101 protein-coding genes and 1 pseudogene (1 of these 102 only partly in view) are annotated in these 99,414 nt (G+C 68.7%); 59 read left to right on the top strand and 43 right to left on the bottom strand.

Annotation, left to right across the window (positions count from 1 at the left end):
• Nucleotides 1-688, top strand: the 3' portion of a protein-coding gene (locus B7R21_RS04955) for an SDR family NAD(P)-dependent oxidoreductase (RefSeq protein WP_116282129.1). It extends 5 nt beyond the left edge of the window; 688 of the gene's 693 nt are visible here — the last part of the coding sequence; its start codon lies off the left edge, out of view; its stop codon occupies nucleotides 686-688.
• A 40-nt stretch (nucleotides 689-728) separates the two neighbouring features.
• Here the strand turns inward: B7R21_RS04955 and B7R21_RS04960 are convergent, their stop codons facing one another.
• The 5 genes from B7R21_RS04960 to B7R21_RS04980 all read right to left on the bottom strand — a co-directional run bounded on the left by B7R21_RS04960 (nucleotide 729) and on the right by B7R21_RS04980 (nucleotide 4,016).
• The gene (locus B7R21_RS04960) at nucleotides 729-1,124 is read right to left on the bottom strand and encodes a hypothetical protein (protein ID WP_147305810.1); all 396 of its coding nucleotides are present in this window, start codon (nucleotides 1,122-1,124) and stop codon (nucleotides 729-731) included.
• 21 nt (nucleotides 1,125-1,145) lie between these two features.
• A complete protein-coding gene (locus B7R21_RS21110) occupies nucleotides 1,146-1,895 on the bottom strand; it encodes an HNH endonuclease signature motif containing protein (protein WP_116282131.1) in 750 nt (249 codons plus the stop codon).
• Nucleotides 1,883-2,425 carry a hypothetical protein gene (locus B7R21_RS04970; RefSeq protein WP_116282132.1) on the bottom strand — a complete coding sequence of 181 codons (543 nt, stop codon included), beginning with the start codon at nucleotides 2,423-2,425 and terminating at the stop codon, nucleotides 1,883-1,885. Before B7R21_RS04970 ends, B7R21_RS21110 begins: the two co-directional genes overlap by 13 nt.
• 114 nt (nucleotides 2,426-2,539) lie before the next feature.
• On the bottom strand, nucleotides 2,540-3,097 hold the full coding sequence (locus B7R21_RS04975; RefSeq protein WP_116282133.1) for an RNase H family protein: 558 nt from the start codon (nucleotides 3,095-3,097) through the stop codon (nucleotides 2,540-2,542).
• Between the two features lie 97 nt (nucleotides 3,098-3,194).
• On the bottom strand, nucleotides 3,195-4,016 hold the full coding sequence (locus tag B7R21_RS04980; RefSeq protein WP_253259640.1) for an alpha/beta hydrolase: 822 nt from the start codon (nucleotides 4,014-4,016) through the stop codon (nucleotides 3,195-3,197).
• A gap of 68 nt (nucleotides 4,017-4,084) precedes the next feature.
• Between B7R21_RS04980 and B7R21_RS04985 the strand changes: the two are divergent.
• Nucleotides 4,085-4,960 (top strand): annotated as a pseudogene (locus tag B7R21_RS04985) (NAD(P)-dependent oxidoreductase); the annotation flags it as partial.
• A gap of 166 nt (nucleotides 4,961-5,126) precedes the next feature.
• Here the strand turns inward: B7R21_RS04985 and B7R21_RS04990 are convergent.
• From B7R21_RS04990 to B7R21_RS19995, 4 genes are read right to left on the bottom strand one after another with little or no spacing between them, the layout of a single operon-like run.
• The gene (locus B7R21_RS04990) at nucleotides 5,127-5,459 is read right to left on the bottom strand and encodes a hypothetical protein (protein ID WP_116282136.1); all 333 of its coding nucleotides are present in this window, start codon (nucleotides 5,457-5,459) and stop codon (nucleotides 5,127-5,129) included.
• A gap of 26 nt (nucleotides 5,460-5,485) precedes the next feature.
• Entirely contained in the window at nucleotides 5,486-5,773 is a 288-nt protein-coding gene (locus tag B7R21_RS04995; protein ID WP_116282137.1) for a hypothetical protein, read from the bottom strand.
• A gap of 17 nt (nucleotides 5,774-5,790) precedes the next feature.
• Entirely contained in the window at nucleotides 5,791-6,021 is a 231-nt protein-coding gene (locus B7R21_RS05000; RefSeq protein ID WP_147305811.1) for a hypothetical protein, read from the bottom strand.
• 4 nt (nucleotides 6,022-6,025) lie between these two features.
• Nucleotides 6,026-6,202 (bottom strand): hypothetical protein, encoded by a 177-nt coding sequence (locus tag B7R21_RS19995; protein ID WP_172592056.1) that lies wholly within the window; start codon nucleotides 6,200-6,202, stop codon nucleotides 6,026-6,028.
• 116 nt (nucleotides 6,203-6,318) lie between these two features.
• Between B7R21_RS19995 and B7R21_RS05005 the strand changes: the two genes are divergently transcribed.
• From B7R21_RS05005 to B7R21_RS05040, 8 genes are all read left to right on the top strand, one after another.
• On the top strand, nucleotides 6,319-6,759 hold the full coding sequence (locus B7R21_RS05005) for a VOC family protein (RefSeq protein ID WP_116282139.1): 441 nt from the start codon (nucleotides 6,319-6,321) through the stop codon (nucleotides 6,757-6,759).
• 156 nt (nucleotides 6,760-6,915) lie between these two features.
• On the top strand, nucleotides 6,916-10,443 hold the full coding sequence (locus tag B7R21_RS05010; protein WP_253259642.1) for a TM0106 family RecB-like putative nuclease: 3,528 nt from the start codon (nucleotides 6,916-6,918) through the stop codon (nucleotides 10,441-10,443).
• Between the two features lie 12 nt (nucleotides 10,444-10,455).
• Nucleotides 10,456-10,764, top strand: coding sequence for a DUF6412 domain-containing protein (locus tag B7R21_RS05015; RefSeq protein WP_116282140.1), 309 nt, complete (start codon nucleotides 10,456-10,458; stop codon nucleotides 10,762-10,764).
• Nucleotides 10,765-10,934: 170 nt separating this feature from the next.
• Complete coding sequence (gene yidC, locus B7R21_RS05020) at nucleotides 10,935-11,711, top strand: membrane protein insertase YidC (protein ID WP_116282141.1); 777 nt, start codon at nucleotides 10,935-10,937, stop codon at nucleotides 11,709-11,711.
• A gap of 55 nt (nucleotides 11,712-11,766) precedes the next feature.
• Nucleotides 11,767-12,249: a nuclear transport factor 2 family protein gene (locus tag B7R21_RS05025; RefSeq protein ID WP_116282142.1), complete on the top strand. Its 483-nt coding sequence runs from the start codon at nucleotides 11,767-11,769 to the stop codon at nucleotides 12,247-12,249.
• 46 nt (nucleotides 12,250-12,295) lie between these two features.
• A complete protein-coding gene (locus B7R21_RS05030; protein WP_116282143.1) occupies nucleotides 12,296-13,198 on the top strand; it encodes a PfkB family carbohydrate kinase in 903 nt (300 codons plus the stop codon).
• Between the two features lie 130 nt (nucleotides 13,199-13,328).
• On the top strand, nucleotides 13,329-14,753 hold the full coding sequence (locus B7R21_RS05035) for a hypothetical protein (protein ID WP_116282144.1): 1,425 nt from the start codon (nucleotides 13,329-13,331) through the stop codon (nucleotides 14,751-14,753).
• Nucleotides 14,754-14,868: 115 nt separating this feature from the next.
• Complete coding sequence (locus B7R21_RS05040) at nucleotides 14,869-15,999, top strand: hypothetical protein (RefSeq protein ID WP_116282145.1); 1,131 nt, start codon at nucleotides 14,869-14,871, stop codon at nucleotides 15,997-15,999.
• A gap of 513 nt (nucleotides 16,000-16,512) precedes the next feature.
• Here the strand turns inward: B7R21_RS05040 and B7R21_RS05045 are convergent.
• The 6 genes from B7R21_RS05045 to B7R21_RS05070 all read right to left on the bottom strand — a co-directional run bounded on the left by B7R21_RS05045 (nucleotide 16,513) and on the right by B7R21_RS05070 (nucleotide 22,502).
• Nucleotides 16,513-17,775, bottom strand: a complete 1,263-nt coding sequence (locus tag B7R21_RS05045; protein WP_147305812.1) for a hypothetical protein — start codon at nucleotides 17,773-17,775, stop codon at nucleotides 16,513-16,515.
• Nucleotides 17,772-19,058, bottom strand: coding sequence for a hypothetical protein (locus tag B7R21_RS20000; protein WP_172592057.1), 1,287 nt, complete (start codon nucleotides 19,056-19,058; stop codon nucleotides 17,772-17,774). Before B7R21_RS20000 ends, B7R21_RS05045 begins: the two co-directional genes overlap by 4 nt.
• Nucleotides 19,051-19,908: a heme ABC transporter ATP-binding protein gene (locus B7R21_RS05055; RefSeq protein ID WP_116282147.1), complete on the bottom strand. Its 858-nt coding sequence runs from the start codon at nucleotides 19,906-19,908 to the stop codon at nucleotides 19,051-19,053. Before B7R21_RS05055 ends, B7R21_RS20000 begins: the two co-directional genes overlap by 8 nt.
• On the bottom strand, nucleotides 19,908-21,071 hold the full coding sequence (locus B7R21_RS05060; RefSeq protein ID WP_116282148.1) for a FecCD family ABC transporter permease: 1,164 nt from the start codon (nucleotides 21,069-21,071) through the stop codon (nucleotides 19,908-19,910). The genes B7R21_RS05055 and B7R21_RS05060 overlap by 1 nt, the downstream gene beginning before the upstream one ends.
• Entirely contained in the window at nucleotides 21,068-22,183 is a 1,116-nt protein-coding gene (locus B7R21_RS05065; protein ID WP_116282149.1) for a heme/hemin ABC transporter substrate-binding protein, read from the bottom strand. Before B7R21_RS05065 ends, B7R21_RS05060 begins: the two co-directional genes overlap by 4 nt.
• Nucleotides 22,184-22,298: 115 nt before the next feature.
• On the bottom strand, nucleotides 22,299-22,502 hold the full coding sequence (locus B7R21_RS05070) for a hypothetical protein (RefSeq protein WP_116282150.1): 204 nt from the start codon (nucleotides 22,500-22,502) through the stop codon (nucleotides 22,299-22,301).
• A 118-nt stretch (nucleotides 22,503-22,620) separates the two neighbouring features.
• Between B7R21_RS05070 and B7R21_RS05075 the strand changes: the two genes are divergently transcribed.
• The 8 genes from B7R21_RS05075 (at nucleotide 22,621) to B7R21_RS05110 (ending at nucleotide 31,806) form a co-directional block, all read left to right on the top strand.
• Nucleotides 22,621-23,226, top strand: a complete 606-nt coding sequence (locus B7R21_RS05075; protein ID WP_116282151.1) for a hypothetical protein — start codon at nucleotides 22,621-22,623, stop codon at nucleotides 23,224-23,226.
• A gap of 51 nt (nucleotides 23,227-23,277) precedes the next feature.
• Nucleotides 23,278-23,592, top strand: coding sequence for a DUF7882 family protein (locus B7R21_RS05080; protein ID WP_116282152.1), 315 nt, complete (start codon nucleotides 23,278-23,280; stop codon nucleotides 23,590-23,592).
• Between the two features lie 40 nt (nucleotides 23,593-23,632).
• Entirely contained in the window at nucleotides 23,633-24,328 is a 696-nt protein-coding gene (locus B7R21_RS05085) for a hypothetical protein (RefSeq protein WP_147305813.1), read from the top strand.
• On the top strand, nucleotides 24,325-24,852 hold the full coding sequence (locus B7R21_RS05090; RefSeq protein WP_116282154.1) for a pyridoxamine 5'-phosphate oxidase family protein: 528 nt from the start codon (nucleotides 24,325-24,327) through the stop codon (nucleotides 24,850-24,852). The genes B7R21_RS05085 and B7R21_RS05090 overlap by 4 nt, the downstream gene beginning before the upstream one ends.
• Nucleotides 24,853-24,967: 115 nt before the next feature.
• The gene (locus tag B7R21_RS05095; protein WP_116282155.1) at nucleotides 24,968-26,161 is read left to right on the top strand and encodes an exonuclease SbcCD subunit D; all 1,194 of its coding nucleotides are present in this window, start codon (nucleotides 24,968-24,970) and stop codon (nucleotides 26,159-26,161) included.
• A 31-nt stretch (nucleotides 26,162-26,192) separates the two neighbouring features.
• Entirely contained in the window at nucleotides 26,193-29,312 is a 3,120-nt protein-coding gene (locus B7R21_RS05100) for an AAA family ATPase (protein ID WP_116282156.1), read from the top strand.
• Nucleotides 29,305-30,711, top strand: coding sequence for an FAD-binding oxidoreductase (locus B7R21_RS05105; RefSeq protein ID WP_253259643.1), 1,407 nt, complete (start codon nucleotides 29,305-29,307; stop codon nucleotides 30,709-30,711). Before B7R21_RS05100 ends, B7R21_RS05105 begins: the two co-directional genes overlap by 8 nt.
• A gap of 129 nt (nucleotides 30,712-30,840) precedes the next feature.
• Nucleotides 30,841-31,806: a hypothetical protein gene (locus B7R21_RS05110; protein ID WP_116282158.1), complete on the top strand. Its 966-nt coding sequence runs from the start codon at nucleotides 30,841-30,843 to the stop codon at nucleotides 31,804-31,806.
• Between the two features lie 16 nt (nucleotides 31,807-31,822).
• On the opposite strand, the gene B7R21_RS05115 is transcribed toward B7R21_RS05110, so the two are convergent.
• The 6 genes from B7R21_RS05115 to B7R21_RS05140 all read right to left on the bottom strand — a co-directional run bounded on the left by B7R21_RS05115 (nucleotide 31,823) and on the right by B7R21_RS05140 (nucleotide 37,884).
• Nucleotides 31,823-32,179, bottom strand: a complete 357-nt coding sequence (locus B7R21_RS05115; protein WP_116282159.1) for a PRC-barrel domain-containing protein — start codon at nucleotides 32,177-32,179, stop codon at nucleotides 31,823-31,825.
• 237 nt (nucleotides 32,180-32,416) lie between these two features.
• Nucleotides 32,417-33,991: an HNH endonuclease signature motif containing protein gene (locus B7R21_RS05120; RefSeq protein ID WP_116282160.1), complete on the bottom strand. Its 1,575-nt coding sequence runs from the start codon at nucleotides 33,989-33,991 to the stop codon at nucleotides 32,417-32,419.
• 174 nt (nucleotides 33,992-34,165) lie between these two features.
• Nucleotides 34,166-34,705, bottom strand: coding sequence for a YbhB/YbcL family Raf kinase inhibitor-like protein (locus B7R21_RS05125; RefSeq protein ID WP_253259644.1), 540 nt, complete (start codon nucleotides 34,703-34,705; stop codon nucleotides 34,166-34,168).
• Nucleotides 34,706-34,766: 61 nt separating this feature from the next.
• Entirely contained in the window at nucleotides 34,767-36,548 is a 1,782-nt protein-coding gene (locus B7R21_RS05130) for an AAA family ATPase (RefSeq protein WP_116282161.1), read from the bottom strand.
• Nucleotides 36,549-36,640: 92 nt separating this feature from the next.
• On the bottom strand, nucleotides 36,641-36,874 hold the full coding sequence (locus B7R21_RS05135) for a hypothetical protein (protein ID WP_116282162.1): 234 nt from the start codon (nucleotides 36,872-36,874) through the stop codon (nucleotides 36,641-36,643).
• A 74-nt stretch (nucleotides 36,875-36,948) separates the two neighbouring features.
• Nucleotides 36,949-37,884, bottom strand: coding sequence for an NADP-dependent oxidoreductase (locus tag B7R21_RS05140; RefSeq protein ID WP_116282163.1), 936 nt, complete (start codon nucleotides 37,882-37,884; stop codon nucleotides 36,949-36,951).
• A gap of 33 nt (nucleotides 37,885-37,917) precedes the next feature.
• On the opposite strand from B7R21_RS05140, the gene B7R21_RS05145 reads away from it, so the two are divergent.
• Complete coding sequence (locus B7R21_RS05145) at nucleotides 37,918-38,121, top strand: hypothetical protein (protein WP_116282164.1); 204 nt, start codon at nucleotides 37,918-37,920, stop codon at nucleotides 38,119-38,121.
• Between the two features lie 27 nt (nucleotides 38,122-38,148).
• Here B7R21_RS05145 and B7R21_RS05150 read toward each other — a convergent pair whose 3' ends face one another.
• Together B7R21_RS05150 and B7R21_RS05155 are read right to left on the bottom strand one after the other, a co-directional pair.
• The gene (locus tag B7R21_RS05150) at nucleotides 38,149-38,556 is read right to left on the bottom strand and encodes a hypothetical protein (protein ID WP_116282165.1); all 408 of its coding nucleotides are present in this window, start codon (nucleotides 38,554-38,556) and stop codon (nucleotides 38,149-38,151) included.
• A 46-nt stretch (nucleotides 38,557-38,602) separates the two neighbouring features.
• Nucleotides 38,603-39,505: an SCO6745 family protein gene (locus B7R21_RS05155; protein WP_116282166.1), complete on the bottom strand. Its 903-nt coding sequence runs from the start codon at nucleotides 39,503-39,505 to the stop codon at nucleotides 38,603-38,605.
• Nucleotides 39,506-39,583: 78 nt separating this feature from the next.
• Between B7R21_RS05155 and B7R21_RS05160 the strand changes: the two genes are divergently transcribed.
• Together B7R21_RS05160 and B7R21_RS20005 are read left to right on the top strand one after the other, a co-directional pair.
• Nucleotides 39,584-40,585, top strand: coding sequence for a carbohydrate kinase family protein (locus tag B7R21_RS05160; RefSeq protein ID WP_253259645.1), 1,002 nt, complete (start codon nucleotides 39,584-39,586; stop codon nucleotides 40,583-40,585).
• A 33-nt stretch (nucleotides 40,586-40,618) separates the two neighbouring features.
• Nucleotides 40,619-41,437 (top strand): CG0192-related protein, encoded by an 819-nt coding sequence (locus tag B7R21_RS20005; protein WP_172592058.1) that lies wholly within the window; start codon nucleotides 40,619-40,621, stop codon nucleotides 41,435-41,437.
• A 124-nt stretch (nucleotides 41,438-41,561) separates the two neighbouring features.
• Here the strand turns inward: B7R21_RS20005 and B7R21_RS05170 are convergent, their stop codons facing one another.
• The 8 genes from B7R21_RS05170 to B7R21_RS05200 all read right to left on the bottom strand — a co-directional run bounded on the left by B7R21_RS05170 (nucleotide 41,562) and on the right by B7R21_RS05200 (nucleotide 50,447).
• Nucleotides 41,562-42,575, bottom strand: coding sequence for an ABC transporter substrate-binding protein (locus B7R21_RS05170; RefSeq protein WP_116282167.1), 1,014 nt, complete (start codon nucleotides 42,573-42,575; stop codon nucleotides 41,562-41,564).
• Nucleotides 42,576-42,678: 103 nt separating this feature from the next.
• Nucleotides 42,679-43,527, bottom strand: a complete 849-nt coding sequence (locus tag B7R21_RS05175; RefSeq protein WP_116282168.1) for an ABC transporter ATP-binding protein — start codon at nucleotides 43,525-43,527, stop codon at nucleotides 42,679-42,681.
• 1 nt (nucleotide 43,528) lies between these two features.
• Nucleotides 43,529-44,623, bottom strand: a complete 1,095-nt coding sequence (locus B7R21_RS05180) for a FecCD family ABC transporter permease (protein WP_216364107.1) — start codon at nucleotides 44,621-44,623, stop codon at nucleotides 43,529-43,531.
• Nucleotides 44,620-45,675: a FecCD family ABC transporter permease gene (locus B7R21_RS20380; protein WP_216364109.1), complete on the bottom strand. Its 1,056-nt coding sequence runs from the start codon at nucleotides 45,673-45,675 to the stop codon at nucleotides 44,620-44,622. Before B7R21_RS20380 ends, B7R21_RS05180 begins: the two co-directional genes overlap by 4 nt.
• Nucleotides 45,676-45,731: 56 nt before the next feature.
• On the bottom strand, nucleotides 45,732-46,715 hold the full coding sequence (locus B7R21_RS05185; protein ID WP_116282169.1) for a beta-ketoacyl-ACP synthase III: 984 nt from the start codon (nucleotides 46,713-46,715) through the stop codon (nucleotides 45,732-45,734).
• Between the two features lie 91 nt (nucleotides 46,716-46,806).
• Entirely contained in the window at nucleotides 46,807-48,051 is a 1,245-nt protein-coding gene (locus B7R21_RS05190; RefSeq protein ID WP_116282170.1) for an acyl-CoA dehydrogenase family protein, read from the bottom strand.
• A gap of 56 nt (nucleotides 48,052-48,107) precedes the next feature.
• Nucleotides 48,108-49,058: a ferritin-like domain-containing protein gene (locus B7R21_RS05195; protein ID WP_116282171.1), complete on the bottom strand. Its 951-nt coding sequence runs from the start codon at nucleotides 49,056-49,058 to the stop codon at nucleotides 48,108-48,110.
• Nucleotides 49,059-49,115: 57 nt separating this feature from the next.
• Nucleotides 49,116-50,447 carry an LPXTG cell wall anchor domain-containing protein gene (locus B7R21_RS05200; RefSeq protein WP_116282172.1) on the bottom strand — a complete coding sequence of 444 codons (1,332 nt, stop codon included), beginning with the start codon at nucleotides 50,445-50,447 and terminating at the stop codon, nucleotides 49,116-49,118.
• A gap of 223 nt (nucleotides 50,448-50,670) precedes the next feature.
• Here B7R21_RS05200 and B7R21_RS05205 point away from each other — a divergent pair, with 223 nt between their 5' ends.
• The 9 genes from B7R21_RS05205 to B7R21_RS05245 all read left to right on the top strand — a co-directional run bounded on the left by B7R21_RS05205 (nucleotide 50,671) and on the right by B7R21_RS05245 (nucleotide 59,129).
• A complete protein-coding gene (locus B7R21_RS05205; protein WP_116282173.1) occupies nucleotides 50,671-50,949 on the top strand; it encodes a hypothetical protein in 279 nt (92 codons plus the stop codon).
• Between the two features lie 78 nt (nucleotides 50,950-51,027).
• Nucleotides 51,028-51,882, top strand: coding sequence for a DUF4097 family beta strand repeat-containing protein (locus tag B7R21_RS05210; protein ID WP_116282174.1), 855 nt, complete (start codon nucleotides 51,028-51,030; stop codon nucleotides 51,880-51,882).
• Entirely contained in the window at nucleotides 51,879-52,553 is a 675-nt protein-coding gene (locus B7R21_RS05215) for a PadR family transcriptional regulator (RefSeq protein ID WP_116282175.1), read from the top strand. The genes B7R21_RS05210 and B7R21_RS05215 overlap by 4 nt, the downstream gene beginning before the upstream one ends.
• Before the next feature lie 76 nt (nucleotides 52,554-52,629).
• Nucleotides 52,630-54,174, top strand: a complete 1,545-nt coding sequence (leuC, locus tag B7R21_RS05220) for a 3-isopropylmalate dehydratase large subunit (protein ID WP_253259647.1) — start codon at nucleotides 52,630-52,632, stop codon at nucleotides 54,172-54,174.
• 3 nt (nucleotides 54,175-54,177) lie between these two features.
• Complete coding sequence (gene leuD, locus B7R21_RS05225) at nucleotides 54,178-54,774, top strand: 3-isopropylmalate dehydratase small subunit (RefSeq protein WP_116282176.1); 597 nt, start codon at nucleotides 54,178-54,180, stop codon at nucleotides 54,772-54,774.
• A gap of 13 nt (nucleotides 54,775-54,787) precedes the next feature.
• Nucleotides 54,788-56,176 (top strand): UDP-N-acetylglucosamine 1-carboxyvinyltransferase, encoded by a 1,389-nt coding sequence (gene murA, locus B7R21_RS05230; RefSeq protein WP_116282177.1) that lies wholly within the window; start codon nucleotides 54,788-54,790, stop codon nucleotides 56,174-56,176.
• 8 nt (nucleotides 56,177-56,184) lie between these two features.
• Complete coding sequence (locus B7R21_RS05235) at nucleotides 56,185-56,973, top strand: lysophospholipid acyltransferase family protein (protein ID WP_367379384.1); 789 nt, start codon at nucleotides 56,185-56,187, stop codon at nucleotides 56,971-56,973.
• Between the two features lie 73 nt (nucleotides 56,974-57,046).
• Nucleotides 57,047-58,138, top strand: coding sequence for an NAD(P)H-dependent glycerol-3-phosphate dehydrogenase (locus B7R21_RS05240; RefSeq protein WP_253259657.1), 1,092 nt, complete (start codon nucleotides 57,047-57,049; stop codon nucleotides 58,136-58,138).
• A complete protein-coding gene (locus B7R21_RS05245; RefSeq protein ID WP_116282180.1) occupies nucleotides 58,041-59,129 on the top strand; it encodes a D-alanine--D-alanine ligase family protein in 1,089 nt (362 codons plus the stop codon). The genes B7R21_RS05240 and B7R21_RS05245 overlap by 98 nt, the downstream gene beginning before the upstream one ends.
• A gap of 109 nt (nucleotides 59,130-59,238) precedes the next feature.
• Here the strand turns inward: B7R21_RS05245 and B7R21_RS05250 are convergent, their stop codons facing one another.
• A complete protein-coding gene (locus B7R21_RS05250; protein WP_116282181.1) occupies nucleotides 59,239-60,072 on the bottom strand; it encodes an aldo/keto reductase in 834 nt (277 codons plus the stop codon).
• Nucleotides 60,073-60,165: 93 nt separating this feature from the next.
• On the opposite strand from B7R21_RS05250, the gene B7R21_RS05255 reads away from it, so the two are divergent.
• Nucleotides 60,166-62,223 (top strand): M3 family metallopeptidase, encoded by a 2,058-nt coding sequence (locus B7R21_RS05255; protein ID WP_116282182.1) that lies wholly within the window; start codon nucleotides 60,166-60,168, stop codon nucleotides 62,221-62,223.
• A 210-nt stretch (nucleotides 62,224-62,433) separates the two neighbouring features.
• Here the strand turns inward: B7R21_RS05255 and B7R21_RS05260 are convergent, their stop codons facing one another.
• The gene (locus tag B7R21_RS05260) at nucleotides 62,434-62,943 is read right to left on the bottom strand and encodes a DUF2809 domain-containing protein (protein WP_116282183.1); all 510 of its coding nucleotides are present in this window, start codon (nucleotides 62,941-62,943) and stop codon (nucleotides 62,434-62,436) included.
• A gap of 20 nt (nucleotides 62,944-62,963) precedes the next feature.
• The gene (locus tag B7R21_RS05265) at nucleotides 62,964-63,584 is read right to left on the bottom strand and encodes a DUF3515 family protein (protein WP_116282241.1); all 621 of its coding nucleotides are present in this window, start codon (nucleotides 63,582-63,584) and stop codon (nucleotides 62,964-62,966) included.
• Nucleotides 63,585-63,661: 77 nt separating this feature from the next.
• On the opposite strand from B7R21_RS05265, the gene B7R21_RS05270 reads away from it, so the two are divergent.
• Together B7R21_RS05270 and B7R21_RS05275 are read left to right on the top strand one after the other, a co-directional pair.
• Nucleotides 63,662-64,831 carry a thiamine-phosphate kinase gene (locus B7R21_RS05270; RefSeq protein WP_116282242.1) on the top strand — a complete coding sequence of 390 codons (1,170 nt, stop codon included), beginning with the start codon at nucleotides 63,662-63,664 and terminating at the stop codon, nucleotides 64,829-64,831.
• An 85-nt stretch (nucleotides 64,832-64,916) separates the two neighbouring features.
• Nucleotides 64,917-65,225, top strand: coding sequence for a DUF7882 family protein (locus B7R21_RS05275; RefSeq protein ID WP_116282184.1), 309 nt, complete (start codon nucleotides 64,917-64,919; stop codon nucleotides 65,223-65,225).
• Between the two features lie 22 nt (nucleotides 65,226-65,247).
• On the opposite strand, the gene B7R21_RS05280 is transcribed toward B7R21_RS05275, so the two are convergent.
• The 3 genes from B7R21_RS05280 to rsmD all read right to left on the bottom strand — a co-directional run bounded on the left by B7R21_RS05280 (nucleotide 65,248) and on the right by rsmD (nucleotide 68,140).
• Nucleotides 65,248-66,843, bottom strand: a complete 1,596-nt coding sequence (locus B7R21_RS05280) for an MDR family MFS transporter (protein WP_116282185.1) — start codon at nucleotides 66,841-66,843, stop codon at nucleotides 65,248-65,250.
• The gene (locus tag B7R21_RS05285; RefSeq protein ID WP_116282186.1) at nucleotides 66,840-67,460 is read right to left on the bottom strand and encodes a TetR/AcrR family transcriptional regulator; all 621 of its coding nucleotides are present in this window, start codon (nucleotides 67,458-67,460) and stop codon (nucleotides 66,840-66,842) included. Before B7R21_RS05285 ends, B7R21_RS05280 begins: the two co-directional genes overlap by 4 nt.
• A 98-nt stretch (nucleotides 67,461-67,558) precedes the next feature.
• The gene (gene rsmD / locus B7R21_RS05290) at nucleotides 67,559-68,140 is read right to left on the bottom strand and encodes a 16S rRNA (guanine(966)-N(2))-methyltransferase RsmD (RefSeq protein WP_116282187.1); all 582 of its coding nucleotides are present in this window, start codon (nucleotides 68,138-68,140) and stop codon (nucleotides 67,559-67,561) included.
• Nucleotides 68,141-68,191: 51 nt separating this feature from the next.
• Between rsmD and B7R21_RS05295 the strand changes: the two genes are divergently transcribed.
• From B7R21_RS05295 to cofC, 6 genes are all read left to right on the top strand, one after another.
• The gene (locus tag B7R21_RS05295) at nucleotides 68,192-70,495 is read left to right on the top strand and encodes an ATP-dependent DNA helicase RecG (protein ID WP_116282188.1); all 2,304 of its coding nucleotides are present in this window, start codon (nucleotides 68,192-68,194) and stop codon (nucleotides 70,493-70,495) included.
• A 25-nt stretch (nucleotides 70,496-70,520) separates the two neighbouring features.
• On the top strand, nucleotides 70,521-71,006 hold the full coding sequence (gene coaD / locus B7R21_RS05300) for a pantetheine-phosphate adenylyltransferase (protein ID WP_116282189.1): 486 nt from the start codon (nucleotides 70,521-70,523) through the stop codon (nucleotides 71,004-71,006).
• Between the two features lie 89 nt (nucleotides 71,007-71,095).
• Nucleotides 71,096-71,482: a peptidase inhibitor family I36 protein gene (locus tag B7R21_RS05305; protein ID WP_116282190.1), complete on the top strand. Its 387-nt coding sequence runs from the start codon at nucleotides 71,096-71,098 to the stop codon at nucleotides 71,480-71,482.
• A gap of 185 nt (nucleotides 71,483-71,667) precedes the next feature.
• The gene (locus B7R21_RS05310) at nucleotides 71,668-72,354 is read left to right on the top strand and encodes a hypothetical protein (RefSeq protein ID WP_172592060.1); all 687 of its coding nucleotides are present in this window, start codon (nucleotides 71,668-71,670) and stop codon (nucleotides 72,352-72,354) included.
• Between the two features lie 126 nt (nucleotides 72,355-72,480).
• Nucleotides 72,481-73,293, top strand: coding sequence for a coenzyme F420-0:L-glutamate ligase (locus B7R21_RS05315; protein WP_116282243.1), 813 nt, complete (start codon nucleotides 72,481-72,483; stop codon nucleotides 73,291-73,293).
• Nucleotides 73,293-73,946 carry a 2-phospho-L-lactate guanylyltransferase gene (gene cofC / locus B7R21_RS05320; RefSeq protein ID WP_116282192.1) on the top strand — a complete coding sequence of 218 codons (654 nt, stop codon included), beginning with the start codon at nucleotides 73,293-73,295 and terminating at the stop codon, nucleotides 73,944-73,946. The genes B7R21_RS05315 and cofC overlap by 1 nt, the downstream gene beginning before the upstream one ends.
• Nucleotides 73,947-74,038: 92 nt before the next feature.
• On the opposite strand, the gene B7R21_RS05325 is transcribed toward cofC, so the two are convergent.
• On the bottom strand, nucleotides 74,039-74,965 hold the full coding sequence (locus B7R21_RS05325) for a spermidine synthase (RefSeq protein WP_116282193.1): 927 nt from the start codon (nucleotides 74,963-74,965) through the stop codon (nucleotides 74,039-74,041).
• 77 nt (nucleotides 74,966-75,042) lie between these two features.
• Between B7R21_RS05325 and B7R21_RS05330 the strand changes: the two genes are divergently transcribed.
• Nucleotides 75,043-76,026, top strand: coding sequence for an alpha/beta fold hydrolase (locus tag B7R21_RS05330; protein ID WP_172592062.1), 984 nt, complete (start codon nucleotides 75,043-75,045; stop codon nucleotides 76,024-76,026).
• Here the strand turns inward: B7R21_RS05330 and B7R21_RS05335 are convergent.
• The 3 genes from B7R21_RS05335 to B7R21_RS05345 are packed head-to-tail and all read right to left on the bottom strand — an operon-like array spanning nucleotide 75,957 to nucleotide 79,462.
• Complete coding sequence (locus tag B7R21_RS05335) at nucleotides 75,957-77,063, bottom strand: 2-phospho-L-lactate transferase CofD family protein (RefSeq protein ID WP_116282195.1); 1,107 nt, start codon at nucleotides 77,061-77,063, stop codon at nucleotides 75,957-75,959. The genes B7R21_RS05330 and B7R21_RS05335 overlap by 70 nt on opposite strands.
• 60 nt (nucleotides 77,064-77,123) lie before the next feature.
• Nucleotides 77,124-78,032, bottom strand: coding sequence for an LLM class flavin-dependent oxidoreductase (locus B7R21_RS05340; RefSeq protein ID WP_116282196.1), 909 nt, complete (start codon nucleotides 78,030-78,032; stop codon nucleotides 77,124-77,126).
• Nucleotides 78,033-78,088: 56 nt separating this feature from the next.
• Complete coding sequence (locus B7R21_RS05345; protein WP_116282197.1) at nucleotides 78,089-79,462, bottom strand: PLP-dependent aminotransferase family protein; 1,374 nt, start codon at nucleotides 79,460-79,462, stop codon at nucleotides 78,089-78,091.
• 103 nt (nucleotides 79,463-79,565) lie between these two features.
• On the opposite strand from B7R21_RS05345, the gene B7R21_RS05350 reads away from it, so the two are divergent.
• The 13 genes from B7R21_RS05350 (at nucleotide 79,566) to mutM (ending at nucleotide 91,895) form a co-directional block, all read left to right on the top strand.
• The gene (locus B7R21_RS05350; protein WP_116282198.1) at nucleotides 79,566-80,414 is read left to right on the top strand and encodes a nitrilase-related carbon-nitrogen hydrolase; all 849 of its coding nucleotides are present in this window, start codon (nucleotides 79,566-79,568) and stop codon (nucleotides 80,412-80,414) included.
• Nucleotides 80,415-80,441: 27 nt separating this feature from the next.
• Nucleotides 80,442-81,881: a dihydropyrimidinase gene (hydA, locus tag B7R21_RS05355; protein WP_116282199.1), complete on the top strand. Its 1,440-nt coding sequence runs from the start codon at nucleotides 80,442-80,444 to the stop codon at nucleotides 81,879-81,881.
• 76 nt (nucleotides 81,882-81,957) lie between these two features.
• On the top strand, nucleotides 81,958-82,974 hold the full coding sequence (locus B7R21_RS05360; RefSeq protein ID WP_116282200.1) for a TIGR03842 family LLM class F420-dependent oxidoreductase: 1,017 nt from the start codon (nucleotides 81,958-81,960) through the stop codon (nucleotides 82,972-82,974).
• Entirely contained in the window at nucleotides 82,971-83,870 is a 900-nt protein-coding gene (locus B7R21_RS05365; RefSeq protein WP_116282201.1) for an ABC transporter permease, read from the top strand. Before B7R21_RS05360 ends, B7R21_RS05365 begins: the two co-directional genes overlap by 4 nt.
• A complete protein-coding gene (locus B7R21_RS05370; protein ID WP_116282244.1) occupies nucleotides 83,864-84,712 on the top strand; it encodes an ABC transporter ATP-binding protein in 849 nt (282 codons plus the stop codon). The genes B7R21_RS05365 and B7R21_RS05370 overlap by 7 nt, the downstream gene beginning before the upstream one ends.
• Entirely contained in the window at nucleotides 84,709-85,542 is an 834-nt protein-coding gene (locus tag B7R21_RS05375) for an ABC transporter permease (RefSeq protein ID WP_253259648.1), read from the top strand. The genes B7R21_RS05370 and B7R21_RS05375 overlap by 4 nt, the downstream gene beginning before the upstream one ends.
• A gap of 91 nt (nucleotides 85,543-85,633) precedes the next feature.
• Nucleotides 85,634-86,788, top strand: coding sequence for an ABC transporter substrate-binding protein (locus B7R21_RS05380; protein WP_116282202.1), 1,155 nt, complete (start codon nucleotides 85,634-85,636; stop codon nucleotides 86,786-86,788).
• Nucleotides 86,789-86,886: 98 nt separating this feature from the next.
• Nucleotides 86,887-88,224, top strand: coding sequence for an aspartate aminotransferase family protein (locus B7R21_RS05385; RefSeq protein WP_116282203.1), 1,338 nt, complete (start codon nucleotides 86,887-86,889; stop codon nucleotides 88,222-88,224).
• Nucleotides 88,225-88,280: 56 nt separating this feature from the next.
• Nucleotides 88,281-89,222, top strand: coding sequence for a LysR family transcriptional regulator (locus B7R21_RS05390; protein ID WP_116282204.1), 942 nt, complete (start codon nucleotides 88,281-88,283; stop codon nucleotides 89,220-89,222).
• A gap of 66 nt (nucleotides 89,223-89,288) precedes the next feature.
• A complete protein-coding gene (locus B7R21_RS05395) occupies nucleotides 89,289-89,909 on the top strand; it encodes a YceD family protein (protein WP_116282205.1) in 621 nt (206 codons plus the stop codon).
• A 3-nt stretch (nucleotides 89,910-89,912) separates the two neighbouring features.
• On the top strand, nucleotides 89,913-90,116 hold the full coding sequence (gene rpmF / locus B7R21_RS05400) for a 50S ribosomal protein L32 (protein WP_116282206.1): 204 nt from the start codon (nucleotides 89,913-89,915) through the stop codon (nucleotides 90,114-90,116).
• A gap of 94 nt (nucleotides 90,117-90,210) precedes the next feature.
• Nucleotides 90,211-90,972 carry a ribonuclease III gene (gene rnc / locus B7R21_RS05405; protein WP_116282207.1) on the top strand — a complete coding sequence of 254 codons (762 nt, stop codon included), beginning with the start codon at nucleotides 90,211-90,213 and terminating at the stop codon, nucleotides 90,970-90,972.
• Complete coding sequence (gene mutM / locus B7R21_RS05410; RefSeq protein WP_116282208.1) at nucleotides 90,972-91,895, top strand: bifunctional DNA-formamidopyrimidine glycosylase/DNA-(apurinic or apyrimidinic site) lyase; 924 nt, start codon at nucleotides 90,972-90,974, stop codon at nucleotides 91,893-91,895. Before rnc ends, mutM begins: the two co-directional genes overlap by 1 nt.
• Before the next feature lie 111 nt (nucleotides 91,896-92,006).
• Here the strand turns inward: mutM and B7R21_RS05415 are convergent, their stop codons facing one another.
• Nucleotides 92,007-92,726: a YoaK family protein gene (locus tag B7R21_RS05415; RefSeq protein WP_367379385.1), complete on the bottom strand. Its 720-nt coding sequence runs from the start codon at nucleotides 92,724-92,726 to the stop codon at nucleotides 92,007-92,009.
• Between the two features lie 183 nt (nucleotides 92,727-92,909).
• Here B7R21_RS05415 and B7R21_RS05420 point away from each other — a divergent pair, with 183 nt between their 5' ends.
• The 4 genes from B7R21_RS05420 (at nucleotide 92,910) to B7R21_RS05435 (ending at nucleotide 97,439) form a co-directional block, all read left to right on the top strand.
• Complete coding sequence (locus B7R21_RS05420) at nucleotides 92,910-93,890, top strand: acetamidase/formamidase family protein (RefSeq protein WP_367379386.1); 981 nt, start codon at nucleotides 92,910-92,912, stop codon at nucleotides 93,888-93,890.
• A gap of 140 nt (nucleotides 93,891-94,030) precedes the next feature.
• Nucleotides 94,031-95,272, top strand: coding sequence for a pyridoxal-phosphate-dependent aminotransferase family protein (locus B7R21_RS05425; protein WP_116282210.1), 1,242 nt, complete (start codon nucleotides 94,031-94,033; stop codon nucleotides 95,270-95,272).
• Nucleotides 95,269-96,576 carry an allantoate amidohydrolase gene (locus B7R21_RS05430; protein ID WP_116282211.1) on the top strand — a complete coding sequence of 436 codons (1,308 nt, stop codon included), beginning with the start codon at nucleotides 95,269-95,271 and terminating at the stop codon, nucleotides 96,574-96,576. The genes B7R21_RS05425 and B7R21_RS05430 overlap by 4 nt, the downstream gene beginning before the upstream one ends.
• Complete coding sequence (locus B7R21_RS05435; RefSeq protein ID WP_116282212.1) at nucleotides 96,576-97,439, top strand: MurR/RpiR family transcriptional regulator; 864 nt, start codon at nucleotides 96,576-96,578, stop codon at nucleotides 97,437-97,439. Before B7R21_RS05430 ends, B7R21_RS05435 begins: the two co-directional genes overlap by 1 nt.
• 13 nt (nucleotides 97,440-97,452) lie before the next feature.
• Here the strand turns inward: B7R21_RS05435 and B7R21_RS05440 are convergent, their stop codons facing one another.
• Entirely contained in the window at nucleotides 97,453-98,067 is a 615-nt protein-coding gene (locus tag B7R21_RS05440; RefSeq protein WP_253259649.1) for a nucleotidyltransferase family protein, read from the bottom strand.
• A gap of 81 nt (nucleotides 98,068-98,148) precedes the next feature.
• On the opposite strand from B7R21_RS05440, the gene uraD reads away from it, so the two are divergent.
• Together uraD and uraH are read left to right on the top strand one after the other, a co-directional pair.
• Entirely contained in the window at nucleotides 98,149-98,628 is a 480-nt protein-coding gene (gene uraD, locus B7R21_RS05445; RefSeq protein ID WP_301182553.1) for a 2-oxo-4-hydroxy-4-carboxy-5-ureidoimidazoline decarboxylase, read from the top strand.
• Nucleotides 98,625-98,966 carry a hydroxyisourate hydrolase gene (uraH, locus tag B7R21_RS05450; RefSeq protein WP_116282213.1) on the top strand — a complete coding sequence of 114 codons (342 nt, stop codon included), beginning with the start codon at nucleotides 98,625-98,627 and terminating at the stop codon, nucleotides 98,964-98,966. The genes uraD and uraH overlap by 4 nt, the downstream gene beginning before the upstream one ends.
• The last annotated feature ends 448 nt before the right edge of the window (nucleotides 98,967-99,414 follow it).

A 99,414-nucleotide genomic window follows, 5' to 3' on the forward strand; every position in this document is an offset into this window, starting at 1 on the left:
AACAACACTGATCTCCGGGGCCAACAAGGGCCTCGGCTACGAAACCGCCCGCCGCCTCATCGGCGAAGGACACACCGTCTGGATCGGCGCCCGCGACGAGACCAGGGGCCGGGCCGCAGCCGATGCCCTCGGGGCCCGCTTCGTGCAGCTCGACGTGACCGACGACACCTCGGTGGATGCCGCCGTCACCACCCTCACGGAAGCCGGCGGACTCGACGTGCTCATCAACAACGCCGGCATCGCCGGGCCGTACGTCGACGCTCTCGACCAGACCGCCGCCGACGCGGAACGGGTCTTCGGCACCAACGTGATCGGGATCGTGCGGCTCACCCGGGCCTTCGCCCCGCTCCTCAGCGCCTCGGATGCGCCGACCATCGTCAACGTCACGAGCGGCCTCGGCTCCTTCGGGGCGGTGCACGACAGCTCACGCATCGAGTCGACGATCATCGCGCCCCTCTACACCGCCTCGAAGTCGGCCGTCACCATGCTCACCGTGCAGTACGCGAAGGCGCTCCCGGAGTTCCGTATCAACGCAGCCGACCCCGGCTACACCGCGACCGACCTGAACGGACACAGCGGCCCCCAGAGCGTGACGGAGGGCACGGATGCCGTCGTCGAACTCGCCACCCGCAACGGTTCGGGCCCGACCGGCACCTTCATCGACCGCTCAGGCGTCGCGCCGTTCTAGCCGGTGCGCTCGGCCTGGGCAGCTGACAGCCATTCCACTGTCAGTCGTCGTCGCCCGGGCCGAAGTCGGGGCGGACGTCCCAGCCGGTCTGTTGACGCAGCGTCGCCACGAGCGTCAACGCCTGGAGCCTCGCCTGGTCGGTGCTCACGCTGCTGTAGACATCGATCGCGAGTGGCGGCGGTTCGCCGAGCTTCGGAAGCTCGACCTCCACCCACGCCCCCTCGGCCAGCGGGATCATCGGACGCCCCAGCTTCGCGTTCTCGACAGGCCGATCGACGGCCAGGGAGATCACCGCAAGCGTGTCGAGCTTCGAGATCGCCTGGTAGAGGATGACCGTGGCGCAGTACTCGGGTGCCGGTTCTGGCTGGCGGCTCCGCCGTGACATGCCCCGCCCGAACATGCCTCGCCCGAACATGCCTCGCCCGAACCGACCCATGGCTTCAGGCTACCGTCGGGGTCAGAAAGGTGGGCGCATGGCTGCTCCGTCCTCGAAACGCGGCACGTGCTGCGGCAGGGGTGTCGGTTCGACGATGTACTCGAAGCCTGCCGGCGACGTCCAGGTGATTGTTCCGTCGGGGGCCTGTTCGACGGACCATTCCGTGTGGTGTTTCACCGTGTGGTGCCGTGAGCAGAGCGGGCTGATGTTGCGGAGTTCGGTGTGACCGCCGTCGCTCCAGGCGACGGTGTGGTCTAGGTCTGAGGTCGCCGAGGACTCGCAACTCAGTGGAAAGGTGCACTCGGCATAGGTCAGGCGGATGAGTTCGTCGAGATCGGCGGGTGGCCGGTACCTCTCGCGCCCGTAGGCCAGTGCGCACCCGGTGACGGGGTCGGTGAGCACGCGCGTTATGCTCGGCGCGTCGCGGGTGAGGCGGAGAGCGGTGAGCCGGTCGGTCGGCCCGTACCCTTCGAGCTGCGCGGACCCAGAGACGGGAGCGCGCCCGCCCTGCGGAGAAGCCGCACCCGGCGCTGGGGGAGAGGTGAGGAGGGTGAGGGCAGGCACAGTCACGTGGATGCGGGCACGGATTCCTCTCGCGACGCCGTCGATGCTCGTCTCGCCGTTGAGGAGCAGGTCGCTGAGGGTGTCGACGCGGAGCTGGGCGATGGTTCGGGGGTCGCCGTTGTTCTTCGCCGAGCGCGCCAGCTCGTGGGCGCGGTTGTAGACGGCGACGGCTTCGACGGCAGGCAGGTAGAGCGTCAGGTAGGCCATGCCGTCGGAGGCGGGATCGATGTCGAGGCGTCTCCTCGCGGCTGCGTCGAGGTGCCGCTGAACTGGGGCAGGAGGGCGCGCTCGTAGTCCGCGACGGACGACCGCGCCAGGGTGGCGCTGTGCTGCACGATCTTCTCGGCGTGCCGGTAGGAGATCGCACCAGACTCGAGGGCAGCCCGGGTGGCGGCGAACGCCCCGGTCAGGCCTTCGCTCGTGTACAGCAGCCGGCGGGCGTCGTTCTCGCTCTGGTGGAGTGCGACGGCGAGTTCGGTGATGAGCTGGCGCTCGACGACCATGTCACTCGACCACTGCGGGCCACCCGTGAACGAGTCCGTCGTGTGCAGGGCGGTGCCGGCGAGGCGGGCCTCCTCCACGAGGTCTGTCAGAACCGCATACGCGGCCGCGATGGCCCTGTGCTGTGAGACGACAGCGCTGACGGCCGCCGCGAACCGCTGCCGTTTAGAGGGCACGACGGAGACCGGGGCGGGTGCTCCGACCGGCCTGTCGATGGTGAGTGATCCTCGTGTCATGGGTCAAGCCAACCACGTCGCGCCGACATCCGAGGCCGAAAGCAGATACTGGTGGAGAACTCGCGATACGACCCACCTGTGGACGAGAAGAGGGCCACCCCCGCGCCGAGTTCTTTAGAAGAGCGTTGCAGTCCCGGAGGATCGGGTGATCGGCGCCGAAACGGGAGCCGATGAGGGTTCGGCCGCGGCCGCCGCGCTCAGCTGCACAGCCCCCGGGTACCCCGGCCCCGCATCGGGCGCACGACCGCGCGAGTGCGCCTCTGCGGCGCCGCGGGCCCGGGCATCCGCTGCTTCGTTCAGCGTGTGTCCGACGTGACCCTTGACCCACTCGAAGCGGTACCGCCGCCCGGCGATCGCGTCGTCGATCTCCTTGATCAGGTCGAGGTTCATGACAGGTTTGCCGTCGCCCTTCCGCCATCCCTTGCGCTTCCAGCCCGCCATCCACTTGGTGATTGTGTTGATGACGTACTGGCTGTCGCAGAGGATGTGCAGGTCGTCGTCGACGTGAGCCGTCGCGCGGAAGAGCTCGAGCACCGCCTTCAGCTCACCCATGTTGTTGGTGCCATGCGGCCATCCGCCGGCCCCCCAGGTGTTGTCGTCGATGTACCAGGCCCAGCCCGCCGGGCCGGGGTTACCGAGTGCTGAGCCGTCGGCGGATGCGGTGATAGTCATTGCACCAAGGGTAGCGTCCGGGCGACCGGACCGGCGCAGGGTGACCGGACCAACGCAGGGCGACGGGGCCGGCGTCTGGCGGCGGGAGGTCATCCATTCACGAACGGTCGAGCAGCGCCTCGATCTCGGCCACCACGAGCTCGGGACGCGTGATGAACGGGTGATGGCCGGTGGGCACCTCGACTGAGCGGGTCGCCCGGGCGGCATGGAAGCGCTGCAGCCCGACAGAGGTGCTCCGGTCGTCGGCGCACACGAGATACGTCGAGTCGACACCCTGCCAACCCGCGGCGGTGGTCGGCGTGACGAAGGATCCGAGGGCCTGCGCGGTCACCCGCGACCAGGCCGCGCGTTGCGTGCTCGCGTCGGTGTCCTGCAGGAAACGCGCGCCGAACGAGGCAGCGTCGTACCCCGCGACGCTGAGCGTGCCGTCACCGTTGTCGCCGATCGTGACGGGGTCGCTCTCGCCGCTCATGATCGTGCCCTGCGCCTGCCCGATGTCGGGGAGGTACGACGACACGTAGAGGAGGTTCCGCACGGCAGGATGCGCGCCGGCTTCGGCGATGACCGTGCCTCCATAGGAGTGCCCGACGACGATCGCCGAACCCGGGTCGTCGAGGCTGTCGAGTTCGGCGCGGAGCGCCCTGGCGTCGGCCTCGAGGCCCGAGGCGACCGGATGCGCCGCCCCGTCCCGCGCCGTGCCCTCACCGCACGACGGCAGCTCCAGCGCTCGGCTCCGGATGCCCGTACGGGCGAGGAGCAGGTCGGCTGTGCGCTGCCACCACCACGAGCCGTCGCGAACCAGGGCGCCGTGCACGAAGATCAGGTCCATCCGAGTTACTCCCATCACCCGGCGCAGGTGCGCTGCCGGTGGATCCGATGCTACGGATGCCCGGGGCGCCGAGCGTGCGGGTTCGCTCACAGCATCGGGGCATCCGGTCAACCCCTGGGTCAGCGGGGCAGGTGCGGGTTTGATGGGAGAAGACCAGGCGGATGAGAGAAGGAACAACCATGCACATCGCACTACTCGGAATAGGGACCATGGGTGCCGGGATGGCCCGCTCGATGCTCCGCGCCGGCCTCGAGGTCACCGTCTGGAACCGGCACGGCGAGAAGGCGGAGGCGCTGGCCGAGGATGGCGCGACCGTCGCATCCTCGTCTGCGGCAGCCGTCGCCGGGGCCGATGTGGTGCTGACGATGCTGTTCGACGAGGAGGCCGTGACCGACACGGCCGCGGAGTTCCTCCCGCACCTGGCCGACGGAGCGATCTGGATGCAGAGCGCCACGGTCGGGGTCGCCGGCACAGAGCGTCTCGCGAAGCTGGCGGCCGAGCACGGTGTGTCGTTCATCGATGCGCCCATGGTCGGCACGAAGAAGCCGGCGGAGGAGGGCGCGCTCGTCGTGCTGGTGTCGGGGGAGAGGGCGAGCATCCAGAGCCTCGGGCCGGTGCTCGACGCGATCGGTTCGAAGACGGTCGAGGCGGGCGACGAACCCGGCCGGGCGAGTGCGCTGAAACTGGCCTGCAATGCGTGGGTGGCGTCGCTCACTGCGGCGACCGCGCAGTCTGTCCAGATGTGCCGGGCCCTCGGAGTGGATCCGGCCTTGTTCCTGCACGCCATCGACGGCGGGCCCTCGAACACGCCCTACGCGCAGCTGAAGGGCGGCATGATGATCGACGGCGACTTCACGGCATCGTTCGCGGTCGACGGGCTCACGAAGGACCTCGGGCTGATGCAGGAGGCTGTGACCGGCACCGCCGCATCGGCAGCCCTGCTGGGGCCGCTCTACGACGTGTTCGCGCAGGCAGGGCGGGCGGGGTACGGATCCGAGGACATCGCTGCGGTGGTCGAGGCCTTCCGGGTGTGAGAACTCCCGTCAGTCGTCTTCGCGGGACGCGTCGCCGATGCGGGCGCCGCCTGACTGGTCTGGCCGCGTGCGTTATTCAGGATGCGTGGGTTGTTCAGGATATGCGGGGGGCCAGCGAGCACACGGGCTCGGCGCCGCCCGCGTCCTGAGGTGGTGCGACCAGGCGTCACGCCAGCCGGTGGCGGAGTGCTGCACCCGCGACGTCGGGCCAGGCATCGGCGGCGCTGGCCGGGAGCGACGCCCAGTCGCGCCAGACCCGGTGCCCACCGCCGTTCTTCGAAGCGCCCGGGCTGAACAGGGTAGCGCCCGGCACGGCGAGGGCATCGGCGAGCTCAGGGGTACCGGCACCGAGCCGCACACCGAGGCGGTCGTTGCTGAGGCACGCGAACATCCTGCCGTTCACGGCGAACATCGGTCGCCCCATCATCTGGCTGCGTTCCGCGCCCTGCGCCAGCAACTCTGCCGCAAGCGCTTCGAACAACTCCTCCGTCGTCGGCATGCCTCGATTCTCTCGCGCTGCGCTCCTCAGAACCAGAGCTGCAGCGTGATCGTGTAGAGGTGCCCCACCTGCTTCTCGAGTTCGTCCCGCAGCCGGAACCCCTCGAGGTCGAACCACTTGCGGCGCTCCTCCGAGCCGAAGAGGCCGGTCTCGTCGTTTCCCCACTTCACGAAGAAATGCGCCCAGGCTCGGAGGTCTGCGTCGAGTTGCGGGGTGATGAGGGCCGGCCAATCGGGCTTGTCCTCTGGCCACCAGGTGATGTCCGACAGTGGCCAGCCCTGGGCGTAGTCGACGGAGAGCGTGAGTTCGCGCATGGCACTCATCCTCGGTCTCAGTCGGCCGAGTAGCAACTGGACGAGACTTTCTCGCTCGTCGGGATCGCTGTGATGACCTTCTTGTTGTTTCCCGAGACGATGATCGTCGGATTGATGGTCTTGATGTAATGGCCGTCGCTCGCGTCGTGGAGCTCGATCGGGGCGGAGTAACAGTACTTCCCTCCGCCGACGTCGATGGGGTACCCATCGCCCGGAGTCGTCACGGATTCGGCAAGTGCGTATTCCATGAAGTCATCCCAGATGCCGCCGCCCACGCTGTCGACCGGCGTTGCAGAGGGCGATAGTGCCCGGGTCGAGATCTGTGTCACCGGTCGCCGTCTCGGGTGCGGCACCGCCGCCGCCGCCGCCACCGCCGCCGACCAGGGTGGCGGCAAGCACGCCGGACGCGACCTTCATCGTGATGGACATGGTTCGTTCCTTCCTCGCGATCACCTGTGAAAACCCTACGCCTGAATCTGAGTAAAGATCAATTATTCTAAAAATCAGGGATGCAGACCTGGCCGCGAGGGTCGAGACTGGGGGGCATGAGCGACACGACGGCACGATCATCCGTACCCCGCCTGCGACAGGTGGTGCTCGACACCGAGGATGCGCGGGGCCTCGCCGAGTTCTACCGGGAGCTGCTGGGGCTCGAGTACCTGCCAGGCGACGAGCCTGAGGCGCGTGCGGAGGGCGACGATCCGGCCGACTGGCTCGTGCTCACCGACGGCGACGGCGCGCGCGTGCTCGCCGTCCAGCAGGTGGCGTCGATGCCCGCGCCGACCTGGCCTGAGGGCCCGCGGCCGCAGATGATGCACCTCGACTTCTGGGTGGCGACGGTCGACGCGCTGCGCGCGCAGTGCGCGCGAGCAGTGGCGCTCGGGGCGAGGGTGCTCGAAGACGGCACGGATGATCCCGAAGAGTCGATCGTGATCCTCGCCGACCCGGCCGGGCATCCGTTCTGTATCTTCGTGCCGGACGAGTAGGGCGAGAGCGTCCGGTTCGGGTCCGCTCCCTCGGGTCTTCGTTCGGGCCTGTGGATAACTCAGAACGGATGTCGGCGGCGAGCGCTACTCTTGCCGCATCCCGGCACAGTGCCGGGTGGGTCGCCCCGCGGCGATCCGGCATCCAGGGAGTCGACAGTGCAACTCGCAGGCGACGCGGTCATCTATTCGGCGACAGACCTGGCGGCAGCATCGACGTGCGAGTGGGCCCTGATGCGCAAGCTCGACTGGATGCTCGGGCGTATCGAGAAACCGCCGTTCGTCGAAGACGACATGCTGAAGCGCGCCGGCCGACTGGGTGACCTGCACGAGAAGAGGGTGCTCGACGGGCTCGCCGAGACGAGGGTGGTCGTGGAGATCGAGCGGCCGGAGGATTCGGGCATCCGCGACGGGTCGTTCACGGGCATCCGTTCGGCGACGGAGGCGACGCTCGCTGCCCTCGAGGGCCGGGCCGAAGTGGTGTTCCAGGGGGCGTTCTTCGACGGCAGGTTCCTCGGCTACTCCGACTTCGTCATCCTGGGGCCCGACGGGCGGTACGAGGTCTACGACACGAAGCTCGCCCGCAAGGCCAAGATCACCGCACTGCTGCAGCTCGCGGCCTACAGCGACCAGCTGCAGCACCTCGGCTTCGAGATCGGCGAGAACGTGCACCTCTGGCTCGGCACGGGCGAGATCAGCACGCACCGTCTCACCGACATCCTGCCGGTGTACCGCAAGCGGCGCGCACGGCTGCAGCAGATTCTGGATGATCGCAGGCTCGATCCCGAACCGACGCCGTGGGGCGATCCCCGCTACACGGCCTGCGGGCGCTGCGATGCCTGTGTCGAACAGGTCGAACGCACGCACGACGTGCTGCAGGTCGCCGGCATGCGTCTGACCCAGCGGGCGAAGCTCCGGGCGGCGGGCGTCACGACCGTCGAAGAGCTCGCTGTGCGCGAGACCCCTGTGGAGGAGATGAGCGAGGCGACGCTGGTCGCCCTCCGCGAACAGGCTGGGATGCAGGTCCAACGGGCGCTCGCGCCCGAGGGCTCGCCGCCGCCCTGGCGCGTCGCCAGCCCGGTCGCCCTGACCGCTCTGCCTGAGCCGTCTCCGGGCGACATCTTCTTCGACTTCGAGGGCGATCCACTGCATGAGGAACGCCAGCAGTGGGGGCTCGACTATCTCTTCGGGCTGGTCGACGTGGATGCCCGTTTCACAGGTTTCTGGGCCGACGACCTTGTGGAGGAGAAGACGGCGCTGGTCGACTTCCTGGCCTTCGTGCGGGAGCGCCGGGCCGAGCATCCGGGCATGCACATCTACCACTACGCCTCCTACGAACGAACCCATCTGCTGACGCTTGCGGCCCGGCACGGGGTGGGGGAGGAGGAGATCGACGACCTGCTGAGACACAACGTGCTCGTCGACCTGTACCCGATCGTGCGGCGGGGCCTCCGGATCGGCAGCCACAGCTACTCGCTCAAGAAGCTCGAGCCGCTCTACATGGACGTCGGCCGCGACGGCACGGCCAACGCGGCCGACTCGATCAGTGAGTACGTGCGCTACTCCGAGTTCCGTGCGGCCGGTGAGACGGATGCCGCGGCTGCCGTTCGCGCTGACATCGTGCAGTACAACGAGTACGACTGCGTCTCGACACTGCGGCTCCGTGACTGGCTGCTCGCCCGCGCGGCGGAGGTCGGGGTGACACCGGCGGTCGACGATGACCTCACGATCGAGATGCTCGCCGCGATGCCGATCCGTGAGCCCGATCCGGTCTACTCGGAGCTGGTCTCCTACCTCGGGAGGCTCGAGGCCGCCAGGCGGGCCGAGCATCCGGAATCCCCGGAAGCCCCGGAGCGTTCCGCCGACGAGACGGCCATCGCGCTCGCCTCGGCAGCCATCGACTACCACCGTAGAGAGGCGAAGTCGTTCTGGTGGGAGCACTTCGACCGTCTCCGCAGCCCGGTGGACGAATGGGCCGACACCCGCGGCGTCTTCATCGTCGACACCGTGGAGGTCGAGCGGGACTGGTCGCTGGCCGGCCCGCGCGCCCGGAACCTCTCTCGCGATCTCGTCGTGACCGGCACCGCCGCACCCGGCAGTCGGTTCTCGGGCACCGACGACCCGTTCGTGCTCTACGACTCCCCGTTCCCGCCGCTGATCGGCAGATCCGAGCCCGGAGCGCGGGTCGCGCACAGCCGCGTGAGCTTCACCGACCGGGGCGACGGCAGCTACCTCCTCACAGAGAAGGTCGGTACCGGCGGAGACCCGTACCCCGAATTCCCGATGGCCGTCACTCCCTCCTCGCCGCCGAACGCGACGAAGCTCGCCGAGGCCATCGCCGACTGGGGGCGCGTGCTGCTGGGGGCACTGCCGACGATGGCTCCGGATGCCGCACTCGACATCCTCCGCCGCGAACCGCCGCGCCTCAGCACCCTGCCCGAACTCGTGCGGGGCGAGAACGTGATCGCGGGCATCCGCAGCTCGCTGCTCGACCTCGACCGCTCCTACATCGCGGTGCAGGGCCCGCCCGGAACAGGCAAGACATACACCGGGTCGCGGGTCATCGCCGACCTCGTGCAGAACCACGGCTGGAAGGTCGGGGTCGTCGCGCAGTCCCACGCGGCCGTCGAGAACATGCTCGAGGCGATCGTGGGGGCAGGGCTTGATCCGAGGCTCGTCGGCAAGAAGCCGAAGGATGCGGCGGGCGGCGGCGCTGGCGGCGGAAGTGCAGGCGGCGCCGGTGCTTCGTGGACAGCCCTCGACGCCAAGGCCGTGCCCGGGTTCGTGCAGCAGGACGGCGGGTACGTGTTCGGCGGCACCCAGTGGACGTTCGCGAACGCCAACACGGTTCCGCGCGGTTCCCTCGACCTGCTCGTCATCGACGAGGCGGGGCAGTTCTCCCTCGCGAGCACCGTCGCCTCCTCGGTCGCAGCGACGCGGATGCTGCTGCTCGGTGATCCCCAACAGCTCCCGCAGGTGAGCCAGGGCACGCACCCGGAGCCCGTCGACGTGTCGGCGCTCGGCTGGCTGGCCGAGGGGCACGGAGTGCTCCCCGCGGAGTTCGGCTACTTCCTCGAGACGAGCTGGCGCATGCACCCGGCGCTCTGCGAGCCCGTCTCGAAGCTCTCCTACGAGGGCAGGCTGCACGCTCATGCGTCAGACCGGATGCTCGTCGGAGTCGTACCGGGGCTTCATCCGGTGCCCGTGCGGCACTCCGGCAACTCCACGTCGTCGATCGAGGAGGCAGCCGCGGTCGTCGGTATCGTCGCCGAGCTCATCGGCTCACCGTGGACGTCGGAGGGCCAGACGCGCCCCCTCGCCCAGGGCGACTTCATCGTGGTCGCGCCCTACAACGCCCAGGTCGAGACGGTGCACCTCGCGCTCGCGGCGTCCGGGTTCGCCGATGTGCCGGTCGGCACCGTCGACACGTTCCAGGGCCAGGAGGCGGCCGTCGCGATCGTCACGCTCGCGGCATCCGGATCCGGCGATGTGCCACGCGGGCTGGAGTTCCTCCTGCTCGCGAACCGCCTCAACGTGGCGATCTCCCGCGCGCAGTGGGCGGCCTACCTCGTGCACTCGCCCGCCCTCACGGAGTACCTTCCCGGCTCGGTCGCGGGCCTCGCGCAGCTGAGCGCCTTCATCGGTCTCGTGGAACAGCCCGCCTCGCCACGCCCCGGTCAGGCCTGATAGCGTCGGGGGATGGTCGCCCTTGTGCTCGCCGCGCTTCAGTCGGTCGGCGCGCTCGCGAGCGGCGATCTGTTCTCTCCGGCGCTGCTCCTGGCCGGGCTCCTCGGCCTGGCGGGCGTGCTGCTCGTCGTAGCCGCTGTGCTGGTCGCGCGGTCGATGCGCACCGCACCGGATGCCCGGGCGCGCCCGGCCCCGCAGCAGAACGCCGACCTGCCCACCCTCCTCGCAGAGAGCAACCCCGACGCGCCCGGACACGTGCGCTCCCGAGCTCCGGCTGCGCCCGGACTGGTCGCCAGCCTGCTCGCTGGCCTTCCTCGCTAGCCTCTTTCTCCGCCTCCCCGCCCGACGCTGCCCCTCTGCCCTGCGGGCCCTCCGCCCTGCGGCCCCTCCCCCCCTGCGCGCCCCTCGGCGGGGCTGCGCTGCGTCGTACCCCGTGCCCCGCGCCCCTCGCACTTCACCCTTCACCCTTCACCCCGAAAGGACCCCAGACCATGGACATCTCCACTCTTCCCCCGATCGCCATCGTGCTCGACGCCCTGTACAACCTCGTCCTTGGCATCGGAGCGGTCGCGCAGCCGTTCGCGGGCGGCGCCGCACCGATGCTCGCGATCATGCTCCTGACCGTGCTGGTGCGCCTGGCGCTTGTGCCCGTGTCTGTCTCGCAGGTGCGGGCGGAGGTCACGCGGCGGCGGCTCGCTCCGGCGCTCGCGGCGCTCCGGGCGAAGTATGCCAAGAAGCCCGAGGCGCTGCAGAAAGCGCTGACCCGGCTGTACACGAGCGAGAAGGTCTCGCCTCTGGCGGGCATCCTGCCGACGCTCGCGCAGGCACCGGTGCTGTCGGCCATCTACGCGTTGTTCGTGCATCCGCAGCTCGCGGGGCACGCGAATGTGCTGCTGCTGCAGACGTTCCTCGGGATCCCGTTCGGCTCGAACCTGTTCGCGGCCCTCGGCGTCGCCTTCCCGCAGGTGCTGGTCGTCGTGGGGCTCCTCGCAGTGCTGGCCGTGGCTGTCGAGCTGACACGCCGCGCGAATCTCCGCTGGGCAGGTTCTGCTACCAGCGCTGCTGCCACTTCGGCAATCGCTGCCGGTGCTCCGTCAGATTCCCTCCCAGGTGCGGCTGCGATCGCTTCGATCGCCCGGTTCCTGCCGTTCATCACCGTGCTGTTCGCCGCCATCGCCCCGTTCGCCGCAGCAATCTACCTCGTCACCAGCGCCGTCTGGACGCTCGGCGAACGCGCCGTGCTCCGCCGCGTCATCCGTGCTGGTTGACTGTTGTGCTGCCTGAGGAGCATCCCGACAGAGCAGCTTCTAGGCTGGGAGCACCATGAGCGATACGCAGCGTCCAGCACCCGACCCGAATCCCGACCAGAACCCCTTCGCGACGGGAACCGACGAGCACGCGATCTGGGCGGGAGCCCTCGCGATCTACGCGGGGTTCACTGCGGCCGACCGCGCGGCGATCGACGCGAACATCTCGCCCGAGGCGACCATGTTCGACAGCGACACGATGCCGCTCATCCACGGCAAGGCGGAGCTCGACGCGATCCGGGATGCCCGACCGGCAGCCGCGCCAGCCGCCCCGCCCGAAACTCTGCCACCCACCCCGGTGCTCCGCGGCATCGCCCCCGAGGTGCGCATCTGGGGCGACACCGCCGTGCTGCTGCACTACCTCGCCGTCGACCTGGCCGACGGATCGCCCGAGCAGGCGGTCCGCAACACGAGCGTGTGGAGGCGGGCATCCGGCAACTGGCTGATGGTGCACAACCACGAAGACGTGATGGCGACGCCCTGGCTGCCCGTGCTGTGAGTGCCCGAGAGGTGCCGGGCCTTCAGGGCTTGGTAAAGTCGAACGGGTGACCCCTGGACCCCCCACCACAGACGCATGCTCCGTCGTCATCATCGGTCACGTCTGCATCGACGAGAACACCGGAACCGACTCGGGTGACAACGCCCCGCAGCGCCTGCGTCGAACTGTCGGCTCGCCGGCCTTCTTCATCAACCGGCAGCTGCAGGCCGTGGCAGGGGTCACCGTCTCGGTGATCGCCCCGTACGGCGGCGACTTCCTCCCCGTGATGTCGGCCGCGCCGCCAGCCATTCCCCTGCTGAACCCCGCCACGCCCGGGGGTACCCTGCTCTACCGCAACCACATCGATGGCGATGTGCGCCGCCAACAGTGCTTCCATGCCGAGAACGCCGATCCTGTGCCCGTCACAGCGACCTACGCCCGCGCGCTCGCGGCCGCCGACATCGTGATCGTCGCCCCGCTTCTCGCGAACTTCACCCCGGAGTATCTCGCAACCGCTCTGGCCGAGACCCGGCCGGATGCCCTCAAGATGCTGCTCGTGCAGGGTCTCCTCCGCCGGGTCGACGACGATGGAACGGTCGGCCAGCGCGACTTCGCGGAGTACGCCGACGTGATCCCCCTGTTCGATGTCGTCGTGTTCTCCGATGAGGACCTGCAGAAGGCCCTCACCGTGGCTGATGAGTGGTCGAGGGACTTCTTCCGGACGACGGTCGTGGTGACCCAGAACAGGAACGGTGCGACCTCCTTCGACGGCGGCGTCTCGGTGCACGTTCCGGCGGAACCGCTCGAACGACAGGGCGTCGGCAGCGTGATCGGTGCGGGTGATGTCTTCAGCGCGGCTCTCGCCGTGAGCTACCGCGGCAGTGGCGACATCCGGGATGCCATCGGCCGGGCGCACGAGATCACCGCCCGCTTCATCGACGGTGAACTGGTGGCTGCCCTGGCGGCATGATTGCACGGCAGGACTGCGCGGCATGATTGGGCGTCGAGGACGCTGCTTGTTTAGGTAAGGCTTAACTAAGTATGGTTAGCCTTACCTAATCTGAAAGGGGTTCTTCGTGGAATCTCATAGTCGGCGAGGGATGACTCCGTTCATCCGTCGAACCGTTGCGGTTGCAGCCGTGGCAGCGCTCACACTCGGCGCGGCTCTCACCGCGACCACCTCTGCCTCGGCCGCCCCCTCGCAGGGCAGCATCGACAACGCCTCCTTCACCTGGGGCCTGAGCGGTGAAGCCGGAGGCGGGGCCTTCTTCGGCGGCTGCAACTTCCTCTCGGCCGGAACCGCCGGCAACACCGGCAGCTCACGCCTCTGGACCGAAGCCGACGGGTTCTACGCCCAGTCCGCTGGAAACGTCAGCATCGCGAAGCCCACCGCGGCAGGCAGCCTGGCGCCCACCAGCTGGGCGACGAAGTGCCAGACCCCCGCGGGAACGGCCGTCAGCCCGTCGTCAGCCACCTCGCTGACCGGCAACGTCGTTCAATTCGGAGGCGGCACCGGAACGGTCGCGGCCGACGGATCGTCGTCGATCTCCTGGACCGGTTCGTTCACCGTCGCGTTCTACGGCGGGCTCACCTACTGGACGGCCACCAACCCGACCCTGAGCCTCGACGCTGCCGGCAACGGCCAGCTCACGGCGACGGCCAGCGGCTACGGAACCAGCATGGAGGACACGAGCCAGTGGGTGCCGATCACCGGCCGGCAGATCGTGCTCGCTGACATCGCGGGCGCCCAGGCGACCGACACCGGTGTCACCACGACCCCGAAATACCTTGGCGTCGCCGTGACCACCCCGGGCACCCCGCAGAGCACGACGCCCGCCTCGTGGGGCTCGTTCCCGCAGAGCTACATCGACTTCCAGAACCTCACCGGGCAGTCGAGCTACTGGTACAGCTCGGGTGGATCGCGCGACGCTGCGAAGCCGGCCACGCCGCTGGCCGTGAGCTACGCAGTGACGCCCGTCGTCGCGCCGCCCACCGACCCGACTGACCCGACCGGCCCCACCGACCCGACCACCCCTCCCGCGGAGGCGTCCCGCGACATCTCCGTGATCGTGCCGACCGTGGTGGTACCCGAAGAGGGAACGTTCGGCTGGGCCTTCGAGTCAGACGCCGCCATCGCGCTCGGAACAGCGACCCAGTCGGGGAGCAGCTTCGTGGCGAACGGTGCCCTGACGTCGATCGCCGTCACCGACACCCGCACCGGACCCTCGGCCTACAGCTGGAGCATCTCCGGCCAGGTCGGAGCGTTCGCCTCGGGCGCGAACACCTTCGGTTCCGAGTACCTCGGCTGGACCCCCGCTGTCTCGAACGCGGGAACGGGCGCGACCGCCGGCTCCGCAGTGACGTCGGCCCTCACGGGCGGCACGGGTCTCGCGACCTCCGCCACGCTGGCCTCGAGCTCGGCCGCCGCGGGTGCCGACATCGACGCTGACGTGAGCCTGGTCATCCCGAGCTCGACGCCCGCGGGCAGCTACACCTCGACCCTGACGATCACGGCGCTCAGCTAGAAGCCGGGCCAGGCAGCCCCACCGCAGCACGCCCTCGGGCGGCGCCACCCCTCGCGGGCGGTGCCGCCCGTTGGTGCGTGTTCCCCACTTGCTCCCACAACCTCCAGGACTCTCTATGACTCGCACGCTCGCCGCAGCCGCAGCCGCAGCCCCATCGGCCACCGCACGCCCGCCCCGCGCTGTTCTTCGCGCGGGGGCCACCAGCACAGCCTTCGCTGCGCTGCTGCTGCTCGGGATGCTCGTTCCGGCGACCGCGGCCGAAGCGGTCGAGGGCCCGAGCTGGGGCGTCGCGCCCGCCGACACCGCGCTCGGCGCGAACCGTGCGAACTTCGAGTACGCACTCGCCCCCGGTGCCGTGGTCGACGACGCCTTCGAGGTGACCAACAACGGCATCACCCCCCTCCTGCTGAAGGTCTACGCGGCCGACGCGTTCACCACCCGGGAGGGCACCATCGACCTGCTCGCAGGAGGCGAACCCTCCGTCGACTCGGGTACCTGGGTGACGCTCGGCGCGAGCGACATCACCCTCACGCCCGGCCAGGTCATGGTCATTCCATTCACCATCACTGTGCCTCAGGATGCCCGGCCGGGCGATCATCCGACAGGCATCGTCTCCTCTATCCTGTCGACCGACGCCGGTGCCGAAGTGCAGGTGGACCGGCGCCTCGGCAGCCGGATGTACATCCGGGTGGACGGCGACCTCGCCCCGGCAGCCACCGTCTCCGGCCTCACCGTCGACTACTCGGGGTCGTGGAACCCGCTCGCCGTGGGCGCCCTCGACGTGAGCTACACCCTCTCCAACACGGGCAACACGCGGGTCACAGCCCTCACGAACCTCACCGTCGAGGGCCCCTTCGGCATCGCCCCCGCCCGCACGGGCGACGAGCAGCTGCCCGAAGTGCTGCCGGGCTCCACCATCGACGTGCACCAGCGGATCTCGGGCGTCGCGGCGCTCCTCTGGCTGAGCGGCGCTGTCACCGTTCTGCCCACCGCCGTCGGCCTCGGCGCCGTGCCCCTCGACTCGGTCAGCACGCCGTACGGGATGCTCGCCCTGCCGTTCTGGCTGCTCATCCTCGTGCTCGTGCTGGCGCTCGTCGTCGTCGGGGTGCTGCTCGCCCTGCGCCGCCGTCGCCGCGCCCGCGCTGCCCGCCCCGCCCGCGCCGTCGCCTTTGCCTCTGCCTCTGCCTCGGACCCCGACCCCGCCACCGCCCCCACCTCGGACCCCGACCCCGCCCCCGCTCCCTGATTCCGCAGCCCGACGGACGAACCTCAGCGAAGACAACCTCGCAGAGCGGGTCGCGCACAGTCGGGCTCGCTCGTTCGCACCCCGCCGTGCCCGTAGCCGCCCGCGGTGCGGGGTGGCCTTGGAGGCCGCGCGGTCGCCGCTCGGCCCACGCCGAACCACCCACCCGGGAGGAGCGGAGCGCATCCGAGGCGCGGAGAGCCCCGGATCGCGTGAGCTCCTCCCGGACGGGCCCATCGGCCGCCCGCCGGCTCAGAACGGGCGCAGGTTCGCGCATTCTCGCCGAACACTGCGGAAGTTCCCCGAAATCGTGTCCGTACGCGCCGCCGCCCGCGGTGCGGCGGCTGGGTGCGGGGCAGCGCGCCGGGCGTGGTCGTCGGTGCGTCGGCGCAGGTCGCGTTGCCGCCGTGCAGGCAGCTCAGTTTGGCGAGCTTGAGCGAAGACGGTCCCGCAGAGCGGGTCGCGCTCGCCGAGGCTCGCCCATTCGCCGGCCACTCCGTGCGGGAGGGTGACGCGTCAGCGGGCGGCGCGCCGCCGGGGGAGCGGCAGCCGGCCGGACAGGTGCAGCGCCGCGAGCACCGACACGAGGAGTGCCAGCGCCGTGCCGAGCAGGGGGAGGAGCAGGGGCGATGCTCCCTCGGCGGTGACCTCGGGCACGAGCCCGCCGCTGTCGCGCATGGCGATGATCGGCAGGACTGCCGCCCCGGCGGCCGCGGCGCCCGACGCGCCCGCGGCGGTGCCCGCAGCCGGGGCAGCGGCAGCGGGCGGCCGGGTGTTCAGCGTGTTCGTGGGCGCGGCGCCGCCGGGTGCGGCGCCGTCCACCGTCGGAACGAGGGCCGGCGCATCCGCGTCGTAGTTCACCAGCAGCAGCGTCGCCGGCTTCGCCGCGTCTCGCGCCCCGCCGGTCGTCTGCCAGTAGCCGGACTGGCCGGTCAGCTCCTGGAACGACAGGAACTCGGGGGGGAACGCCCCCCAGAAGGCGGCGTTCTCCGCCGACTGGGGGGCCTGGCCGCCGGATGGGTTCGCCACCCCGAGGTATTCGGGAATCGAGCCGAAACCGCCCGCGTTCGCCAGGCTGACGTTCCGGAACTCTGCGAGAACGACGGTCTGGGCGCCGACTGGCAGCCACGTGCCGGGGTCGTCCCGGCTCGCCCCGTAGCCGCTCAGGGTCGCGGTCAGCCGGCCCGTGCCGGAGGCGTCGAGGGCGAGCGTGGGATCCGTCGCGCTCCAGTACGTCATGCCGCCGTAGAACGCGACCGTGAACGATCCCCGCCAGGCCAGCTGCAGCCCGCCCGCGGCGGACACGCTGCCGGTTCCGCCGTCGATGACGACCTGGCTCTGCGTCGACGATGTGAGCGACGAGACCGTGACGGCGGACCCGTCGGGTGAAACGCACTTGTTCGAGAAGTCTGCCGTCTGCCAGCCTCCGGATGCCGTGGCCTTCTCGATCGTGACCTCACCGCTCTGGGCGGAGTACAGCCCGTCGGCCTCGGTCCAGACCCGGGAGCTGCCGGCGTCGCCCGCGATCCCCGCGGACAGAAAGTTGCATCCCCCGGCATACGCGCCGCTCGAGGCCTCCCGGCTGAGTCCCCAGCGCAGCTCGGCATTCGTGATGCTGCCGTCACCCTGCTCCGGCGCGCCCGTCGGCACGGTCACGGTGATCGGAACGTCGTCGTCGGCCCGGGCGGCTCCCGCAGGCCCGAGGATGCCCAGCAGCACGATGCCGCCGAGCACCGCCGCGACGGCAGCGGATGCCCGCCCCACGCGCGCCGCCCTCATCGGCCGACCCGGTCGGCGGTGTGGCCACCCGCAGACGGGCTCGAAGACATTCCCGCGTCACTCGTGCCGCCGACGGCAACCGCCTCGCGCGCGGCACGGCGCACCCGACGGTGGCGCCCGGCGCGCACGAGGGCGGTGACGAGACTCACCACGAGCAGCACCAGCGCGGCCAGGATCGCCACCGCGAGCAGCAGATACGGCCACGCGGGCGGTGCCTCGGCAGTAATCGCGGACGTGGCCGGGAAGGCGCGGGCATCCGGGGCTGCGGCCACCGTCACCTCCGACTCGGCCAGCGCCCCGGAGGCGGCACCGGAGAGGCTGAGCACGTGGGTTCCGGCCCGAACGTCGGCCGGGATCGTCAGCACTGCGGCAACCTCGCCCGCCGCACCCGCCGTGAGCGGCCCGACCGCTGCAGCGCCGTTGTCGAACGTGGCGACCACCTGCTCACCCGGGGTGAAGCCCTGCCCGGTGAAGCTCAGCGCGTTGCCCGCGACGGCCGTGCCCGAGGTGTAGCCCACCCGGGCGGCGGATGCGCCGGTCCCGGCCGCGACTGCTGCGGGACCCGCCACAGCAGCACCAGCACCCGCCGCCGTACCGGCCGCCGCCGCACCGCCGGCCGCCGAACCCCCCGCACCCGCACCGCCCGCCACCGGCGCCGCGAACGAGATCGGCGTGAACGTCTCGTTGTTCGCATTCTTCACCCCGTGGGCACCGATCGTCAGGATGCCGCACTGCACCGTCAGGCAGTCGACAACCGAGATCGCGCCCGTGCGGTCGACCGAGTTGAAGCTCGCGCCAGGAACCGTGAAGTCCGTCGACCAGCCGCCCGAGGCATCCATCACCGCGTTCGCGGCTTCGGCCGTGTCGCTGCCCGGGAACGCGACGAAGCGCTGGAAGCCGGCGTTGTCCTTGGCCTCCGAGTCCGGAACGTAGCGGTAGTCCCGCCCGACCTCCCCGCCGGTGCTCGGCTGCCAGCCCGAGTCCACCCAGCCGAAGAGCACGTAGATGCCGCCGAATCCGCCCTGGATCGACTGGAATCCGCTGCCGGAGACCGTCATCGACGTCGCGTAGTCGGGGTCGGCCGTGCTGCCGCCCGCGCTGTTCGTGATGCTGACAGACCCGGCGGCGAAGGCTCCCGGCAGCGAGACCGGCGCGGCGACGACCGAGCCGACGGTGGCGAGGATGGTGAGCGCGAGCGCGAGTGCGGGAGCAGAGTGCAGCAGGGCGCGCCCGCGTCGGCGGCTACCCGCACGGTGGCTGTCGGCAGATCCGGTGTCATGCACGAGCGGCACTCTCCTGGTGGGGTACGGGTGGCGAGGGAGGGGGAGCGGGGGCAGCTCTCCGCACCGGATGCACGAGCAGCGCCCCCGACGCGGGATGCCGCTCGACCCCGATTGGGTGCCGGTAGACGTCGCTGAGAAGTGCGGCATCCAGAGCGGTCGCCGGGGGGCCGTCTGCGCGGATCCGCCCGCCGTCGAGCACCACGATGCGGTGCGCATAGGCCGCGGCGAGGTTGAGGTCGTGCAGCACTATCACCGCGCATCCGCCCGCGTCGGCGTGCGAGCGCAGCTGGCCGAGCAGCCGCTCCTGGTGCCGGATGTCGAGGCTCGCCGTCGGCTCGTCGAGCAGCACGATCTCGCAGCCCTGTGCCCGCACCCGGGAGTAGGCCACGCGGGCGCGTTCCCCGCCGGAGAGCTCGGGCAGCCGTCGCGCGGCGAGGTGGCTGAGTTCCGCGTCGCCGAGTGCTGCCGAGATGCGCGCCTCCTCCTCGTGCTCGCTGAGGCCGATCCACGGCGCGAGCCCCATCGCGACCACCTCGGCGACGGAGAACGAGAACGACACCTCATTCGCCTGGGTGAGCACGGCGCGCACCTGTGCGAGCTCCGCCGGTCGCCACGAGCGCATCACCCGCCCATCGACCTCGACGTGGCCGGTGTCGGGGGTGAGATCCCCGGCGAGCACGTGCAGCAGAGTCGACTTGCCGGCACCGTTCGGCCCGACCAGCGCCACGAGCTCACCCGGCGACACGGTGAGACGGATGCCCGAGAGCACCGGCACCGCGTCGAAGTTGAGGGAGGCATCCAGAACCTCGAGGCGCGGCGCCTGTGCAGTGCCCTCAGAACGCGCCCCCATCAGGCCCACCCGCCCGAACGGCGCCGCGTGCGCCGGATCAGCCAGAAGAAGAAGGGCCCGCCGACGAGGGCTGTGAGCATTCCGAGTGGCAGGTCGGCGTACGGCACGGCGGTGCGCGCCACGAGATCGGCCGCGAGCAGCAGCAGCCCGCCGCCCAGGGCGCTGAGCGGGATGAGCGCCCGGTGCCCCGGCCCGACGGCCATGCGCATCAGGTGGGGCACGACGAGGCCGACGAACGCGACGATCCCGCAGAGCGCCACGGCCCCGGCGGTGAGCACGGCGATGAGCACGATCGCCGCGATGCGTGTCGCCTCCACCGGCACCCCGAGGTGCTGCGCCTGGCGTTCCCCGAGTGCGAGCAGGTCGAGGTTCCGGGCGAGCAGCATCGACCCCGCGATGCCGGCGAGCGTGATCGGGATGACGATCCAGACATCCTGCCAGCGGCTGCCGTTCAGCGAGCCGAGCTGCCAGAAGACGATCTGCTCGCGCTGTTGAGTGGTCGCGGCGAAGGTCATGAAGGCGATGCCGGCGCCCGCGACCGCATTCACCGCGATGCCGGTCAGCATCAGCGTGACGACCTCGGTGCGTCGGCCGGAGCGGGCCGTGAAGTACACGAGGAAGGTGGCGGCGAGACCGCCCACGAACGCGAAGACCGGTGCGGTGAGGGTGCCGAGAAAGGTGAAACCGAGCACGATGACCGCACTTGCCCCGAGGGCAGCGCCGGCCGAGACGCCCACCACGCCGGGTTCGGCGAGCGGGTTCCGGAAGATGCCCTGCATCACCACGCCGCCCACCGCGAGAGCCGCGCCGACCACGATCGCCATGACAATGCGCGGGAACCGGATCGCCCAGAGTGTGGCATCGGCATTCGGATGCTGCGGGGTGGCCAGCACCGGAACCCGAAGCCAGTCGATCCCCACACCGGCCAGCACCTCGTTCAGGTGGATCGCGAGCGACCCCGCGATCTCGGGCACGGGAACCGGCAGCTGGCCGAGCCCCGCCGAGACGATCGCCAACACCACGAGCGCAACGAGCAGCCCGCCCGCGACGAGGTGCCGCCGGGCCGCAGGATGCCGGTGCCGGGCGTTCGGTCGGCGGGTGGGGTGGGGCGCGGCCGCCTCTAAAGCCTGCAAAGCCGGTGGCTTCGTCTCGAGCGCGGTCATCCCGCGACATCCTGCGGCGCATAGATCGCCACGGCGAGCGCCTCGAGCACGCTCGCGGTGTCGGGCCCGAAGCTCAGAATCTGGGAGTCGGCCATGTCGACGACCCGTTTGTGCTGGCCCGCGGGGGTCTGCTGCAGAGCGGGAACGGCCTCGAGCAGACCATCGACCCCGTTCACGGATTCCAGCCCGCCGGTCATCATCAGAACGAGGTCGGGCGCGGCGGCCACGAGCCCCTCGTCGGTGAGGGGACGCATTCCCGACCAGCCGATCTCGCTCGAGACGTCGATGCCGCCCACCGCACCCACGAGGTCGTCGGCCCCCGAGCCTTCGCCGAACAGGTAGTACACGCCGGCCTGGCCGCGCACGTAGAGGAACACGATGCGGAGCTTCTCGGCCGGGTCTGCGGGCGCGATGGCGGCGATCGCCCGGACGGCGGCGTCGATCGACTGGGAGGTGCGTGCCGCGAGGACGGCGCCGCGTGCGGGCACGCCCAGGGCATCCGAGACCTGTGTGGTCAGTGAACCGACCGTCGCCAGCGACCGTTTCGAGTCGACGATGACGACGGTCACGCCGGCGTCCCGCATCTGCAGCACGGTGTCCCACGGGCCGAGGCTCGTGTCGGTGATGATGAGCGTCGGTGCGAGCGCGAGGATCGCTTCGGCGTTCAGGTCGTGCCCGTTCTGGGTGACGAGGGGCCGGTCGGCGATCTCGGGGAATCCGCTCGACACGTCCCGACCGATGACGGTGTCGCCGAACCCGAGATCGAAGACGATGCGGGAGAGGGAACCGTAGATGTCGAGCGCGAGGATGCGTGACGTGTCGGTCACGGTCAACGGGGTGCCCTGCGCGTCGACGAGGGATGCCGGCAGCTGCTGTTGCCCGTCGGTCACCGGCTCGACGGGCACGGGGGAGATGCGGGCGGTGCTCGCGCCGTCCCACGCCTTCGGATCGGTGACGGCCGCCACATCGGCGAGACGCGGTGTGGCGGCGCCACCGGCCCCCGTCGAGGCGCCGGACCCCGAGCATCCGGCCAGCACGGCCACGGTGAGGAGCGCGCCCAGAACAGCGGAGACGAGTGGGCGGATGCGGGATGTGCGAGGCGCTGAGTGCATGGTTAGGTAATGCTAACCTAACCTCGCCTAAGCGCGAGGATCGCGAGGAGCGGGAGGACCGCGGTGCTGGACCCTGGGCGCTGTCAGACCGGCATGCGCTCAGCCGTGCGGGCGCTCAGCCGTCGTTGACCTCCGTGTCCTCCTCGTCGGTCGGCACCTCGCCGTCGAGCGTCTCCTCGCTCTCCGGCTCGTCGGCCAGGCTGGCGTCGACCCCTGAGGGCGGTGCGTCGGTCGTCGGACCGTTGCCGACAATTCCCTCGCCGTCGGGGTAGCCGGCGCTGTCGGGATATTCCACGGGAGAATCGCTGTGATCTGTCATGGCAGCACCATACTCGGATAGTCGAGTTGTCGACAGGGCGTTCCGCGGCACCTTGACAGCCCTCCGGGGCGGAGGGCAAGCCCTCGCGGCTGCCTGTTGTCGCACGTAGCGTGCAGGTATGAAGCTGCTGTACTCGGCCCAGCCCCGTCGGCGTGCCCTGCAACTGGTCGCCGACGCCTCAGCGGTGGTCTCGATCATCTCCTTCGTCGTGCTCGGCGTGCTGGCCGGCGTCCTGCTGAACTCGTTGGCGTCACTCGGGCGCGGGATCGAGGATGCGGGCACGTGGCTCAGCGGAACAATGACCGATGCGGCCGATTCGCTGGGCGGGATCCCTCTGATCGGCCCCGGCGCGAGCTCTCCGTTCCGTTCGGCCGGTGACGCGGGAACGATGCTCGCCGATGCCGGGCAGCGCCAGCAGCAGCTCATCGGCCAGGCCTCGCTCGTCGTCGGAATCGTCGTCGCGGTGGTGCCGATCGTCGCCATCCTGCTGCTCTGGCTCCGCCCGCGAATCCGATTCGTGCGGCGGGCCGCCCACTCGCGGCTGCTCAGCCAGACGGCCGCCGGGCGGGAACTTCTGGCTCTCCGGGCCCTTGTGGGTTCACGGCCCGAGGCGCTGCTCGCACTGGCTCCGGATCCTGTTGCCGCCTGGCGCGCGGGCCACCCTCCCACGATAGGTGCACTGTCTGCCCTCGAACTGAGGCAGGCTGGAGTGCTGAGCGATTAGGATCGGGGTACGAGTCGCCGAGACCCCGCGCGCTCCAGTCAGGACTGAATCATGGGAAGCCTCATCTACGGTGCGCCGGGAGTCGAGATCCCCTTCGATGACCGCGCTCTCCTGCACCTCCGCGTCGTCGTGCTGGCGAAGCTCCGCCGCGACGAGAAGTTCGCCCTGTCGTGGGACGACGAGGCGACGGGCCGGAGCCACACCATCTGGCTGCATCCCGCCATCCCCCTGCAGTTCGTGCTCGACGCCTCGACGAACACCGGGCTCAACCGCCACTGGATCGAACAGCTCACGGCCGTCGCGAACAGCGGGTCGGGGCTCCGTCTGCTTCCGGAGCCGCTCGCGGAGCCGGCCGCCATCGCCTGAAGCGCCTCCCGGCACCCGCGCCCTGCAGTCCTGGTGAACGATGGCAGAGCCGAGGAGGAAGAGGCGACGCCGCAGTGAACCTGCCGGGCCGCGTCGGCGCGCCCTGAGATTCCCGGTCGATGCGGCCCTGGTCGAGCGTGCCGTCGAGGAGGGCGTCTCCCTGTCGCGCACAGCCCTGACGATGGCCACGATGAACCACATCGTCGTCGGGGCGCTGAGGTCGGGCGATCCGTACGACCCGGAACAGATCGCCCGGTTCGTCGACGCAGAGCTCCGTGCCCTGGTGCTCGAACAGGCTTCCCTCGCAGCCCACATGCGGAGGCTGATGGCCGAGTTCCCGCCGAGCTTCCGCAGGTCGACCACGATCAGCGACCACCACCTGCTGGTGCAGCGCCGGGTGGTCTACTCGGCCCTTTCCACAAAGCTCGACCGTCTGCGTCTCGACGGCGAGTTCGTGCCCGCCGCGGTCGACTCGTCGAGGCAGTGGGCGTGGTCGGAGCTCAGCCACGCGATCGAGGTGCGGTTGGATGCTGCGGGCGGGCTCCCCGCGTCCGACCCCGGCTACGCGGCCCACCGCGAGGCGCGCATGCGTGCCGTGCGCGACGTGGACCTTGCCGAACTGGATGCCCGGCTGCCGAGGGCGCTGTCGTCAAGGGGTACCGAGACCCCGGGCATCCGGAGCAGAGTGGGTCCACCACAGGGTGGAACATCCACCAGCGAAGGAGCAGGCACATGACTGACACCACCACCTCTTCAGACACCTCCGATTCAGGCACCTCCGACGCGGGATCCGGCGTCGAGAAGGTCGCGAAGCTCATCGCGGGTTTCCGATTCGCCATGATGACGACCCGGTCCGCCGATGGGAAGCTCGTCGCCCGGCCGCTGACCGTGCAGGACGTCGAATTCGACGGCGACCTCTGGTTCATCGTCGCCCGCGACTCTCACGAGATCGCGGAGATCACCGCCGATTCCGTCGTGAATGTCTCGTTCAGCTCGAGTGACACCTGGGTGTCCCTCTCGGGCGTCGCCGAGCAGGTCGACGACGATGCGAAGCTGAAGGAACTGTGGAACCCCGCTGTCGATGCGTGGTTCCCGAACGGTCCCGAAGACCCCAATGCGACGCTGGTCAAGGTCGTCAGCGACAGCGCCGAGTACTGGGACACCCCGGGCGGCCGGGTCGCGACGGTCTTCAGTCTCCTGAAGTCGAGGATCACAGGCACGCCGTACGACGGCGGCGAGAACGAGAAGGTCGAGCTGTAAGGCCGGAGCGCCGCGTCGCTCGGGGTCTCGTGCGGCTCCGTGAGACACTGGACGGATGCCGCGTAGAGCCCCGACCGATCGGTCACTGTCGGCGGCCGGGGCTAACGTGCGGCCTATGAAGATCCTGCACACCTCCGACTGGCACATCGGGCGTACCTTCCACACGCATCCGACGCTCGAACACTTCGAGATCGTGGCGGCCGCCATGGCCGGTGCCGTGCGGGAGCAGGGTGTCGATGTCGTTGTCGTCGCGGGTGATGTGTTCGACTCGGCGGTACCGTCAGCCGAGGCCTACGACGTTCTCAGCCGAACCCTCCGGGCCCTCCGGCAGACCGGTGCGACGGTGATCCTCAGCAGCGGCAACCACGACTCCGCCACGCGACTCGGTTTCCAGGCCGAGTGGGCGGCGGAGGCAGGCGTGCACGTGCTCACCCGGCACGATCGCCTCGACGTTCCGGTGACGCTCGACGACGAAGCGGGGCCGGTGCACTTCTACGGCATCCCGTACCTCGAACCGAGCCTGATCCGCCACCACTATCCCGACGAGACGCTGCGTTCGCACCAGCAGGCGCTGGCCTTCGCGATGGGGCGCATCCGCGACGACCTCGCGGTGCGGGGTGGCCGTTCGGTCGTGCTGTCGCACTGTTTCGCGGTGAACGTGGCGGAGGCTCCCTCGCTTTCGGTGCCCCCGGCCGCAGACGAGGGCGCCACCGATGTCGAACGCGACATCACCTCGGGTGGCCTCGACCTCGTCCCCCTCGCGGTCTTCGACGGGCCCGACTACGTCGCGCTCGGCCACATCCACTCCCGCAAAACGCTCAGTGATCGGGTGCGGTACTCGGGTGCACCACTGCACTACTCGTTCAGCGAGGGTTCCCGGGTGCGCGGCGGCTGGCTGGTCGAACTGGATGCCGCAGGCCTCGCCTCGACGAGCTGGATCGACTTTCCCGTGCCGAGGCCCCTCCGGGAGATCACCGGCACGCTCAGCGACCTCCTCGACGACCCGTCCCTCGCGCCGTTCGAAGACCACTGGATCAAGGCGATCGTCACCGACCAGGCCCGACCGCTCGACGGGATGCGCAAGCTGCAGCAGCGGTTCGCCCACTGTGTGGCGCTCGAGTACCGGCCCTCCGTCGTCAACGACCCGGGGCTGCAGACCTACGCCGAACGTCTCACCCAGAAGACCGACCAGCAGATCGTCTCGGGCTTCGTGGAGTTCGTGCGGAACGGTTCCGGGCCGAGCGAGTTCGAGACCCGCCTGGTCAGCGAGACGCTGGGCGCGATCGATGCCGGGCTGGCGCTGAAATGAGAGAGGTGCCGCAGCGCAGAGAGGTGCAGCAGTGAAGATCACGCACCTCCGCCTCGCCGGCTTCGGGCCCTACCGCGACGAGCAGAACGTCGACTTCGAACAGTTCGACGACGACGGCATCTTCCTCATCACCGGCAAAACCGGCGCCGGCAAGTCGAGCATCCTCGACGCCATCTGCTTCGCGCTCTACGCTTCGGTCCCCCGGTACGACGGGCGTGAGTCGCAGCTGCGGAGCGATCATGCGGGCCCCGCAGATCCGACCTTCGTCGAGCTCGAATTCAGCATCGGCGGCTCCGACTACCGTCTCTTCAGAAGCCCCGAGTACAAGCGGCCGAAGCGTCGGGGCGACGGGTTCACAACGGCGGCGCCCGAGGCGCGGCTCTTCGTGCGGGAGGAGGGCGTGAGGCACGAAGGCGCGGCGGGGGAGCCGGCCGGCGACTCCGACTGGCGCGGCATCGCGGCGAAGCCCGTTGACGTGGGGCGCTACCTGAGCGAGATCCTTCCGCTCCGGGTCGACCAGTTCCTGCAGGTGATCCTGCTCGCGCAGAACCGGTTCCAGCAGTTCCTGCTCGCGAAGACCGACGAGCGGCGTGCGCTTCTCCGCACGCTCTTCGGAACCGCCCGATTCGAGGCCTTCGAGAAAGCGCTGGCAGACCAGAGCCGCGCGTTGACGTCGCAGGTCGCGGATGCCCGGCAGAGCATCCACCTGCGGGCGACGCAGGCGGCAGGCATCGCCCGATCGGTGACCGAGAGCAGTGCAGTAGGCGGCAGCGCAGAAGGCAGCAGCGCAGTAGGCAGCAGTGCAGTAGGCGGCAGTGCAGAAGGCGGCAGCGCAGTAGGCAGCGCTGACGAAGACCGGGGGATCGTGCCGGTCGATCCGGGGCTCGGGTGGTTCGGTGCCCTGCTCGCAGACGTCGAGGCGGCGCGCGACGAGGCCGACCGGCGTGCCGAGGTCGCCCGTGCCGCTTTCGAACAGGCCGACAGCGCCCACACCGTGCAGCTCGAAGTCCTGCGGCGCCAGACGAAGCGCGATGCCGCCGCGGCCACGTTGGCCACCCTGCTCGAGGCGACTCCGGCGATCGAGGGCCTCCGCTCCCGCATCGAGCGAGCGAACCGTGCCGCCCAGGTGTGGCCGCAGATCGAGGCGCGTCGCGGGGCGGAGGAGTCCCTCGCCGAAGCGCTGGCCGCGGAGGCCGACGCCCGAGAGCGGTGGGAACCCTACGGGGACGAGGCCCCCACCACCGCGACGACTCTCCGGGAGACGGTCGAGCAACTCGTCGCCCAGCGCGGGATGCTCGATGGAGCACTGGAGGACGAGAAGCGGTTGCAGCGACTCCAGACGGAGCTCGCCGCGCATTCGGCGAGACGAGCGGCCGTGGCAGCCGATCTCAGCACGGTCGAGGCCGGGCTGGCCGACGTTCCCGCTGTGCTGTCCGAGCTCGAAGAGACGCTCTCCACGGCGAAGCTGGAAGCAGCCCGGCTGCCCGGCCTGCGGATTGAGCAGGGAGACATTCGCGACGCCCTGTCGGCGGCCCGCCGGGCAGATGCATCGGGAGCTGCCCTGACGGAAGCGCTGCTCGCACAGAAGGCGGCGAGCACGGCCCACCTCGAGGCGGCCCGGCTCGTCGACACCCTCCTGGCCCGGCGTCTGGCTGGCCACGCCTACGAGCTCGCGGCCGAGCTGGCCGAGGGTGTGCCGTGTTCCGTCTGCGGCTCGACCGAGCATCCTGAACCCGCACGGAGTGACGCGAAGCCGGTAACCGAGGGCGACACGGATCGCGCGCAAGAGCACCGAGCCGTCTGCCAGGCAGCGCTCGCAGAAGCGGACGAACAGGTCGGCGCCCTCGGCCGGGCCCTGGCCGACGAACGGGCTGCGGCGCGTGGCAGAACCTCGGCCGAACTCCAGGCCGAACTCGATGTCGCTGGCGAGCGGGCGGCCGTCGCCGAACGAGCCGAGGTGCAGGTCGCCGAACTCACCATCCGGCGCGAAGAGATCCTGAGTCAGCGTGAGACCGCCGAGATGTCACTCCGGACCCTTCGCGACGAGGTGGCGGATGCCCAGCTCGCCTTCACCGCTGCGGAGACGAGCCACGCCCTCATCTCGCTCCGGGTGTTGGAGGTGCGCGGCGGCTTCGACTCTGTGGCTGACCGCGCCCGCGAGATCGAGGCTCGGCTCGCAGCCGCCCGTGCCCTGGAGGACGCGCTCACCGCGACGGCGACCCAACTCGAACGTCGGAGTCGCGCCGTCGCTGCCGAAGCCCGGCAGCTCGCCGAGCTGGGCTTCGCCGACAGCGCCGCCGCCGACGGCGCGCGGCTCACCCCGCCGAAGCTCTCCGCTGAGGAGCTGCGGGTGCGGAACCACGCCGACGGTGTCGCGGCGGCCACGGCCCTGCTCGCCGATCCGGATCTCGTCGGCCTGCCGGCGGCGCCGGTCGAGACCTCGCTCACCGCTGAAGCGCGCACAGCAGCGGCTGCTTCTCGCGCGGAGTTCGATGCGGTGCGCAGCACTCTCGCTGCCGACTACCGTCAACTCGAGGGGCTCGTGAAAGAGGTGAAGACGCTCTTCGAGGCCTCCGCCGGCCTCATCGAGGAGCAGGCCCGGGTGCGCGAGCTCGCGGAACTCGTTGCCGGTGGCGGGTCGAACACCAAACGTATGCGCCTCGAGACATATGTTCTCGCGGCGGAGCTCGAGCAGATCATCCAGGCGGCCAATGCTCGGCTCACGACGATGACGGGCAGCCGGTACTCCCTCGAACTCGATGACTCACTGCAGTATCGCAACGTCGAGGCGGGACTCGGGCTGAGCATCCGCGACGAGCACACCGGCAGAGCAAGGCCGACGCACTCGCTCTCCGGGGGTGAGACGTTCCTGGCGTCGCTGGCGCTGGCTCTCGGGCTCGCCGAAGTGGTGTCGAACCAGACCGGCGGCATCTCGCTCGACACCCTCTTCGTCGACGAGGGCTTCGGCACATTGGATGCGGAGACCCTCGAGATCGCCATGAGCACGCTCGACAGCCTGCGCACCGGCGGGCGCACCATCGGCCTCATCAGCCACGTCGAGTCGATGAAGGAACAGATCTCTGCCAAACTCCGCATCACCGTCACCGATGCCGGATACAGCGAGATCGAGGAGGTACGGGAACGTGTCTGAACCGGGCCCGCTCACTGCTGCTGTCACGCGACTCCGAACAGACGGGGTGGCCGTCGTGCTGACAGGCGCGGCCGAAACGCTGGCCTACGCCCGCGACAGGTCTGGCCACGACCCCGGCGATGTCACCTTCGCCGTCGTCGTTGCAGAGAGCGTCTCCGACGTGCAGCTGGTGTGCCGGGCCGCCTCCGAGTTCGGGGTGCCGGTCATCGCGCGCGGCGCCGGCACGGGATACGCCGGCGGAGCCGCCGCGACCGAGGGGGCGATCATCCTGTCGCTCGAGAGGCTGACCGCGATCACGCAGATCGACCCGGAGAGCGGGCTCTGCGTTGTCGAGCCGGGGGTCATCACGGCGCACGTGTCCGCGGCCGCGCGGGCAGTCGGGCTACGCTACGCACCGGATCCGGCCAGCGCAGCCCTCTCCACGATCGGAGGCAACATCGCCACCAACGCCGGGGGGCTCTGCTGTGTGAAGTACGGCGTCACCCGCGACTCGGTTCTCGCGCTCGACGTGGTGCTCGCCGGAGGTGAGCTGATCCACACCGGCCACCGCTCGATCAAGGGTGTCAGCGGATACGACCTGACCGCGTTGTTCGTCGGATCGGAGGGGACGCTCGGCATCGTCGTCGGCGCGACCCTCCGGCTGCTCCCGGTGCCGCTCGGCGCGGTGCACACGATCGCTGCGTTCTTCGAGACTGTCGAACAGGCGACGGCGGCCAGCGTCGGACTCTTCGCCTCGGGGGTGCGGCCGAGCATGCTCGAGCTCATCGATGGGGTTCACCTGTCACGCATCGACGAATGGCGGGGGAGCAGTTTCCGCCGTAGAGGCGCGGGGCTGCTGCTGGTGCAGACCGATGGATTGGCCGGGTCGGCCGAAGCCGCTCTGCTCCGCGAGGTGTTGGAGGGCTTCGGCGGCGAGACCGAGGTCACCGACGATCCCCGGCGCACCGAGGAGCTGCTCGACATTCGTCGCTGGACCTCGCAGGACCAGGCGCCCCGCCCCGAGGTCACCCTCAATGAGGATTTCGCGGTGCCGCGCCACCGGTTGGTCGAGATGGTGCGCCTCATCGAGTCGACGAGCGCACGGTTCGGCGTTGTCATCACGATCCTCGCGCACATCGGCGACGGCAACATCCACGCCAACCTGCGCATCCCGAACTCGGAGATCGGGCCGGACGGGGCGTTGCCCGAGAAGGCCTGGCTCGCTGCCGATGCCATGATCGCCGGCGTGCTCGAACTCGGCGGAACCATCAGCGGTGAGCACGGGATCGGGATGCTCAAACGGCGCTGGCTCCGCGCCGAGCTCGGTGACGTGCAGTACGAACTCCAGCGTTCGCTGAAGACCCTGTTCGACCCGCAGAACCTCCTGAACCCGGGCAAGGTGTTCCTGCCCGGGCCGTAGCATCACGGGCCTCGGCAGCGCAACCGGCGGCGTCGGTTTGTGCACGCCACAGTGGGCAGGCAGGATGAGCAGAACGGAGTACGGGCATCGTGACCGCCCGCACATCCGACCGGGACCGGGGGCTGCTGGATGCAGGACGATACGCTTCTCGCGGTGATCTACCGCGGCCGCCCGGCCACGGTCGCTGAACTCGCCGCACTGTCCCATCTGCCGGAAGGCGAGGCTCGGGCAGCCGTCGCCGACCTCCGGGCCCGCGGACTGCTGAGCGGTGAGGGCGACGGACTCGTCTACTCCCATCCCGCACTCTGGGCGGCCCAGGTCGTCGCGGAGCGCTCGGCAGAGCTCCGTCGGAGTTCACGCGAGACATTGTCGGAACTGGAGCGGATCGTCGCCGAACTGCCCGGGATGCTCCGGCACTGGTCGGTGGGGGAGACATCCACCGACCAGGTGCCAGTGATCACCCGGCATGGCCGTTACGCCAGCGAGGATGTCTGGTACGACATCGCTCGTCCCAGCAGCGGCACCCTGAACGGTGTGCTGCCGGACGTCGACCAGTTCGAGTTGAGTGAACCGCATCGCGCTGAGCGCTTCGGCCGGGCATTGGCGGCGAAGGATTCCGTGCGGGTCATCATGCCGACGCGGGCGGCCGACGATCCACTGGTGCTGCAGCGGATGACGCACTACCGTCCCGCCGGCGTCGAGTTTCGCCTGCTGGATGCCCCCGCCAGCTGGTTCTGGGTGGATGGGGACCACGTCGGGGTTCCGTTCGCGTGGGGTGAGGGGCGCCCCACGGGCGCCATCGGGGTGCGGAATTCCGCCTTAGCGTCACTCGCTTTGGCCTACTTCGAAGTGCTGTGGCAACAGGCCGAACCGGCCGAACGGGAGGATGCGGCCTGGAGCCCGCTGCTGCGGCTGATGCGGCAGGGAATCACGCTCGACACCGCTTCACGCCGGGTGGGCATCAACCCCCGGACCGGTCGACGCCGGATCGCCGCAGCGATGGATCACTACGGTGTGTCCACGCTGTTCGCCCTCGGTGTGGCCTGGGCCGCGGACCCGCAGACGACGGCCGGCGGGCCGGGCCTCCAGTCCTGAGCGTTCCGGGTGGGGCTCAGCGGCGGCCGAGACGCCGTTCTCCGCCGGAGCCGGTCTGGTAGGTCAGGCCGTAGTGCGCGAAGAGAGCGGGTTCCTCGGCGGCTTCGAGCTCGCCGTCGGTGGCGATGGAGGGTGCATCCTTGATGAGCTTCTTCGGAAACATCACCTTGAGGTACTTGGGAGCGACAACCGCGCCCGCGAGGGGTGCGAAGACGAGCTTCTGCCCGCTGAGGATGCCGACGTGCACAGTAGCGAACGTCGGAACGCCAGCGGCAGTGTCGAAGTAGATGCTCTCCAGCGACCCGACCTTGTCGCCGGCCTCATCGACAACCGGCTGGCCGATCCAGTCGCGAAGGTTCTCTGCCTCGAACATCTCGACCCGCTCTCCTGCCAGCGCACGCCAGCGTCTCCGGTCAACGTTACTGGTTCCCGGTGGTCGCCGCGGTCAGCCGTGCTGCTGTCGCGCTGCTGCTGTGGCTGCCGCGCCCGTCGGGCTTGCCGTCGGATGGACGGGTTCTGGATGCGCGTGGCTGGATCGGTGGTGCGCGATGGTCGGCGACGATACGACGCATGGGTGGTCGGCTGTGATGGCCGGGTTCAGGGCGTCGTTTTACCCGGTGTCGCTGGAATGGTCGTCTCGCAATTGGTCGTCCACTTCATGGCCTGGTGGGTGGTGGCCGGGCGGTAACTGTCTGGCCCGGTTCTGTTGGCAGGGTCTGGGTGTTTGGTTCCAGTCGAGCGATGCGGGTGGGATGACGTGGGGGGTGCCATTACGAATGGTCAGTTTCCAGCGGGCTTTGTGGACGTTTGTGTGGTGGAAGTGGCAGAGCAGAGCCCCATTGTCGAGGTCCGTCAGCCCGCCGGGGTGGGTCGGGGATAGCCACCCGTCGACATGGTGGGATTCGCACCAGGACGGGGGTGCGTTGCAGCCTGGCCAGACGCACCCGCCGTCCCGTGCGGCGAGGGCACGGTTCTGGGCGGTGGTGAACAGGCGCCGGGTCTTTCCGTGCTGGATCACCTGCCCGTGTTCACCGAACAGGGTCGTGATGACATCCCCGTGACACAGGAGCGTTTCAACGGTCGTGTACGGGACGGGTTCGGTGAGCCCGTCGATCCAGCCCACACCCCGCCCGGAGGTCACATCCTCGAGGGTGGCGTGCAGGTTCACGGTCGGCGCCGCACCATTCAACCGTGGCACCGCTGGGTCTCTCACGCCCAGCTCGATCAGTTGCACCAGTCCGTCGGCGCGCTTCTGACCCGCACTCCGAACATCCGCCGTCACAGCATCACCCAGCACACCGCCACCATCGTCGCCGTCTTCGCCGTCTTCGCCGTCTTCGCCGTCTTCGCCGTCTTCGTCTTCGCCGCCGCTGCCGTCGCTGGTGGCCGGGTCGGGCTGAAAGGACACGATCCGGGGTGACGTGAAGGGTTCCAGGGCTGCGCCGATGATCCCGGCCATCGAGCCTGTCAGCATCCCCGTGACACGGGTCATCCCCGAACAATGCGGCGTCAACGTCAGGAAGCGGCGTTCGAACAGGTCTGCGTCGCGGGGTTCCGTACCGTCAGGGTCGAGGTGCTCCCGGTACCTGATCGCGAGATCATCGACCTCCCGAACGGAGTATCCGAACCCGCCGACCCGATCCTGCGCGTACGACACCAGGCCGCCCTCGGCTTCTTCGACCGCTTCCGTGAACCCGACCCGAGAAGCCACGTCGGTGAGGCGGGTGGTGATCCGCTCCGCGACATCCACCCCAATGTCGCCCCGCGCCAACGCCTCCGCGACGCGGGGGAACTGCGGCGGGTTCGGCAGACCGACCAGAGACATCGTCGTATGGGTTCGGGTGGCGAGCCGAAGGCGATCCTGAACCGTCCGCTTCGACGCCTGCGTCACCGTCTCGAGAAACAACTGAACAGACCGGAACCCCTGAGACTTCGACAACCCCTCATCGCCGTACTCGACAGCAGACAGAGCCGCCACCTCCCCCGCCATCCGCACACGCAGGCCATCCACGATCCGGCCCAACGACTCGACCTCCGCGGTAGCGGCCATGACGTCGTCGTCGGCAAGCCCGCAGGGCGCGGCAGCCCCAACCCCCGACGCCAGCAGCGCGTCGAACCGCTGCCGGGCATCCGAAACCCACCCCATCACCGAAGCGATGTCAAAGGAGGCGGCTGGCTGGTTCATACCAACAGTCAAACACCAACCACTGACATTCCCTCAGTAAATCAGGGTACCCGCAGGCCGAAACCCAAAACTCTCAGGAAGGAATTTTCAGCAGACAGTAAGCCCGCAAAGGTAAGGGAACCCGCCGGCTCGGAAACGCCGACGAGCCCCGCAGCTGAGGAGAGCGCGAGGCCCCTATGCCTCCCACCAGGGCGTGATCACGGCACGCGCCAGCGTGTGCCCCGACATGGTGAAACCAAGGAACGCGGGTGTTGCCCCAGCGTCAATGCCGAGGGTATCGACGTCGAGAGCGTGAACGCCGATGTGGTAGTGGTGCTTGCCGCTTCCGGCGGGCGGAGCGGCCCCGAGGAAGCGGGCGAGGCTAGCGTCGTTCTTCAACTGGAACGCCCCCGCAGGCAGCGAAGCGCCCGACTCGTCACCAGCGCCCGTCGGAACGGATGTGGTGGTGACGGGGACGTCGACGACGGCCCAGTGCCAGAACCCGGCACCAGTGGGCGCCTGCGGGTCGTACACCGTGATCGCGAAACTCTTGGTGCCCTCGGGGAACCCCGACCAGGTGAGCTGGGGACTCGTGTCGGAGCCGCCGGCGCCGAAGATCCCGCTCACCTGGGGGGTGGGCAGTCTCTCGCCGTCGAGAACGTCGGCGCTCGTCAGGGTGAAGGTGGGAACATCCGCGATCTGGTCGTAGGGGTTGGTGGTCATCGAACCGGTCATGATTTTCTCCAATTGTCATTCACCTCTGAAACCAGCAGTCTCATCGGATGGTGAGCAGGCGCTAGAGCCCCTTCGCGATGGCCGCTGCGGCCGCGAGCCAGGCTCGACGAGTGGCGGGCTGAAGCGAGCTGTGCAGGATCCGACCGGCCTTCAGCGCGGGATCGAACGGCACGATCACGACGTCGCGCACATACGGACGGAAGTCGTCGGCCATGCGCTCGGAGATGTTCTGCTCCTTCGGCTGCCACTCGGAGATGACGACGACGGCGTTCTTCGCCAGCTCCGCGGCCTTCTCGCTGCGGCTCTGCACGGCCTGCAGTGTGAGAAGGGCGGCCTGGGCGCGATCCTCCATCGTGGTGGTCGGCACGACGAGCTGGTCGGTGTGGTCGATCATCCGCAGCCAGTTCTCGGCGCGGTCGCTGTTGCCGGAGTCCATCAGGATGAGCCGATAGTACTTCGCCGCGATGCTGTGCACGATGTCGACCTCCTCGGCCGTCATCTCGTGGGTGCCGGAGGGGTCTTCGTCTGATCGCAGCACGTCGAACTTGTCGGCCTGCTGGTGGTGCACGAAGCGGGACATCTGGCCGAACTCGGCGCGGGCATCCAGAAGGTCATCGGCATTGGCGAGAACATCGAGAACGGTGGAGTCGTGCTCGCCGCGTTCCGTACGCCAGCCGAGCGTGCCCATGGTCTCGTTGTTGTCCCAGGCGAGCACTCCGCCGCCGCCGCTCCGGGCGAAGGCTGCCGCGAGGTTGGCGACCGTGGGGGTCTTGTTCGCCCCGCCCTTGCGGTTGATCACGCTGATGGTGCGGTGCGCCGGGAAATGACGGGAGATCGCCTCGATGTCGCTGCGCTGCGCCTGCTCGGTGGGGCCGGGCTTGAAGTGGAATCCCAGGTGGTTCAGGAAACCCTTGAAGCCCTGCTCGGCAGGCTCGTCGACCTTCGCCACGGCGAGGAACGAGGGGGCATCGAGCAGATCCTTCTGCCGGCCTGAGCCGGAAGGCGTGGACTGCTTCGACGGTCTTGCCTGCTCGGCCGAGTCGGTCGTGCGCGCACCCCGGACAGGTGCGGCAGTGGTACGGGAGGGTGTTGGCATGGGGGGCTCTGATCGTTCGGGTGACAGTGCCAGCGCGGGGCGGGCGGATGCTGGCAGGGGAACCGGGAGGGATGCGGGCAGGGGAAGTGCGGCGGGCACTGGATCGTCGCTCTCGTCCGGAACTTCTGCGGCGTCTTCGGCGGTTGTGGTTGTGGTTGTGATTGCGGGGCCGGAGGTCTGTGTGGAAGTGATGTCGGCGTCGGAGTCAGTGACGTCGGCATCGGCGTCGGGATCGATGTCGTCGGTGACTGGCTGGTCGACCTCGACCGCGGCGTCCGTGGCGATGTCCGCATGGGCATCCGTGTCCGCATCGGCGTCCGTGTCGCCGTCGGCGTGTGCGGCGTCGTCACCTTCGACGGTGTCGTCACCTTCGACAGTGTCGTCGTCACCCTCGTCAGCCATCACGCCGATCTCAGCGTCGGCGTTGTTCGGCTCGTCGGTGTCGGTTCGCTCGCCGGAGGCCTCGAGCTCTTCAGCTGGCACGAAACTCTCCTCCTCGATCGAACCGTCTTCGTCGGCGAGCAGGATGCTGCGACCGGTCTCCGCCGTCACCGTGACTCGCACGGGGCGACCGAGGTTCTCGGCTTCACCCTGGATGAGGCCGACGAGCTCCTGGAGTGCCGAGCCCGCCGAGTCGGCAGCGATGTGCTGCTCCGCTCCATCGACTCGCAGCACACCAGTATTGTCACCGCGGAGAACCGCCGTGATGTGTGGAGTGTCGAGCACCCGACTCTTGTCGATTGCCATACCAGCACCCCGCCTTTGATCAGATGAAACCAGACAACTTGTCCCATCTTAAGAGAGGGTGAAGTTTTTGAGGAAACCCCGGCAGGACCGGCCTACTCGTCGACCTCGGTGTAGGTGCCGTCGTGCTCCGCCGGACGGTCCTCGCGGTCGTCTCCCTCGGTGTCCGTGTAGCTGCCCGACTCCTCGCCTGCAGTCGATGCGGGAGTGGTCGCGGGCCCGGCTTCCTCTTCAGGATTGAAGTGTGAACCATCCGGAGCGTGACCCACCGCGAGGCCGTCCTCGGAGTTGGGAATGGTGCCGTCAGTGCCGATATTCGTGTCGCTCATGGTCTCACGCTATGCCAGACGGCCCGCGACCGGCAGGGGCTTGCTTTTCGCAGCGAAGCTCCGGCGAACAGGATTCAGGGCAGGAGGGCGAGTTTGCCGCCGGGGTGCTGGCCCTTCAGGAACTCGAGGGCGTCGCGCGCTTCGGAGAGCGGCCAGGTGCGAGCGATCGGCACGACGAGCCGGCCGGATCCCGCAAGATCGATCAGGTGTGCGCGTGCGGCGTTCCGGAAGGCCGCGCTGGCCGGCATCGCCCCGGCGATCGCCCGGATGCCATCGGCTTCGGCCCGGCCGGGCGCTGCGATGGTCACGATGCGCTGCCGATCATCCACCAGCGCCAGCGACACGTCGACCGCCTCGTCGGTGCCCACCGCGTCGAGCGCGGCCGCGATCCCGCCGGGGGCCGCCGCCCGCACGCGCTCCTCCAGACCGCCGCCGTAGGCCACCGGATGCCCGCCGAAGCGCCGAACGACGTCGAAGCTCCCCTCGCTGGCGGTGCCGACGACCTTCGCCCCCAGGAGTGCCGCCTGTTGCAGCACACTCACGCCGACGGCTCCGGATGCTCCGTGGAGCAGGATCGTGTCGCCCGCGGTGACCCGGGTGACGTGGAGCATCTCGGCGGCGGTGGTACCGGCGAGCAGGAGGTTCGCGGCCTCGGGGAAGCTGAGGGAGGCCGGTTTCGCGAACACATCGGCGGCCGGAACGGTGAGTGCGGAGGCGTAGCCGCCGGCGACCCGGAAGGCGAGCACTTCGTCGCCCACGGCGCCGCCGCCCGAGGCGATCTCGGTGTCGGGTCCGAGGGCTGAGATCACGCCGGAGACCTCGTATCCCACCTGCACGGGTAGGAGGCCCCGGTCGCTCCCCGACGCGACGTGCTTGTAGTCGGCCGGGTTCATGCCGGCAGCGCGGATCTCGATCGTGACCTCGCCCCTGCCGGGCGGGGCGACCTCTGCCTCGACCTCCTCGAACACGTCGAGTCCACCGAATTCCTGTGCGATCCACTTGACTGCCATGTATTCCATTGAACACCCGGGTAGCGTTGGGTCATGGCTGAAACAGCGTCCGACCCGTTCCACGACTTCTCCGTTCCGCAGGATGCCGACCTCGTCGCGTCCCCGACACCGAACGCCGAGAGCTCCGGCGACGACGACGGTGACAACGCGGCGGGGTCGGGCGCTAGGGAGCTCGACGACGACCCGCTGGGCTCGAGCGGCAGAGCCGACCGGGGTGAGACGCCAGCAGACGACTGAGACCGCCGCGCGCGGGAGGGCGAGGGGTCAGAAGCCGGTGGCCGCGATGACGCCGGAGTAGAGGAAGCCCGTCAGCACGGTGACCAGGCTGGCCGCGCCGAGGGCTGTGCCTGCGCCCGCCGCACCGCGGGGCGCGCCGGGGCGGAGCAGTGCCACGATGCCGAGCGCGATGGTCGCCAGCGCGATGACGATGGCAAGCACGGAGTGGGCGACTCCGAACGTGGCCAGCAGTTCATACATCCCCTGCCCGACGACGACAGCCTGCACAAGTGTGAAGAGCACGTTGAACAGGATGCCCACCACGCCCACCACCAGCGCGACGATGCCGAGCGTGTTCCGAGTCTGCGGGGCGCGCGCGCCCTGGGTGTCGCCGGTGTACCGGCCGCCGCCGCCGCTGATGCTGCTACGGCCCTGTCCCGCTTCGGGTTCACTCATACTCCCAGTCTCCTCCCCTTGTGACGGGGCACGAACGCAAACCGGGTCAGCGCGAGGCGGGGCCCGCGAGGATCGTCGCGCCCGCCGGGTCGGCCGCCGCATCCCAGGGCGTCGGCATGCCGATCGGGTTCGGCTGCGGGTAGAGCGGTGCGCAGGCGTTCGCGAGGGGGGCGAGCGCCGCCGCGACCGCTGCGAGCCGGGCATCGCTGAGGCCAGACCAGGGAGCGGTTGCGAGGCGGTTCGTCAGCTGCTCGGCGCGGTCGATCGTGTCACGGCCGGCGGGAGTGATGAGGCCGTCGGAGTCGAGCATCCCGCGGTCGACGAGGTCGGACTGTTCGTCATCCCACTCCTCGTCGCTCCAGCCGCGCGACCGCTTCATCGACGAGGTGTCGAGGTCGAGACCGCTCCGCAGAACGATTGTGGTGAGGCCCGCGATGTTCTCGGTGACGAGGGCGAGCACGTGACCGTCGCCGCGGTGCTCGCGGAGGGTCGCCGTCGCCTGCCAGAGGTCGCGGTACGGGTCGCCCGTGGTGGGGAGGGCACGGTTCGCTGCGGCGAGCGGACGCCCGATGGTGTCCACTTCGGCCGCGATCGGGGCGAGGGCCGTGGCGGCTCGGGCCGCGACATCCTCGTCGGGCACCAGGGTGCGGAGAGTGGATGCCGCACCTGCCGCCCGGGCATCCAGAACCGCGTCGGGCGAGGCGATCGACCACGCAGCGGGCAGCGCACGCTCGACGAGCGCGGGCGCGAACCCGCTGAACAGGGCGGTGACGGGGGCGGCGGTCACCGCGCCGAGCGGAGCGGACCGGCCCGCGAAGTAGCCGTCCCAGTAACGCGTGAGGCCGATGGCGGCGAAGGCTGCGCGGGACTCCGCCGAGAAGTACGTCACGGCGTGGATGGGTTCGAACAGGGTCCAGAGCCCTCTGACCAGTGTGTCCCTCGACGTCATCGTTGCCTGCTTCCTCGACTGCACCACGTGGGTCCGTCCGGCCGTGGCCGGTGCCCGCGCCCAGTCTAGGATGGTGGCGTGAACGCCAGCGAAGACCCACAGCCCCCGTCCGTGCTGGCCCCCGCCGTGCTGGTTCCCGCCGTGCTGGTCCCGTCCGTGCTGGTCATCGGGGAGGCGCTCGTCGACATCGTCGTGCGGGACGGTGATGCAAATGCCCCAGACGACGCAGCCCCGGTCGTGCATCCGGGTGGCAGCCCTCTGAATGTCGCCTACGGGCTCGCACGGCTCGGCGTGCCCACGACCTTCCGCGCACAGGTCGGCTCAGACGAGCACGGCCGGGCGATCATCCGGCACCTCGAGCAGGCCGGCGTGGTGCTCGAGCAGGCGACGGCTCTGGATGCCCCGACTTCCACCGCCACGGCGCACCTCGATGCCGAGGGCAGGGCCAGCTACGAATTCGACATCGTGTGGGAGCTCGACCGCGGCGAGATCGCGGACGGCACGAGCGTGCTCCACACCGGGTCGATCGCGTCGGTGCTCCGCCCGGGGGCAGGCGAGATCCGACGGTTGTTCGCGGATGCCCGGGCGCGAGGCGACGTGCTGCTCAGTTACGACCCGAACGTGCGGCCGAGCATCACACCCGACAGGGCTGCCGTCGTGGCGGATGTCGAAGCACTCGCAGCGGATGCGCACGTGGTGAAGCTGAGCGATGAAGACGCCGAGTGGCTGTACCCCGGTGTCGACCTCGAGACGGTCGTGTCGCGCTTTCTCGACGCGGGGAGCCTGCTCGTGGGAGTGACTCGGGGAGGGGAGGGCTGCCTGCTCGCGGCCCCCGGCGTGCGCGTGGCGCTGCCCGCCGAGCCGGTCGAGGTGGTCGACACCATCGGAGCGGGCGATTCGTTCATGTCGGGAATGCTGTACGCGATCCTTCGCGACGGGCTCGTGCCCGGCATCCTGGCCGGGCACCTCGACGGTCACGAGGTGGAGGCCATCGCGCGCACGGCGCTCGAGAGTGCGCGCATCACGGTCTCACGGGCCGGAGCGAACCCGCCGTCGCTCGCCGAGCTCGGCGCACCCTGAGCCCAGGCCCGCCCCCGGGCCTACGATCGGGTCATGGCTCTTCTCTACAAAGCGGTTCTGACCCCCTCGAAACTCGAGCTGCTGCAGGAGTGGGTGCCCGAGCAGCCGTGGTTCAGCGCTGCGGACGGGCCTGCAGGCGGCTCGGATGTCGACGCGACACCCCTGGTGCAGGTCGGTTCCTATCGGTTCGACGACCCCGACGGGGAGGTGGGCATCGAGACGATGCTTCTCCGGGCGGGGGAGGGGGAGGCCGCCGGGCCGGTGCTGCAGGTTCCGGTGACGTACCGTGCGGCCCCGCTCGACGGTGCCGACGCCTCACTGATCGGAAAGGTCGAGCACTCGGTGCTCGGTACGCGGTGGGTGTACGACGCGTGCGGTGACCCGGTCTATGCGGCAGTGCTCGCCGCAGTCATCCTGAACGGCGGAAGCCACGTCGAGCAGCACTGGGTGATCGACGGCGAGGAGGTGGCGAAACCGCTCGACACGCTCGTCGAGGGCACGGGCGGGCGCGCGGTGCTCGGCAGCGGTGGGGCGAATGGCGGTGGAGTGGACGGCGGCGGAGCGGACGGCGGCGGTGCGAACGGCGGCGGTGCGGACGCAGGGCCGTGGGCGATCGTCACCGTCGAGACGGGAACCGAGTCGACGCTGATCCACACCGGCGACCTGGTGATCGAGGTGCTGCGCCGGGTGACCGGCGAGGGTGCGCTCTCTGCTGCCGACGCGGCGTCTGCCGCTCGGGCCGATTCGGCGGCGGCCATCGCGGGGACGAGCGCCATGCTCCTCGGCCGGTGGCCCGGCGAGCCCGAGCCGCGTCTGCTGGCGAGCGCCGCCGCCGCGGCATCCGGGGCCTGAGAGCGCCCCCAGCGCCCCCACGGCCACCCTGCACCAACGAGACCGCCACTTCGTGCCGAGATCGCCGGGTGGAACTGGCGGTCTCGACCGGAAGTGGCGGTCTCGGGGGTGCTCGGCGTGCGCGCTACCTGGCGGCGGCCGTGGCCAGCAGCGGTACGAGCTGGTCGAGCACGACGGGGATGCTCAGCACGCTGGCCGCGCTGTACGCCTTCGTGACCTCGGCGCCCGGGTCGAGGATGACCGCGCGGCCGTCCTGCACGACGGGAAGGCTCGCGAGCAGGGGGTCGGCCGAGGTCTCTGCGGCGGTGAAGCCGATCGGCACGCCGACCATCACGTCGGCGTCGAGTGCCGAGACGTTCTCGACAGAGACGGCAGCGTAGAACGCACCGGCACCGAGCGCGGTCACGGCTGGGGCGCTCACGAAGCCCAGGTCGGCGAGGATGTCGAACCGGCCGTCGCCCGGCAGGTAGGCGCCGTATGCCTCACCGAACTTGGCGGCGGAGACAGCTGTCTTGCCGGCGAAGGTGGGGTTGGCGGCAGCGGCGGCCGCGATGTCGGCTTTCGTCGAGGAGATCAGCTCGGCACCCTTGTCGGCCTGGCCCAGGGCCTCCGAGACCGAGGTGAGCTGCGTCGCCCAGTCGGTGGCGAACGCGCCGGTTCCGGTGGGGGCGTAGACCGTCGGTGCGATCTCGCTGAGACGCTTGTAGGTCTCCTCGTCGTTGTCGCTCCGCACGTTCAGGATGACGTCTGGGTCGAGGGCCGCGATCTGTTCGTAGTTCAGCGTCTCACCCCCGCCCAGCTGCTCGGGAACGACGTCGCCGAAGAGCGGTGCGGCCCACTCGCCGACGCCTTTCGTCGGGGCGCCGAAGCCCTGCCAGTCGTAGACTCCGACCGGTTTGACGCCGAGGGCGAGGGCCATCTCGGCATCCGACCAGCCGAGGGCGACGACCTTCAGGTCGGCGGTGGCCGGCTGCGGAACCTCGACGCTGCCGAACATGGTGTCGACGGTGCCGAGGGGTCCGGATGCTGCGGAGGAGGCTGGCTCGCTGGTCGCGCTCGCGGCGCATCCGCTGAAGGCGAGGAGGGCCGCTGCTGTTGCGGCAACAACGGTGGTGGTACGGAGAAGACGGGTGCGCATTGAAGCTCTCTCGATCGGGTACACGGGTGATTTTAGGTTAGCCTAACCAAACCCGAGCACCTGTGTGGATTCTCAGGGAAGCGAATCGCCCCGACAGGAGAGCTCAGTGAGACCGCAGGGGGATCACCAGCGGCGTACCGGACTCCGGGTCCTCGATGATGCGGCACCGCAGCCCGAACACGTGTTCGACCAGCTCCGCGGTCACGATGTCGTTCGGGGCGCCCTCTCGGACCACGCGCCCGTCCTTCATCGCCACGAGGTGCGTCGCGTAGCGTGCGGCCTGGTTCAGGTCGTGCAGCACGGCGACGAGCGAGTGACCCGACTCGCGGTTCAACCGGGAGAACAGGTCGAGCAGCTCCACCTGGTGGGCGATGTCGAGGTAGGTCGTCGGCTCGTCGAGCAGCAGGATCGGGGTCTGCTGGGCGAGCGCCATCGCCACCCAGACCCGCTGGCGCTGCCCGCCGGAGAGCTCGTCGACCGAGCGCCCGCTGAGCTCCGTGACGTTCGTCGCGGCCAGAGCCTCGGCTACGGCGCTCTCGTCGTCGACCGACCACTGGCGGAGCATCGACTGGTGCGGGAAGCGTCCGCGCGAGACGAGGTCGAGCACGGTGATACCGTCGGGCGCGACCGAGGTCTGCGGCAGCAGTCCGACGCGCCGCGCGACCTCCTTGGAGGGGTACTTCGCGATGTCGCGCCCGTCGAGCACGACACTCCCGGCCGTGGGTGCCAGCACCCGGGCGAGCGAGCGCAGCAGCGTCGACTTGCCGCAGGCGTTCGGGCCGACGATCACAGTGAACGAGTCATCCGGGATCTGGATGTCGAGACCGTGGATGATCGTCCGCTTGTCGTAGCCCACCCGGAGGCCCAGGCCCGCGAGCCGCACGGGCGCGGCCGGTGACGCAGGCGGGGACGCGGCAGCGGGAGCCGAGCCGGCGGGTGTTCCAGGGTTCACGTCAGGCCTTCCGGGACTGCGCCGCGAGCAGGGCGACGAGGTAGACGCCACCGACGATCACCGTGATGATGCCGACGGGTAGCTGGGTGGGCGCGATGATCCGTTGTGCGATCACGTCGCTGCCGAGCATCAGCGCTGCGCCCAGCAGCGCGGCGGGAAGGAGGGCAGTGCCGGGTGACCGGGTGAGGCGGCGGGCGATCTGGGGTGCGGCCAGGGCGACGAACGAGATCGGCCCGGCCGCCGCCGTGACCACGGCCACCAGAGCGACGCCCACCAGCAGCGGCACGAGCCGGGTCGGTTCGGCCCTCACCCCGAGGCCGACCGCCGCATCGTCCCCGAGCTCGAGCGTGCGGAGCCGCTGGGCATGGATCGCCAGCACCGGCACGAGCACGACGATCGTGCCGAGCACGGGGATCACGTCGGCCCAGGTCGAGAGGTCGAACGATCCGGTGCCCCAGGTGGCCGCCGACAGCGCGCGGTTGACGTCGACCGAGATGATCAGCCAGCCGTTCACCGCCACGAGGAACGCGCTGACCGCAATGCCGATCACGATCAGCCGGAAGCCCTGCACGCCGTTCCGGAAGCTCAGCAGATAGACGACGGCGGCCGTCGCCACCCCGCCGATGAACGCGCCGATCGAGGTGGCCACGTAGTTGCCGCCGATCACGAACAGCACGACCAGGGCCCCCGTGTACGCACCCTGTGAGAAGCCGAGGATGTCGGGACTGCCGAGTGGGTTCCGTGTGAGCGACTGGAAGATCGCGCCCGAGAGCGCCAGCGCCGCGCCCGCGAGAATGGCCAGCACGATCCGGGGCGCCCGCCACTCGAGCACGATGCGCTGGATGCTTGCCGAACCGTGCCCCGTGAACACCGCGAACACGTCGCCGGGTGCGATCGGGTATTCGCCGAGCGTCACAGCGAGAACCGCGAGCGCCAGAGTGAACACCGTGAGTGCGCCCACCACCCAGACGGTGCGGGTGCGGATCCGGATGCTCACCCGTCCACCCGCGAGCCGAATCACGTGTATCCCCTTCACGGCTGCGAGCGTGCGGGTCTCGTCCGCCCGGATCGCCGGCGCCTCCTCGAGCCTCGTCACAACCCCTTCACCGCCTTCCGGCCGCGCATCAGCACGATCAGCAGCGGAGCACCGATGAACGCGGTGACCAGTCCGACCGGCACTTCGCTCGCAATCAGCAGGCGGCCGACCAGGTCGGCTGTGAGAAAGATGATCGGCGCGATGACGGCAGCGAACGGCAGGATCCAGCGCTGGTCGGGCCCCACGATCCGCCGCGCCACGAAGGCTGCCATCAGGCCGAGGAACGAGATGGGGCCGGCCGCCGCCGTGGCCGCGCCGCAGAGAATCGTCACGGCAGCGAATCCGATGATGCGGGTTCCGAGGAGGTTCGCGCCGAGCGAGCGTGCGAGGTCGTCGCCCAGCACCGAGGCGTTCAACGATCGCCCGAGCGCGAGCGCCACCACCCCGCCCACCAGGATGAACGGCAGCACACCCCAGACGATGTCCCACTGCCGGCCCTGCAGCGAACCGGCGGACCAGAACCGGATCGCATCGAACGTGTCGGGGTTCTGCAGCGTGATGCCCATGCTGATGCCGTTCAGCAGGTACGACACCGAGACGCCCACCAGCACGAGTCGCGCCGGATCGGCCCCCGACCGCCCGCGCCCGCCGATCGCGTAGACCCCGGCGGTCACGAGGATCGCCCCGGCGAACGACCACCAGACGTAGTTCGAGATGCCGGCCACGCCCGCGTAGGTGATCGCCAGCACGACGGCGATGTACGCCCCGGCGTTCACTCCGAGCAGCCCCGGGTCGGCCAGGGGATTGCGGGTGATGGCCTGCATGAGGGCCCCGCCGAGGCCGAGCGCGGCGCCGACGAGGAGGGCCAGCAGCATGCGGGGCACCCTGAAGGTGTTGACGAGCAGCGCTGTGGTGTCGCTGCCGCCTTCGGTGAGCGCCTTCCAGACCGCGTCGGGGGCGAGGTTGCCCGAACCGATGAAGAGGCTGAGGCCCGCGAGGAGCAGCAGCAGGAGGAGCAGTGCCAGCAGGAGGATCGTGCGGCGGCTCGCGGTGGCTGCGACCGCTCCTCGCGGGGGAGCTCCTGTACGCACGCTCGGCAGGGTCGTCACCATGGTAAGCCTTACCTTACCAGTGGTGCCTGTGCTGAGACCGGTACCGGCGCCGGGTCTCAGGGCAGGCGGAAGACGATTCCCGCGTAGGTGAGGCCTGCGCCGAACCCGACGGAGAGCACCAGGTCACCCGACGTCAGGGTGCCGGCCTCGCGCATCCGTGCAATCGCGATCGGGATCGACGCCGAGGAGGTATTGCCCGTCGTGACGATGTCGTCGGCCACGATCAGGTCGTCGCGGGCGCCTGCGTCCTTCACCCTGTGGGCGATCGCCTCGACGATGCGGAGGTTCGCCTGGTGCGTGACCAGCGCGTCGATGTCCCCGAGGGCGACTCCGGATGCCTCGACGGCGCGGAGGGCGACGGGAGCGATCGCGGTCGACGCCCAGCGGAACACCGACTGGCCCTCCTGGAAGATGAACGAGTCGCGGTCCTTGATGTGGATGGTCGACACGAGTTTCTCGGCCGAGCCCCACGCCACCCGTCCGATCTCGTCGACCTCGCTCGCCGTCACCACGACGGCTCCCGCGCCGTCGCCGAAGATGATCGCGTTGCCGCGGTCGGTCTGGTCGACCCAGTCGGTGAGCTTCTCGGCGCCGATCAGCAGCACGTTCTTCGCCGCCCCGTTCTTGATGGCGCTCGAGGCCACGCCGAGGCCGTAGCAGAACCCGGCGCACGCGGCATTGAGATCGAACGAGCCGGGGGCTTCGATGCCGAGCCCGGCGGCGACCTGCGTCGCGGCGTGCGGGATCTGCGACGGCATCGTGCAGGTGGCCACGATGACGGTGTCGATGTCGGAGGGCAGCATCCCGGCATCCTCGAGCGCCATCCGGCCGGCCTTCACGGCCAGCGAAACGACAGTCTCGTCGGCGGTCGCGAAACGGCGCTCCCGGATACCGACGCGGCGGGTGATCCACTCGTCGTTGGTGTCGAGCGTCTGGGACAGGTCGTCGTTCGTGACGATGCGCGAGCCCCTCTCGAAGCCGAAGCCGGCGATCCGGGCCCCGGGCGAGGTGGGGGCGGGAACGATCTGCGCTGTGCTCATCGGGTGCTGGCTCCTCTTCGGTACGAAGTACCCCGTCAACGATAACGACAACCGCCGCCGGGCGGTGACCGCCCGGGTGACGACCGGAAACTCAGGCGAAGGCGGAGATCCCGGTGATGGAACGCCCGATGAGGAGGGCCTGGATGGTCTCGGTGCCCTCGTAGGTGTGCAGCGACTCCAGATCGGCGAGGTGGCGCGCGACAGAGTGCTTCAGCAGGATGCCGTTGCCGCCGAGCAGGTCGCGCGCGTTCGACGCGATCGCGCGGGCGGTTCGCGTGCTGGTGAACTTCGTGAGACTGGCCTGCGTGGCCGTGAGGGCCCCGCGGGCATCCAGAGCCGTCGCCTGGAAGCAGTACAACTGGATCGTGCCGAGCTCGCTCAGCATGCGGGCGAGGCGTTCCTGCACGATCTGCGAAGCGCCGAGGGGCCGGCCGAACTGGCTGCGCTTGGCCGCGTACTGCACCGCGGCCTCGTAGCAGGCCGTGGCGTGACCGAGGGCGGCCCAGGAGACCGAGAGGCGGGTCGACTGGATGGACCTGGCCGTCTCGCGGAACGAGGTCGCCCCGGGCAGAAGAGCATCCTCCGGCACGAACACGTCCGTCAGTACGATGTGCGTCTGCCAGATCGCGCGGAGTGAGGCCTTCTGCTCGATGACCGTGGCCTCGTATCCGGGAGTCCCCTGGTCGACGAGGAAGCCGCGCACCGCCCCGTCGGCCGTTCGCGCCCAGACGATCGTGAGGCCGCCGAGGGAGCCGTTGCCGATCCACTTCTTCTCACCGTTCAGGAGGTAGCCGGCGGTGCCGCCCCGGCTCGCCCTCGTCGCGGTGCTCTCGAGCGCCACGGAATCGGAGCCGTGCGTCGGTTCGGTGAGGGCGAAGGCGCCGAACTCCGTTGCGCGGGCGAGGGGTTCGAGCCAGCGGTGCTTCTGCCCGGGCGAACCGAACGAGGCCACCGACCGGAGGGCGAGCCCGCCCTGCACGCCGATGAACGCGCCGAGCGAACCGTCGCCCCGGTTGATCTCGAGGTTCACGAGTCCGGCGGCGAGTTTCGACATCGGAGCGAACCCGGGGATGTCGGTACCCTCCCGCAGCAGGTCGAGCTCGCCGAGGCGGTGGGCGAGCTGCGCGGGAAACTGGGCGCGGTCCCAGTAGCCGTCGATCACCGGCAGCACTTCGGCCTCGACGAAACCGCGCGCCCGGGCAGCATAGGCGAGGTCTTCGGCGGGCAGGCCCTCGAACAGACCCAGGGGATCGGTGTCGAGCGCGGTCGTGAGCTCGTATTCGGGCTCGGCGGTGCCGACGGGAAGTGCTGTTCGCTCGGCCACCTGGTGCTCCATTCATGAAGGAAGGGCCCCCGCCGAAGCGAGGGCCCTTCCCAGTATGCAGTTGTGCCTTACGCAGCGCCGCCCGAGGTGTTCAGGGTTCCGTTGACGCCGGACGGGAAGAACCCGCCCTTCGTGACGGCCTTCGGGTTCAGGTAGGCGATGTTCAGCACCTGGCCGGGCGTACGGCTGTAGGTGATGCCGTTCGAGTCGGTCGGAACGAGGTTCGCCTTGCCATTGACCGTGATGCCCTGGTCGAGGCTGGTCGAGCCGTCGAGGCTGTCACGGGCGGCCGAGATCTTGTTGACCGTGTCAATGACCGCGGGGGTCTCGACGCCGATGCGGTAGAGGCTCGTGCGCACGATTCCGGCGTGGTACGCCTCGACCGAGAGGATGCCCGCAGCGGCTTCGAGGTACGTCTTGTTGGTGACGAGAGCTGCTGCACCCTTGTAGGCGGTGACTCCGACGTCTTCGAAGATGAAGGCGCCGATGAGGAAGCTGACCTCGTCGGCATACGGGTCGAAGGTCTGGCCCTGCTTGATCACGCCGGCCGCGACGGCAGCCGAGGTGAAGGCATCCGAGATGTTGATCGCGGGGCGCGAGACGGCAGCCGAGCCGAGCGCTGCACGGAGGAATGCGACGTGCGCACGCTCGTCAGCAGCGATCTCCTCGGCGTAGGCCTTGATCGCGGGGGTCTGGAACGTGACCTGCTTGCCACCGGTCACCGCACCGACGGTCTGCTTGCCGCCGGTGAGGCTGGCGGGAAGACCCGCGCCGGTCACGGCGTGCAGGTAGAACTCGGCCTCGAGGTATTCCAGGTTGAGGGCGAAGTTCAGGATCGAACCGTCGCTGATACCGGCAGCCGAGACGGCCGGGGCGGCGACGGCGCCAGCTGCCGGTGCGAGCACGGCGGCGCCGATGCCGGCGGCACCGATCCCGGCGGCTGCGAGCAGCTTGCGGCGGTCGAGCTTGGTCTCAGCGCTGCGGTTGATGGCGTTGGTGATGAATTTCTCGTCGAACATGTGGAGCTCCAAACGGGTGAGAAGAAGAAAAAGAAAGGTGTGGTGACTCGGGCCTGGCTACGCGTTCGCCTTGCGACGGAAGGCGAAGACCACGCCGGCTCCGGCGAGCAGGAATCCACTGGCGAGGGCGCCGATGCCTGATGCGTCAAGACCCGTATTGGCGAGGCTGCCGGTTCCGCTGCCGGATCCGCTGCCGCCCGATCCGCTGCCGCCACCGTTGGCCGGCGTGGTGGGAGTCGGCGTCGGGGTGGGGGTCGGCGTCGGGTCTGCGACGACCGTGAAGGTACCGGTTGCCACTCGCGCTGAGCGGTCACCCGTCAGGGCGACGGTGTAGTCGCCGACCGGAGCGTTGGCCGCGAGGATGATCGCTCCCTTGGCGCTGCCGTCCTTCGCGTCAGCGAAGAGCTGGGCAGCAGTGTCGGCACCGGGCAGAACCACAACCGCGCCGGTCGGGTCCTTGATGAGCAGGGTGAGCGACTCGGCGGGGCTGAAGCCGGTCGCCGTGAAGGCGATTCCGGTCAGGGCCGTGTCGGAGACGGTGGTCGAGGTCGGGTCGAGCGTGAGGCTCAGCGGGATCAGCGGCACCGGTGCGGTCGCGAAGTAGAACACGATGGCCTGGCGGTCGGCTCCGGGGAGTTCGTTTCCGTCGGCGTCCGTCTGGTAGGTGAGAACGCGGATGCCGTCGGTCTCGACGGTTCCGCCACCGGGCTCGAGGTCGCTGAAGTCAGTCGTGATCGACCACGTCTTGTCGGCCTTGACGACGGTCTTCCCGGCGCTGTCCTGGTTGCCCGCGCGACCCGTGTACTGGATCTCGACGGTTGCACCGGGCGTGCCGGTTCCCTCGAAGACCGGGGTGGCCGTGTCGACGGTGCTCAGCTGCTCGGGCGAGGTGACCGCGAAGGGGTCGCCGGGCACGGGCGCGTCCTTGAAGGTGAAGGCGTAGGGGGCGAGAGTTGCGACGACGGTTCCTGCTTCGTCGTCCTTCAGCTCCTTGACCGTGACGCTGACCAGGGTCTGGCCCGGCGCGAGAGCACCGAAGTTCGCGATCGCGTTCCAGTTGCCGTCGCCGTCGACCTGAACGCCACCGAAGATGGCGGGGGTGTCCACGGTTCCGTCGGCAGCGGTGTAGTACACCTGCACGGTGTCGCCAGCGTCGAGGTTGGTACCGGTGAAGCCAGTGAGGCCGGGGCCGGCCTGCGCTACATCGATGTCCCCGGCGGCCGGGGAGGTGACGCTGAATTCGCCGGCAGCGAAGGCTGCGGGGGCGAGAGCGAGCGACGGTACAACAGCGAGAGCCGCGGCTGCGCCGAAGATGGCCAGTCTTTTCGCGAGACCGCGCGAAGCCGGTGGCCGGCTCGTCGCGCGCTCAGGTAGGGAAATACCGTGCATGGGTGCTCCTGAAGTGGAATTGACAGAGGAAGAGCGCCCCCTGCGACGGCGACATCTTGATGAAGGTAACCGATGACCTGCACTTTTGTCACTTGTTTTTTCGTTTGTTCACCTTTTTGACCTCAAAGCAGATTTTCAGCTATAAGCATCGTTTGGCGTGTCCACTTCTCCCGGCCTACAGTCAGCTATTCGAACATACGTTCGAAAAAAGCGGAGGAGGCGCATGGTGAAGGTCGACGAAGTGGTGGCCGTCTGGCTGAAGGAGGGGAGGCCGAATCGCCTCGTCTGGGGGTCCCGGCGATTCCGGGTGACGGACTCGCCGACGCGCCTCGGCGACGACCTCCCGGAGTCGTTCCTCGACGCCCTGGCTTTCACTCACCCGCCGCGACTCTCGGTGGGCTGGCGCTTTCAGGCGACCACCGATGAGGGGGAGGCCCGGGTCTTCGACATCCGGTGGGATGACCACCGGCACCTCTGGCAGTTGCTGAGGACCTACGACTGAACTCGCGATAGAGCTTGACCCGCGGCATCCTGCTGCCTAGTCTGGGTGAAACGCGATATAGCTCGAAGGAGAAAGCACATGGCACTGGAGAAATGGCTCATCGAAGGGCCCAGAGTCATCGACCTCGAAGTAGTGCGCTCGGTGAAGATCAGCCTCATCGGCGGCAGGATCGATGTGATCGGCCACGACGAGCCCGGCGCACGCGTCGAGATCCACTCCGTGCAGGGCAAAGCCCTCACGGTGTCGATCGATGACGACCTGCTCGAGATCGACCACCCGCAGCTCCGCTGGGACAGCTTCATCGACGTCTTCGCCTCCTTCCGGGGAACGGCGAAGGCTGACATCAGCGTGCTCGTCCCTCGCCACATCGCCCTGAAATTCGGAGTTGTGTCGGCGAGCGCACTCCTCTCGGGGCTGGCCGCCGACGCCACGGTCAGCACCGTCTCCGGAGACCTTGTGATCGACGGGGTCGCCGGCAGCCTCGAGATCAACACGGTCAACGGCGAGGTCTCTGTGCAGAACCACACCGGGCCGATCGTCTCGCACAGTGTCTCGGGCGATCTCACGGCGAGCGGCCGCATCCCGACCTTCTCGGCCGACGGCGTCTCCTCGGCCGTGTTCCTCGACATCGCCGGCCCTGTCGACTCCCTCACCAACAACACGGTCTCCGGCGACTTCACCGTTCGGCTCGACGAGGGCTTCGGTGCGCGCTACAGCGTCAACACGGTCTCGGGTGTGCTGACTCTCGACGGCTCGACCTTCCGTTCGACGCGCGGTAAGGGCAACACCTTCACGAGCGGCTCGCTCGACGGCCACGTCGTGGAGGTTCGTGCCAACTCCGTCACGGGCGACATCACCTCGATGAGACGAGTGGATGCTGCACCGACGATCAGCGAGCCTGAACTCCTGCCCCGGGGCGGAGTGCCCGCATGACCCCCGTCTTCGGCCACGGTCACCTGCGGCTGTACCTCCTCAACCTGCTCGCCGAACAGCCCCGGCACGGGTACGAACTCATCCAGGCCCTCAGCGACCGTTTCGGCGGCACCTACAGTCCCAGCGCCGGCACGATCTACCCGCGCCTCGCGAAACTCGAAGAAGACGGCCTGGTCACGAAGTCGACGGATGGCCGCAAGACGGTCTACGAGATCACCGATGCCGGCCGCGCCGAACGGGACTCCCGCCTGCCCGAGCTGTCGAGCATCGAAGACAGGGTGACCGACTCGGTGCGGATGCTCGCCGACGGCCTCCGCGCAGGCGTGAACGATGCGATGCGGAGCCTTCGCGCCGAACTCGCGGCGGCGGCGCGTGACACGCGGGACGGCGCCGACCAGTCTTCCGCTGCAGCATCGCAGAGCACTGCAGCATCGCAGAGCACTGCAGCATCGCAGAGCACTGCAGCATCGCAGAGCGCGGATGCCGTGCGCACCCTCAACGCGTCGACCCTCCGCGAGGTGGATGCCCAGCTGAACAGCTTTCGTGCGGCCGTTCGCACAGAGCTCCGGAAGCGCGCAGCTGAGGGAGCACTCGACCAGGCGGCCGTCGCCACGCTCACCTCCGAACTCCGCCGCATCCAGTCCGAGCTGAAACAGAGCGTGCGTTCCTGACTCTGCCGCCGGGAATCAATCCGGGGGTGCGCGGTTAGAATGATCGGATAGATTGCCGCGTTCGAAGGTGGGAAGCATGTCGGAGACCAGGGGACTGACCCTCGCAGAGAAAGTCTGGAACGACCATCTGGTCGTCAAGGGTGAAGACGGTGCCCCCGACCTCCTCTACATCGACCTCCACCTCGTGCACGAGGTGACGAGCCCGCAGGCCTTCGACGGCCTCCGGCAGGCCGGTCGCCCGGTGAGGCGTCCCGATCTCACCATCGCCACCGAGGACCACAACACCCCCACCCTCGGCATCAACAGGCCGATCGCCGACCTGACCAGTCGCACCCAGATCGACACCCTCCGGAACAACGCGAAGGAGTTCGGGGTGCGCCTGCACTCGCTCGGCGACGTCGAGCAGGGCATCGTGCACGTCGTCGGCCCGCAGCTCGGGCTCACCATGCCCGGCATCACGGTGGTCTGCGGTGACTCGCACACCTCGACCCACGGCGCGTTCGGCGCGATGGCGTTCGGCATCGGCACGAGCGAGGTCGAGCACGTCCTCGCCACGCAGACCCTGCCGCTGAAGGCCTTCAAGACGATGGCCATCACGGTCGAGGGCACGCTCCGACCGGGGGTCACGGCGAAGGACATCATCCTTGCGGTCATCGCGAAGATCGGCACCGGCGGCGGGCAGGGCTACGTGCTCGAATACCGCGGATCGGCCATCCGGAGCCTCTCGATGGAGGGGCGGATGACCGTCTGCAACATGTCGATCGAAGCCGGTGCGCGGGCGGGCATGGTCGCGCCCGACCAGATCACGTACGACTATCTCGAGGGCCGCCCGCATGCTCCCGCGGGAGCCGACTGGCACGAGGCCGTCGCCTACTGGGACACCCTCCAGACCGACGACGACGCTGTCTTCGACGCCGAGGTGTTCCTCGACGCAGACGCCCTCGAACCGTTCGTCACCTGGGGCACGAACCCCGGCCAGGGTGTCTCGCTGAGCGAGAACGTGCCCGACCCGTCGACCATCATCGATGCGAACGACCGGGCCAATGCCGAACGGGCTCTCGAATACATGGCGCTCACCGCCAACACCCCCATGAAGGAGATCGCCGTGGATGCGGTCTTCATGGGGTCGTGCACGAACAGCCGCATCGAGGACCTCCGCGCCTTCGCCTCCGTCATCAAGGGCCAGAAGAAGGCCGACAATGTTCGCGTCATGGTGGTTCCGGGCTCTGCCCGGGTGCGCATCGAGGCCGAGGCCGAGGGGATCGACAGGATCGTCGAGGAGTTCGGGGCCGAGTGGCGCTTCGCCGGCTGCTCGATGTGCCTCGGCATGAACCCCGACCAGCTTGCACCGGGGGAGAGGTGCGCATCCACCTCCAACCGTAACTTCGAGGGCCGCCAGGGCAAGGGCGGGCGCACCCACCTCGTGTCGCCGCTGGTCGCCGCCGCGACCGCGATCCGCGGGACGCTGTCGAGTCCGTGGGACCTCGAGCAGGCACCCGAGCCCGATACCACAGACGGGCCTGCCACCACAGACGGGCCTGCCACCACAGACGGGCCCGCCACCACAGACGGGCCCGCCACCACAGACGAACTCGCCACCACAGCGCCGAAGGCGGTCTAGAGCATGGAAGCCGTATCCGTCATCACCGGTATCGCCGCACCACTGAAGCGGTCGAACGTCGACACCGACCAGATCATCCCCGCTGTCTTCCTGAAGCGGGTCACCAAGACCGGCTTCGAAGACGCCCTCTTCTCGGGTTGGCGCCAGGACCCGGAATTCGTGCTCAACCAGCCCGCCTTCGCCGGGGCGAAGGTGCTCGTCGCCGGCCCCGACTTCGGCACGGGCTCCTCTCGCGAGCACGCCGTCTGGGCGCTTCGCGACTTCGGTTTCGCGGCTGTGCTCAGTTCGCGTTTCGGCGACATCTTCCGCGGCAACTCGGGCAAGCAGGGGCTGCTCGCGGCCCAGCTCGCCGAGGCCGACATCGAGTCGATCTGGGCGGCGATCGACGCCGAACCCGGCCGGGAGATCACCGTCGACCTGCTCTCGAAGACGGTCTCCGTCGGGTCGCTCACAGTCCCGTTCGACATCGATGACTACACTCGATGGAGGCTGCTCGAAGGTCTCGACGACATCGGGCTCACTCTGCGAAGCGAGGCAGAGATCACAGATTTCGAGAGTCGCCGGCAGGGCTGGCGACCGAAGACCCTCCCAGTGAAGTAGGCAGCACCCTTATATGAACACTCTCCTCCAAGACGCCCAGCTCGTTCTCGACGCACAGAAGGCGGCAGCCCACGTGGGTCTTCTCTCCGACACGATCATCGTGCACGGCGGTCGTCCACTCCGGGGCCGGATCGACGTGCGCGGCGCGAAGAATCTCGTGACCAAGGCCATGGTCGCGGCTCTCCTCGGGGACACCAAGAGTGTGCTCCGCGACGTTCCCGACATCAGTGACGTGCACGTCGTCTCTCGGTTGCTCGAGATCCACGGTGTCGAGATCACCGGCAGCCCCGAATCCGGCACCCTCGTGCTCGACCCGGCTAACGTGGCCATTGCCCAGAGTGCCGAGATCGACGCGCTCTCGGGTTCGTCGCGCATCCCGATCCTGTTCTGCGGCCCGCTGCTGCACCGTCTCGGGCACGCCTTCATCCCCGACCTCGGCGGCTGCCGCATCGGTGACCGCCCGATCGACTTCCACCTCGATGCGCTCCGTGCCTTCGGCGCCGTCGTCGAGAAGCTCCCGAGTGGCATCAACATCACCGCCCCCAACGGGTTGAAGGGCGCCAACATCGAGCTGCCCTACCCGAGCGTCGGCGCCACCGAGCAGGTCCTGCTCACCGGCGTTCGCGCGATGGGCACCACCGAGCTGAAGAACGCGGCCATCGAGCCCGAGATCATGGATCTCATCGCCGTGCTGCAGAAGATGGGCGCGATCATCTCGATCGAGCCGAACCGTGTCATCCTCATCGAGGGTGTCGAGAAGCTCAAGGGCTACGACCACCGCGCGCTGTTCGACCGCAACGAGGCCGCGAGCTGGGCATCCGCCGCCCTCGCCACCAAGGGCGACATCTTCTGCGTCGGTGCGAAGCAGCAGGAGATGATGACCTTCCTGAACGTCTTCCGGAAGATCGGTGGCGACTTCGACATCGAAGAGGACGGCATCCGCTTCTTCCACCCCGGCGGCGACCTCAAGCCCGTCGTGATCGAGACCGACGTGCACCCCGGCTTCATGACCGACTGGCAGCAGCCGCTCATCGTCGCTCTCACCCAGGCGATCGGCACGTCGACCGTGCACGAGACCGTGTACGAGAACCGGTTCGGTTTCACCGACGCTCTCGTCGAGATGGGTGCCCACATCGAGGTGCACAAGAACGGCCTCGAGGGCGGCAACCGCCGCGTTCCCCGTCGTGCACTCGAGCAGGCGGCCGTGATCACCGGGCCGACCAAGCTGCACGGTGCCGACATCGAGGTTCCCGACCTGCGGGGCGGCTTCAGCCACCTCATCGCGGCTCTCACGGCCCAGGGTACGTCACGCGTCTCGAACGTCGGGCTGATCAGCCGCGGCTACGGCGACTTCACCGGCAAGCTCAAGAAGCTGGGAGCCGACTTCTCCTTCGAGGCGTAGGCGTAGGCGTGGGCGTGGGCGTGGGCGTGGGCACGGGCACGGGCGTGGCTGAGGGCCGGGCCGGTTCGAGCCGGTCGGAGAAGAACCTCACGTTCCGCCTGCTGGCGGCCCCGGTCATCCCGGTGGTCGCCCTGCTGGCGAAGCTCGAGGTCCAGGATGCCCAGAAGCTCCCGCGGGCCGGTGCCTTCGTATTGACGCCGAACCACTACAGCGATTTCGATCCGGTCATCATCGGCTGGTCGGTCTGGCGGCTCGGTCGCGTGCCGCGGTTCCTCGCCAAGGCGTCGCTGTTCGAGGTTCCGGTTCTCGGCAGGGCGCTCCGGGCGATCAAACAGGTGCCGGTCGAGCGGTCGGGCCGCACACACGGCAACAATCCGCTCGACGCGGCCCACTCGTTGACCTCGGCGGGGGAGGGCGTGATCGTCTACCCCGAAGGCACGCTCACTCGTGATCCCGGGCTCTGGCCCATGCGGGGCAAGAGCGGTGCCGTGCGGATCGCGCTCGAGAACGGTCTGCCGGTCATCCCGGTCGCGCACTGGGGAACCCAGGCGATCCTGCCCCGGTGGAGCAAGAAGATCAGCGTGTTCCCGCGCAAGACGGTTCACCTCAAATACGGCGACGAGGTCGACCTCGCGCGTTTCCGGGGAGTTCCGCTCACCCAGTCGGCGCTTGCCGAGGCCACGTCGCTGGTGATGGATGCGATCACCCACCTCCTCGAGGATCTCCGCGGCGAGACGGCTCCGCCCGAACGCTGGAACCCGGCCGAGCACGACCAGAGCGAATACGGGCGACTGTGAGCACCCTCCGGTGAGCCCCCTCTTCGGACGGCGGAAGCCGCCGATCGTCGTTCCGCCTGTGCCGCAGGTCACCATCCTCGGGGCGGGAAGCTGGGGCACGACGTTCGCCAAGATCCTCGCCGACGGCGGTGCCGATGTGACGCTCTGGGCACGGCGACCCGAGCTCGCGCGGGAGATCGGCCTCGCCAAGCGCAACAGCGACTACCTCCCGGGCATCAACCTGCCGCCGAGCATCCGGGCGACGTCGTCGCTCGAGGAGGCCGTCGGGGCATCGGCGTTCGTGTTTGTGTCGATTCCGAGCCAGTCGCTGCGGTCGAACCTCGCCGCGCTCTCACCGCTGATCGGTCCCGAGACGGTCGTCGTCAGCCTGATGAAGGGGGTCGAGAAGGGCACCGGCCTCCGCATGAGCGAGGTGCTCGAGCAGGGGCTCGTCATCGACCGTGACCGGCTCGCTGTGGCATCCGGGCCGAATCTCGCCCTTGAGATCGCGAAGGAGCAGCCGACCGCCGCCGTCATCTCGTCCGCCTCGCTCGCCACGGCCGAGGCCGTCGCGATGGTCGCCACGAACCGGTACTTCCGTTCATTCGTGAACACGGATGTCATCGGAACGGAATTCGGCGGGGTGCTGAAGAACCTCATCGCCGTGGCGATCGGCATCGTCGACGGGGTGGGCTACGGCGAGAACACGAAGGCGTCGATCCTGACCCGAGGGCTCGCCGAGATGACCGACTTCGCCGTGGCCTACGGCGCGCGCCCCGAGACGATGTCGGGGCTTGCCGGACTCGGTGACCTCATCGCGACGTCCTCGTCTCCGCTCTCCCGCAACAACACGGCGGGGCGGCTGCTCGGCCAGGGCTACAGCTTCACCGATGTCGTCGCACGCATGCAGCAGACTGCTGAGGGCCTCGCGTCGGTCGCGCCGATCCTCACTCTGGCAGCGGCCCGCGGGGTCGACATGCCCATCGTGCAACAGGTGAGCCAAGTACTTGCCGGTACGCTGAACCCTCGGGACATCGCGCCCCACCTCACAACCGATTCACTCGAACCCCAGGGCGAAAGGCCGATCGATGGCAGAAAGAACCGTGGTGGCCCTGCTCTTCGGCGGCCGTTCCAGCGAACATTCGATCAGTTGCGCAACGGCGGGCGGGGTGCTGGCGGCCATTGACCGCTCGCTCTACGAGGTGATCCCGATCGGCATCACGCGTGACGGGGCCTTCGTGCTCGAAGACGACGACGCGTCGAAGTTCACGCTCGACGCGGCGGCCATGCCGTCGGTCGCCGACAACGGCACGCGGGTGCAGTGGCCGTCGTCCGCCCTGTCGCGGGAGCTCACGGTTCTGGATGCCGGGGGCGTCGCCCGCTCGCTCGGGAACGTCGACGTGGTGTTCCCGATCCTGCACGGGCCGTGGGGCGAAGACGGGACCGTCCAGGGCCTCCTCGAGCTCGTCTCTCTGCCGTACGTCGGGTCGGGCGTGCTCGCGTCGTCGCTCGGCATGCACAAGCACTTCACGAAGACCGTGCTCGCGGCATCCGGAATCGCCGTCGCGCCCTGGCAGACGGTGACCGCCGCGGCGTGGGCTGCGTCGCCCACGGCGGTTCAGGATGCCGCCGCGTCTGCTCTCGCTCTGCCGGTGTTCGTCAAGCCGGCGCGCGCGGGCTCGTCGGTCGGTGTGAGCAAGGTCAAGGACTGGTCGACGTTCGCCGACGCGATGGCGGTCGCGTTCGCCGAAGACGACCGGGTGCTCGTCGAGGAGGGGATCGTCGGTCGCGAGGTGGAGTGCGGCGTGCTCGGTTCCCTCGGCGGGGCGGAACCACGGGCATCCGTCGCCGGTGAGGTCGTGATGAAAGGCCGCGAGTTCTACGACTTCGATGCCAAGTACCTCGGGGCTGCGGGCATCGAGCTGGTGTGCCCTGCCGCCCTGACGGAGGCGGAGCTGGCCGAGATGCAGGAGCTCGCCGTGCGAGCCTTCACCGCGATCGGTTGTGAAGGGCTGGCGCGGGTCGACTTCTTCCTCACGCCGACAGGTTTCGTCGTGAACGAGATCAACACGATGCCCGGGTTCACGCCGATCAGCATGTTCCCCGCCTGCTGGATCGCCACCGGGGTCTCCTACCCCGCCCTGATCACGCACCTCCTCGCCCTCGCTCTCGAGTAGCCCTCCGCCCGATGCAATCGAGTGGGCAGTTCGGGCCCTGGAATCTGCGATTCCGGGCCCGAACTGCCCACTCGATTGCGTGGCGGGTGCGTGCGTGCGGGTCTGCGGGTCAGTCGGGGATGTAGTTGAACTCGTCGGGGTTCGGGCCCGTGCGCTCGTCGCGGTTGAGAGCGGTGATGGCCGTGAGGTCGGCATCCGTCAGCTCGAAATCGAAGAGTGCGAAGTTCTCCTCGACGCGGGAGCGCGTCACCGACTTGGGGAAGACGATGTCGCCGCGCTGGATGTGCCAGCGCAGGGTGACCTGTGCCGCCGACTTCCCGAGGCGGTCGGCGATCGCGGTGATGGCCTCGTCGTCGAGCACCTTGCCCTGGGCGATGGGCGACCAGGCCTCGGTCGCGATGCCGTGTTCGGCGTCGAAGGCTCGCAGAGCATCCTGCGTCAGGTACGGGTGCACCTCGATCTGGTTGACGGCCGGCACGATGTCGGCCTCGTCGAACAGTCGCTGCAGGTGGTGCTGCTGGAAGTTCGAGACGCCGATGGCCTTCACCCGGCCCGAGGCGAGGATCTCCTCCATCGCCTTCCATGTCTCGAGGTAGTCTCCGACCTTCGGCAGCGGCCAGTGGATCAGGAACAGGTCGAGGTACTCGAATCCGAGTGCCTCGAGCGTGCCGTCGAACGCCTTCAGCGCGGCATCCCGGGCGTGGAAGCCGTTGTTCAGCTTGCTGGTGACGAAGATGTCCTCGCGGGCGAGGCCCGACGCGGCAACCGCCTCACCGACCTCCTTCTCATTGCCGTACATCTCGGCCGTGTCGATGTGTCGATAGCCGACCTCGAGGGCAGCGAGGGTGGCATCCTTCGTGTCGGCGGGATCGATCTGGTATACGCCGAAACCCAGCTGGGGGATCTCGACGCCGTTGTTCAGGGTCACTGTGGGAACTGTCATGCCCTCAACGCTACGCTCGCTTCGTCGTGGCTGGCCAATCGGCAGCTGACCCTTGCGCTCGGGCGTCTGGATGCTCGTCGTAGGCTTCAGAGCATGAGCAATCCGTTCTTCGAGCCCAGCACTCTGCCGTATGCGTTGCCGCCGTTCGGGGAGATTCTCGACGAGCACTTCCGGCCCGCATTCGAACGGGGGATCGTCGAGCACGAGGCGGAGATCGCTGCCATCGTCGCGGTTCCGGATGCCGCCACCTTCGAGAATACGATCATCCCGCTCGAGCGGGCGGGCCAGATTCTTGCTCGGGTTTCGACGGTGTTCTACAATCGCGCCTCCGCCGACGGCAGCCCGTTCACCGAGACGCTCGAGGAGGAGCTGGCCCCGGTGCTCGCGGCCCACTCGGACCGGATCCGGCTCGACCCCGCGCTGTTCGCACGCGTGCGGGCGGTCTGGGAGGGGCTGGTCGGGGCCGGTGCCGCCGCCGGTGCCGGGGAGCCTGCGCTCGATCGAGAGGCCCGCTATCTCGTCGAGCGCTACCACGCCGACTTCGTGAGGGCCGGGGCCGGGCTCGACGAGCACGACAAGACCGCCCTCCGCGGGTTCAACCAGACGCTCTCCACCCTGACCACGCGGTTCGAGAAGAACCTGCTCGCCGACACGAACGAGCTCGCCGTGGTCGTCGATGATGCCGCCGAGCTGGAAGGGCTCGACGCCGGGCAGCTCTCCGCGGCATCCGAAGCCGCCCGGGAACGGGGGCTCAAGGGATCGTTCGTCATCACGCTCGTGCTCCCGACCGGGCATCCGTATCTCGCGATGCTCACGAACCGGCAGGTCAGGGAACGCATCATGGCCGCCTCCCTGTCACGTGGCCGTCGCGGTGGCCCTCACGACAACCGGCAGCTCGTGCTCGAGATCGCCCGCGTTCGTGCTGAGCGCGCGGCGCTTCTCGGCTTCGAGTCGCATGCCGCGTTCGTCACGGCGGGCCAGACTGCAAAGACGCCCGAAGCCGTGGCCGACATGCTCCGGATGCTCAGCGGCCCGGCCGCCCGCAACGCCCGCCGGGAGCAGGTCGCGCTTCAGAGCCAGGCCGGTGAGGCGTTCGACGTCGCATCCTGGGACTGGGCGTTTCTCAGCGAGAGGGAGCGGAAGGCTCGCTTCGACGTCGACACGTCGGAGATGAGGCCCTACTTCGAGGCCGAGCGGGTGCTGCAGCAGGGAGTGTTCTGGGCGGCGAACCGGCTCTACGGCGTGACCTTCACCGAGCGCCCAGACCTTCTCGCGTACCACCCCGAGGCGCGGGTCTTCGAGGTGCGGGACGACGACGGGTCGGAGGTGGGCCTCTACGTGCTCGACCTCTACACGCGAGACTCGAAGCGGGGCGGCGCGTGGATGAACTCGCTTGTCGCCGAAAACACCCTGCTCGGGCATCCGTCGGTCGTCACCAACAACCTGAACGTGCCGAAGCCGGCTCCCGGAACCCCGACGCTCCTCACCTACAGCGAGGTCGGCACGCTCTTCCACGAGTTCGGGCACGCCCTGCACGGACTGTTCGCGCGCGTCACCTACCCCCGGTTCGCCGGAACCCGGGTGTTCAGGGACTTCGTCGAATTCCCGAGCCAGGTCAACGAGATGTGGATGCTCTGGCCGGAGGTTCTCGCGAACTATGCCGTTCACCATGAGACCGGCGAGGCGATGCCGGAGTCTCTCGCTGAGAAGGTTCTGAAGTCGGCTGCCTTCAACCAGGGATTCGAGACGAGCGAATACCTGGCGGCTGCGCTGATCGACCAGGCCTGGCACTCCCTCGGCACAGATGACGCGCCGGACGATGTCGGAGTGTTCGAGGCTGAGGCGCTCGGCGCCGTGGGTCTCGACAATCCGGCCGTGCCGCCGCGCTATTCGAGCACGTACTTCGCCCACACATTCTCGGGTGGGTACGACGCGGGGTACTACTCGTACATCTGGAGCGAGGTTCTGGATGCCGACACGGTCGAATGGTTCCGGGAGAATGGCGGGCTCACCCGAGCGAATGGCGATCGTTTCCGGGCGCTGCTGCTCGGGGTGGGAGGGTCGAAGGACCCTCTGGTGGCCTATGCGGAATTCCGGGGACGTGCCGCTGAGATCGCTCCGCTCCTCGCGCGCCGCGGGCTGGACGCCTAGGGCGCCGCCTCACCCGCGGGCTCCGCCGGCTCACCCGTGTGCTTCGCTGGCTGGCTGCGTGGCTGGCTGGCCGCGGCCGCTCCGCCGGACTGTGGTCGCAGAGATCCGACACGGATTCGGCGCATCGGCGCACGAGGGGGCGTGGTTGCTCAGAATCGTGTCCGTGCGTTTGCGTTTGCGTTTGCGTCTGCGTCTGCGTTTGCGGCTGCGTCAGCGGCTGCGTGAGTGCCACTGGGCGGTGCGCGCGGTGGCATCGAGCGCGGTGATGACGGCGATTCCTGCCGCGTAGGAGAGGAGGTCGATGGGCGAGAAGGTACTGCCGAGCAGCAGTGCAGCGGGCGGGAACGAGCTCGCGATGCTGAGGGGAACACCGGTGAGCTGGAACAGCTCCACCGCAGCGCAGAGGATGAGGGCGACGAGGCCGATGCGCGCCGGGTGCACTCTCGGAGCGATCACAGCGACGACGAGGTAGACGAGCACGGCGTAGAGCGCGTCGCCGGCGATGTCCCCACCCGCGCCGGTGGCGAGGGTGTGCACTGACAGCCCGGCGATGATCGTCACCAGCGCCGCGGAGCCCAGTGCGAGGCGCCTCCGCAGTGTGCCTCTCTTTCGGAGCGTGCCGCGATTCCGGAGCGTGCCGCGATTCTGGTGCGTGCCGCTCCCTCGCAGTGCGTCGTGCGGCGGAACACCCGGGTCCGGCGCGGAAGCCGTGGAATCCATCTGTGTCGGGCGCGGGCGCGTCAGCCGGCCGGAGTCGGCGGCGTGGTCTCGATGACGAACGGTGCGCCGGTGTCAGCGGGTACAGACGTGGCGGGGTCGGTCGCCCCGTCGGACGCCCCGTCGGTGGCGGTGCCTCCCGTTCCGAGCACGTCGTCGGGGTTGGTGCAGACCGACGTCTGCGGGATGGCGGCGATGGCGCTCTGCAGGTCGATCAGCACGGTGGTCGCGGAGACCGCAGTGGAGTCCACGATCACCTGGGTCGCAGGGCTCCGGCCGAACGTCGTATAGGTGTAGCTGGGCTTCTCGGAGTCGTCTTCGATCCACTGGATGCTCTGGCCGGTCTGCCCGGTCGTTGTCCCGATGTCGAGGCAGGGCAGCGTGGTCGGGCCGTACTCGGCCACCCCGCAGCGAAGCAGCACCGAGGCGGGCGAACCCCACGCAGCCGTCGCCTGCGCATTCGTCTCGCGGCTCGTCTCTTCGGCGACCGTCAACGGAAGCCTCACCATCACTTCGGCGCACCCCGGGTCGGTGGCGCCGGCTGCGGGATCGAGAGCCACGGTCGGAGCGCAACCGGTCAGAGCTGCGACGACGAGGGCGGCCGCGAGGGCACCCGGAACCAGGAGGCGTTTGCGGGGAGACATCATCAACAGGCTACCGTTGAGCTGTGGACACCCGTGGGGCAGACCCTCAGCTTTCGCGCGAAGACGCACCCAGCAACATCAGAGTCGGAGGGCAGGCTGCCGCTTCGCCGGACGATACCCTCGCGAGCGTCGGCGAAGTCGCTGCACTGGCACGCATCTTCCCTCGGCTGCCGCACGCCGACGCGGCGCTGGTCGGCCCCGGAGACGACGCCGCCGTCGTGGCCGCGCCCGACGGGCGGTTCGTGGTGACGACGGACACGATGATCCACGGCCCCGACTTCCGGCTCGCCTGGTCGACGCCGCACGATCTGGGCTGGAAGGCCGCCGTGACGAACCTGTCGGATGTCGCAGCCATGGGAGCAACGCCGAGCGCACTCGTCGTGGCCATCGCCGCACCACTCGGCACGACGGTTGCTGCCCTCGAGGGCATCGCCGACGGGCTCCGGGACGCCTGCGCGGCACTTTCACCCGGCACCGGCGTGGTCGGCGGAGACCTGTCGGTGTCGAACACCCTGGTGCTGGCGGTGACGGCGTTCGGAGACCTGGCCGGACGTGCGCCGGTACTGCGGTCGGGGGCGCGCCCGGGCGACCGGGTCGCCGTGGCGGGAGCGCTCGGCCTTGCGGGGGCGGGGATCGCGAGACTCTTCGCCGAGGGGCAGTCCGACGCCAGCGCGCCAGAAGGCCTGCCGCCAAGCACGCAACAAGGCCTGCCGCCAAGCACGCAACACGGCCTGCCAGAAGTCGCGCCGGCGACCGTGCGGCCGGGCGGCATCCGCGTCCCCGACGCCGCCGCCGGGCGTGCGGTGCGTGCTGCGCACCCCGCCATCGTGGAGGCGCAGCTGACGCCGGTCTCGCCTCTGGCGGCCGGGCCGCGCGCTGCCGATGCCGGTGCCACCGCGATGCTCGACGTGTCTGACGGGCTGGTGCTCGATGCGGGGCGGATCGCCGTGGCCAGTGGGTGTTCTCTCGAGTTGTTCCATGACGCCATCGAAGCCGAAGGGCAGACCCTGCGGGGGCTCGACAGCTCGATCGGTGGAGAAGCCGTGGATTTCGTGCTCTGTGGAGGAGAGGACCACTCCCTCCTCGCGACCTTCCCTCCGACTGCGACACTGCCGGCGGAGTTCCGGGTGATCGGAGAGGTGCGCGACCGGGAGGACGGGCATCCGCCGGTCACCGTGGGCGGCAGAGCATACGTGAGGCCGGGTGGCTGGGACCCGTTCGGCGACTGGAACGGCGCAGTCGGCTGAGTCTGATCCCCGATTAGACTCAGGGACTGTACTGGCGCGATCGAGCAGTGAACGCGTGACTCGGCTGAACGGAGTGAGCGCGGACATGGGCAAACTGATCTACGGAACGCCCGGCGTGGAGATCGAGTTCGACGACCGGGTGCTCGCCCATCTGCGAGTGGTCATCGTCACGAAGCTCCGGCGGGCCGAGTCGTTCACGATGCAGTACGCCTACGGTCCGGATGCGGGAGCCGGTCACGCGTCACTCTGGATGCATCCGTCGATTCCGCTGCAGTTCAAGTTCTACGGCAGCAAGGAGCCGGTGCTGAACCGGGCCTGGATCGAAGCACTGATGCTCGGCGCGAGCACCACCGTCGGTCTGCAACTGCTCCCGGAGCCCGACCCCGGCCGCTGACCTTCCGCGGGCGGGAGGGTGCTCAGCGGCTCAGCGAAGCACCAGCAGCAGCGGAATCGGGAGCGGGCGCTGCGTCACGGTCGAGCGTCGTCGCCAGCGGCTTCTCCTTCACGAAGAAGAGCAGAACCGTCGCAATGAGCACCAGCGGCACCATGTAGAGGAACACCGGGGTCAGAGCGTCGTTGTACGACCCGACGATGATGTCGCGCACCGCGGATGGCAGGCTCCGCACCAGGTCGGGTGTGAACGAGTTGCTGCCACCGGCCGTGCCCGCACCAGCGGGAAGGCGCTCGGCCATCAGCGAGGTCAGCTTGGCGACGAACAGCGATCCGACCACGGCGGAGCCCAGGGAGGCACCGATCTGGCGGAAGTAGTTGTTCGACGCCGTCGCCGTGCCCACCTCACGGAGGGGGAACGAGTTCTGCACGATGAGGATCAGGATCTGCATGCACATACCGAGCCCGATACCCATGATCGCGAGGTAGGCGCAGATGATCCAGACGGGCATCCCTGCAGTCATGGTCGACAGCAGCAGGAGCGCTACCGCCGTGATGACCGTGCCGATGATCGGCAGGAACTTGTAGTGGCCCGTACGGCTGACGAGCTGGCCGGACCCGATCGAGGTGATCAACAGGCCCGCCATCAGCGGAATCAGCAGCAGACCGGCCTGGGTGGCGGTCGCCCCCGTCACCATCTGCATGTAGGTCGGCAGGTATGCCAGGGCTCCGAACATCGCGATGCCGATGATGAGGCCGGCGATCGTCGTCAGGTTGAAGTTGCGGTCCTTGAACAGGTGCGGAGGCATGATCGGCTCCACGGCGCGCCGCTCCACGAAGATGAACGCGAGAGCCGCCACCACGGTTCCGGCGATCAGGCCGATGATGGTGGGCGAATCCCACGCGTAGGTGTTGCCGCCCCACGTGGTGGTCAGCACGAGGCCGGTCGACGCGAGGGCGAGGAGCACCATTCCGGGAAAGTCGATCCGCGGCTTCGTCTGGGACCCCTTCGGCAGGTGCAGGAACATCACGGCTGACAGGATCGCCAGGATGCCCAGGGGGATGTTCATCCAGAATCCCCATCTCCAGCCGGGACCCTCGGTGAACCAACCGCCGAGCAGCGGACCGGCAACCGATGACAGCGCGAACACGCCGCCCATGATTCCCATGTACTTGCCGCGCTCGCGGGCGGGCACGACATCGGCGATGATCGCCTGGGAGAGGATCATCAGCCCGCCGCCACCGAGGCCCTGGATGGCGCGGCCCACGATGAGCTGGCCCATGTCGGGTGCGAGCCCTCCGACGATCGAGCCGAGGATGAACAGGCTGATCGCCGCGATGAAGAGACCCTTGCGACCGATGAGGTCACCGAGCTTGCCGTACACCGGCAGCATGATGGTGGATGCCAGAATGTAGGCGGTCGTGACCCACAGCATGTACTGCACGCCGTTGAGTTCCCCGACGATCGTGGGCAGTGCTGTGCTGAAGATGGTCTGGTCGAGCGATGCGAGCAGCATCGTCACCATCAGGCCGGCGAAGACGAGCAGGATGTTGCGTCTTGTTGACGGATCGGCCGCAGGTGTTGGTGCTGCAGCGACTTTCGGCGCGGTTGCGGTACTCATTGGATATTCTTCGTTACCTCTCTGACGAGCGAGGCCGCTCGTGATTCAAGCTGTTCTGGGGGAGTTGTGCTGCCGGCGGCGACCCACTCCCTGATCGCGATCCGAACGCCGCTGCCGCAGAGCGCGAGCAGCATTTCGGGGTTGGTCTGAAGGCGGGACGGATCGGGATCGCTCGCAACGAGCGTTCTGACGGCGGCGACGAGCTCATCGGCCATGCGTGTCATCTGGTTGAGCTGCCGGGAGAGCAGCTCGGGATGAGTCTTGACGATGTCCATGCGCTGTTCGCGGAGATCGGCCTCGCCGATCATCGGCGCGATGACGGCGAGCAGCAGCCGCACAACAGACGACACGAGCTCGCTGCCGTCGGCGCGCACGGTGTGGAGGCGTATCGTCTGGCTCGTGAGCTGGAGGTCGCGCACGCCGAGCACGGCGTCTTCCTTGCTGTCGAAATAGTTGAAGAACGTGCGCGGCGAGACTCCGGCCTCCTCGCTGATCGCATCGACGGTCGCCAGGGCGAGTCCGTCCCGGAGCGCGAGCGTGACCGCAGCGCGTTCGAGCCGGGCTCGTGTCTCGATGCGCTTGCGATCACGCAGCCCGAGCTCGGAGGAAGTATTCATAGACGCAACTTTACGCTTTGTGCAAAGTTACGCAAGTGCAAACTTGCAGTACTGCAGCTATATCTCAGGTTTGGGGGCAGATCCTGTGAGACCTCAGATCACGCCGTGGTGAGCCACCACAGGGTCGTCTCGCCGTAGTCCTTGCGGCGATCGACCACCAGGGTCGCCGGCAGCGTCGGCTGGGGGGAGCGGGAGGTGCGTTCGACCACGATCACGGCGCCGGGCGTGACCCGGGGGGCGAGCATCCGCAGACCGTCCGCCAGTTCGTCCTCGGGCAGGTGGTAGGGCGGGTCCACGAACACGATGTCGAACGTCGAGACGGTCGCGGCGAGAAAGTGCGCCACCGACTGGGTCAGAACGTGGATACGCGGCTTCGGCGCACCGCGTTGCCCAGCGCCAGCGGCCGCCTTCTGGATGACCGCAGCATTGTTCTTCGCCACGCGGGCAGCTGCGGGGTTCTTCTCGACCAGGGTGATCTCCGCGGCGCCGCGGCTGGCGGCTTCCAGCCCGAGTGCACCCGAGCCGGCGTAGAGGTCGAGCACGGCCGAGCCCGCCACGGCGCCGCGCGCCTCGAGGGCGGAGAAGATCGCCTCCCGCACCCGGTCGCTGGTCGGGCGAGTGCCCGTCGGGGGGACGGCGAGCCGCTGGGAGCCGGCGTATCCGGCGATGATGCGGGTCATTGAAGAAACCCTAGCGCTCCCGCTGTCGGGGGCGACGCCTAGAATCGGCGTATGAATGCGGCGGCAGGTCCATCCGGAGGCAGGGCGAGTCGTGCCGCAGCCGCGCTCGCCGCACCGATCGACCCCGACATCGGGAAGGTGCCGCCCTCTCCCGCTGTTCCCCGGGGCAGCGCGACGCTCGATTCGAAGATCGCGGCCATCCTCGGCGGCCGCACCGCCGGCGCCCTGCAGAAGGCCTTCGGCATCAGCACGGTGGCCGACATGCTCGCCCACTATCCGCGTCGCTACGCGCGCCGGGGCGAGCTCACAGCCCTCGACGAACTGCCCAAGGGCGAGACGGTGACGATCGTCGCCGAGGTTCGGTCGGTCTCGGAGCGCAGCATGAAGGCCCGCCGCGGCTCGATCCTCGAGGTGTCGATCTCCGACGGCCACGGCATCCTCTCGCTCACGTTCTTCAACCAGTCGTGGCGTGCGAACCAGCTCCGCCCCGGCGTGCGCGGAATCTTCACCGGCAAGGTCTCCGACTACCGGGGGGCGCTGCAGCTCGCGCATCCCGACTACGAACTCTTCGACGACCTCACGCTCGACACCGGGTCCGCGTCGGCCAAGAAGTGGGCGGAGATGCCGATCCCGATCTACCCGGCGAGCGCCTCGATGGCGAGCTGGCAGGTGCAGAAGTCCGTCGAACTGGTCCTGGATGCCCTGGGGGCCGTCGGCGATCCGGTGCCGGTCGACGTGCGAACCGAGCGCGGTCTCGTCGACTTTCGCGAAGCGCTCGAACTCGTGCATCGCCCGCAGCGCGACAGCGACTGGAAGCGGGCGCGGGAGGCGCTGCGCTACCAGGAGGCCTTCGTGCTGCAGATGGCGCTGCTCGAACAGCGCCAGGCCGCGCATGCGCTGAAGGCCGTGCCACGCGTGCCGAAGCCCGGCGGCTACCTCGAGCGGTTCGACCGTGCGCTCGCCTTCACCCTGACGGGCGACCAGCAGCTCGTGGGCAGCGAGATCAGCACCGACCTGGCCCGCGGCGAGCCGATGAACCGCCTCGTGCAGGGTGAGGTGGGGTCGGGCAAGACGCTGGTGGCGCTCCGGGCGATGCTCGCCGTCGCCGATTCAGGGGGCCAGGCGGCCCTCCTCGCCCCCACCGAGGTGTTGGCCTCGCAACATCTCCGCTCGATCGTCCGAACACTCGGCCCCGACCTCGCCGCCGAACTCGTCCCCACCCTGCACACCGGCCAGCTCCCTGTCGCTGCCCGCCGCAAGGCCCTGCTCCGGATGGTGTCGGGCCAGGCCAAGATCGTGATCGGCACCCATGCGCTCCTGAGCGACAACGTGCAGTTCTACGACCTCGGCCTCGTCGTCGTCGACGAGCAGCACCGCTTCGGAGTCGAGCAGCGCGAGGCGCTCCGCAAGAAGGGCGTCCAACCCCCGCACGTGCTGGTGCTGACGGCCACGCCGATCCCCCGAACCGTGGCGATGACCGTGTTCGGCGACCTCGACATCTCGACGATCAGCGAGCTCCCGGCGGGTCGGCAGGGCATCTCGAGTTTCGTGGTGCCTCTCGCTGAGAAGCCCGGCTGGGTCGGGCGCATCTGGGAGCGCACGGCGGAGGAGCTGGCGCTCGGTCGCCAGGCCTTCGTGGTCTGCCCTGCCATCGAGCCCACCGTGGCCGAGAACGCCGACGCTCTCGAAGACGACGGTGAGGGGGCCGACGGCCCGGAGGGCGGGGCCGGGCCGAAGCCTCCGCTCGCCTCGGTGTCGACCGTGCTGCTCGAGCTCCGCGCCAACCCCCTGCTGGCAGGGTCCCGCATCGAACCCCTGCACGGCCGTATGACGGCCGACGAGAAAGACCAGACCATGCAGGCCTTCGCGGCCGGCGAGATCGATCTCCTGGTGGCGACGACCGTCATCGAGGTCGGCGTCGACGTTCCGAACGCCTCCACCATGGTCGTTCTGGATGCCGAACGGTTCGGTGTCTCGCAGCTGCACCAGCTCCGCGGCCGGGTGGGCAGAGGCGGCGTGCCGGGGCTCTGCCTCCTGGTGACCAACGCGCCGCTCGAGACGCTCGGACGGGAACGAGTGGATGCCGTGGCCTCCACCATCGACGGCTTCGAGCTCGCCCAGATCGATCTCGAGCTCCGCCGCGAGGGCAACGTGCTCGGCAGCAACCAGTCCGGCGGCCGGTCGTCGCTTCGCCTGCTCCGGGTGGTGAGCGACGGTGACCTCATCGGCGAGGCGAGGCAGGCAGCGGCAGAAGTGCTGGCCTCCGATGCCTCGCTCGCCGGGCATCCGGAGCTGCGCGCAGCCCTCACGCGCCGACTCGACGAGAACGATCGGGCCTTCCTCGCCAAGAGCTGACCGGGGGGCTTGCTAATCTGGGGGTATGAGCACCATTGCGGTCGTCCCCGGTTCGTTCGACCCGGTGACCCTCGGCCACCTCGACGTGATCGGGCGTGCGGCCGGGATCTTCGATGAAGTCCACGTGCTGGTGGTGCACAATCCTGACAAGTCGGCTCTGCTGCCGATCGCCCAGCGTGTCTCCCTCATCCAGCAGGCGATCGCCGACGGCGGTCTGCCGGAGAACATCATCGTCACCTCGTGGAGCGTCGGCCTGCTGGTCGACTACTGCGTCGAGGTCGGCGCGAAAGTGCTCGTCAAGGGCATCCGCTCGCAGGTCGACGTGGCCTACGAGACGCCGATGGCGATCGTGAACCGCAACCTCTCGGGCGTGGAGACGGTCTTCCTGCTGCCCGACCCGGCGCATGCCCACGTCTCCAGTTCGCTCGTACGCCAGGTCGCTGGTCTCGGTGGCGACGTCTCGCCCTACGTTCCGCCGGTGGTCGCCGAGTTCCTGCAGTCCCCCCGCTGACGGTGCCGGGCTGCCCGCCTCGGGTGACCATGACGCGAGTCGTCTGTTGACTTCCACGGGCAGATGAGGGACAGTTCTGATTACTGAAGATGAGTAATCATCAGATTGGATGTTCCACGAAGAAAAGAACTGCGATCCTTGCCGTTTCGACGCTGATCGGAGCGGCGGTCCTCGGCGCAGCAGCGCCAGCGTCCGCCGCGAATCTCTGCGGAAGCGGGTACATGTGTGCCTGGCAGGGGTACAACTATGACACCGGCTGGACGGGCCTCATCACGTCGAGCCCGTGGGACGAAAGGCTGGTCGCCTTCAATGACACCGCTTCGTCGGTCTTCTGCAACGGCAACTACATGAACATAAGGGCCTACGAGCATGCGGACTTCGGTGGGCGGTGGGTGGGTGTGATCCGCGCCAACGGGATTCCTGATCTGCGGTCGCGGAGCTTTGACAACATCCTCTCGAGCTGGAGGTGGGTCTGATGCGCGCGCGAACGACGCGAACGACGCGCGTGGCTGTGGCCGGGGCCTGTGTCGCTGTCTGCGCAACTCTGCTTTCCTCCTGTGCGGGCGCGTCCGGTGCCGCGACCGGCACGATGCGGGAGGACGAGCGGCCTCAGGTCGTTGTCGGTGCGGCGAGGCTCGACGCGGCCCACGAAGACGTGCTGATGCCGCTGGGGGCATTCCAATTGCAGCCTGCTGAATACGCTCTGCTCCGCCGTGCGTCGGACGACCTGGTGCAGCAGTGCGTCGCGAGGGCGGGCTTTCCGCTCGTCTTCCCCGCGCGAAGTTCGACCGAGGAGCTGTCCGTGACGCACTTCTCCTTCGGAGTCTGGACGGAGGGTCGGGCCGCCGCATACGGATATGGCCTCGTGCCGCGAACTGCGGGGGAGACTGCTTTCGAAACCGACCTTGCAGGCGGTGATCGCGCTCGGCTGGCTGCCGTGCAGGACTGCAACGCGCAACCGGAGGCCAGCGAACTGAACGACGGCAGAGAATCGAACGGCGTCGCCAGCAACGCAGACAGCGAGAGCTGGCTCCAGATGGAGTCCGACCCGCGTTCGGTAACGATCATCGAAGCGCATCGCAGCTGTATGGCGGGGCATGATGTGCAGGTTGCAGATGACTGGTCGGTCGAGGGCTTCGAATCCATGACAGTGGAACAGCGGATCGCGACCGCGCTGCTCGATGTGGGATGCAAGCGGGAATCGAATTTCGTTCAGGGCCTCGCGGACATCGCGGCCGCCTACCAGCAGCACTTCATCGAGCGTCATGCCACCGAGTTGAACGAGGAGAGAACCCAGCTCGCATCCCTTCTCGCTCGTGCGGAACAGATTGTGGGAGAACTGGGCTGACCGGCCTCGGCGACCAGGAGGAGTCCAGATTCATCCCGGCACCGGCTGGCGTGCGACAGCGAGGTGAGAGAATCGACTCATGAGCGACTCCGCCCGGCGTGCTGCCGAGACCCCGAACTGCCCCTGCTGACCGTGCCGGCGATCCAGGTGTATGCCCTCGCGGGCATGGGCGAGGTGGCGGCGGGCGACGCGCTCGACGAGCTCATCGCTGTAGCGCTCGCGGGCCAGGGCCTCGACGTCGAAGACGGCGACATCCTCGTCGTGACCAGCAAAATCGTCTCGAAAGCCGAGGGTCGTTCCGTGCGGGCGGATGATCGGGAAGAGGCGATCACAGCCGAGACCGTTCGCGTGGTCGCCACTCGCGCCCATCCGGGTGGTGTGACGCGCATCGTCGAGAACCGTCTCGGCATCGTGCAGGCCGCAGCGGGAGTGGATGCCAGCAACACGCCGTCCGGCACCGTGCTGCTGCTGCCGGTCGACCCGGATGCGTCGGCCAGGCAGCTCGCCACGGCCCTCCGCGCGCACCTCGGGGTTCGGTTGGGCATCCTCGTCTCCGACACCCTCGGGCGAGCGTGGCGCGAGGGCCAGACCGATGCCGCGATCGGTTCGGCCGGCGTGCTGGTCGTCGACGACCTGCGCGGGGGAGTCGACACCTTCGGGCAGAGGCTCGAGGTCACTCAGATGGCCGTCGCCGACGAGATCGCCGCTGCCGCCGATCTGGTGAAAGGCAAGGCGAGCGGGATGCCCGTCGCGCTGGTACGCGGGTTGTCGCAGTTCGTCGTCGATTCGCTCGAGACGCCCGCGCGCGCGTTGACGCGCACCGGGCCGACGGACATGTTCCGGCTCGGAACCGACGAGGCGCTCGCCGAGGGCCGGGCGACCGGTTATGCCGAGGGTTTCGCGGCCGGGCGCCTGGCCGGGCTGGCCGAGCGGCCGTGATGGAGTGGATCATCGTCGTGCCGGTGAAGGGATCGGATCTCTCGAAGACCCGGCTTGCGGATCTGCCTGCGTCGGTGCTCGAGCGGCGACGCCTGGCCCTGGCTTTTGCGCTCGACACCGTGGAGGCGCTTCGCGCCTCGTCCCGGGTCGCGGAGATCCTCGTCGTGACGGGCGACACCGAGTCGACCGCCGCGCTGTCATCGCTCGGCGCCCGCATCATGGCCGACCCCGGCGAGGGACTGAACGCGGCCATCTCGGTGGGGATCACCGAGGCGCGGCGCCGACGGCCTGAGGCCTTCGTCGCCGCAATCACGGCTGACCTGCCGTCGCTCACCACCGCGGACCTCGACGACGCGCTGCACGCTGCCGCCGGTCATCCTGCATCGTTCGTGGCCGATCTGCAGGGTATCGGAACGACCACGATCGCGGCCCGGCCCGGTGTGCCTCTCGTGCCGCGGTTCGGCCAGGGATCTGCGGCCGCTCATCGGGCGGCCGGGCTGGTGCCGCTCGATCTGCCGCCGGCTTCGAGCCTCCGCCGTGATGTGGATACCCCAGCTGACGTCGCACAGGAGGTGACGACTTTCGGTCGACACACCCGACAGGTCCTGGCCGCCGACGCGGAACACCTTCGGCGTTCCCTGGAACGAAGATGAGATATCATCGAGTATGGGGCCGTGCCCGGCTCCACTGAGTCTCTTCGAAGGGAGGTGACGTCGATGGGTACCATGAAACCTTCGCCGCGACCCTAGTCGCAACCGTCACCGACGTGATCTCCTGCACTGGGCGATGGGGAGTCGGTGGCGTCGGAGTCTGTGAGGGGCGTGGCGCCTGAGATCCAGTTCCGCAGCTCGTCACCGGCGAAGACGCGGGGCGGATTGTGGTCACCCACAGGCCAGCCCGGTGCAGTGAGGAGGTCGAGAGGGCGGTTCGAGGCGAGGAGCACGATGTTGCCGCTGCGAACAGGGTCGGGAATGGTGCGAGGCGCCTTGTCGGGACCGGTGTCGTCGAACATCCGGCTGTCCATCGCGACCACAACGTGATCGAAGAGCAGGCCGAGTGCGGCGGCCTGCCGACGGATGTACACGCATCCGGGCCCGTCGAGGAGGTTGACGGCGAGCATCCCGCCCGGAGCGCACAGGGACTCTAGCTGAGTGTAGAACTCGATACTTGCGACCTGCGACCCGATCGTCGATCCCGCCCACAGGTCGACCACCGTGACGTCGGCGTTCCGCCATGGTGCGCGCGGCTCGCTCGAATCGCTCCCCGCCCTCCCGTCGACTATGGCCCGAGCGTCACCGAACAGGAGGCGCACATCGCTTCCCTTATCGAGCGGCAGGATGCCGAGCACGTCGATGGTGCGCTCCGCTTCGGATTCCACCGCGTACTGCACTGACCCTGGCCGGGTTGCCTGGACGTAGCGGGGCAGGGTCAGGGCGCCCGCGCCGAGGTGGGCGAAGACGAGGGGGATCCCCGCCGCTGCCCGGGTGTCGATGGCCCGGGCGATATGGCGGGCGTAGTCGAAATCGACCAGGGTGGGGTCGGCCAGGCAGATCTGCGACTGTGGCACGCCGTCGACGGTCAGGCGATAGGTGCGAGTCGGTTCGTCGACGACCGACACCTCCGCCCGCTGGCCGTTGACGACGCTTCGGTAGATGATCTCGTCGGCTGGCATTCTTCTACTCTATATTAAACGACAAAATCTCATCAACTGTGAGCTTTCGGTTTGTGCGCCCGTGACGAACACCTGTGGTGAACTCCAGTGAACTCCCCATGGCCGCCCGCGACTACGGGCATTTCGGCGTGACAGCCGACCCGGAGGCCTTCGGGCTCGTCACCTCCGTCGCCCTGACCTCGGCCGGGCCGATCACAGTCAGGCACGGCCGCCGTTCGGGCCGCGACGACGCGAGGGCGATCATCCTGCTGCACGGAGCGGCCGGCTCGTGGAGTACCTTCACGCCGCTCCTGTCTGCCGCAGACCTCGGGGCCACCGGCGGGGCATACGCCTCTTTCGAAGACCTGGTCATTCCCGATCTCGCGGGCTGGGGCGACTCCGCTCTCGCCACCAGGGCCGAAGACCGCAGCATCGAAGTCGTCGCCGCATCGGTGGCGGAGGTTGCCCGCTCCCTCGGCTACGACCGGTGGATGATCGTGGGCCACTCCCTCGGCGGTTTCGTCGCCCTCGAACTCGCCGCCGCCGAGCAGACGGCCACCGAGCGTGTGCTTCTGGTCTCGCCGACGACGTTCGGCGTCGCGGCGGCCGTGCGCCAGCCTTTCCGGGAGCTCCGGAACCTGCCCGCCTATGTCGGCATGCTCGGGGTCATGCTCGTGCTTGCGAGGCTCGGCCGGTTCGGCACCCGATTCGTCGCTCTGATCGGGCCGACCCGGTTCTTCCGACGGTCGATGGGCCCGCTGTTCGCTCACCCCGGGCGGATCGCGCAGAGTGTGTACCGTGCGCTCGCCGCCGAGGCGCGGCCTCTGTCGTTCGTGCTTGCGTCGGCTTGTGCGGGCGAGTACGACGCACGGCGTTGGGCGGGCATCCGGTGCCCGGTTCGTTCGCTCCGCGGCAGCAGGGATGTCTTCGTCGCCGACGATGACCACGTTCGGCTGGCGGCGACGATCCCCGACTTCGTGGGCGGCATCCTCGACGACGCGGGCCACTTCGGTCAGATCGAGCGGCCTGTCGAGGTGCTCGAGCGGCTGTTCCCGGCCACCAGGGCATCGGCGGCGAGCTGAGCTGCCTGGTCGACCGTGTTCATCCAGAGCGGAACGACACTCACCCGCAGCCCGGCGGCCTCCATCTTCTCGGCGAGGCCGGCGTCCGATTCGTCGATCAGCCAGGCATCGAGGATCCCGCCGTTCGCCCGGGAGCCGTAGTGCATCCCCACCGCGTCGGCAGCCACGGCCACGCCGATCGCGTCGAGGCAGGCCTTCGCCATTCCGCGCACCGGCGAGCCGGAGATGATGGGCGAGACGCCGACCACGGGCGCGGGTGTCGAGCGCAGGGCCTCACGGATGCCCGGCACCGGCAGGATCGTGCCGATCGAGACCACGGGGTTCGACGGGGCGACCAGCACGACATCCGCGCCGAGGATCGCCTGGACGACGCCCGGCGCCGCCGTGGCGGATTCGAGACCGTGCTGTTCGAAACGGAGGGCCGGCAGTGACGCGCGGTAGTGCACCCACCACTCCTCGAAGTGCATGGTGCGGGTGCCGCCTGTCGCGTCTGAATCGTCTGTCGCGTCTGCATGGTCTGTCGCATCGGGCCCGTCGACTCCGCCGCTGCCGTCGACTCCGCCTCTGCCGTCGGCAGCCACCACCACATGCGTCTCGACCGGCTGGTCGCTCATCGGGAGCAGCTTCACACCGAGATTCCAGCGCGCGGTGATCTGGTCGGTCACCTCGCTCAACGTCAGTCCCTCGCGAAGGAGATGGGAACGGGTGATGTGGGTACCGAGGTCGAGGTCGCCCAGGGTGAACCACGGCCAGCCCACCCCGTAGGCGGTCAGTTCTGCGCTCACCCGCTCGGACTCGCCGAGCCGACCCCATCCGCGCACCTCATCGTTCGCGCCGCCCAGGGTGTACATGATCGAGTCGAGGTCGGGGCAGACCCGGAGCCCGGTCAGCCAGAGGTCGTCCCCGGTGTTCACGACCACCGTCACCTCGGCGGTCGTGCCGCCGCTGGCGTCGGGCAGGGTGTCACGCAGGTGCTGTCTCAGCCCCCGCAGGAACTTCGCTCCACCAACGCCACCGGCCAAAACGGTTATCTTCACATTCCATCCTCACACCTGTGCTGCGGCCGACGAAACCGAGCGCCGCGCGGGCGCACCGGCTCAGCGCCAGCCGTCGAGCCGGGACGCGACCTCCTCGAGCACGGCCTCCGAGGCGGCATACACGCCCTCGGCCCGCGGCCAGTGCGTGATGACATCGGTGAAGCCGAGTGCGGATGCCCGCTCCACCATCCGCTCGAATGCCCCGACATTGGCCAACGACACCTGACCGCCCGAGTCGAGCGACAGGTACCGGTCGATCGTCGCCGGGTCCCGACCCTCCGCCTCCGCGGCGGAATCCAGCCGGTGCACCAGGGTCTCGACCGCGCTCCACCACTCTTCGCCAACCGCGCCATCTGCCCCCGTGGTGACCCAGCCCTGGCCGAACCGGCTCACGAGTGCCAGCCCTTTCGGCCCGTTTGCTGCCAGTACGAAGGGAACGCGGGGCTCCTGCGCCGGCCGGCCCACCATTCGCGCATCGCGGGCGGTGTACCACTCCCCGTCGAACGTGATTCCGGATGATGCGGCCGCCCCCGGGACATCCGGAGCCGCCTCGAACCGCAGCAGCCGGTCGGTCAGCTCGACGAACTCGGCGAAACGCTCGTGGCGCTGGCGGGGCGTGAGTTCCTGCTGGCCGAGCACGAAGGCGTCGAAGCCGGTTCCGCCGGAACCCACCCCGAGCAGGAAGCGGCCACCTGAGATGTCGTCGAGGGTCGCCACCTCCTTCGCGAACGGAACGGGGTGCCGGAAGTTCGGTGACGACACGAAGGTTCCGAGCCGGATGCGCGAGGTGACGGTCGCGGCCGCCGTGAGGGTCGGCATCGTCGCCCCCCACGGTTCGCCGGCCAGCGATCGCCAGGAGAGGTGGTCGTAGGTCCACGCGTGGTCGAAACCGAGCTGTTCGGCGGCCTCCCATTTCGGGCGGGCCACGGCCCACGGGTCTTGGGGGAGGATGACGATTCCGAAGCGCATGCGCCCAGTCTAGGGACGCCCGCCGACACCGGCTCGGCGCACCAGGGAGGGCGTGCTCAGACCGCCCGGAGCACCCCGGGAGGCGCCTCCCCGAGGGCGGCCGCGGCGAGCAGAGCGGCAACCTCCTGCACGTCGTTCTGCACGAGACCCGCCGTCACCCTGACGTGCGCGCGCTGGCCGCCCCCGGGATCCGTCGACGACTGGAACGAGGTGCCCGCAGCCACTCGGATCCCGCTCGCGGCCAGCGACACCATGGCTGCCTTCTCGTCGCGCACCGGCAGCCAGAGGTTGATGCCGTCAGCCGATGCCACAGTGAGCCCGTGGCTCCCGAGTGCCGCAGCGAGAGCCTGCTGGCGCGCCCGGTAGGTGTCGCGTGCCCGGGCGACCTGCGCCGCCGACTCGGGAGCTGTGAGCAACTCGAACAGGATCACCTGCAGCATCCGCGAGGTCCAGCCAGGCCCGAGCATTCGGCGCGCAACGATACGGTCGATGAGCGCAGACGGCCCCGCGAGGGCTCCGATCCGCAGGTCGGGGCCGTGGGATTTCGCATAGCTCCGGATGTGCAGCACCCGGTGCGGCAGCCACGAGCCGAGGCTGAGCGCCGGTGCAGAACTGATTTCGGCCGAGTGGTCGTCCTCGATGATCACCGGGTCTGTGAGGTGCGAGTGCGCCCGCAGCACCCGTACGAGTTCCTCGGCGCGCTTCGCCGTCATCGATGCGCCGGTGGGATTGTGGGCCCGCGGCTGCAGGATGATCGCGGCCGGGTTGGTGGCGAGGGCCCGCGCCAGGGCTTCCGGCCGCATGCCGTGTTCGTCGATGGCTACGGGTACCCGCTCCGCCCCGAACTGTTCGAGGAGGTCGAAGAACGGCGGGAAGGAGGGGTCTTCGACGAGCACGCGGTCGCCGTAGCGCACCACCATCTCGAGCGAGCGGGAGACCGCATCGAGTGCGCCGTCGAGAATCGTCAGGCTTTCAGGTGAGTAGGGCCAGGATGCCCGGAGCTGGCGTTCGAGTTCTGGCAGCACCCGCTGGGTGAGGTAGCTCGACGTGTCGGCCCGGGCGGGCACGCGGGCAAGTGCCAGGCCGAGGGAGGGGAGGAGGGCCGGATCGGGGGTTCCGGAGGAGAGGTCGAGGCGGGCCTCGACATGGGTGCCGGCGAGTTCGGCGAAGTGGGCGGGCATCCAGGTCGTGCCGGCCTTCAGCACGAAGCTGCCGGCGCGGCCCCGGGAGGTGATGAGGCCGACCCCGGCGAGGGCCTGCCAGGCGCTCGAGACGGTCGCCGGGCTCACCCCGAGGGCGCGCGCGAGGTCCCGCACGGTGGGCAGCCGGTCGCCGGAGGCGATGCCGCCCGACCGGATCAGTCGGGACACCGCCGCGGCGATGGCCTCGGGCGTCCTGTTCTCCACAGCCTCGACGATCTGGTCGATCATCCACACCTCTTGACTTATTTTTACGCCTGCGTCACAGTCTGAAACACGAGAGAAATGTTCAGAACCAATAATAACAAAACGGGCTTCGAGAGGAATTGCACCAATGACGGTTGTACGCGCAGCGATCACTCAGACGACCTGGACAGGCGACAAGGAGTCGATGATCCAGAAGCACGAGCAGTTCGCCAGGGATGCGGCGGCTGACGGCGCCCAGGTCATCTGTTTCCAGGAGCTGTTCTACGGCCCCTACTTCGGAATCACCGAAGACAAGAAGTACTACCGCTACGCCGAACCTGCCGACGGGCCGATCGTGCAGCGGTTCGCCGCGCTCGCCAAGGAACTGAACCTCGTCATCATCCTGCCGATCTACGAAGAGGACATCACGGGTGTGTACTACAACACCGCGGTGATCGTCGAATCCGACGGCACGATCCTCGGCAAGTACCGCAAACACCACATCCCTCACGTCGACCGGTTCTTCGAGAAGTTCTACTTCCGCCCGGGCAACATGGGCTACCCCGTCTTTGACACGTCTGTCGGCAAGATCGGCCTGTACATCTGCTACGACCGGCACTTCCCCGAGGGCTGGCGGGAGCTCGGGTTGAACGGTGCGCACATGGTCTTCAATCCGAACGCCACGAAGCCGGGGCTGTCGAACCGGCTCTGGGAGGTCGAGGGGCCGGCCGCTGCGGTCGCGAACGGCTACTTCGTGATGCAGCCCAACCGGGTGGGCCGCGAAGACAACGAGTACGGCGAACTCGCCGTCGACTTCTACGGCACCAGCCAGGTGATCGACCCGCGCGGGAACTTCGTGGGCGAACGCGGATCCGGAACCGACGAAGAGATCCTGATCCGCGACCTCGAGCTCGACCTGGTGAGGGAGATGCGCGACGACTGGCAGTTCTACCGCGACCGCCGGCCTGAGTCGTACACCTCGATCCCCAAGCCGTAGGTTGTCCGAAACGAGGGAGTTGAACCGATGAAGACACTCATTTCCAACGGCACCGTGGTGAACGCGACAGGTGTCGCCACCGCCGACGTGCTGATCGACGGCGAGACGATCGCGGCCGTGCTGGCACCCGGATCGGCCCTGCTCGGGTTCGACGTCGCGGCCAATGTCGACCGGGTCATCGATGCGCGGGGCAAGTACGTCATCCCGGGCGGCATCGACGCGCACACGCACATGGAGATGCCGTTCGGCGGCACCTTTGCGAGCGACACGTTCGAGACCGGCACCCGGGCGGCGGCGTGGGGCGGCACCACCTCGATCGTCGACTTCGTCGTGCAGTACGCGGGCGAGAACATCCTCGACCAGTACCAGGCGTGGCATCAGAAGGCCGCGGGCAACTGCGCCATCGACTACGGTTTCCACCAGATCCTCTCGGATGTGCAGGACTCCTCGCTCACGGCGATGGATGAACTGCTGAACGAGGGCGTCAGCTCTTTCAAGCTCTTCATGGCCTACAAGGGCGTCTTTCTGAGCGACGACGGCCAGATCGTCAAGGCGATGCAGCGTGCGAGTGAGAACGGTGCGCTGATGATGATGCACGCCGAGAACGGCAGCGTCATCGACCTGCTCGTGCAGCAGGCTGTGGCCCGCGGCGACACGTCTCCGTACTTCCACGGCACCACGCGTCCCTGGCAGGCCGAGGAGGAGGCGACCCACCGGGCCATCATGCTCGCGAACCTCACCGGCGCGCCGCTCTACATTGTGCACGTGAGCGCCAAGCAGGCCGTCGAACAGATCGCCATCGCGCGCGACCGCGGCCAGAACGTGTTCGCCGAGACCTGCCCGCAGTACCTCTACCTCTCGCTCGAAGAGCAGCTGGGTGCATCCAGCGCCGAATGGGGCGACTTCGAGGGTGCGAAGTGGGTCTGTTCCACTCCGCTGCGCTCGCGGGCGGAAGGCCACCAGCACCACATGTGGCAGGGGCTCCGCACGAACGACCTGCAGGTCATCTCCACCGACCACTGCCCGTTCTGCATGAAGGGGCAGAAGGACATGGGGGTCGGCGACTTCTCGAAGATCCCGAACGGCATCGGTTCGGTCGAACACCGCATGGACCTGATCTACCAGGGTGTCGTGATGGGCGAGATCAGCCTGCCGCGCTGGGTCGAGCTCACGTCGACCACGCCCGCCCGCATGTTCGGCATGTACGGCAAGAAGGGTGTCATCCAGCCCGGAGCCGACGGAGACGTCGTGATCTACGACCCGAACGGCCACACCTCGATCGGCGTCGGTGAGGGCCGCTCGCACCACATGAACATGGACTACTCGGCCTGGGAGGGCTACGAGATCGACGGCCACGTCGACACCGTCATCTCCCGCGGCAAGGTCATCGTCGACGACAACGAATACCTCGGCACCAAGGGTGACGGCAAGTACTTCAAGCGCGGCCTCTCGCAGTATCTGATCTAGCCACTTTCTGCGCAGCCGGTCCCCGCCCGGCTGCACATACGTCACTCAGCCCCACCTCCTCGACAGAAAGCACAACATGGAATTCGGAGCAGTTCTCCAGACCCACCCGCCGGCGTCGCGAACGCTGGCGCTCGCGAAACTCGCCGAGCAGCACGGCTTCGACTACGCGTGGACGTTCGACTCCCACCTGCTCTGGCAGGAGCCGTACGTCATCTACAGCCAGATCCTCAACGAGACCCACCGCATCAAGGTCGGGCCGATGGTCACGAACCCCGCGACCCGCGACTGGACGGTCACGGCATCCATCTTCGCGACCCTGAACGAGATGTACGGCAACCGCACGATCTGCGGCATCGGCCGGGGCGACTCCGCAGTGCGCACGACGAACCGTGCCCCCACCACGTTGAAGACCCTGCGGGAGTCGATCCACGTGATCCGGGAGCTCGCGAACAGCCGCGCTGTGGAGTACAACGGGGCGACGGTGCAGTTCCCCTGGAGCCGCGGCTCCGAGCTCGAGGTCTGGGTCGCCGCCTACGGCCCGCTCGCCCTCAAGCTCACCGGTGAGGTCGGCGACGGTTTCATCCTGCAACTCGCCGACGTCGACATCGCCGAATGGATGATCAAGACCGTCCGGAATGCGGCCGAGAAGGCCGGTCGTGACCCGATGTCCATCAAGTTCTGCGTGGCCGCACCGATGTACATCGGCGACGACTGGGAGCACATGCGCGACCAGTGCCGCTGGTTCGGAGGCATGGTGGGCAACCACGTGGCAGACATCGTGTCGAAGTACGGTACCGACTCGAACGTCCCGAAGGCGCTCACCGACTACATCGAGGCGCGCCAGGGCTACGACTACAACCAGCACGGCCTCGCCGGCAACGAGCACGCGAACTTCGTTCCCGACGAGATCGTCGACCGCTTCTGCCTGCTCGGCACGGCCGACCAGCACATCGAGAAGCTGAAGGCGCTGAAGGAGCTCGGCGTCGACCAGTTCGCGGGTTACCTCCAGCACGACAACAAAGAGGAGACCCTGCGGGTCTACGGCGAAGCCGTCATCCCCGCGATGCGAGAGCACATCACGGCGACCGCATGACGATGACAACGGGGGCGGGCCTGGCGCGCCGTCGCTGGAGCGCCCTGCTCTGGGGCCTGCTCGGCGTCGTGCTGCTCGCGGTGCTCTGGGAGGGTTACAAGGCGGTCGGGCCGCCGACCGGCGTTGTGCTGTTCGACACGAGCATCCTGCCGAAGACCGACGACCGCTCCATGCCGCACCTGGTCGACATGCTGTCCCGGGCGATCGAGCCGGTGAACACGTCCGCAGGATCCCCGCCGGTCTGGGTGGCGGTCATCGGCGCGGCGCTCACCAGCCTCGGCGTCGCGGCGGTGGGCTGGGCGATCGGCTCGGTGGTCGGCTTCCTCATTGCTCTCCTCATGCAGCGGCTGCAGGTCACCGAGCGTGCCGTGTTGCCCTGGCTCATCCTCAGCCAGACCGTGCCGCTCATCGCCCTCGCGCCGGTGATCGTCGCCTGGGGTGGCAAGATCCAGATCGGCGCCTTCTCCTGGGACCGGTGGATGTCCGTGGCCGTCATCGCCTCGTACCTGGCGTTCTTCCCGGTGGCCGTCGGTGCACTCCGAGGGCTGCAGTCGCCCGACACGATCCATGTCGAACTGATGCGCAGCTACAACGCCGGCTGGTTCCGGACGCTCCTGAAACTCCGGTTGCCGGCCAGCGTGCCCTACCTGCTTCCCGCTCTCCGGCTCGGAGCGGCGAGTGCCATCGTCGGCACGGTGGTGGCCGAGGTCTCGACGGGGTACAAGGGCGGAATCGGCCGCATGATCATCGAATTCGCGCAGTCGGGTACGTCCGATCCCGCCAAGGCCTACGCACCGATCGCCGGGGCCGTCGTGCTCGGGCTCGTCTCGGCGGGCATCGTGGCACTGATCGGACTGACTCTCAGACGTTTCAACAGACAGGAAGCGGCATCGTGACCGACACTGCCCGCACCACCACCCCCGCACCCTCCGAGGTGCTCCCGGCCATCTCCGTGCGTGCGGCCGGCAAGATCTTCACGGTGGCGAAGGGTGCCGAGGTGCAGGCGCTCACCGGCATCGACCTGACGGTCGCCCCGGGCGAGTTCGTCTCCCTCATCGGCCCCTCCGGCTGCGGCAAGAGCACCCTGTTGCGGCTCATCGCCGATCTCGACTCCGCCACCAGCGGCGAGATCCTCGTGTTCGGCAAGACCGCCCGGCAGGCCAGGCTCGACCAGGAGTACGGCATCGCGTTCCAGAGCGCGGGGCTCCTGCCGTGGCGATCCGTGCAGGCGAACATCGAGCTGCCGCTCGAACTGCACGGCGTGGGCAAGGCCGAGCGCGCCGCCCGAGCCGAGGAACTCATCGAACTCGTCGGGCTCACAGACTTCAGGAGCCGCTTCCCCGACCAGCTCTCGGGCGGAATGCAGCAGCGAGTGGCCATTGCCCGCTCGCTCGCCGAGAGGCCGAAACTGCTGCTGATGGACGAACCGTTCGGTGCCCTCGACGAGATGACACGCGAGCGAATGCAGCAGGAGCTCGTGCGCATCTGCTCCGAGACGGGCGCCGCTGTGGTCTTCGTCACGCACTCCATCCCCGAGGCCGTGTTCCTCTCCGACCGGGTCGTCGTGATGTCACCGCGACCGGGCCGCATCGTCGACATCGTGTCGGTGGATCTCGGTGCGGGTACCTCGCGCAGCGACTCCCTCCGCGAGAACCCGGCGTTCTTCGCCGGGGTGACCGCCGTGCGGGAAGCGCTCCACGGGTCCCCCGTCGCCCCCCTCGGCGCGGATCTCCGATGACGACCACCGTCTCCGCCGCCGCCATGGCCACCGATCCGTCCGCCGGCGGAGCGGGCGCCGGCCGAGGGGCCGCAGGGCGATCCGTCGCGCGCTCGGTGCTTCCCCCGGTCGTGCTCGGCGTGGCCTTCCTGCTCGTCTGGCAGCTCGCCGTGGTCGCCTTCGACATCAAGCCGTACCTGCTGCCGAGCCCGACCGACATCGTCGGCCAGATCGTCATCGTCTTCCCGTTGCTCTGGTCCTCGCTGCTCGCAACCGGCCTGAATGCGCTGATCGGGCTCGTGCTCGGCGGTGTCCTTGCCGTCGTTCTCGCCCTTCTCGCCTCGCGGGTCACGATCTTCGACCGGATGATCGTGCCGATCGTCGCGGCCGTCGCCGTCGTACCCATCGTCGCCCTCGCGCCCATCCTGAACACGATGTTCGGATCGACCTCCGACACGCCCCGGCGGGTCGTCGTGCTGATCGTCGTCTTCGCGCCGATCTTCATCAACACGCTCCGTGGTCTCCGCCAGGTGCGGCCGGTGCACCGTGACCTGATGCGGGCCTATGCCGCCTCGAACTGGCAGCTCACCCGCACGGTCACGCTCCCGGGGGCCGTGCCGTTCATCTTCACGGGGCTCCGCATCGCGGCACCGCTCGGCGTCATCTCCGCCATCGTCGCGGAGTACTTCGGCGGGCTGCAGAACGGTCTCGGCTCCCGCATCACCTCCGCCGCGGCGAACAGCGCCTACCCCCGGGCCTGGGCCTACGTGTTCGGCGCGATCATCCTGGGCCTCGTCTTCTACGGCGTCACTCTGCTGCTCGAACGGCTCGCGAGCCGCCGCAGGGCCTGAGAACGTTTAACCGCACCACCGTTCCACCTGCACCACCACCGCACCACCTTCACCGCACCACCCGTCCAGCACACAGATCAACGGAGGAAAGATGAAGCACAGCAGACGCATCACCCTCGGCGCGGCAGCCATCGCCGCGTCGGCAGCCCTCATCCTGAGCGGATGCTCGAGCTCGTCGGGTACCGGCGACACCGCCAGTTCGAGTGGGGGAGCCCTGACCCCCGTGAAGCTGCAGTTGCAGTGGTTCACGCAGGCGCAGTTCGCGGGTTACTACGCCGCCCTCGACCAGGGCTACTTCGCCGACGAGGGCCTCGACGTCACCATCGTCGAAGGCGGAACGGACATCGTTCCGCAGACCCAGCTGGCAGACGGCGCCGTGGACTACGCCGTGGCCTGGGTTCCGAAGGCGCTCGCATCGCGCGAGCAGGGCGCCGGCATCACGGATGTCGCCCAGATCCTGCAGAAGTCGGGCACCCTGCAGGTGTCGATGGCCGACAAGAACATCACGACCGCCGCCGATCTCAAGGGCAAGACCGTCGGCAACTGGGGCTACGGCAACGAGTTCGAGATGTTCGCCGGCATCACCAAGGCGGGTCTCGACCCCGCGACAGACGTCAAGCTCGTACAGCAGGCGTTCGACGAGTCGGGCCTCCTCGACGGATCGATCGACGCCGCGCAGGCCGAGACCTACAACGAGTACGCGCAGATCCTCGAGACCATGAACCCGGCGACCGGCAAGCTGTACCAGCCGAGCGACCTCAACGTGATCGACTGGAACACCGAGGGCACCGCAATGCTCCAGGACGCGATCTGGGCGAACACCGAGAAGCTCAACAGCGACCAGGCCTACCAGGACCAGACGGTGAAGTTCCTCACGGCTGCGCTCAAAGGCTGGATCTACGCCCGCGACAACCCCGAGAAGGCTTCAGCCATCGTCGTGGCCAAGGGGTCGCAGCTCGGCGCGAGCCACCAGCTCTGGCAGACCAATGAGATCAACAAGCTCATCTGGCCGTCGGCAGCCGGTGTGGGAATCATCGACGACGCCTCCTGGAAGCAGACCGTCGACGTCGCCATGACGGCCAAGAACCTCGAAGGCACGACCGTCATCACGAAGGCGCCCGACTCCGACGCGTACACGAACACCTACGTGCAGAAGGCGCTCGACGCGCTGAAGGCCGAGGGCGTCGACGTCACGGGAACGTCCTACAAGCCCATCACCGTCACCCTCACCGAGGGCGGCAAGTAATAGTCCGTACGACCCCGGGCTGGCCATCCGTCGTCGCCGCCACATGCGGCAGGCACCGGATGCCCAGCCCACCACTCGACACGAAGAAGGCACCACTCATGGATCTCAACCCCGAAGACGGAAAGCTCGCCTACGAACTCGACCGCGCCCACGTCTTCCACTCCTGGTCGGCCCAGGCCGCGCTGAAGCCGATGGTCATCGCCGGCGGCCTCGGCAGCACCGTCTGGGACTTCGACGGCAACCGCTATCTCGATTTCTCGAGCCAGCTCATCAATGTGAACATCGGTCACCAGCACCCGGCCGTGACCGCGGCCATCCGCGCGCAGACCGAGGTTCTCACCACCGTCGCCCCGGCAGCGGCGAACCTCGCGAGGGGCAGAGCCGCCCAGCGCATCCTCGAACGGGCCGGCCACGGCTTCAGCAAGGTCTTCTTCACCAACGGCGGCGCGGACGCCAACGAGAACGCCTTCCGCATGGCCAGGCTCTACACCGGGCGCGACAAGATCCTCTCGGCCTACCGCTCCTACCACGGCAACACCGGGGCGGCGGTCGTCGCGACCGGCGACTGGCGGCGGATGCCCAACGAGTACGCTCGCGGCCACGTCCACTTCTTCGGGCCCTACGAGTACCGGAGCGAGTTCTGGTCCTCGAGCCCCGAGGAGGAGTCGGCCCGGGCCCTCCACCACCTCGAACGGGTGATCGTCTCCGAGGGGGCGTCGGGGATCGCCGCCATCGTGCTCGAGACGATTCCCGGCACCGCGGGCATCCTCGTGCCGCCGCCCGGCTACCTCGCCGGAGTGCGCGGCCTCTGCGACAAATACGGCATCATGCTCATCTTCGACGAGGTGATGTGCGGGTTCGGGCGGGCGGGCGGCTGGTTCGCGTTCCAGGCGCTCGGCGATGTCGAGGGCGAGACCGTCGTGCCCGATCTCATCACCTTCGCGAAGGGCGTCAACTCGGGTTACGTGCCGGTCGGCGGCGTCATCATCCCGCCGTACATCGCTGAAGCGTTCGACGACACCGTCTTCCCGGGCGGTCTGACCTATTCCGGGCATCCACTCGCCATGGCCTCCATCGTCGGAGCCCTCGATGCAATGGAAGCCGAGGGCATCGTGGCCAACGCCGAACGCATCGGCCGCGACGTGCTCGGCCCCGGGCTCCGCGCGCTCGCCGAGAAGCACGAGGCCATCGGCGAGGTGCGCGGGATCGGTGTCTTCTGGGCGCTCGACCTGGTCGCCGACCCCGAGACGCGTGAGCCCCTTCCGGCTGCGACGATCGGTGCGCTGAAGGCGAAGCTGCTCTCCCTCGGGCTCCTCCCGATGTTCGCCGACAACAGGCTGCACGTCGTGCCGCCCTGCGTGGTGACCGATGCGGAGGTCGCCCAGGCGCTCGGCATCTTCGACGAGGCGTTCGCGTCGATCGCGGTGCACGCCTGACGGAGGGGGCGGCAGACGGGCCACACGGTCGCAGCCTGAACCGGTAGCGTTCCTACATGGACGTACGCCGGCTCGAACTGCTCCGGGAACTCGCCGAGCGCGGCAGCATCACCGAGGTCGCCCGAGCGACCCACCGCACGCCCTCAGCCGTCTCACAGCAGCTGCGCGTGCTCGAGCGCGAGGCCGGCCTTCCCCTGACCGAGAAGGCCGGCCGCGGCATCGTGCTCACCGACGCCGGCCGGGCCCTCGCCCGGAGCGCCACGGATGTCGCCATCGCCCTCGAGCGCGCCGATGCGCTCTGGGACGAGTTCCGCCACGACCCCACGGGCGAAGTGTCGCTGGCGACCTTTCCGACCGGCGGCCAGATGCTCCTGCCCGGGGTGCTGCACCGGCTCGCCGGGCAGTCCGGCCTGACCCTCCACGCGAGCGACCGCGACCCCGTCTCCGAGGGTTTCCCCGACCTCACCAACGACTTCGACATCGTGGTCGCCCACGCGCCATCGCGCCCGCCCTCGCTCTGGTACGGGCGGGGCCTCAGCATCGTGCACCTGATCACCGAGCCCCTCGACGTGGCACTTCCCCCCGGGCATCCACTCGCCGACCAGGCCAGCGTCAGCCCTTCGGACCTGATCGGCGAGCAGTGGATCGGCGTCCCCTGGGGATACCCGTTCGAACGCACCCTCTACGACATCTCGGCAGCGGCGGGTGCGCCCGTCAACATCGTGCAGCGGTTCGCCGACACCCGCGTCACTGAGGCGCTCGTCTCGTCGGGCCTCGGCGTCGCGATCCTGCCCCGATACACTGCCGGCGGCGCGTATCTCACCTCGGACTCCCTGCCGCGCGTCGCGCTGAAGCCGCTCTCCGGGATGCGCGCCGAGCGGCACATCTACGCCCTGATGCGTCCTGACCGCGCCGAACGGCTCGCCGTGCGCACCATCGCCGATCTCCTCCGGGCCGAGGCCGACGCCATTCGCGAGGCAAACCCCACGCGGTCCTGACGTGCCGGCAGCAGGCACCGGTCGACCACCCGCCGACCACCCGCCGAGGCAGGGTAAGCTCTCGCAGTGAGCAAATTCAACAAAACCCCGTTCACGGTCAGTGTCTGGGACCTGATGCACGTGCCCGGCGAGCTCCGCGAACGCCAGCTCGACATCATTGTGCCGGAGAAGATGGGCGAGGGCCTCGTTGCCGTGCAGGCAGGGGCGACACTCGAGATCGATGCCCGGCTGGAGAGCCTCCACGACGGCATCCTGGCCACCGTGAGGGTCGACACCGAGGCCTCCGGAGAGTGCGGTCGCTGCCTCCGGGAGATCGAATTGCCGGTTCGAGTCGAGTTTGCGGAGCTTTTCGCGTATTCTCTTGACGAAGCTTTTGATTACGAGGTTCAGGCCGATCACATCGACCTCGAGCCACTGATCAGGGATGCGGTTGTTCTCGCACTCCCGTTTCAGCCGGTTTGTCGGCCAGATTGCCCAGGACTCGACCCGGTCACGGGTGAGCGGCTGGAAGACCTGCCCGAGCGTGCCCCGCAGGAAGAATTCGATTCCCGCTGGTCGGCGCTGACCGGGCTGCTGAGCCCGAGTGGTTCGGGTGCGCACGCTGAAACACTCCCAGAAGCTTCCACAGACACGGCAACCGACGGTGCGACTCCGTCTGCGAGCCCCACCGAGAGAGAAAAGAGTTAGCTCATGGCTGTACCGAAGCGAAAGATGTCGCGGGCCTCGACCCGCATGCGTCGTGCCCAGTGGAAGGCCACCGCGCCGACCCTGGTGAAGACGATCGAGAACGGCAAGACCACCTACAGCCTGCCGCACCGCGCCAAGGTTGTCGAAGACTCCGCTGGCACCGCGCTGTTCCTTGAATACAAGGGCCGCAAGGTCGCTGACGTCTAGCATTTCCTCTGGCTCGCCCGCTGGGCGACGCGAAGGGATCTGCCGCCGGGTTTCCGGCGATGTCTGACGGGGTGCGTTCGATCGGAGTGAGGCAGTGAGCAAGACGGCTGCAGCACCCGATCGGGCGCACCTTCTTTCGATCCTCGGGGTTGAGATCCCCGACGATCTTCTGCACCTTGCACTGACCCACCGTTCCTGGTCGTACGAGAACGGCGGAGTGCCCACGAATGAGCGCCTCGAGTTCCTCGGCGACTCGATCCTCGGCCAGGCCGTGACAGTGATGCTCTACACCCGCTATCCCGAGCGGGGCGAGGGCGAGTTGGCCAAGCGGCGCGCGAGCCTCGTCAGCACGGTGGCTCTGGCCGGTATCGGCCGGTCCATCGGGCTGGGAGAGTTCATCCTGCTCGGCAAGGGCGAAGACCTCACGGGGGGCCGGGACAAGGCGTCGATCCTCGCCGACACGGTCGAGGCGCTCATCGGTGCGACGTACCTCGGGCTCGGTGGCGACGTCGCCACCGCCCTGGTGCTGCGCCTCGTCGAGCCGCTCATCTCGAACCCGGAGACCTTCGGCGAATCGATGGACCCGAAGACCGAACTGCAGGAGCTGGCAGCCACCCTGGGCGACGCTGCCCCGGTCTACGAGATCGCCGAGAGCGGTCCCGACCACCGCAAGACCTTCGTCGCGACGGTCACTGTCGGCTCTCTCGTCACCGCGACGGGCGAGGGGTCGAGCAAGAAGCAGGCCGAGTCGATCGCGGCCCGCCGGGCGTGCCTGCTGCTCGCGCCTTCTCGCCAGCAACCGGCCGCCCCTCTGACGCCGCCTGCCTCGCCACCTGCGACGCAGCAGGCGACGTAGTGCCCGAGCTCCCCGAAGTCGAGGTCGTGCGCGCAGGTCTCGAACCCGCCGTGACCGGCTCGCTGATCACCGGCGTCGAGGTCTTCGACGTGCGCTCCCTGAAGCGGCACAGCGCGCTCGCCGGCCCGTTCGAGAGCCTGCTCTCCGGGCACCGGATACTCGCAGCTGTGCGCCGCGGGAAGTTCCTGTGGTTCCCGCTCTCCTCGGGCCGCGCCCTCGTGACGCACCTCGGCATGAGCGGGCAGGTGCTGCTGCGGGCGCCGGGCGCGATCGAAGACGGGCTGCTCCGCATCCGGGTCAGCATCGAGCATCCGGTGCAGGGTGAGCTCTGGGTGAACTTCGTCGACCAGCGCATCTTCGGCTCGATGGCCGTCGACGAGCTCGTTCCGACACCGGATGGCCGAGCCGCCGGATTCGCGGGCGCGGCCCTGCTCGAACCGGAGTGGGCGGTGCTCATCCCGAGCCAGGTCGCGCACATCGCTCGCGACCCCCTCGACCCGGCGTTCGACGAGACGACATTCTTCGCGGCCCTGAAGCGCAAGAACACCGGCATCAAGCGCGCTCTTCTCGACCAGACACTCGTCAGCGGCATCGGCAACATCTATGCCGACGAAGCACTCTGGGCGGCGAAACTGCACTACGAGCAGCCGACTTCGTCTCTCGGCCCGCGGGTCGTCAGGCATCTGCTGGCGGAGGTGCGTCTCGTGCTCACGAAGGCCCTCGCCGAGGGTGGCACGAGTTTCGACGCCCAGTACGTCAACGTCAACGGTGCCTCGGGGTACTTCTCGCACAGCCTGAACGCCTACGGGCAGCAGGGGAAGCCGTGCCCGCGTTGCAGCCACCTCATCGTGCGCGAGCGTTTCATGAACCGCTCCTCCCACTTCTGCCCCCACTGCCAGAAGCTCCGCCGCCCTCGCGTCTGACCTGCGCCGCCGCCGCCCCGTCACCGGCCCGTCCCCACATTCCCTGACTCGATCCACCGAAATCTGTCGTTTGACCTGCCTCAGAGCGACAGTTTTCGGTGGATCGGTCGCTCAGACCGGCTTCGACGCAGCGCGCAGTTCCGGCTCCTTCGCCGAGTAGCGGGCGCCGACGTGGCCGAGCACGGCCACGACCACCGTGATCAGCGCCGAGAGCGACACGCCCCAGCCGAGTCCGAGGCGAAGCAGCAGCGCTCCCACCCCGGCGCCGGCAGCGATCAGCACGATGGCCGCGGCCCGCCGGAACCACGGCTGCCCCTTCCCACCCGCCAGGCGCGAGTCGGCGGCGAACCCGGTGATGGTCGACGTCACGACCACAGTGGTGACATCCTTCACCCCGATGTGCCGCGCCGTGCCGGCCTGGATCCCCATCGCGATCGCGAGGAACATCGTCACGATGTACTCCTGGGGCTGCGGGGGCGTGCCGCCGTAGACCAACAGGGCGACCGCGAGTCCCACCATGATGACGGCGACCGCGGTCAGCAGCGAGGTGCTCCGATGGGTCCAGCCGTCTGTGACCGGCCGCAGCACCCGCCCGGCGATCACGGCGCCGAGCATGAAGCTGAGCAGGGCGATCACCGGCCCGATGACCGGCAGCCCGTCGGCTCCGGCCAGCGCCATGCCGAGAATGACGACGTTGCCCGTCATGTTGCCCGTGAACACCCGGTCGAGCCCCAGATAGCCGACGGCATCCACCACGCCTGTCGAGAAGGTGAGCGCGAGCATGAGGGCGAGGTGGAGGTTCGGGATGTTACGGGCGAGGCGCTTGGGCACGGGGATTCCTTGTCAGCGCGGCACTCGGCGCGCAGTACTCTCGAAGGGTCGACGAAAGGGCAGTGGAAGATGCAGTTTGACCCGCTCCAGCCGAACGCCGGCGCGATTCGATCCCCACACTATCTGCCTGCAACCGGCCGGAATGTGCTCTGGGGCCGCCTACCCTGCGCCCGGGACGAAGCTGTGCTCGAGATCGAGTCGGGCGACGAGGTCACCATCGACACCCTCAGCCACGAGGGCATCCTCGAAGACCAGGGCCGGGATCCGCTGCGGTACTTCCAGGGGCACGGCGTCGAGCGTCATCACATCCTCGACGACGCGATCGCGATTGCGGCCTCCGACTACCCTCGCGACAGAGCGGCCGACGGCCCGCACGTGGTGACCGGCCCGATCCGGGTGCGCGGGGCGAAGCCGGGCGACCTGCTGAAGATGACGCTTGTCGAGGCGCTGCCCCGCGTTCCCTACGGTGTCATCTCCAACCGGCACGGCAAGGGTGCGCTGCCGGGTGAGTATCCGGCGAGCCTCGGCACCGTCAGTGTGTTCTCGCGCGTCGACGAAGACCCCGACGGCCGCCTGGTCGGCGTTCTGCCCGTCACCCCGGGGGGCCCGGACATCGTGCGCTTCCCGCTGGCACCCTTCCTCGGCATCATGGGTGTCGCGGTCGCCGGCGACACGCGGCCGCATTCCGTCCCGCCCGGTGCGCACGGCGGCAACATCGACATCAACCTGCTGACCGCCGGCAACTCGCTCTACCTCCCGGTACAGGTGGCCGGCGCCCTCGCCTATGTGGGTGACCCCCACTTCGCCCAGGGTGACGGTGAGGTGGCGCTCACCGCAATGGAGGCGTCGCTGCGGGTGACCGTGCGCTTCGAGCTTCTCAGCCAGTCGGATGCCCTGCGGCAGTTCGGCGCGCTCGTCGGCCCGCTCGCCGAGACCCGCGAGTTCCTGGTGCCGACAGGAATGAGCGTCGACCTCGACGAAGCGGTCGAGCACTGCGTACGCGCGGCCATCTCTCTGCTGGGTGCCCGCTACGGGATGGAGCCGCACCTCGCCTATGCCTACCTCAGCGCGGCGACCGACTTCAACATCTCGCAGGTGGTCGACATCGTGAAAGGTGTCCATGCCCGCATCCGGGTCGCTGACTTCGCCGCGATCTCGAACTGAGCCACGGGTCGTTCCCGTAACACCGGTGAAACACCTGTTGCATATGCTGGTTTTCTGAAACACTTGACTCAGAGACATCCACAGCGCGCGAGGAGCACCCCATCAGCAGCCAGCCCATCAACCCACCGTCGCGCCTCCTGATGGGCCCGGGCCCGATCAACGCCGATCCCCGGGTTCTGCGGGCGATGTCGGCCGAGCTCCTCGGGCAGTACGACCCGGCGATGACCGCGTACATGACCGAGACGATGGGCCTCTACCGTGAGGTCTTCGGCACCAAAAACGAGCAGACGCTCCTCGTCGACGGAACCTCCCGGGCCGGTATCGAAGCCGCGCTCGTGAGCATGATCGAGCCGGGCGATCGTGTGCTCGTGCCGATCTTCGGTCGATTCGGTCACCTGCTCCGCGAGATCGCCGAGCGCTGCGGAGCCGAGGTGCACGTGCGCGAGGTCGAATGGGGCCAGGTCTTCACCCCCGAGCAGATCGAGCAGGCCATCCGCGAGACGAAGCCGAAGATCCTCGCTGTCGTGCACGGCGACACCTCCACCACCATGGCGCAGCCCCTCGACGAACTCGGCGCGATCTGCCGCGAGCACGACGTGATCTTCTACACCGATGTCACGGCCTCCCTCGCGGGCAATGCCTTCGAGACCGACGCCTGGGGTCTCGACGCGGTCACCGCGGGACTCCAGAAATGCCTCGCAGGGCCCAGTGGATCGGCTCCCGCAACGTTCTCGCCCCGCGCCGTCGAGCTCATCAACTCACGGAAGAGCATCGAGGCGGGCATCCGTTCGGAAGGCGACGAGGTACTCCGCGCCCCCATCCGGTCGAACTACTTCGACCTGGCCATGATCTTCGACTACTGGGGCGCCAAGCGCCTGAATCACCACACCGAGGCCACCTCGATGCTCTACGGCGCTCGCGAATGCGCCCGGCTGCTCGTCGACGAGGGTATCGGCAACGCCGTCGAGCGGCACCGGATGCACGGGGGAGCCATGCTCGAGGGCCTGAAGGGTCTCGGGCTCGAGATCTTCGGCGACCTCTCGCACAAGATGAACAACGTGACGGCCGTGTACATCCCCGACTCGGTCTCGGGCGACGCGGTGCGCGGAGAGTTGCTCGACGACTTCGGAATCGAGATCGGCACGTCGTTCGGCCCCCTGCACGGCACGGTCTGGCGCATCGGCACGATGGGCTACAACGCCCGGAAGGACACCGTGCTGACGACACTCGCGGCGTTCGAACAGGTGCTGCGCCGGGCGGGCGCGACGGTCACCGCCGGCGGGGGAGTGGGCGCGGCCTACGACTTCTACGCAGACGCAGACGCAGACGCAGACGCAGACGCAGACACAGACACGGGTGCCGCATCCGGAGCCACCCCGTGACCTCGGCGACTCTCGACCGCACCGGCGCGCTCTCCCTCCTCGCGCGTTGCGACGAGCTCGCCGCTCACAGCACCCTGCCGGGTGGCCTGATCCGCCGGGTCTACCTCACCGCTGAGCACCGCGCCGTCAATGCACTCGCCGGCCAGTGGATGATCGAGGCCGGCATGCGCACCTGGCAGGATGCCGCGGGCAACCAGTGCGGCCGCCTCGAGGGCAGCACCCCGGGGTTGCCGGCCCTGCTCCTCGGATCGCACCTCGACACGGTGCCCTCCGCCGGGCGGTACGACGGCATCCTCGGGGTGCTCATCGCCATCGCGGCGGTGGACCGCATCCACGCCAGCGGTATCCGGCTCCCCGTTGCGCTCGAAGTGGTCGCCTTCGGAGACGAGGAGGGAACCCGCTTCGGCCGCGCCCTGCTCGGCAGTCGAGCGCTCGCCGGAACCAGCGACCCCGCCTGGCTCGACCTCACCGACGAACAGGGCATCACCCTCCGCGAGGCCTATCGGGCGTTCGGACTCGACCCGGACGCCCTCGGCGCCGCGGCCCGGCAGCCGGACGACCTCGTCGGCTATCTCGAAGCCCACATCGAGCAGGGTCCGTACCTCGAAGAGGCAGGCCACGCACTGGGTATCGTCTCCACGATCGCCGGTGCACGGCGGTTCTCCCTCACCGTCAACGGCCGGGCGGGTCATTCGGGCACCCCGTTCGAGCGTCGGCACGATGCGCTCGCGGGCGCCGCAGAGATCGTGACCGTCATCGAAGCCACGGCCCGGAGCGCCGGCATCATCGCGACCGTCGGCCACCTCGAGGTCTTCCCCAACGCCGTGAACGTGATCCCCGGCCGGGTGGAGCTGAGCCTCGACCTGCGCGCCGAGTCCGATGCCGACCGCGACGGGGTCTGGAAGCAGATCAGTGATGCCCTGACAGAGATCTGCGATCGTCGCGGTTTGACCGTCGACGCAAGGCAGACCCACAGCGCGCCGGCCGTGGCCTGTAGCGCACGGCTTCGGGACGCCGTCGCCGCGGGAATCGCCCGCACGGGCAACGCCGATCCGCTGTTCCTGCTCAGCCGCGCGGGACACGACGGGATGGCCGTGGCCGCGGTCACCGAGATCGCGATGCTCTTCATCCGCTGTCGGGGAGGTGTGAGCCACCACCCCGACGAGCACGTGCTCGCAGCGGATGTCGCGGCGGCGACCGACGCGTTCGAAGCGGCCGTGCTCGCCCTCGTCGCAGCCGAGACGCCGCGCTCGCCCGCCGCCCCCGCCGACGCCGCCGCCCCGGCCGCCACCCCGCCGGCCTGATGCTGCGCCCGGCCGTTCCCGACGCGCCCATCGGCCAGCGCATCGATGAGAGCTACGCCGAACTCTCCCCGCAGGAGCAGCGCGCCGCCGACGTCATCCTCGCCCATCTCGATGACCTCGCGCTCTACAACGCGAGTGAGATCGCCCGGTTGAGCAGCGTCTCGAAGGCCACGGTCAGCAGACTCTTCCGCAGCCTCGGTTTCGCCGATGCGCAGGAGGTGCGGGACCACGCGCGGGCTCTCCGCAGCCAGGGGATTCCGCTCGGCGGTGTCACCCTCGACGCCGAGCGCTCCTCGGCGATCGACACCCACCTCGCACAGGAGCAGTCGAACCTTGCGGCGATGCTCACCACCGTCTCCGACGGCAGACTCGGCGAGGCGGCAGCCCTCCTCGGTCGCGCGCGCCGCATTGTCGTGATCGGTCTCCGCAACTCGTATCCGGTGGCGCTGCACCTCCGCCAACAACTCGTCCTGGGGTTCGACGATGTGCGGCTCGCCCCGCAGCCCGGCCAGTCGATCGGCGAGGAACTGGCCGGGCTCACCGACGGTGACGCCGTGGTGCTCGTCGGTTTCCGTCGTCGCCCGAGCGGGTTCGGCAGGGTGCTGGATGTCGCGTCCGATCTCCGGGTTCCGGTCGTGCTGCTCGCCGACAGCTCGGCGCGGCGTCACTCGGGCCGTGTCGCGGTCCACCTCGAGTGCCCCGTCGACAGCGTGCTCGCCGTAGACAGCTACGCCGCCGCCAACAGCCTCGTCGCCCTGCTCGCGACGGAGAGTCTTGCGGTCGCCGCTCGTGACAGCCGCACCCGGATCGCCTCCATCAACCGTCTCTACGGCGGGCTCGACGAACTCGAACACCGGTCCTGACCCGAGGATTGCCTCACGGCCGAACGGTCTCCACGCTGTCGATGTCCTCGCCGGTCTCGAGATCCGAGCACTCCACCGAGAGCGCGTCGCGCGAGCGCAAGTAGGCCCGGGCGCCCGAATCTCCGGCGAGGCCCGCGCAGAGATCCGCCCAGTGCGCCCGGCCGATGAACACCGGATGCCCGGGGCGCGAGTCGAACGTCGCCTGTACGAGCGCCCCGCCCCGCTCGCCGTCCACGGCCCCGGCCGCAGATCTGACGCGCTCGACGGTCTCCGGTCGGAGCGAGGGGGTGTCGACCAACGTCACGATGACACCGTCGAGCTCGAGCGAGGAGAGGGCGTCGATCCCGGCCCGGAGCGACTCCGACATCCCCTCGGCCCAGCGGTCTGCACGCTGCACGATGAGGCGCGGCTCGTCGCCGAACGCGGCCGCGAGCAGCTGCGCGGCCTCGCGCGAGCCTGCCCCCAGAACGGCGACGACGGGCGAGCATCCGGAATCCAGCAGCACCCGGATGCCGCGCACGACCCAGGGCTCGCCGCCCTCGGTCTGAACCAGGGCCTTCGGCATGCCCATCCGACGGCCCGCTCCGGCGGCGAGCAGCATCCCGGCCATGCGCCATTCGTCACTCACCCGTTCATCGTAGGTGTCGGTGCCCCGACCCGCTCTAAGCTGAAGACACCGTCTGTCGACCAGGAGGTCACCCTGCTGAACCTGCAACCGTCCGAGCTCCGTGAGCTGCTCGTCCCGTGCCTGGCGGTTCCGCGCTGGGTGGACGAGGTGGTGGATGCCGCGCCCTACGATTCGGTCGACGCCCTTCTGGCGAAAGCCCGGCACGCTGCGACACCGCTGAGTCCCGACGAGGTGGCTGAGGCGCTTGCCGGACACCCGCGGATCGGCGAGAAGCCGACGGGGGAGGGTGCGGCAGAGAACTTCTCCCGGGAGGAGCAGGCGTCGACCGATGCAGACGACGCGGTTGTCAACGCGCAGATCGCCGAGGGCAATGCCGACTACGAGCACCTCTTCGGCCGGGTTTTCCTGGTCAGGGCGAAAGGGCGCACCCGCGCTGAAATCCTTGGTGAACTGCGACGCCGGATGGTGCTCGACGATGCCACAGAGCTTCAGATCGTGGGTTCCGAACTGGCCGACATCGCCCTGCTCCGCCTGGAAACGTCCGTGGAGCAGCTGTCATGATCCGGAGCCACGTCACCTCGCACGTTCTCGATTCCACCCTGGGGCACCCGGCGTCGGGGGTGCCGGTCGTTCTCGATCGTTCCGTCGACGGAGTCTGGATGCCCGTGGCCTCCGCCCTCACCGACGACGACGGTCGCGCCACCTCCCTCGGTCCGGCCCTGTTGTCGGCGGGCACGTACCGAGTGACCTTCGACACCGCGGCGTACTTCGGAGCGACGGGGCAACGGGTCTTCTACCCCGAAGTGTCGGTGTCGTTCGTGTTGGCCGAGGAGGCTGAGCATTACCACATCCCCCTTCTCCTGAGCCCCTTCGCCTACTCGACCTACCGGGGCAGCTGACGGGTGTTCTCGGGGGTTCGAGAGTCGATTTGCATTCTCGCCAAGACCTCCGTAGTGTAACTACACGTCACCCCAAAGGTGCCGGAAAGCCGAAGTGCTTCTGGGCCTCAAGTGGGGGCCATCACACCTCAGAAACAAAAATGCCTCTGGCGTTTCTGTCACTGCAGCGTAAGATGTAAAACCACTCCCGCAACGATCGGTTCGGGTTCTTTTGGCGACTTCGGTTGCAGCGAAGAACACGGACTTGACAACGCGGCGGGAAGTGCTAAGTTAGTGAAGTTGCCCCGGGCAGGGTCTGGTTCTGAGAACTGGATCGGTTCGGGAGCGTCCGATCTTTGAGAACTCAACAGCGTGCACATTGTCAAATGCCAAATCCCCGTGGCACCTTTTTGGTGTCCGGGTTCCTTTGGGAAATTGAAATTAGTAGGCCCTTCTTTGGGAGGGTTTA

The organism is Subtercola boreus (genome assembly GCF_003399625.1).
In the GTDB taxonomy this organism is placed as follows: Bacteria; Actinomycetota; Actinomycetes; order Actinomycetales; family Microbacteriaceae; genus Subtercola; species Subtercola boreus_C.

Bases quoted from the DNA above. Each gene is read 5' to 3' on its own strand.
- B7R21_RS04960 (WP_147305810.1), bottom strand. From the start codon at position 1,124: ATGGGTCGGTTCGGGCGAGGCATGTTCGGGCGAGGCATGTTCGGGCGG.
- B7R21_RS21110 (WP_116282131.1), bottom strand. From the start codon at position 1,895: ATGGCCTACCTGACGCTCTACCTGCCTGCCGTCGAAGCCGTCGCCGTC.
- B7R21_RS04970 (WP_116282132.1), bottom strand. From the start codon at position 2,425: ATGACACGAGGATCACTCACCATCGACAGGCCGGTCGGAGCACCCGCC.
- B7R21_RS04975 (WP_116282133.1), bottom strand. From the start codon at position 3,097: ATGACTATCACCGCATCCGCCGACGGCTCAGCACTCGGTAACCCCGGC.
- B7R21_RS04990 (WP_116282136.1), bottom strand. From the start codon at position 5,459: ATGCCGACGACGGAGGAGTTGTTCGAAGCGCTTGCGGCAGAGTTGCTG.
- B7R21_RS04995 (WP_116282137.1), bottom strand. From the start codon at position 5,773: ATGCGCGAACTCACGCTCTCCGTCGACTACGCCCAGGGCTGGCCACTG.
- B7R21_RS05000 (WP_147305811.1), bottom strand. From the start codon at position 6,021: ATGGAATACGCACTTGCCGAATCCGTGACGACTCCGGGCGATGGGTAC.
- B7R21_RS19995 (WP_172592056.1), bottom strand. From the start codon at position 6,202: ATGTCCATCACGATGAAGGTCGCGTCCGGCGTGCTTGCCGCCACCCTG.
- B7R21_RS05005 (WP_116282139.1), top strand. From the start codon at position 6,319: ATGAGCGACACGACGGCACGATCATCCGTACCCCGCCTGCGACAGGTG.
- B7R21_RS05015 (WP_116282140.1), top strand. From the start codon at position 10,456: ATGGTCGCCCTTGTGCTCGCCGCGCTTCAGTCGGTCGGCGCGCTCGCG.
- yidC (WP_116282141.1), top strand. From the start codon at position 10,935: ATGGACATCTCCACTCTTCCCCCGATCGCCATCGTGCTCGACGCCCTG.
- B7R21_RS05025 (WP_116282142.1), top strand. From the start codon at position 11,767: ATGAGCGATACGCAGCGTCCAGCACCCGACCCGAATCCCGACCAGAAC.
- B7R21_RS05035 (WP_116282144.1), top strand. From the start codon at position 13,329: ATGACTCCGTTCATCCGTCGAACCGTTGCGGTTGCAGCCGTGGCAGCG.
- B7R21_RS05040 (WP_116282145.1), top strand. From the start codon at position 14,869: ATGACTCGCACGCTCGCCGCAGCCGCAGCCGCAGCCCCATCGGCCACC.
- B7R21_RS05045 (WP_147305812.1), bottom strand. From the start codon at position 17,775: ATGAGGGCGGCGCGCGTGGGGCGGGCATCCGCTGCCGTCGCGGCGGTG.
- B7R21_RS05055 (WP_116282147.1), bottom strand. From the start codon at position 19,908: ATGGGGGCGCGTTCTGAGGGCACTGCACAGGCGCCGCGCCTCGAGGTT.
- B7R21_RS05060 (WP_116282148.1), bottom strand. From the start codon at position 21,071: ATGACCGCGCTCGAGACGAAGCCACCGGCTTTGCAGGCTTTAGAGGCG.
- B7R21_RS05065 (WP_116282149.1), bottom strand. From the start codon at position 22,183: ATGCACTCAGCGCCTCGCACATCCCGCATCCGCCCACTCGTCTCCGCT.
- B7R21_RS05070 (WP_116282150.1), bottom strand. From the start codon at position 22,502: ATGACAGATCACAGCGATTCTCCCGTGGAATATCCCGACAGCGCCGGC.
- B7R21_RS05075 (WP_116282151.1), top strand. From the start codon at position 22,621: ATGAAGCTGCTGTACTCGGCCCAGCCCCGTCGGCGTGCCCTGCAACTG.
- B7R21_RS05080 (WP_116282152.1), top strand. From the start codon at position 23,278: ATGGGAAGCCTCATCTACGGTGCGCCGGGAGTCGAGATCCCCTTCGAT.
- B7R21_RS05085 (WP_147305813.1), top strand. From the start codon at position 23,633: ATGGCAGAGCCGAGGAGGAAGAGGCGACGCCGCAGTGAACCTGCCGGG.
- B7R21_RS05090 (WP_116282154.1), top strand. From the start codon at position 24,325: ATGACTGACACCACCACCTCTTCAGACACCTCCGATTCAGGCACCTCC.
- B7R21_RS05095 (WP_116282155.1), top strand. From the start codon at position 24,968: ATGAAGATCCTGCACACCTCCGACTGGCACATCGGGCGTACCTTCCAC.
- B7R21_RS05110 (WP_116282158.1), top strand. From the start codon at position 30,841: ATGCAGGACGATACGCTTCTCGCGGTGATCTACCGCGGCCGCCCGGCC.
- B7R21_RS05115 (WP_116282159.1), bottom strand. From the start codon at position 32,179: ATGTTCGAGGCAGAGAACCTTCGCGACTGGATCGGCCAGCCGGTTGTC.
- B7R21_RS05120 (WP_116282160.1), bottom strand. From the start codon at position 33,991: ATGAACCAGCCAGCCGCCTCCTTTGACATCGCTTCGGTGATGGGGTGG.
- B7R21_RS05125 (WP_253259644.1), bottom strand. From the start codon at position 34,705: ATGACCGGTTCGATGACCACCAACCCCTACGACCAGATCGCGGATGTT.
- B7R21_RS05130 (WP_116282161.1), bottom strand. From the start codon at position 36,548: ATGGCAATCGACAAGAGTCGGGTGCTCGACACTCCACACATCACGGCG.
- B7R21_RS05135 (WP_116282162.1), bottom strand. From the start codon at position 36,874: ATGAGCGACACGAATATCGGCACTGACGGCACCATTCCCAACTCCGAG.
- B7R21_RS05140 (WP_116282163.1), bottom strand. From the start codon at position 37,884: ATGGCAGTCAAGTGGATCGCACAGGAATTCGGTGGACTCGACGTGTTC.
- B7R21_RS05145 (WP_116282164.1), top strand. From the start codon at position 37,918: ATGGCTGAAACAGCGTCCGACCCGTTCCACGACTTCTCCGTTCCGCAG.
- B7R21_RS05150 (WP_116282165.1), bottom strand. From the start codon at position 38,556: ATGAGTGAACCCGAAGCGGGACAGGGCCGTAGCAGCATCAGCGGCGGC.
- B7R21_RS05155 (WP_116282166.1), bottom strand. From the start codon at position 39,505: ATGACGTCGAGGGACACACTGGTCAGAGGGCTCTGGACCCTGTTCGAA.
- B7R21_RS20005 (WP_172592058.1), top strand. From the start codon at position 40,619: ATGGCTCTTCTCTACAAAGCGGTTCTGACCCCCTCGAAACTCGAGCTG.
- B7R21_RS05170 (WP_116282167.1), bottom strand. From the start codon at position 42,575: ATGCGCACCCGTCTTCTCCGTACCACCACCGTTGTTGCCGCAACAGCA.
- B7R21_RS20380 (WP_216364109.1), bottom strand. From the start codon at position 45,675: ATGGTGACGACCCTGCCGAGCGTGCGTACAGGAGCTCCCCCGCGAGGA.
- B7R21_RS05185 (WP_116282169.1), bottom strand. From the start codon at position 46,715: ATGAGCACAGCGCAGATCGTTCCCGCCCCCACCTCGCCCGGGGCCCGG.
- B7R21_RS05190 (WP_116282170.1), bottom strand. From the start codon at position 48,051: ATGGAGCACCAGGTGGCCGAGCGAACAGCACTTCCCGTCGGCACCGCC.
- B7R21_RS05195 (WP_116282171.1), bottom strand. From the start codon at position 49,058: ATGTTCGACGAGAAATTCATCACCAACGCCATCAACCGCAGCGCTGAG.
- B7R21_RS05200 (WP_116282172.1), bottom strand. From the start codon at position 50,447: ATGCACGGTATTTCCCTACCTGAGCGCGCGACGAGCCGGCCACCGGCT.
- B7R21_RS05205 (WP_116282173.1), top strand. From the start codon at position 50,671: ATGGTGAAGGTCGACGAAGTGGTGGCCGTCTGGCTGAAGGAGGGGAGG.
- B7R21_RS05210 (WP_116282174.1), top strand. From the start codon at position 51,028: ATGGCACTGGAGAAATGGCTCATCGAAGGGCCCAGAGTCATCGACCTC.
- B7R21_RS05215 (WP_116282175.1), top strand. From the start codon at position 51,879: ATGACCCCCGTCTTCGGCCACGGTCACCTGCGGCTGTACCTCCTCAAC.
- leuC (WP_253259647.1), top strand. From the start codon at position 52,630: ATGTCGGAGACCAGGGGACTGACCCTCGCAGAGAAAGTCTGGAACGAC.
- leuD (WP_116282176.1), top strand. From the start codon at position 54,178: ATGGAAGCCGTATCCGTCATCACCGGTATCGCCGCACCACTGAAGCGG.
- murA (WP_116282177.1), top strand. From the start codon at position 54,788: ATGAACACTCTCCTCCAAGACGCCCAGCTCGTTCTCGACGCACAGAAG.
- B7R21_RS05245 (WP_116282180.1), top strand. From the start codon at position 58,041: ATGGCAGAAAGAACCGTGGTGGCCCTGCTCTTCGGCGGCCGTTCCAGC.
- B7R21_RS05250 (WP_116282181.1), bottom strand. From the start codon at position 60,072: ATGACAGTTCCCACAGTGACCCTGAACAACGGCGTCGAGATCCCCCAG.
- B7R21_RS05255 (WP_116282182.1), top strand. From the start codon at position 60,166: ATGAGCAATCCGTTCTTCGAGCCCAGCACTCTGCCGTATGCGTTGCCG.
- B7R21_RS05260 (WP_116282183.1), bottom strand. From the start codon at position 62,943: ATGGATTCCACGGCTTCCGCGCCGGACCCGGGTGTTCCGCCGCACGAC.
- B7R21_RS05265 (WP_116282241.1), bottom strand. From the start codon at position 63,584: ATGTCTCCCCGCAAACGCCTCCTGGTTCCGGGTGCCCTCGCGGCCGCC.
- B7R21_RS05275 (WP_116282184.1), top strand. From the start codon at position 64,917: ATGGGCAAACTGATCTACGGAACGCCCGGCGTGGAGATCGAGTTCGAC.
- B7R21_RS05280 (WP_116282185.1), bottom strand. From the start codon at position 66,843: ATGAGTACCGCAACCGCGCCGAAAGTCGCTGCAGCACCAACACCTGCG.
- B7R21_RS05285 (WP_116282186.1), bottom strand. From the start codon at position 67,460: ATGAATACTTCCTCCGAGCTCGGGCTGCGTGATCGCAAGCGCATCGAG.
- rsmD (WP_116282187.1), bottom strand. From the start codon at position 68,140: ATGACCCGCATCATCGCCGGATACGCCGGCTCCCAGCGGCTCGCCGTC.
- B7R21_RS05295 (WP_116282188.1), top strand. From the start codon at position 68,192: ATGAATGCGGCGGCAGGTCCATCCGGAGGCAGGGCGAGTCGTGCCGCA.
- coaD (WP_116282189.1), top strand. From the start codon at position 70,521: ATGAGCACCATTGCGGTCGTCCCCGGTTCGTTCGACCCGGTGACCCTC.
- B7R21_RS05305 (WP_116282190.1), top strand. From the start codon at position 71,096: ATGAGTAATCATCAGATTGGATGTTCCACGAAGAAAAGAACTGCGATC.
- B7R21_RS05310 (WP_172592060.1), top strand. From the start codon at position 71,668: ATGCCGCTGGGGGCATTCCAATTGCAGCCTGCTGAATACGCTCTGCTC.
- cofC (WP_116282192.1), top strand. From the start codon at position 73,293: ATGGAGTGGATCATCGTCGTGCCGGTGAAGGGATCGGATCTCTCGAAG.
- B7R21_RS05325 (WP_116282193.1), bottom strand. From the start codon at position 74,965: ATGCCAGCCGACGAGATCATCTACCGAAGCGTCGTCAACGGCCAGCGG.
- B7R21_RS05340 (WP_116282196.1), bottom strand. From the start codon at position 78,032: ATGCGCTTCGGAATCGTCATCCTCCCCCAAGACCCGTGGGCCGTGGCC.
- B7R21_RS05345 (WP_116282197.1), bottom strand. From the start codon at position 79,462: ATGATCGACCAGATCGTCGAGGCTGTGGAGAACAGGACGCCCGAGGCC.
- B7R21_RS05350 (WP_116282198.1), top strand. From the start codon at position 79,566: ATGACGGTTGTACGCGCAGCGATCACTCAGACGACCTGGACAGGCGAC.
- hydA (WP_116282199.1), top strand. From the start codon at position 80,442: ATGAAGACACTCATTTCCAACGGCACCGTGGTGAACGCGACAGGTGTC.
- B7R21_RS05360 (WP_116282200.1), top strand. From the start codon at position 81,958: ATGGAATTCGGAGCAGTTCTCCAGACCCACCCGCCGGCGTCGCGAACG.
- B7R21_RS05365 (WP_116282201.1), top strand. From the start codon at position 82,971: ATGACGATGACAACGGGGGCGGGCCTGGCGCGCCGTCGCTGGAGCGCC.
- B7R21_RS05375 (WP_253259648.1), top strand. From the start codon at position 84,709: ATGACGACCACCGTCTCCGCCGCCGCCATGGCCACCGATCCGTCCGCC.
- B7R21_RS05380 (WP_116282202.1), top strand. From the start codon at position 85,634: ATGAAGCACAGCAGACGCATCACCCTCGGCGCGGCAGCCATCGCCGCG.
- B7R21_RS05385 (WP_116282203.1), top strand. From the start codon at position 86,887: ATGGATCTCAACCCCGAAGACGGAAAGCTCGCCTACGAACTCGACCGC.
- B7R21_RS05390 (WP_116282204.1), top strand. From the start codon at position 88,281: ATGGACGTACGCCGGCTCGAACTGCTCCGGGAACTCGCCGAGCGCGGC.
- rpmF (WP_116282206.1), top strand. From the start codon at position 89,913: ATGGCTGTACCGAAGCGAAAGATGTCGCGGGCCTCGACCCGCATGCGT.
- B7R21_RS05425 (WP_116282210.1), top strand. From the start codon at position 94,031: ATGGGCCCGGGCCCGATCAACGCCGATCCCCGGGTTCTGCGGGCGATG.
- B7R21_RS05435 (WP_116282212.1), top strand. From the start codon at position 96,576: ATGCTGCGCCCGGCCGTTCCCGACGCGCCCATCGGCCAGCGCATCGAT.
- uraH (WP_116282213.1), top strand. From the start codon at position 98,625: ATGATCCGGAGCCACGTCACCTCGCACGTTCTCGATTCCACCCTGGGG.